Genomic DNA, 85,771 nt, shown 5'->3' with positions numbered 1-85,771 from the left:
GGTGCGAGACGCCGGGCGAGCGGCCCCGGATTACGCTTCGCTCCATCCAGGCTACGGCAGCGCTATCCGCCGAAATCCTTCGGGCTGAACGGCAGATCCAGCACCTTCCATTCCCCGTACAAATTGGCCGGCAGCATCTTGTAGGGCTGGCAGTTCTGCAGCGCGCTCATCGCAGACTTGACGATGGCCACGCCCTTGGCGGACGGCGGCGCCTGGATCAGGATGGGCTCGCGCGCCAGCGTGCCGTCGGTGGCGAACACGGTGCGCAGCTTGACATGGACGTTGTCGGTCGGCGCGACACCGGCCGGCAGCTTGGAGCAGCTACGCAAATGACGGCGAAGCTCCGCGATGACCTCGGACGGAAGCTTTGCAGCGATTGAATCGCTGGCATCCCCGCCGTCGTCCTTGGCGCCTTTCGGCTCGACCGCCAATTCGGGCGGCAGGCCCAGCATGACCCCGTACTTGATGGTGACGTCCGGTTGCGGCGCCTGATACGCCGGCGGCGGCTGCGCGTTGGCTTCACGCTGCTTCGAGGCCTGCGAGGGTTGCGGCTGCTTCTGTTGCGGCTCGGGCGAGGCCTGCTGTGATGGCGAAGGTGCTGCCGCCTGCGGCCTGGCCGCGGGCTTCGATGCCTCCGCCCTGTCGGTGATATCCGGCTTCGGCAGCTTGAGGTCAGGGAGCGGTTCCGGCGGCTTCGGCTCTTCCTTCTTCTCCTCGGCCTTGGTTTCCTCCTGCTTCACCTGCTCCGGCGTGACGATGTCGACCGCGACCGTTTCGGGCGGCTGGCTGTGAAAGGGACGGACCTCGCTGATCACAATGATCAGCGCCACCAGCGTCAGATGGGCGATTGCCGAGGCGGCAATGTCCGTCCGTATGATCTTCCGCAGTTCCATCGACCGATCTTGGGTTGCCACCGTCCTAGCATACCCCGGGTCCCTCTCAATCCCATTTCGGGGCGAAGCCAAAGTCGGTCAGCCGTCCCTTCGGATTGGCGAGCGCGGCGACGCGGCTCATCTCGTCTTCCGACAGCTCGAAGTCGAAGATCTCGATGTTCTCCGACAGGCGCTCGATGCGCGAGGTGCGAGGGATCGCGGCAACGTTCTGCTGCACCAGCCAGCGCAGGCAGACCTGCGCCGGCGTCTTGCGGTGGACGCGACCGATCTCGGCCAGCGTCTGGTCGGACTTGATGCGGCCCTTGGCGATCGGACTGTAGGCGACGAGGGCAAGGCCATGTTGGTCGCAGGCCGCCCTCACCTTCGCCTGATCGAGATAGGGGTGATACTCGACCTGGTTGCAGACCAGCGGCTCCGCCGACAGTGCGACCGCCTGCTCGATCAGCGCCACGGTGAAATTGGAGACGCCGATGTGACGCGTCAGGCCCATCGTCTTCGCATGCGACAGCGCGCCCAGCGTCTCGGCGAGCGGCACTTGGGGATTGGGCCAGTGCAGCAGCAACAGATCGACCGAGGGAAGCCGCAGGCGGGCGAGGCTCTCCTTCACCGAGCGCTCGAGATCATGGGGTGCGAAATGGTTGGTCCAGACCTTGGTGGTTAGGAAGACGTCGTCGCGGCGCACGCCGGAGGCGCGCAAGCCGTCGCCGACCTCGCGCTCATTGTCGTAGACCTGCGCGGTGTCGATATGGCGATAGCCGAGCCGTAGCGCCTGCTCGACCACACGCGCGGCCGGCCTTCCGCTCAGCTCCCAGGTCCCGAGACCGATCGCCGGGATCCTCGCGCCATTGGCCTCGACGAACAGCATGAGGAATCCTCTTCCGTTGCGGCAGCCCCGGAAGTCATTATGGACCCGGTCGATGATGCTGCCAACGGAAGCCGCGGCGGCCAGGCGGGATATTCGATGCAGGCCTAACGGGAGGTTGTACGTCAGGCCTTGGCGAGCGCCTGGAACACCGTGTCCGGGGCATGCGCGATCACCGCAAGCAGTGCGCGTGCCGGGCCGCGGGGGGCTCGCTTGCCCTGCTCCCAGTTGCGGATGGTCTCGACTGGAACGCCGAGCCTGGCGGCGAACTCCATCTGGGTCAGGCAGGCGCGCCGGCGCAGATCGCGCACCGCGAGCGGGCCGGTCTCAGCCGGCGCCGCATTGGCCGTCGGCTGAACCGAAAGCGGCTGGACCGGAAACTCCTGCCCATCCCGCAATTCGACGATCCGTCCGTCCGCCTTCAGCCGCAACCGCATGCCCATTCCCCCAAGCAGAGGCGATGATGCGGCAGGTCGCTTAAAGTGGGATTAAAGATGGTTGTCGTCATTCCGGGCTCGCGCCGAGTGGCGCGCCCCGGAATGACGCCGGAGTGAGACCTACTTCAACCCGAACCAGAGCGTCGCAATCCCGAGGAAGGAGAAGAAGCCGACGACGTCGGTCACGGTGGTCACGAACGTGCCCGACGCCACCGCCGGGTCGGCCCGCACGCGATCCAGCGCCATCGGGATCAGGATGCCGCCGAGCGCGCCGGCCACGAGGTTGCAGACGATGGCGAGCCCGATGACGATTCCGAGGCCCGGGATCTTGAACCAGGCCACCGCGGCGATGCCGGTGATCACGGCGAAGGCGAGGCCGTTGACGAGGCCCACCAGGGCCTCGCGCATCACCACCCGCCAGGCGTTGGAGGAACCGAGCTCGCGCGTCGCCAGCGCCCGCACCGCCACCGTCATGGTCTGGGTCGCGGCATTGCCGCCCTGGCTCGCCACGATCGGCGCGAGCACCGCGAGCGCGACCATCTTCTCCAGCTGGCCCTCGAACAGGCCGAGCACGGAGGACGCCAGGAACGCGGTGGCGAGGTTCACCAGCAGCCAGTTGAAGCGGCCGCGGGCGATGGTGAGGAACGTGTCCGATAGCTCTTCGTCGCTGGTGACACCGCCGAGCGCCTTGAGGTCCTCGTCCGCCTCCTCCTCGATGACGTCGACGACGTCGTCGACGGTGATGACGCCGACGAGGCGGTCCTGGGTGTCGAGCACGGGTGCGGCGACGAGATTGTATTTGCCGAACATGCGCGCCACCTCTTCCTGGTCCTCCAGGACGGAGACGCGGCGGCGATCCTCGTCGGTGAGCTCGGTCAGCGCCACTGGCCGGCGCGTGCGCAGGAGCACGTCGAGCGGCACCGCGCCCTGCCAGTGCTGCTCCTTGTCGACGACGTAGATCTCGTAGAAGCGGTCGGGCAGATCCGGCGTCTCGCGCATGTAGTCGATCGCCTGGCCGACCGTGAAATCCTGGGGCACGGCAATGAACTCGGTCTGCATGCGGCGGCCGGCGGAGTTCTCCGGGTATAGCAGGCTGCGCTCGAGCGCGACGCGCTCCTTGAGCGGCAGCTTCTCCAGGATCTCTTCCTGCTCCTCGGCACCGAGGGTTTCCAAGAGCTCGACCGCATCGTCGGATTCGAGCTCGCGGACGCCCTCGGCGACCGTCTCCGGCGGCAGCTCCTCGAGGATCTCCTCGCGCACGGTCTCGTCGACTTCGTTTAGCGCCGAGAAGTCGAAATCGCGGCCGGTGAGCTCGACCAGGCGGACGCGGTCGTCGGGCTCGAGGGCGCCGATCAGATCGCCGAGATCGGCCTCGTGCAGCTCCGCGACGCAGGCACGCAGCGCCGCGCTGTCGCCGGCCTCGATCGCACGGGCGACCTCCTCGACGAATTCGTGCCTGATATCGCCGTCTTCATTGCGCATCGGCACGTGGTCGAGTACCGAATCCGCAGCGGGTGTGGCAACGTCCAGATGTTCATCCATGGCGCGCCTCGCCGTTTGACAGGTTGGAACCGGTGGTGTGAGCTGAGGCTTCAGGCAATACCCACAAGGCAAAGCCGAGCGCAATGGCAAAGATGCTGCGACTGAGGTGGACCTCGACCATGGCGGGCGCGCTCGCGGCGACCATCGGCGGCACTGCCGCAACCGTCATCGGCGCCGCCGAGACGAAGGCCGCCAAGTGCCCGCGCAAGGACGCGCTCGGCACCTCGCGCGTCCTCAGCGTCGATCCCAAGACCTATCCGCGCGTGGGTCTGAAGAGCTTTCCGCAGACGCTGCCATTGGCCGATCGCGAGGTCGTGCTGACCTTCGACGACGGGCCGAACCCGCCGACGACGTCGAAGGTGCTGGCGGCGCTGGCACAGGAATGCGTGCGCGCGACCTTTTTCCTGATCGGCCAGCACGCCTCCGAACATCCGGACATGGTCAAGCGCATCGCCCGCGAGGGCCACACCGTCGGCCATCACTCCTACTCGCATCCGTTCATGGGGCGTATTCCGTTCGAGAAGGCCATGGCCGACATCGACCGGGGCATTGCCGCAGACGAGATGGCGCTGCACGGGGCCCCGACGACGACACCCTCGACGCCATTCTTCCGCTTTCCCTATTTCGAGTCGACCCAAGCACAGCTCGACCTGCTCCAGTCGCGCGGCATCATTGTGTTCGGGGCCGATTTATGGGCCAGCGACTGGGAGGAGATGACGCCCGAGCAGCAATTGAAGCTCGTCACCGAGCGCCTCGCCGCGAGCGGCAAGGGCATCATCCTCTTCCACGACAACAAGGCGCGCACGGCCGCAATGATGCCGGCGCTTCTACGGTATCTGAGGGAGAACGACTATCGGGTGGTCCACATCGTCCCGGCGGGCACATCACAGAAGAGCGCCGATACGCGCTGATGCCGGAATGTCACGCCCGGGCAAAATGGGGTGATTTGGGGCCAATTAACACTCTGTTCATGCTACCCCGTGAAGATGAGAGCGGCTGCGGCTGAACCGTTTTGAGCCATCTCCGACCTATCTAGGGCGCCAAATTGCATGGGGGCAGACGAGGTTCATGATCGGAAGTAGCGTTGTTTTGCGGACGCGATCGTGGATCGTCCTCTGTCTGGGAATGCTCACCGCCGGTTCGCCGGCCGCGCTCGCGGCGGAGTGTCCCGGCCACCCCGACGCCCTCGGCACCTCCCGCACCCTCGTTGTCGATCCGCGCGAGCATCCGCTGATCGGCACCATGCAGTACCGCGAGACGCTGCCGCTGAAGGACCATGAGGTCGTCCTGACCTTCGACGACGGTCCGATCCCGAAATATTCCAACCAGGTGCTCAAGATCCTCGCCGACGAATGCATCAAGGCGACCTTCTTCATCGTCGGCAACCAGGCCAAGGCCAATCCGGAAGGCGTGCGCAAGCTGGTCGCGGCGGGCCATACCGTCGGCACGCACAGCATGGACCATCCGCTGACCTTCGACCGGATGCCGATCGAGAAGGCCGAGGCGGAGATCAATGGCGGCATCGAATGGACCGCAGCCGCGATGACCGATCCGTCGCAGCTCGCCCCGTTCTTCCGCATTCCCGGGCTGATGCGCGCCGAGGGCATCGAGAACCATCTGATTGCGCGCGGCCTCCAGGTCTGGAGCGCCGACTTCCCGGCCGACGATTGGCGGCACGTGTCGTCCGACCGCGTCTACCAGCTCGCGATCCAGCGGCTGGAGGCCAAGGGCAAGGGCATCCTGCTGCTGCACGACATTCAGGCTCGCACGGTGGCGGCGCTGCCCAAGATCATCCGCGACCTCAAGGCACGCGGCTATCGCATTGTGCATGTGGTGCCCGCCAGTCCCGAGCGGCCGGCGACGCCGACCACGCCGGTCGAATGGCTGATGCATCCGCCATCCGAGACGACGCCGATCGCGCGCTGGCCGCGCGTGCCGCATTTCGTGTTCACGCAGACCAGGACGCTGCCGGCGCCTGCGCTCGCGAACCTCAATGTGCAGGGCGAGCATCAGTCGCTGCTGCCGCGCCGGAGCAAGGGCCAGATCGACCTCGCATCCACCCTGCCCGTCCCGGGTCGCGATCTGTTCGCGATTCCGGAAGGCTCGGTCGAGGTGCTGATGTCGACGACCTCATCGCGGCGCGCCGCGACCCGGCTCGCCATGGCGGCCGAGAGGCCGCATCCGGCCAAGGACAAGGCAGCACAGGGCAGAGGCGCGAAGGGCAAGACGGCCAAGCTGCATGGGCGGCGTACCGCCCAGGCGGCGCCGGCTGCGGCAGATCATGCCGCGCAGCCCGTCGACATCGTACCCAAGAGTACCGCAGCGAAGAGCGCCGCGGCAAATGGCGCGGCCTCCAAGGGCGTGCCGCCCCGTCCGACCCGCGTCGCCAGCCTGAAAAAGCGCGCCTGAGCTGCTATTGCCGCATGATGGCGGCGACGCAGAGCAGCACGATCAGCGCCAGGAAGAACAGGTCCATGTAGGACTTGAGCTCGCCGTCCCGCCGCAGCCGCGCGACGTCGGTGATCACCTGCTTGCGCGCAGTGGTGCTGCCCGAACCGTCGTTGATCGGAGCCTGAAGGCGCTTCGTCTCGGCCTCCAGCTTCTCGATCTTCTGGAAGAAGTAGAACGCCCGCAGCGTCGAGGCCGCGCGCATGGCGGCATAGACCAGCACCAGGATCGCCAGGATCGCGCGGTTCGGATACTTTTCCATGAAGTTCAAGCTGAAATAGACCACCGCCATGAAGGCGAAATTGGTGAGGAAGCGGTAGACGAAACTGAGAAAAACCATGCTGGCTCGAAGCTTGAGGGGGTCGCAACCCTATGGTGTTGCGACGTGCGGGATCGGGACCCAGACCGGAACGGCGAGCCTGGATACGGCCCATCTACGCCAAGTTTGTTTCAACAAAGATACTGCCGCCCCCGCAACTAGCCGCCTTTTAGCCTGACGCGGCCATAAGGCAAGCCGGAGCATGGCCCCCTGGCCTCGCGCGCGCGAACGGCCCGCAACGGCTCAATGGCGATTTGGCCGAAGGCGCGGTAAACTGTGACCGCCACCAGATGTGGGGTTCTTCCGATGTCGAAGAAGGGAATCACGGGCCACGACGACTGGGTTCTGACCGAGGCACTCGCGACCGCCCTGGTCGCGCTGGAGCAGCTCGAACCGAAGCACCAGCCGAATGCGCATATGGAGGACATCCGCAAGCTGCTCGCGAACGGCAAGGAGCCTGCTGCGGTGAGCCTGCATCTCGCGCAGGCCAAATGCCGTCTATTTCCCGAGCTCGACCCGCTGCAGATCTACCGGGAATACGGCATCGGCGAGGAGTATGGCTGAGGCCGCCGGTCGAGCTCAAGGCCCGCCTGCGACCGATCCTGCGATCACCATGACCAGCGCGCCGAGGTCGATCTTGCCGTTGACGGTCAGCTCCTCCGAGCCCTTCGCCTCTCCCGCGCCCTGGACCTTCAGCGATTGCGGCCGGTCGGCAGCCTGACGCTGCAACTCGCTGACGATTGCTTCCTTGAGCTTCTCTTCCAGCATGGGCTCTCTTCCTTCGCGGATCCGCCCAGTCAAGACGGCAGCCCACGCTTCGTTCCCATCACGCAAATCGCGGCGGCAGGCTGTTGTGGATCGTGCAGGCCGCGATGGCCGCGTGGCCGAACGCGACCGAGATCTGGTGCAGGTCGGTGACGACGTCGCCGATGCCGTAGAGCCCGGCGATCGACGTGCGCTGGTGATCGTCGACCTTCAAATGACCGTCCGCAGTGTGGTCGGCGCCCAGCGCCGTCGCGAGCTGGGAGCGAACCTCCGCGCCCATCGCAGGATAGACGATGTCGAATTGCGCGGTACGTCCGTCGGCGAAATCCGCTTCAACGCCGCCGTCCCGCCGCGCCAGGCGCAGCTCGGGCGCGAACACGATTCCGACGCCCGCCTCGGACAGCTCCGACGTTGCGGCCTTCGCGTCGTCCGCGCCGGTCGCAAGCAGCGTCACGTCGCGCGCATAGCCACGCAGGAAGAGCGCCTTTGCGGCGGCACGATCCAGCGGCCCGACGACGCCGATGCGGCGGCCGGTCGCCTCGAAGGCGTCGCAGACCGGGCAATAGCGCAGCAGGCCATCCGCGACGGCGGCGCGCCAATCGTCGAACGGCGGATGGGTATCGACGATCCCGCAGGCGAGAACGACCGTGGCGGCCGCATGCATGCCGCCATTCCAGCTCGCTTCGAAACCGTGTTCGTGACGCTGCAACGCCGTGACCTCGGCTTCCACGCGCGTGACGGCGAGTTCGCCCAGTTGCGCCGACATGCGGGCGATCAGCTCCGCGCCCGAGAGCCCGTGGACGAAGCCCGGGACATTGTGGCTGCGCGGGATCAGCGCGGCGCGGCTGGCGCCGGCATCGACGACGCAGACGCTGCGGCGGAAGCGCCCCAGATAGATCGCAGCCATCAGTCCCGCGGGGCCGCCGCCAATGATCAGGCAATCAAACTGCGCCAGCGTCATTTGGGGTTGGGGTCCGCAAGACCGGCGCCGGGCTCCTCGAGGCGGCCGCTGCGCGCCAGCCGGACCGCGTTGCCGAGCGCACGCGCCGCATTCCGCACCTCCTGCTGGAATTCGCGGTCCTCGTCGAGCTCGCGATGGGATGTGGCGTATGGCTCGCCATAGCCGACATAACCGTCGAGCTCGGCGTAGCGGCCTGCCGAGATCAGCTGCATGTCGGTCAGCCAGTCCGACAAGGCCCGGCGCACGCCCTCGGCGCCGACCGCATCGCCGTGAACGACAAGGCCGAAATGGCGGCCGGCGAGATGGCGCGGATAGGGCCAGCCCTTCATCTCGATGGCCTTCGCCTCCGCGGCGTTCTTGCCGTGGGTCGAGGTCGGATCGGGATTGCCGCCGTCGGCGCAAACCATCCGGTCCATCATCGCCTTGAGCCCGGCGGGCACGTGATACCAGTTCACGGGTGCCACGATCAGAATGCCGTGGGCCGCAACCCAGAGCGGATAGATCTCGTTCATCCAGTCGTGGGTCTGGCCCAGCGAGTAGTTCGGATAGCAGCTGCACGGCCAGTGGCACAGCGGCATGGCGGTGCCGACGCAGGACTTGCAGGGATGAATGGTCTTGCCGAATTCCGAGGCGAGGCGCGACAGATCGAGGATGTCGACAATAAATCCCATCTCGATGAAGACGGGCTCGGCCAGCTTGACCAGTCGCCAGGTCTTGGACATCTCGCCGGGACAGGTGTGCTCGCTGCGGGCCGAGCCGTTGATGATCAGGATGCGCGGCGTCTCGTCGGCATCGTCGTGGCGACGCTGCGCCTCCAGGATTTTTGCGCGCGCATCGAGCCAGTCGACGGCGAGATCGTAGTCCGGGTCGGAAAAGCCTGCGCCGGCCTTCCGCGTCAACGGTGCCTTGCGCGAATGGCTGTAGGCATCCCAGGCCGCCGCAGTGATGGCGTCGAGCTCACGCCCGAGCGGAGCAAAGGCGGGATCGACGAACTGGCGCTTGTAGCGCTGCGCGAACTCTTCGCGCGACAGCTTGACGGGCGGCATCCCCTTGCGAATGTCGGCATCCGTCATGCTGGCTCCTGGCGAGGTCGGTGTCCTCCGACCAACCCAGCGCCGAGCGCGCGGTTCCCAAGCTTTAGTGGCGAGCAAGCTCCTGCGGTGCATCGAACTTGGCGATCCTTTGATCGAGCCGCCACAGCTCGATACGATGCACGAGCACGAGCGCGGCGGCTTCGCGCTTGGCCTGTTCGTCATTGTCGCAGACGAGGTTGATGCATCCGAACACATGTCCGTCCGGATCGATCTGGAACGCGCGGTAGTGCTTGAAGCTTCCCGTCATGACGGTCCTCGTCGCGGCAACACGGGTGTGCTCAGCCAGTCTGTAAGGTTCGAGGTCATTTCGTTCTGCTTGGCGCGCTGCAGCAGCATCTCGCGCTCCCTACCGGGCGGCAGGCTGCTTGCGCGCTCGCGGGCCTTCTCGGCGAAGGCAGCAAGCCGCTCCTGGAGCGACTGAGTCTGTTTCCTGCGATTACGTTTGGCGGTCATGGGACTCACGCATGATGCGGGGGAAATTGGCCCCGGCGGGGGATCAGGCGCCGGGGCCCAAGTTCTCTAGTGTCTCAAGTCACTTGCCGGTCGGGGCGGCCCAGCCCGGCAATGCTGGTAGCTTCCGCCGCAATTCGCGGTTCCAGCATTTCAATAAGTTAACGCTGCGCGATTTTGCGCAAAGCACAACCGCAGCGTCCGATCGATCCGGGCTGCGCCGGAACCGAAATGCTGATTCGTATGTTCAAGAACGACTTGAAGGAGATCATCATGGCAAAAGCAGCATGGAAGCGGCCGGGCTCGCCGATTGGCCGCAAAGGACCACGCAAGGCAAATCCCGCTTACAAGCGCCGCGCACGCGAGCCGTGGACGCCTGCGGATGTGAGCAAGTTGAAGCAGCTTGCGAAAGGCAACACGCCAACCGGCGTGATGAGCATCAAGCTTCAGCGCCCTGTCGCGGCCATTCGCAGCAAGGCGCAGCGCGAAGGAATTTCGCTGCGGCCCGCCAATCGCTCGCCCTACAACCGGCGAACCAAAGCCGCGAAGCGGCGTTGATTCCCCGCACCGCCGGGTGACAACCGGACGCAACGGGGAACGATGGACGTGGCGCTCATTTTTCCGGTTTCTGCCCACGATATCAGCGCATCGGTACGCGCCGACATCTAACCCGTTCCCGGCGCGTGCAGCCCTGCCAGGCTGCAGGCGCTGCGCCCGTCAATTCGGCGGCTGCAGGCCCGGTGAGCGCAGCCATTCGCTCATTTGAGACCCCGTTTCCGCCTGTCGCGCCTTGCGCAACATTTCATCGCGCGCCGCGCCGGGCGGCAGCAATTTGGCCTCTTCGCGCAACCGCTCCGCTTCGGCTGCCAGCCGGGTCTCCAAGGTATCCTCGTGTTTGATCCGACGCCGCATCATCGTCATGGGCGTATCCCTGTAGTCAGCGGAACGCGCCACTGCGTTCATATGGTGATAATGCCAGGCAAAGTCGCGCTGACCTGCATCTAACGTTCTGGAACCGAAACGGTTGCCCGCGCTGCCCAAAAAATCTGCTTGGAGCCTTAAGTGACTGAGGAAACATCATTCCTCGGAGACGCCAACTGCGCCAAACGCGGGTTAATTGTCCTCATTCTCGCGGCAAGCCTTGATTTCCGTACGAAGCATGGCGCTCTCAAACACGGCCAGGCGCATCTCGGCCACGATTCGATCGCGATGCTCCATGAGCAGCCGACGCTCCTCCCGCAGAGCGTGGTTGGCATCGATCGCGCAAGAGGCGCGAAGAAAGAGGGCGTCGCGCATGGTCGCATGGTCCATGGTCGCATGGTAGCCACGTGTCCAAGCCGCGCATTTACCTAGGTTACTCAAAATGAGTAATTGCGCAGATGTGCACACTTTCATTAGGTCGAAAGTTGCGCGACCTCATGGATCGAAGATGGGTGCACGACCGCTCGCTGGGTCGTGCCTCGCCAAGGACTCGGCAAGCTGCTGTTCCATTTCATAGCGGGCCCACCGGAGCTGCCGCCTGACTTCGGCATTGATAGCCCGCAGGCGAATGCTCTCTTCGATGGCTCGATCGGCACGTGCCAGGAGTTGCCGAGTTTCCAGACCAAGATGATCACCATCCATGGCCGCGCTCCTCATCATGCAGGCGGGAGCGCGCGATCTCTCAGCCACCGGCGCCTACGGACAGGCCTTGGCCGGTGATACCGGTAGACTAGCTCAGGTAAGTCGCTGTTCCTAGTGTGCAGACGGCCGACGGCGGCTTTTCATCCGCGCTCTCGACCACCGCGATAGACTTGCAGATAACCCGGCGAGAACAGAGCCACATCTTTGAGCGCGTCGAGATTCTTGATGACCAGGGTACGGTCGCGCAGCACGATCAGTCCTGATGCGCGCAGTTCCTGAAGTGTGCGATTGAGATGGACCACCGAGAGGCCGGTGGCGTCGGCAAGATCCGTCTGCGTCACGGGCATTGCGCAGCTGTTGCCGTCGACCATGCCGACGGGACGCAACCGCTCGAAGATCTCGCAGAACAGATGCGCCACGCGCTCGAGCGCGACGCGACGGCCGAGATTGACGGCCCATTCGCGCTGAACCGCGTTGTTGACGAGCGTCTCGCAAAGGAATGCTTCGGCAAGCGAACGGTCGGCCGCCAGCAGGCTATCGAAGCGCGCGCGCTTGACCTCGGCGTAAACGACCGGGGTCAACGTACCGATGGTGTGATCCATGGTCGAGAGCAGGAATACATGAGCGTCGCAGCTTTCGCCGGGAAAGATGAAGTTAACGATCTGGCGCCGGCCATCCTCGAGCATCTTATAGCGGCAGAGCCAGCCCGACAGCACGATGCGGACACTGTCGACGGTGTCTCCCTCGGAGATCAGGTCCTCGTTTGCTCCAGCGTGCTGCACCCCTTCGAGCATCGCATATTCAAGTGACGCGCGAGCCTCCGACGAAAGCGGCCTCAGCGCATTCAACCGGCGAATGGCCGGGTCCAAAACGCTGCGGTCGGCGATCGACAAGGACATCACTCAGCCACAGGGGGAGTGTGGAAGGAGCCCTTGGTCACTGGGATCATGATCGTGCATTGCAGCCCCCCCGAATGGAAGGTCAGCGTGGTCTGGCCCTTCAGCTCGAACGCCAGTGTACGCTCGAGAAGCTCGGTTCCGAAACCTTTCCGCAGCGGCGGCGGCACCTGCGGCCCCCCACGCTCCCGCCATTCGACCGTCAATTGTGCGGGTTCCGTGCTTTCGTCGATGCGCCAGGACACGTCTATGCGGCCTGACGGCTGACTCAGCGCTCCGTATTTCAGCGCGTTGGTCGCGAGTTCGTGAATGGCTAGAGCGAACGTTTCGGCGGCCTTGGGCTGGAAGCGGACCTTCGGGCCCGAAACGCGCATCTGCTCGCCTTCGCGGGCGTTGTAGGCGAGCAGTTCCTCCACTACCAGGTATTCGAGATCGACACCGCCCTCGGGATCCCGCGTCACCAGTCCCTGGGTCCGGGCGAAGGCGTTGAGCCGTCCGTCCAGATGGGAGGCGTATTCCTCCACGGTGGTGCTCGTCTCCGCCGAACGGCGGGCGATCGAACGCACGACACCAAGCGTATTGCGGACGCGATGCTGCAATTCGGCCAGCAGCAGGCGCTGCCGCTCCTCGGCGCGGGTAATCTCCGTAACATCGATGAACGTGATGACGACGCCTGCGATGAAATTGTCGACGCTGCGGTACGGCAAGACGCGCGCGATATATCTCTTGCGGTCATCCGGCGCGGTCAGCTCGCGCTCGGCGCTGGCCAGGGTGCGCAGCACGCGGCGGACATCGTCGTAGAGCGCCTCGATCGGAACGCGCGCCTTGATGTGAGATATCGGGCGGCCAGCATCGGTTTCCACCAGGTGCAAGACTTGCGTGATAGCCGGGGTGAAAGTCATCACCCGTAAATCGTTGTCGAGAAACACGGTCGCGATCTGCGTGCTTTCGAGGAAATTCTTCAGATCGCTGGTGGCGCGCGTCAATTCCTGGACGCGGTGCGCCAGCTCGCCATTGACCGTCGTCAGCTCTTCGTTGACCGACTGCAACTCTTCGCGTGAAGTCTCGAGCTCCTCGTTGGCGGACTGAAGCTCTTCGTTGAGCGATTGGTATTCCTCGTTGGAGGATTTCAGCTCTTCGTTGGTACTTTCGAGCTCCTCGATGGTCGCCTGGAGGCGCTCACGTGTTGCGCGCAGCTCGCTTTCGAGGCGCTCGACATGCTCGGTGCGAATGAGGGCGTTGGACTTGCCCTGGTCGTCCCTGATCGGTTGGGCCGGTCCGTCCTTGAACAAAACGACGAAGTTCCGGTGACCGCCGGCGTCGTCCTGAATGGGCTCCACCGTGATGCTCACAAGGATGCGGTGCCCGTTCACGCCGAGGTGCACCTGCTCGGCATTGACAGGCTCGTTGGTTTCCGCCGCGCGGCCGAGCGCGGTCCGCAGCTCGAGGCGGAGATCGCGATGCACGAGCTGAAGCAGATCGAGCCTAGCGGCGCCGGCGGTTGGCTCGATGTACCGACCGGTACGTCCCGAAAAGTGCAAGATCTGGAAACTCTCGTCGGTGATGACGTAAGCCGGGGCATATCGGTCCGCGATCCGTTGCGCGCGCCGCTCCAGGCCGACGTCAGGGCTGAGCGAGCGCACCGGCGGCACGTCGACCGTCGCCCTGCTCGCAGCGGTCGTGATCGGAAACTCGGGAGGCAGCCGCGTTCCGGTATCGAGTTTCCTGAAGATGCGCGCACGGCGGTCGATTGGCACGAACAGCTTTGGATGCCGCGTCACATTCTCCGAATTTCCGAGGAACAGATAGCGGTCGGGCAACAGCGCGAAGTGAAACAGCGGAATGACGCGGTTCTGAAGCTCCGCGTTGAGATAGATCAGCAGATTGCGGCACGAAACCAGGTCCAGCCTGGAGAACGGCGCGTCCTTGATGACGTTGTGCTGGGAGAAGATGCACATCTCGCGCAGCTCCTTGACCACGCAATAGGTGTCCCCCTCCCGCACGAACCAGCGCGCCAGGCGCTCGCTCGTCATGTCGGCCTCGATGGAGGTGCGGTAGCGGCCGACGCGTGCGGCGGCGAGCGCCCGACCGTCGATATCTGTGGCGAAGATCTGCACCTGCGGCGTGGAGTCCATCCGTGCCATGTGCTCGCGCAGCAGGATGGCGATCGAATAGGCCTCCTCGCCGGTGGCGCAACCGAGCACCCAGACGCGAACCTGCTGAGCGGCATCCCTGCCCTCGAAGATCTTTGGAATGATCTGGGTCTCCAGAACCTCGAATTCGCGCTTGTCGCGGAAGAACTCGGTGACGCCGATCAGGAGATCATTGAAGAGGTGTTGCGCCTCATCCTTGTCGTTGCGCAGGAAATCCACGTAGGCGGGGATGTCCTCGATCTGGACGACCTGCATGCGCCTTTGCACCCGGCGCAGGAAGGTATTTTGCTTGTAGCCGTGAAAATCGTTGCCGGTCTTGTTACGCAGGATGTCGGCTATCCGCGAGAGCGTGTCGCAGCGGCGGCGAGCACCTCGTCGAACCCCTGCTTTTCCTCCAGACGACGCAGATGGCGAGCATAGACATGGATGTGCTCGGGAATCTCCTCGGCCGGCAACACATAGTCGGCGATCGCCGCCGCCGTGTTGGCATCCTTGAGAGGGGCCGATTTCTCGCTGGCGACCCTTTCAGCGATGGCAAGACCGCCGTGATCTTTCAGCGTCGCAGTACCCAGCGTGCCGTCGCCGCCGGTCCCGCACAAAATCACACCGATGGATTTCTCGGCGTGCTCCTCCGCCAATGATACCAGGAAGCTGTCAATCGTGGCTCGCTCGCCCGGTGCCTGCTCGGCCTTGCGGATCGCGAAACGGCCGCCCTGGATCGTGGTAATCATCGCCGGCGGGCACAGATAGATGTTCCGGCCTTCGATCGGTTGGCCGTGGCCGGGGTCGGACAACCTGCCGCCGTTCGAGCCTTGCACGATCTGACGCAGCTGAGCCTCATCGAACGCCTCGTGGTGCTGAAGCGCCAGCACGATCGCCTGGTCGTCGCTCAAGGTCATCTTGGCAAAGAAACGCTCGATGCTCTCCAGAGCGGCCGGTGAGGCGCCGACGCCGATCACGAGCGGGGACTTGGTCTGGCGCTCTCCTTCCGCCGCTTGCTCGCCGACTTCAGTCATGGACCTGGTAGCTCTCTCTCACTGGCCGGCACCAACGGGCGCCCGATCCTTGCAGATAACAGAAATTAGCTCGATCCCAACAGTTGAAAGACAATAATGCCCATAGAGCTTCCTTCGATCTTTCGCGTGTCTCAGCCCGGGGGAGCCGCGCGGCATCTCGGCCAGCTAGGCGACGAGCGGCTTTGAACGCGGGGACCATCAACCAGCTTCGGGCTGTACTGCAGCCACCTGCCGTTGCAGATACGCGATGCGCTGCGCGATCAGAACGCGGTGGCGCTCCCACTCGGCGAGGTTCTGCTTGAACACGTCGACCAGCCGTTCCGCCTCGCGGGTATCATGACCGCCGGCGCGAAGGTCGCGCACACGATCCTCCTGCTTGCGGATGCGCTGCGAGCCCTCTTCGATGTCCCGGTCGGCCTTGACCAAAAGGTGCTGCTCGACACCGAGCTGTTGGGCTTGTTCGGAGATGGCCATGGCAGTCCCCTCACGTCTCCCGCTTGCGGCTGGGAGCATCGAGCGATTGTAGCACCACCCGCCGGATCATATCGGCATATTCGCGATATTCGGCCGCCCTCGCCTGGTACATCTCGGCGACCGCGGACCGGCCGCTGCGCCGGCCATCGGCAGCCATGCGCTGGACCAGCTCTGCCCGTTCCTCGATGATGCGCAAGGCGACACGCAAGGCCTCGTCGACGCGTCCCTCCTGCTCCTTGGCGAGCGTATCGACCGTGAATCCATGGCCAACCTGGCAACGGAAGCGCATCGGACGCGACTCCTTCACCTCGGACAGAACGCCCCCGCACGCCGGACAGGTCAGCGCGACAGGATCGGCAAATGCGAGCAGCTTGTCGCTGCCAATCCGGTCGCCGGCCGCAATCTCGACCTCCAGCCTGATCTCCGGGGGGATCGGCAGCGGCGCTCCGGCCTGCTCCCGGGCGAGCTCGGACAGGACGTCACCCATACTGGCGCCGGGAACGCAGAGGTCGACGGTGGTCTCCTCCATCGCGCGCCGCGGCATCTCGTCGGAGACGGCATCCGTGGGGTCCTGGACCACCGCCATCCCGCCGCAGCGTTTGATGGCGTTGAGACCCGCCGCGCCGTCGGACAACAGGCCGCTCAGGAGCACGCCAATCACCCGCGGCCCGTAAGCGATGGCTGCGGAACGAAATAGGGCGTCGATGGCCGGCCGCACCAGGTTCTCGCGCGGACCGCGCCCGAGCAACACCCGATCCCTGGACAGCAGCAAATGGTGGTCCGGCGCGGCTAAATAGATCTGCCCCGGCTCGATCTCCATGCCGTTTTCGGCCTGGCGGACCGGAAGCGGGCCGGCGCTCCTGGCGACCGTTGACAGAATGCCGATGCCCTGCGCCGGAATGTGCAGAACGATGAAGACGGCTGCGGGCAAATCCGGCGGCAAGCGGCTCAGGATCTGCTTTAGTGGCTGGGTCGCTCCTGCCGAGCCGCCGATCACGATGATGTCGCGGTTGCTCATGGAACCTGTTTTCGACTTGATCGTTTCGGATCAAGGCGGGGCCCCGTTTTATGTTCCTACGGGGCCGAACCGAAGGCTGAGGCATCATAACGATGTTGCGCACAACATCCGGTCAGCCTGCGCCTTTCACCGGGCGCAGGGTTCTCGTGGTCGAGGACGAGTATTTCCTCGCCGACGACATCAGCGAGGCATTCGAGGCGCTGGGTGCCGAGGTGGCAGGTCCTGCCGGGCACATCGAGGATGCATTCAAGCTCCTGCGTGACGGCAGCACGCTGGATGCGGCGGTCCTGGACGTGAACATTCACAGCGAGAGGATCTTTCCGGTCGCTCGCGAACTGAGGGCGCGCAACGTGCCGTTCGTGTTCACCACGGGTTACGAAAGGGTCACCGTCGGACCGGAATTTCAGGATGTACCGCTTTTTGAAAAACCGATCGATCTTGCCAAGATGGCGCGTCAGCTCGCGGCGCTGCTCGTCGAGCCTGGAAGCTGACGACCGATCGACGACGATCAGAACAGATGCGCGAATGCGAGCCAGGCGGTCACCGCCAGGCAAAGGATGACTGCCGCATAGGGCAGAGCGATCCGCAAGGCTGCCTCCTGCCCCATCAGCTCAGCATCATCCAGATGATCGCGGCCATCATCACCAGGAAACCTGTAATAGCGGTCGCCACAAAGGCTATTTCAACGCGGTCCATCGCCATTACAGCCCCGTCCTGACGGATGCAATCTGGCCTGACGGCGAACTCAGCGCATTAGGCTATGTGAATCAGCCGCCGCGCCTTGTCCAGCGTTTCGTTGGGCGGCTGTTGGTCGCGGGGCTTGCGGCGAACTTCAGCTCACGACCTTGCCGTACCCGGCTCGGCCATCTTGCGATGCTGCTTGGCCAGCATCTCGTTCGGCGTGACATTGGCGACCGTGGTCTGGATCTTGTTCTTCAGCCCGGTGACGATGTCGGCCTCCCCGCGCAGCATGGCGTCGAAGCCGGCCTTGGCGACGTCGTAGGCGCCGTCCTTCTTCTCGGTGCCGACCTTGGTGTCCATCATGTCGGCGCGGCGGAAGAACTCGGTCTCGGTCGCACCCGGCATCAGGCATGTCACCGTGACGCCGCTATCGCGCAGCTCCTCGCGCAGCGCAAACGAAAATGAATCGAGGAACGCCTTGCTGGCGTTGTAGGCGGCCTGGAAACTGCCGGGCATGAAGCCGGCGATCGAGCCGGTGATCAGGATGCGGCCGGCATTGCGGCGGAGCATCTCGTTGCCGACGCGGTGGATCAGGTACAGCGTGCCGGTGATGTTGGTGTCGATGAGGTGTTTCACCCTGGCAAAGTCCTGGTCGAGGAAAGCCTTGCCGAGGCCGATTCCGGCATTGGCCAGCAGCGCTTTGATCGGGCGCTCACCGACCGCAGCGCACAGCTTGTCGACGCCTTCCGTAGTGGAAAGATCGGTCTCGACCGGCTCGACGCTGCCGCCAAGCCGGCGCAGATCGACAGCCACCCGTTCGATCTGCGGCTCGTCCGCCGCGATGACGAGGTTGAACCCGGCCTGCGCGCAGCACCTTGCGAGTTCCAGACCGATACCGGTTGAGGCGCCTGTGACGACGGCGAGTTGATTGGCGGGCATGCGGCAAATCCTTGTGATTGAGCCCTTTGGAATGAGGTGATCACGCTCAATCGCTGCCCTGCTCTCTCGTTCCTATTTGCGCAGTGCGAAGAATTTGCACGCGGCGATAGCAACCATCGTTCGTGCCTGGACTTAGATGGCACGTGGCTCAACCGGGAGGACGACGATGAAGGCGCTGGTCTGGCACGGCAAGGAGGACATCCGGTGCGACACCGTCACCGATCCGGAGATCCAGGATCCGCGTGATGCCATCATCAAGGTGACGAGCTGCGCCATCTGCGGCTCAGACCTGCACCTCTTTCACAATTTCATTCCAGGCATGTTGCCCGGCGACATCATGGGCCACGAGACCATGGGCGAAGTGGTCGAGGTCGGCTCGGGCGTCAACGGCAAACTGAAAAAGGGCGACCGCGTCGTCGTGCCGTTCACGATCATTTGCGGTGAATGCGACCAGTGCAAGCGCGGCAATTTCTCTGTTTGTGAGACCACCAACCGCAAGCGTCATCTGGCCGACAAGGTGTTCGGGCATACGACGGCAGGCCTGTTCGGCTACACCCATCTGACCGGCGGCTATCCCGGCGGCCAGGCCGAATATCTCCGCGTGCCCTTTGCCGACGCCACCCACATCAAGGTGCCCCCGGGCATTCCCGACGAGCAATTGCTTTTCCTCAGCGACATCTTCCCGACCGGCTGGCAGGCCGCCGTGCAATGTGACATCGAGCCGACCGACACTGTCGCGATCTGGGGCTGCGGTCCGGTCGGGCAGATGGCGATCCGCAGCGCCATCCTGCTCGGCGCCAACCAGGTGATCGCGATCGATTGCCTGCCGGAGCGGCTCAGCATGGCCGAGGCCGGCGGCGCCACCACGATCAATTTCGAGACCGAGAGCGTGGTGCAACGGCTTCAGGAGCTGACCGACGGCAAGGGCCCGGAAAAATGCATCGATTGCGTCGGCATGGAATCGCATGTGATGCCGTCGCTGCCCGACACCCTGCTCGACCGTGCCAAGCAGATGGTGATGGCCGAGAGCGACCGGCCCCACGTGCTGCGCGAGATGATCTATGTCTGCCGTCCCGGCGGCATCATCTCGGTGGCAGGCGTCTACAGCGGCCTGTCCGACATGCTCCCGATGGGCGCCTTCATGAACAAGGGCCTGACGATGCGGACCGGCCAGACCCACGTCAACCGCTGGACCGACGACCTTCTCCGCCGCATCGAAGAGGGCGAGATCGATCCGTCCTTCGTCATCACCCACACCGTCCCGCTCACCCAGGGACCGGAGATGTACCAGGTGTTTCGCGACAAACGCGATTCCTGCGTCAAGGTCGTGCTGAAGCCCTGAAGGAGCAAGCCATGTTTCATTTCTCCAACATCGTGCGCACCAAGGGCGACCCCAAGATCGTCGAGGGCGGACCGAGCCTGAAGCGGCCTGCGGACCAGCTCGCGCGCGCGCTCGGCTGGTTCAGCATCGGTCTTGGCGTGGTCGAATTGCTCGCGCCGAGGCGCGTCACGCATACGCTGGGCATGGAAGGCCATGAGACGCTGGTCCGCGCCTTCGGCCTGCGGGAGATCATGGCCGGGATCATGACGCTGTCGGTCGAGAAGAATGCCGGCCTGTGGGCCCGCGTCGGCGGCGACGGCCTCGATGCCGCCGCGCTGCTGTCCGGGCTGACGGCGGACAATCCCAAGAAGGGCAACATCGCGCTGGCATTGCTGATGGTCGGCGGCATCGCCGTGCTCGACTACCGCGCCGCCCAGGACACCAAGCCGCGCCGCCCGCCGCGCGATGCACGGCGCAAGCTCTATCCGAACCGCAGCGGCTTTCCCAAGGGCATCGAGAGCGCCCGAACTGCGGCAAGGCAGATCGCGGCCCATGCCAAGACACATGCCGAGACAAACGAGGTGAAGCAAGGTGATGAGCGTCGAGTCCCGTGACGAAGCTGTGTGGTGGGAATCCGCCGTCATCTACGAGATCGCGCTGATCTCATTTCAGGACTCGAACGGCGACGGCAAGGGCGACCTTGCCGGATTGATGTCACGCATCGACTATTTGAAATGGCTCGGCGTCGACGCGGTGTGGCTGACGCCGATCTACAAAAGCCCCTTCCGCGACCTCGGTTACGACATCTCCGACTATTGTTCGATCGATCCCGCCTTCGGCAGCCTCGAGGAGTTCGATCGCGTGCTCGAAGCGCTGCACGCTGCGGGCATCCGGCTTATCCTCGACCTCGTCCCCAATCACACCGCGAACGATCATGCATGGTTCGTCGAGAGCGCAAGCTCGCGCAACAGCGCGAAAGCCGATTGGTACGTCTGGGCTGATCCGGCCGAGAACGGCGGGCCGCCCAACAACTGGCTGAGCCGGTTCGGCGGCAGCGGCTGGGAATGGTGCGAGGCGCGCCGGCAATATTACTATCATTCCTTTCTGGTGGAGCAGCCCGACCTCAACTGGCGCAACCCGCAAGTGCGCGCCGCGGTCGCCGATTCCATGCGGTTCTGGCTCGACCGCGGGGTCGACGGCTTTCGCGTCGACGCCAGTGCGGTCCTGATCAAGGACCGGCTCTTGCGCGACAATCCGTCGAACCCCAACGCAGAGGGCAAGCCGCCGCCGCAGCGGCACACACCCGTGTTCACCGATGACCGGCCCGAGACGATGGATTGCATCGAGTTCATCCGTGAGGTGATCGACGCCTATCCTGGAAGGATGTTGTGCGGCGAGGTCCAGGGTAAGACCGATCGCATCGGCCACTTCTACGGCAATGACCGGCCGCGCCTGCATCTGCCGCTCAACTTCGCCCTGCTCGATTCCAAATGGGACGCCCTCTCGCTGCAGGCCACGATCGACGCCTATTTCAACGCCATCCCCGACGATGGCTGGCCGGTTTGGGTCATCGGCGGCCATGATAAGCAACGGATCGCGAGCAAGATCGGCGAGGCGCAGATGCGCGTGCTGGCGATGCTGCTGATGACGCTGCGGGGAACGCCGTTCTTCTTCATGGGCGACGAGATCGGCCGCAAGCGTGTGCCGATCCCGCCTGGCCGCGTCCGCGATCCCTTCGAGAAGCTCGTGCCCGGCTACGGCCTGTGCCGCGATCCCGAACGCGCACCGATGCGGTGGGATGACAGCCCCGACGGCGGCTTCACGGCGGGCCACCCATGGCTGCCGCTCGAGCCGCCCGATGGTGCGGCCAATGTCGCCGCACAGCAGCGCGGCGAACGCTCGATCCTCGCTCTGTTTCGTGCGCTGATGACGCTGCGGCGCGAGCATGCCGGCCTGCAACGGGGCGGCTACGAACCGTTGCGGTCGCAGAACGATGTCCTGGCGTACAAGCGGAAGGATGGCCGTAACGAAATCCTGGTCGCGCTCAATCTCGCGGCCGAACCGCGGAAATTCCATTGGCAAGGTCGCGGCCGTCTTTTGATGTCGACGCATTTGGATCGGCCTCCCGAGCCGGTGCCGGATGCGTCCATCCTGCTCCGGGGCAACGAAGGCGTGATCATCGCGCTCGAGCCTCGGTGACGTCAGGAGGAACCATCCGCGTCGCGAAGAGTCTGAACAACGCTTCCGGCGTCTCCCCCCGCCGCCGGAAGCAATTTGCAAGACCGCAGCCCCGGCGCCCACGCCCCTTCAGGCGCCGGGGTAGCGGCGTGAGCCACGGCAGGACATATCGGAGGCAGCTCATGGGCAAGACCAAAGGTCTGCAGCAGCGGATCGCCGGCAAGACCAAGCAGGCCGTCGGCGAGATCATCGGCGACCAGGATCTGCACGATGACGGCAAGGCGCAGGCCGAGCGCGGGCGCGACGAACAGGACAAGCCGAGCGAACTCAATCCGCTGAAGAAGCTCAAGCAGCTGACGTGAACGCGGAGCCGCGACCAGCACTCACGAGTGAGGCGCGGCGCACCACTGGCGAGCGGCGGCGTTCGCGCTGGATTGCCGCGGCCGCACTCGGCCTGATCAGCAGCACTTTTTCGACCATCGTCAGCCAGCTCTTCGCTGCCCGCATCGGCCGCGATGCGGCGGTCGACTGGATGACCGTCGCCGCAATTCCTGCGCGCGACTGGGCGATCAGCTCCGAGCCATCCTGGAGCGCGATCCTGGCCGGGATCGCCTTTCACCAATGGGCCGATTTTTCCTGGGCGTTGGTTTTCTTCGGCGTGCTCGGACGCTGGACGGCCGACTTGCGGCCGATGACGATCCTGCTGCTGGCGCTGCCTTGGGCCGTGTTCTCCTCGGGCATGGAATGGTTCGTGCTGGTGCCGCTGTTTCCATTCTGGCAACCGCTGTTCACGCTGCAACAACCCTACTGGATCGGGCTGCTGGTCCACGGCTCCTCGGCCGTGATGTATCCCCTGTTCGCGCGCCTGCGCTGGCGACGCGGGCTTGCGCCGGCGCGCGACGTGCGCTTCACCAACATGTGGACGACCGGCGCGTTGGCCGTGATTGCGCTACTTGGGGCGGTCGCATTGTTCGGCGGTCATGGCTACGAGCTGCCGTGGATGGGCCGCGACAGGGATCAAGACCAGGCCTACATCCGTCACATGACAACGCATCATGCCCAGGGCATCGAGCTGGCGCGGACGGCTGCCGAGCGCGCGCAGGATCCGCATCTGCGCAAGCTCGCAATGCTGATGGTCGCGAGCCAGACCGGAGAGAACCGGATCTTCGAGAATTGGTGGCTGAGCTGGTTCGACACGGAGATGCCCGATTGCAGCACCGAGGAGCGGGCGGCGATGCCGGGCTTCCTGACGCCGGCCGAGATGCGCCAGGTCAAGACCGCGCCACCGGACCAGTTCGACATGCTGTTCGTCGAGGCGATGAGTCGGCATCACCGCGGTGCGGTCAGGATGGCCGACCAGATGTGGCACAGCCGCGGCGACCCTCGGCTGCGCATCATGGCGCACGCCATCCGCCACGAGCAGCAGGGCGAGATCGCGCTGATGCACGGCACGCGCGGCCTCGCCGCCGTGACCACAGGCGTCCGCAACATGCTCGGCGACAACGTCAATTGAACGTGAGGATCTTGTATCGGCAAGCGGCCTGCTGCCTCGCCGATACTCCAGACGAACCTATCAAACGTTAATGCTTTCCGCCGTCGTTATAGGCCACACTTGGAGCCGATGGGGGCCGTCGGAGATCAAATGCAGGCAGGATTTGCTTTCTCGAGGCTGGCCGACCGCCTGACGAGCCTCGTCGAACTGACCCCGGAACATCTCGATCTGCTGGCGGACATGCCGAGCAGCATCGCGCATTTCGGCGGGCATCAGACCATCCTGCGGCACGGCGATGAGGCAACGCAATGCTGCCTGGTGCTCCAGGGATATCTGTCCTGGCAGAATGACGAAAGCGCAGATGGCCAGATCACCGCGATCTGCGTGCCCGGCGACATCGCCAACCTGCAAAGCCTGTATCGCCCACGCATCGAGGGCAATCTGACCGCGCTCGGCTCCGCAATCGTCGCGCTCGTACCGCACCGCTTCTTTCGCGAGCTCGCGGCGCGTTCTCCGGCGATGTCGCACGCCCTGCTGTTGATGCTGCTTGCCGATCACGCCATTCAGCGCAACTGGACGGTCAATCTCGGCAGCCGGGACGCGTTGACGCGCGTGGCGCATCTGCTCTGCGAGATCACGGTGCGGCTGCAAACCGTCGGGCTTGCCCGGGATTTCAGGTTGTCCTCGCCCTTCACCCAGTCCGACCTCGCCGCAGCCTGCAGCATCTCCCCGGTCCATGCCAACCGCACCATCCAGGAGCTGCGCCGCTGCCATCTGCTGCAATGGCAGGGCAAGACCTTGACCATCGCGGACTGGCCGGGGCTGGTCCGGCTCGCCGGCTTCGACCCAACCTACCTGAGCATGCGGTCCGGCGCGGACGATGCTCGGCCGCCGCATGCGAGACCGGTGGCGGCAGACGTCGCGGTTGCTTGATCCGCCTCGTGGGACGCGAGGACCTTGCGCGGCTCAATGACGTCGGGAGCCTACTCCCGCCAGACCTCGGCCAGCTCTTCTGCTGTCACCAGGTCGACCTGGCCGTGGAAGCGGGTGCGGTACATCGTCATGAGCGCATCGTGGCCGACGTCGGACGAGCTGCACAGCGCGTCCTCGATGATGACGATCCTGAAGCCGAGATCGACGGCGCTCAGGACCGTCGAGAGCACGCAGACGTCCGTCTCCGCGCCCGATATCACGACGGTGCCGACGTTCTTCTCGACCAGCAGACTCGCAAGACCGGGATTGCTGAACGCGGAATAGGCCGGCTTGTCGATCATTGCCGCCGGCGGAACGAAACGTGCCAAGGCCGGCACGAGCTCCAGAGCCGATGACGGCAGATGCCTGCGCGTCGCCTGGCGCCAGCGGCGGAAATAACTCTGCCACTGCCCCGGGCGATCCTCGGGATTCTGCGGGGTGATGAAGCGTGTGAAGATCGTTCTCTCCGCATGGCGCGCAACGACCGAGACGATCGTCGGCAGCACCCGCTCCATCCAGGGCGTCGCCCAAAGGCCATCGGGGGCGAAAATGTTCTGCATGTCGATGCACAAGTGAACGGCGCCGCGGATCTCGGCAACATCGGCCATAGCGTCCCTCATCGTCCTCCACCTTCAAGCGCATTCGGCGACCAGTTGCGAATGCGGCGCGAGGGCTTTGGTTCCGAATCGCGGCGTGCAGCGCGAACCCCGCCCAGAAAAGCTACAAAATGAAGGTGGTGCGCTCGGAGGGCGGTCGCATTTTCTGTGATTTCAATGAGTTATCGAGGACTATCAATGCATAAGGGGCATTTCAAGTCTAAGAATATCTTTCAGGAAGGCCACCCAAGGCGCGTCTTGTCGGGTGGCGTTTTTCGAGAGATCGCGCTGTCCCACGGCACGGTTTGGTCCCACGGCCGGCCACTCAAGGATCCAGGCCGCATATCAACCGACCAGTATACGGAGCAAGCTGTTCAACATCGGCCCTGCGTCCTGCTCGCGAGACAATGCAACATTTCAAATCAGCAGGTCATGATGCGCAGCTACAGGGGCGTGATGGGGACCGTTATTGCCATGGTTGGCCGCGGGATCATCCAGTCCGTTGGGCAGGATTTTGACGAGGATATCGAGGTTGGCCGCCTGACCGGGCTTGGCGCGTGGATCGAGCGGAATGTGGACCTCTCTAGGTTCAATCGTGACGATGGGAGTGAAAGGAGTTGCGTCGCTGTCGAAGCGGAACACCCGCTCTCGATCGGCGCCGCCGGCCTCGAACGCAGCTTTAGCCGGCTGTGCGGCCTCCGATGCGATTCCAGCAGGTTGCGCAGCGTGCTGCGAGTTTCCGTTCCCTGCACTATCGCCTTTTGTGGCGCTCGATTCGGCAATCTCGGCTGCTGCTGATGCCTTTGCGGAGGTCGAGTGTGACGAATGTGAATTGTATCCTGAATTACTGTGCTGCAGGTCAGCCAATTTTGCCGTGGCCACTGCTGCCGACGCGCTTGCGTTCGATGCACGATGATTGCCGCCATCGCCGACACTCATCTCGGACATGACAGTTTCAGCCAACTCGGTGGTTGTCGCCTTTACATGCTCCGGCTCCGCGACGTCTTGCGTACTACCGCGATCCGCGCTACCGGCCGTTGCAACACTTTCGTCAGCCTTCGGGCCGTGAGCAGAGGTCGAGTGCCCCCATTTGTTGCTGTGCTCCAAGCCGCTGGGCTCTGCCATTTTCGTTGGCCCAGGCGCATCGGCCGGAGTCCAGGAATGATGCTCATTGTCATTGCCGAGGCCATTGCCCGGTGTCGCCTTTGCTTCGGCCGTCTCGGTGGCCGCTGCCGCCCCCCGCTCCGACGCGTGCGAGTTGCTGTCGTCCAGACCGCCTGGTTCGGCCGTTTTCGCTAACCCCGACGAATCGTCCGACGCCAGTGAATCATGCGCGTTGGCCTTGCCGGCGCGATGGCCCGGCATGGACTTCGCTTCGGCCTGCTCCGTGGGCGCCTTTGCCGCCCCCCGCTCCGCCGCGTGCGAGTTGCTCTCGTCCAGACCGCCTGGATCGGCCGTTTTCGCTAGCCCCGACGAATCGTCCGACGCCAGTGAATCATGCGCGTTGGCCTTGCCGGCGCGATGGCCCGGCATGGACTTCGCTTCGGCCTGCTCCGTGGGCGCCTTTGCCGCCCCCCGCTCCGCCGCGTGCGAGTTGCTCTCGTCCAGACCGCCTGGTTCGGCCGTTTTCGCTAACCCCGACGAATCGTCCGAAGCCAGTGAATCATGCGCGTTGTCCTTGCCGGCGCGATTGCCCGGTATTGGCTTCACGTCGGCCGTCTCCGTGGCTGCCTTTGTCGACCCTTGCTCCGACGCGTGCGAGTTGCTGTCGTCCAGACCGCCTGGTTCGGCCGTTTTCGCTAACCCCGACGAATTGTCCGAGGCCAGTGAATCATGCGCGCTGTCCTTGCCGGCGCGATTGCCCGGCATGGACTTCGCTTCGGCCTTCTCCGTGGCCGCCTTTGCCGACCCTCGCTCCGACGCGTGCGAGTTGCTGTCGTCCAGACCGCCTGGTTCGGCCGTTTTCGCTAACCCCGACGAATCGTCCGACGCCAGTGGATCATGCGCGTTGTCCTTGCCGGCGCGATTGCTCGGCATGGACTTCGCTTCGGCCTTCTCCGTGGCCGCCTTTGCCGACCCTCGCTCCGACGCGTGCGAGTTGCTGTCGTCCAGACCGCCTTGTTCGGCCGCTTTCGCTGGCCCCGACGAATCGTCCGAAGCCAGTGAATCATGCGCGTTGTCCTTGCCGGCGCGATTGCCCGGTATGGACTTCACGTCGGCCGTATCTCTGGCACCGGCCATTGCAGACATTTGCTCGGGAGCGTGCTGCGCCCCTTCGCGGTCGTCCCTGTGCGCTGTCGCGAGGCTCGATTCACCAAAATCGGCTGCTTCCGGTGCGTTTTTAGAGGTTGAATGCACCGGCTTGCCATGTTCCGCGCTGCCTGTTTCTGCCGTCTTCCCTGACTTTCCCGAAGGGTCCGAAGCCGGGGATTGATGCTCGTTCTCATCACCGACATCACTCCCTGGTATGAAGCCACCGTCCGTCTGCTCCGCACCTGTTTCCTTTGCAGGCCATGGCTCCAGAACATGCTGTGAGTTACTGCCGCCCGCGCTACCGGCCGCTGCGATGCTGGGGCCGGTGCCTGCATCGTTCCGCTGACTCTTCAATGTAAGACTTTCAACTTCCGTTACCGCTGCAGCATGAGCAAGCACGATCGGTGATATGCGAGCCGACCCCTCGGTCCCATCGACGCTCTCTTCCGTTGTGCGGGCCGGCGCGAATTCAGTCCTCAAGCCGGCATCAGCCAGACTGTCCCAAACTCCAGCGCTCCCGAATGTGCTCTCTCTCGTCCCGATACTTGCATGGGCACTGTCGGTACTCAGAATAGCTTCGATTGCAATTGCGGATGTCAGCGCTTCTTCGAGCTGCTCCAAGCTGAGAGCGGCCGCCGCGGCTGTCGGCTGGCCGACGACATCCGATTCTGCGATGGATACAATCCCCTGCAGATGGATTTCCAACAGGTCGCGGTCTCCGATCTCCAGAACACGATCGGTCGCATTCACATAGACGATCGTTTCATTGGTTGTGGAGTTGAAGATCCAAGCGACGGTGTATGGCGGTATGGACTTGCTTGCTGCTGTCATATGAAGCCTGGCAAGGGCTCCGAAAGCCGCAAGATTGATCCTGCTCGGCCCAGACGCGAAGTTGAAGACAGAGTCGGAAGAGGTAGAACTGGAATCGGTCGGGTCGCGATGAACAACGTTGCCGCCCATCAGCTGATCATGGCTATATCCGCTACTGCCGGCATCGTGACTGAAGTGCACGAGGCCGGCAAGTTTTTGGAGAGTCTCCCCTACGATACCATCACTCGAGTGGCCCCGAGTGCCTTCTCCGGCGGCGCTTTCGTTTTCAGCGGCCACAAACGCGGAAGGCAGGCGAGAAGCCTGCGCAAGGAAACCCGGGACTGAATCGTCTACATGATGATCGTCGGCATTGGTGATCGCAGCCAGTTTGGTGGCCGCATTGTATCCGGTAACGTCCACGAAGCTGTCGAGCGGCGCTTTGGCCGGGTCATGCGACAGCAATGCCAAATGGGGATCGCTGAGTGTGTAGATCAACGCACCGGTGAGAGTGGCGAAAGTACCATACCCTCCGTGAATCAACGTCGGATTGGATGTCAGCCGCGAGAATAGATGTTCCGCGGTGGAGTCACCTCCAATCTTCGCGTCGTTCATTCCTCGCAGGGATGGTATGGCCAAACCGGGCGTGCTTGATCCAACAGAACTGTAGTCCTTCCACGATTTCGAGCCTGCGGATTGCTCAGCGGTGCGAGGCGCTTCCATTGCCGATGCCGCGGTCGAGATTTGGCTCGCCCCGACAAGAACGCCTCTCTGAGTGAGCGACGGCTTTTCGTCGGAATCCGCGACGATGGCGTGACGGAGGATAGCTCGCTTCCAGGGCTCATATTCGGCATGCTCCGCGGCGGGGCCGGTGCTGTCGTCATCCGGAAGCATGTCGTTTGCCTCCGACGCCTTGAGTTCGTCCGCAATGGCGACCGCCAGGAGTGCAAGCGAGAACATTCCGAACCCGGACGGGCGTTGTAGCAATGCGAGGGTGGCGAGCACCGTCCTGTTGGTTATTTCAAGCTTCTGAAATATGTTGTGTAGGTGTACTTTAACGGTTCCATCGGAAACGTTTAGCTGGTGCGCGATCTCCTTGTTCGACATTCCTTCTGACACCAGTCGTACAACTTGACGTTCGCGCGGCGTCAATAGCTCCAGTAGGTTCTCGATTTTGCTGCTGTCGGTTTCCTCGGCGGTTGGCGTGAGATCGGACTGCTCCAAAAAGCTACGCTTCGTCATCAGTCGCAGCGATCGCAGCATAGCGTCCGGTGCGAGATCCTTCGCGATTGCATCACACGCGCCAGCAGCGATGGCCGAGGTTAGATCGCGGTCCGTCTCGGAATCGGTAAAGAACACCAGGCGCGTGGGTAGGCCCTCAGCTTCCGCAATGGCGAGAATCTCTGATGCCGTCAGATCTGGCAGCGTGTCAGCAAGAAAAGCAACGTCGGGTGCCAAATTCCGGATCGCTTGGATGCAGCTTGTCCCGTCGCTGCACGAGGCGACAACGTCGAAATCCGGCTGTGCCCCGAGTACCGATTTAAGCCCCTGCAGAACGATCGGCTGTCGGTCTGCGATCACGAGCCGGGTGCGCTTAAATATCCCCTGTTTCGCAGATGTGTCTAACATGGACCCTGCCTCGAGCCGGCCGTCTATGTCCTTCGGCATATAGCCGAGGCCGAGCGAGGGCATTAAAATACAACTAATCGAATAAAGAAAGAGATTTAATTAGTTTAACCATACCTAAAATCGCAAGTTTTCAGGCGGGAAATGCGCGCATTTGCCGAATGTGTTCATTTTGCCGAACGGAGCGACGCCATGCTGTGCTTCGAGTGGGCGTTCGACCGGGTCACAGCCGTCATCCAACAGCGTTAGACAGGCGGCCAGAAGAAACTGTTCGATCCCTGAGACGAAAGTTTCAGAGCGCGCTCGCGATCCGCACCTGGCGCTTCACCACTCGCAGCCGAACAGCTGTTCGGAGAAACGATCGGTGGCTGAGATGCTGTTCAGCCCCGCGCAGGCTGGCATCGGCAAGTTGATCGCGTTAATTGTGCGTCCGCGACAGGTCTGCATCAGCGCAAGTTGAAGTGGAAGTCGGAGGCACAGGCTCGCGGTGCGATCGGCAGGCCAACGCATGCTCGGCCTTCTTCGCAGGAACCATATCTGTGGTTGCAAGTTAACTGCTGTTGAGCTGCACGCAAGAGAGCAGCTCAACAAGCCGGCATGAGTTCTCGCGCCGGGCATCCGTCGGGGGTTGATCCCATGATGGACCACGCGACCAGGGTTGGTAATCGGTTGTTAGCAGCGTTGCCGCCAGCCGATTTTGCTTTGCTTGCGCCTCATCTGCGGAAGATCGTGATCGAGCGCGATACGGTGCTCGTCCGATCAGGCGATCGGATCGAACATCTTCTCTTCCCCCTGAGCGGCGCGATAGCCACTATCATGGAGCTGCCGAACGGGCAGACGGTCGCCACGACGATAGTGGGCCATGAAGGGGCTGTGGGTCTGACATCAGCGCTTGGCGCCTCCCACTCGCCCGTGACGGCCATTGCTCGCATCGCCGGGACCGCGCTGCAGATCTCGCCCGCGCAATTCCTGACAGCGCAGCATTGCAGCCCCGCCGTCGCAGCGATGGTACAGGTCTTCACGAGATCGTTGTTGACGCAACTCCAGCACGTGGCGGCCTGCAACGCATTACATTCCGTCGAAGCCCGCCTGGCGCGCTGGCTGCTTCACATTCACGATCGGGCAAATGGCAGCGATCTCCTCCCGCTGACCCAAGAAACGTTGTCGGAATTGCTGGGCGTCCGCCGCACCACCGTCACACATGTCGTGAGCACAATGCGGACATCGAGAGCGCTAAGATCCAATCGACGTGGCCAGCTTGAAATCGATCGGCCGCGGCTCGAAGCCATGGCATGCGAATGCTACAAGGTCATGAGCCGCAGAATCGATCGGATCGTCTCGCAGAGCACGGTCGGGCTCGTTCATAGGCCTCCAGCGCGGAGCGCCTCCCGCTCGCCTGGCAGCCGAATAGCCGGGACAGGCTCTTAGAACCAGTTCGTTTTCGCGAACCACCCGCATGTACCCTTTGCCATTCGACAAAACCGCGCGAGGCTCGGTCGCTGCAAACGCTCGATTTTGCGTCGAAGCGAGTTCACGATTTTTTGCGGCTTTAGGGCCGGCTGCCCGGCCGAAGCGTACAATGGACGAAAAGTCCCCTCATCCGTTCGCCTTGGGATGCTTCTCACAACAGCCCGACTTCCTGCGAGCGAGCAGCGCGGGGATGAGCTTTGCCTGTGCAAAGCTTGAACGCCCATTCGCGGTTCGAGCTCGGTTAAAGGCACCACCCGCCTTACGCAGCTTGCGCTGAAGATTCTCCTCCCGACCTACCCGCTCTCTGAGTTTCTCAACTTCCGCGAGCTGCGCGACCAGCGCATCGAGACGTTCTCGAAGCAGCACCGCAGGACTCTCAGCTCCAACGCGGGTATTCATGACAGGCCTCCCGATCGAGGTCTTAAGGAAAAGTCGCTATCGATAGGCCCGGAAAGATGTAATTCGACACATCACACTAACATTTGGCACGGTTTGCACCCCAAACGGGCGTTGCGGCCGTGCAACAAGGGATCAGTCGCCCGGACGTTTAAGCATGGCAGGAAGATCAAGCCCTGCCAAACCATGCGGCGGCCCGCAGGCTCACGCATGGGGCTGAGAACACGGCTATCCGCCGGATTCAGTCGCACTCGATATCCTCGTGTTAGCTCCAGGGCAATCGACCTTGCGCTTTTCCTCATCTTCTTCTGCGCAATCGAGCCCACCTTGTGCGTTTGGAATTCCAGAGCCGCCGCCAGTTGCGAAAGGCCCTTTCGCATTGCCTCCGCCACCACCAGACCCGCCGCTACCGCCGGATCCGCCACCGGCTGCCCCTCCTCCGGCGCGAGATGATTTAGCAGAGCCCCCGCCAGGGGCTCCCCCGCCCCCTGTTGACCCGCCGCTGGAGCTCCCCGGTCCCGATACGGACGACCGGTCGTTATCGAAGAACGACGATTGCCTCCCGTCCTTCTGCGTCACTCCATGCAGGCCCCCCGAGCTTGCAATGGCTCTTGAGGTCAGGGAAGTGGATAGAAGCAGAGTCATCACTGGGGGGGTGACGGCCGCAAATCTTCCGCAGGTTTTCAAGAACGCCCGCCGGTCGTCATCTTCGTTGCCGTCCCGGGTCACAATACGCTCTCCTCGGTTTAAAATATTAATTTATGGTATTATACATTAAATGTATTTTCAACCGATAATTTTCTTTATGCGAGTGGCGTTGCTTGACGTGCGCTGTCAATTGATCGTGGCAATTTCCGTGCTCGTTCCTGCACTTCCTGGCCTTTCGGGCGCAGCTTCGGAGTTGCGCTCGCCATTTAATATGATTAATTTGCGTTTTAACGGACGTCGAGCGCAGGGCTCGATTGCAACGGATGATGACGATGCCACTGCAATTCCACCGGTCTGTCCGCGACATGGAGATCTGGAGCGCGACCAGCGAGGGCTTCTCGTTCGTGATCAGCTTCGAAAGCCCGAGAGGCCCCGGCTTTCATGGACGCACCGGCTATTTGGCGAGTTGGCGTCCGCTCCACAGAAACCAAGCCGCAATCAAGATCGGCGGTTCGCCCTTTCAAACGTTAGAAGAGGCCGAAGGGGCCTGCAGCGACATGGCTGGGCATCTGGCGCCACGATAACCCCCCGCGCACGCTCGGGAAGAAGCCAGACGCCCCGGTCATTTCACGCCCGCCGGATCCTGACGCAACAGATCAGGGGAATCCAGCTCACGTGACGGGGCATTCAGCTCGTTTCGCGAAATCGCCAATGCCGCGAGAACCGTGCGATTGCTGATGTCCAGCTTTTGGAAGATATGATGAAGGTGGACCTTGATCGTGCCGTCGGCAAGGTTCAACCGACGTCCAATCTCCTTGTTCGATAGACCCTCCGACACGAGCCGCATGATTTGCCGCTCCCGGTCCGTCAGTTGTGTGAGGGGCTTCTCATCGGGACGGGGCTCGTCATTGGTTTGCCAGGGGCCCGGCGATGCCGCTGCTTGGCCCTGGGCGGCCTTCCGCAGGGTTGAGACCAGCATCTCGGCATCCGAATCCTTGGAGAGGACGATGCAGGCGCCGCTCAAGGCTAGCCTTTGCAACTCACAATCGGCCGCGACACCGGCGAAGAAGACCACCGCGGGAGCTGGGCCTGAAGCGTTCGCAGGAGCGAGGATCTGCTGCCTGCTTACATCGGGCAGTGCAGCATCGACAAGCGCGACGTCCGGCACAAGAAGTCGGATTGCCTCGTTGCAGCTTGCACCATCGCTGCAGGACGCAACGATCGCAAAATCGCGCTGCGCTGCAAGAACGCTCCTGATCCCTTGCAAAACGATCGGATGTCGGTCCGCGATGACAATTCTGGTGCGGTGCATGCTTCCCCTGCCTATCGCTAAAAACCCCCCGTGCAGCCGTTTAATCCAACAATTTCTTCGAAACGCGAGGATGACCAGTCCGCTCGGCCACAACGTCACACTGCCTCAAAACCATGACAGCCCAACATTCGGCGACCGCGCCACCGTAACTTGATGGGCAAGTATGCGCAGCACCGTAAGAATGCGGTCAAGATTCGAGGCCGCAAGCTCGACCAAACCGGCGTTCTTACGACAACGTCTGATAGATTCAATCAGCAAATTCTCCCAAAGAATGTCATCGGCGCGGGGATAGACTGCTGTGTTATGATGGTCAACATTCAATTAACTAGGGTGGCACTGTTATTACCAACGATATATTGGGTCATTCACGATTCAAATCTAACATTCGACGAAATTTCGACGAACGCGAGACCGTTCAACAAGCCGCGCTTCTGAAAGGAGGAAAAGTAATACTATTCACCAAGGCCGAGCTGGGTAAAAACGGCTGCGTCGCGCAGCCAGTGTAGCAGCGATGAAAACCGGTCACCCAAATTGGAGCTGCATCTTCGTAATTCAGCAACTTCAATGAGCGGTCATGGAGGGCATCGTTGGCAATGAGTAGGTGGTCACATGTATTCTTCAGCAGTTTTGCGTCAAACTCATCAGGCTCTCATCGTTCAATTCACTGAATTGCAGAACTTGCGTAACCGCGTGTTGAAGGCCGAGCACCGATTGCTTGCGCCGAAACGACGAGCCCGGGGGCGGGGGAAGCGACCGCTCGTTCGGAGGTACAGCCTCAGCCGGTAACTCCATTACCGCGTTGCACAACTCACGAAGCTGCGCGAGTGGATCGTGCTTGCCGGACCCCGGTTTGACCTGATAATCCCCCTCCTGATTTGGTTCGGAGGTAGTGGGGACGGCTTCCATGGGGAATGAGGACTGGGGATCCATGACCACAGCAGAGCTGTGGCAGCTCTATGATGAGGTCACGGCTGTTCTCAGTCGAAGGATGACCGCGGAAAAAGCCAAGCTTGAAGAGCGGCTTCGCAGGATTGAGGGGAAGGCCGGGGGGCAGAACGAGGGGCGTGCACGTCGCCCCTACCCTCCCGTGCTACCGAAGTATCAGAACCCTAAGAACCCGTCCGAAACCTGGTCCGGCCGTGGTAAGCAGCCTCGATGGCTGAAGGCGCAGCTTCGCGCCGGCAAGAAGCTGAACGATCTCCTGATCGACCGTTCGTCCGCACAACGGCGCCGCCGGGCCGGCTGAACCTCGGGCGGTCAACGCGGCAGCCTTCAGGACTTGGCCGCGGGCGCCACTCTAGCGAGTGCTATCTTCTTTCCCGTTAGGACTGCCGTCGCCACCACGGTTGCCCTTGCCATTGTTGCCCTGCACAAGTTTTCCGCCAGAACTAGCGATGGCGGTTGAGGTCAGAGAGGTCGAAAGCAGCAGCGTCATCACGGGAGGAGTCACGGCGGCAAACTTTCCGCAGCTCCTCAAGAACTCACGACGGTCTTCACTATTGGAGTCGAGTGGATTCATCGGCGCTTTCCCTGCAATGGTCGAGGACAGAAAATAAGCGGATTTGGATGCGCCGCAAGTTAAATATGTTAATCTCGAATTTTAAATTCCCCGCAAACGACACCTCGAGTGCTATTGCATGCCAGCATCCGTCACGACATCGGTGAAGTCCCGCGCAAAGCGAGATCCAGAGGCAGCTTATACCGAACGCATTATATGCACAGGGCGCGTTTGTAACTATTGTAATTTCAACTGCATTAAATGATGCGATATCGCTCTTTAGCCGCCGCTTCGGCACAGAACGGGGCTAGAGCAGTCGCCGCACATGCGCCCAAACGGCCGCTTTCCCAACTGGCGAAAACGAGAGGCGATTCATGATCGGGGCCGAGTCCGGTGCAGCATTCGGCCAATTGCGGTCTCGCCTCGACGCCACCTTCCGACCAGGCTTCTCATTGCCACGTTTGGGCGCCCTGATGAGCCGCGCCCTCACCGAAACTCTCTTAGACCTTTCGGAACTGACGGTTCTCACCGAGGCTGCGACCGGGGCGTATGCCGTGACGGCCGTTCTCGCAGCGATGGCCGGAGCCAGGCACGTCTATGCCTTTACGAAAACTACGCAGCACGGCACCTCAGCTGAAGCCAGGGACCAGACCCTCAAGCTCGCAGATTCCGTCGGCGTGGCCCATCGCATCGAGATCCTGGAGCAGATCACCCTCGATATCATCCATCAGACGGATATCGTAACCAACAGCGGCCATCTTCGGCCTCTTACCGCTTCGCTTATTGATGAGCTACCGAGGGAGGCCGTCATCGCCTTGATGTTCGAGGCCTGGGAATTTCGCTCCGAGGACCTCGACATGGACGCATGCTTGCGGCGCGGAATTCCAATCGTCGGCGTGAACGAACGTCACCCGTCAGTCGATATCTTCTCGTTCCTCGGTCCGCTGTGCGTGAAGCAACTGCACGATAGCGGCTTATCCGCTTACAAGAATCGCATTGCCCTGCTGTGCGACAACGACTTCATTGGCTCGCTTCGCTCCGGTCTCGTGAGCTCCGGAGCGAGCGTGGTCGTCTTCGAGGACGTCGGGACCTTGTATCATGACCAATGGGACGCAATCATCGTTGCGCTGCGACCGGCGGCTGAGCCTCGCATCGGCTCGGCTGAAGCAGCTCACCTCGTTGCGTGCGCGCCCCCTGGCGCCATTGTCGTGCAGTTTTGGGGCGACATGGATCGAACCGCATTGTCAGCAAGCGGGTTGGGTGTTTGGCCAACAACGCCTCCGGAACTGGGGCACATGGGCATTCTGCTGTCCGACCTCGGCCCCGAGCCGGTCGTGAGACTGCAGGCCGGCGGCCTGCGCGCTGCTGAATGGGTTCGGCGTAGCAGAGCTGTGTCGTCTGACGGACTCGCGCAAATCGTTACCCAGCATCGGGATCAATCGCCAATTCGCGCTAGGTCCTCGCCTCGATGAGCTCAACGAGCGTGAGCGTGGCGGAGGCAAGAAACACTATGCGGCGCATGTCGAACGCAACCGCCGGCGCGGGTGACGATACAGGAAGATATTGCTGCGCCCTAAAGCAAGCGATCGCGTCGTCGAAGCGAGCCGCCTCGTAAGCAAGATGATAGAATTTGCTGCCGCGCTTCAAGATGCCCGCCACCGGCGATTGTGCGCCGGTCGGCTCAATGAGCTCCAGGCGCGGACCGCCGCCCGACACAAACTGAATCCGAACCTGCTGGATAGGGTCCTCAAACATGGGGCCTTCAGGACTGTAGCCAACGACCGCGAGTTCGGGCAGCTCCGCCACGATCTTTCGACACGCCATTCCCACGTGATGAAAGTGCAAATCCATGCGCTGCTCCTCCCTTCCCTGGCAGCCTAGGGAGACGGGCGGCGTCGAACGGAATCTGGCTGGTTGCTCCAACAGTTTAACCTTCTCGTGCATCGAGGAGCAGCGCGGACCAGACCTGTTTTAGCCGTGGATAGTCTGCGCGCGACATCCGAAACGTAATCACGTCGTCGCCGTTCCACCAAGCTTTCGGCGCAACCTTTTCAGTTTGGAAGCCGAGGCGAATATGAAAGTTCTTCGCGGCTTTATTCCTGCCTTGAACATTGGCCACGACGGCCGAAAGCCCCAGCTGCTCGAATGCGAATTCAAGTAGAAGGTCGAACATCTCTGCCAGAAAAAGGCGCGCGGCAGGATCAACGATCAACCGCGCAACTTCGCCCTGTCCCGCCGCGAAATCCAGGTTCGCAAGCGCGATGCTGCCAGCCGGCTTCTTCGAGCGCTTGAATTCGGCAATGAAATAGTAATCGTCGACCCTCGCCTGATAGTTCCGGAAAAACTCTTCCTGCTGAGCCAAGGTCAGCTTCTCGCGGGTCAGGAACTTGCCGAGAACGGGATCGTTCCGCCAGGCGATGACTTGCGCGGAGTCCTCCAGCCGAAGTTCTCGGAGAAGCAGGTTGTTTCCTGCGGGAAGCCGCTTCAGATTCTCAGCTTTGGTGGAAGGCGTACTTGGGTTCACCGGCTCCGGCCTGATATGCACCATCATCTATTTATTGTACCTTAATTTGCGCTTTAAATTCATTTAATTGACCCAAGCCATATCATCATTTAATGTAGGGGACAATCACATGATGTCGCTGTCCTGAATGGAGGCTCGCCATTCTAGCTGCAGTACCCGTGCCGGACCGGCCCATCAATGATGCCGAACTCAAGTCCCTGGCGTTGTCAGGCGATGCCACGTTCTGGGGGCATCTTGTCGCCCGCTCGCGGCAAGCGACGAGCTTCTCCGAGCTGTTCTTTCTGTCGACGCTTCGAAAAAAGACGAAGCTTTATGCACCCGGAAGCCTCCAGCCAAGACTCCGCCTCGCCCTGATAGGCGGCTACAACCTTTATCCGTTGCACGAACTGGTTGAACATCTCCTGGCCATTCGTGGAATCGAGTGCGAACGTTTCCTCGGCGAGTACGATAATTTCGTCTCGGAGATTCTAGACGGCTCGAGCTCACTGTACGCCTTCAGGCCGGATCTCGCCTTCATACTGCCGAACGCGAGCCACTGCCGGTTTTCCGGCTCGCTCCTCGATGCCGTCGAACATCAGCGCGAAGCCGCAGTCTGCGCCGCTGAGCACCTCCTCAACCTCGCGCGGACTTTCACCGCGCGCTCCGGCGCGGCGGCGATCCTCGCCAACCTTGCGCTGCCCGGCGACCTCGATCTCGGCTCGTTTCGTTCACGCACGCTTGGCACCGACTGGAGTTTCCGAAAGGCGGTCAATCTCGAGCTCGGGCTTCGGGCCCCAGCTGAGGTGCAGATCTGCGACGTCGAGTTCCTCTCGGCGCGGCGAGGGATCTCAGCCGCGGCGGATGCGCGAGCGTGGTATGAATCGAAGCAGCTCGGCTCACCTGACTTTCTCGTCGACATCGCGCAAGAGCTAAGCCACCTGATCGCCTCCCGGAAGCAGAGTCCCAAGAAGGTCCTGGCGATCGACCTCGATCACACGCTATGGGGCGGCGTGATCGCGGAGGACGGTATCGAGGGAATCGAACTTGGCGACTCGTCCCCCCGTGGTGAAGCGTTCAAGGCTTTCCAGAGATACCTGCTTGGACTTTCCCAACGCGGCGTCCTGCTTGCGGTATGCAGCAAGAACGACCATGCACGCGCAATCGAGGTATTCGAGAAGCATCCTGAGATGGTTGTCCGGCTCGAGCATTTCGCGGCCTTCAAAGCCAATTGGGACCCGAAGTCCGACAACCTGCAGAGAATCGCGCAGGAACTCCGCCTTGGCCTGGACAGCTTCGTGTTTGCCGACGACAACCCGGCGGAAATCGAGATCGTGCGCCAGTTTCAACCGTTGGTGACAGGTGTACTCCTCGGGCCGGACCCCGCCGAATTCATCGTTCGCATCCAGGCCGGACGTCATTTCGAGCCACGGACCGTCACCGAGGAGGATCTCGAACGGACTGCGCAGTACAGGCAAGAACGGCGACGCGCAGAACTCGCAGCGAGCGTCACCGACATGCCTGCCTACCTCGCCTCGCTTGAGATGCGAGGCACGATCAAAGAATTCGATTCGCTCGACGTTCCTCGCATCGCCCAGCTGATCGCGCGCAGCAACCAGTTCAACCTGACGACGACGCGTCGGTCCGAGACTGAGATCAAGGCACTGCTGGGAAGGCCGGACTACCGGTGCTTCACGATGCGGCTCGAGGACAAGTTCGGTGATTCCGGGCTCATCTCCGTAGTCATTGCAAAGGTCGATGGCGGCGTCTTCGTTCTCGATACGTGGCTCATGAGTTGCCGCGTGCTGAAGCGCCAGGTCGAGGACGAGATCATGAATGAGATTTTTCGACTCGCAGAGGTGGCTGGTTGCACGACAGTGCGCGGCATTTATCTTCCGACAACCAAGAACGGTATCGTCGCGGAAGTTTACGAGGAGTTTGGTTTCGCGCGCACGGAAGACTCCGCAACCCGAAAAGAGTTCGAGCTGGAGGTGAGGAAGTATCAGGTGCGTTCGACAAAGATAGATGTTGCCCGGAGAGCTTATGAAGCAGGCTGAAATATTGGCGAAGTTGCAGGAAGTATTCGACGGAATCTTCCTCGAGAAGGTCGCGGCCACCCCCGAGCTCTCGGCGGCGGACGTCGATGAGTGGGACTCGCTCATGCAGATCTCGCTCGTCATCGCCGTCGAGCAGAAGTTTCGCGTCCGATTTCGCGTTGGCGAGGTCGAGGCGGCGCGGAATCTGGGTGAGTTCGCCGACCTGATCGCGAAGCGGATGAAACCATAAGAGTTGGACATAGCGAGTGCGTTCGAAGCTGCGTCCCGCTGAGTGCACGAGATCCGCGCGCCGGCTTCTTCAAAGCTCAAGAGAAATTGACGAACGGCGCTACTCCCAAGGCAAAAACCGCTTTTGATTTAATATTTTTAATGGTATTTAATATTATCAATGTGAATAACATGACAGCCGCGACCGAAACTACAACCCGCACAATTGGCGTTGCTACGTTAGATAGCATTTGATCACGCTGACTAGCTGGGGAGTGCAACTGACGTGCCGGTGAAGTCCAATAACCGCCCCGGTGTGGTAAGCGTCAGCGGGACGCCGACGCAGAACCAGACCTTGACCGCGACCGTGAGCGATGCGGATGGAGTGCCGGGCACCGTCTCCTATCAGTGGCAGCAGAGTGCGAACGGCAACTCGTGGAGCAACATCAGTGGCGCGACCGCGAGCACGCTCGTCCTCGGGCAGGCTCAGGTCGGCAGCTTCATACGGGCCACCGCCAGCTACACGGACCTCTCGGGCAGCACCGAGGCCCCGGTGAGCACCGCGACCGCCACGACAGTGGCCAACGTCAACGACCCCGGCGCTGTCACGATCAACGGCACCGCCGCCCAGAACCAGACCCTGACGGCCAGCGTCACGGACCCCGACGGCGCGCCCGCCAGCATCACCTATCACTGGCAGAGCAGCCCCGACGGCACCACTTGGACGAACCTGGCCGCCACGACCTCGAGCCTCACCCTCGACAGCAGCCTGGTCGGCAAGCGGATCCGCGTGAATGCCACCTACACCGACCTGCTCGGCGCCAGCGAGAATGTGACCAGCGCAGCCACGGCGACGGTTGCCGCTGCGAGTGCCACCACTACGCTGTTCACCACCCAGACGCCTGTCATCACCAATGCCAACGACGGAGTAGGTTATGAGCTGGGGATGCGCTTCACCAGCGACACCTCAGGCTCGATCCAGGCAATCCGGTACTACAGGGCCCCGGGCGAGACGGGCACGCATATCGGCCACATCTGGTCGGCTACCGGCCAGGAGCTGGCGACGGTCACGTTTACCAACGAAGGCGCATCGGGCTGGCAGCAGCAGGCGCTCGCCACGCCCCTGACCATCCAGGCCGGCACGACCTACATCGTCTCCGTCAACATCAACAGCAACTACGTCTCCACCACGCAGGGCTTCGCCTCAGCCATCAGCAATGGTGGCCTGAACGCCCCGGTGGGTGCCGGCGTCTTCGACCTGTCCAAGGGCGCCTTCCCCACCAATGTCTATCAGAATGCAAACTATTTCCGCGACGTCGTGTTCGCTGCGGGCTCGTCACAGCCCAATAACCGCCCCGGTGCGGTAAGCGTCAGCGGGACGCCGACGCAGAACCAGACCTTGACCGCGACCGTGAGCGATGCGGACGGAGTGCCGGGCACCGTCTCCTATCAGTGGCAGCAGAGTGCGAACGGCAGCTCGTGGAGCAACATCAGTGGCGCGACCGCGAGCACGCTAGTCCTCGGGCAGGCCCAGGTCGGCAGCTTCATACGTGTCACCGCCAGCTACACGGACCTCATGGGCAGCACCGAGGCCCCGGTGAGCACCGCGACCGCCACGACGGTGGCCAACGTCAACGACCCCGGCGCTGTCACGATCAACGGCACCGCCACCCAGAACCAGACCCTGACGGCCAGCGTCACGGACCCCGACGGCGCGCCCGCCAGCATCACCTATCACTGGCAGAGCAGCCCCGACGGCACCACTTGGACGAACCTGGCCGCCACGACCTCGAGCCTCACCCTCGACAGCAGCCTGGTCGGCAAGCGGATCCGCGTGAATGCCACCTACACCGACCTGCTCGGCGCCAGCGAGAATGTGACCAGCGCAGCCACGGCGACGGTTGCCGCTGCGAGTGCCACCACTACGCTGTTCACCACCCAGACGCCTGTCATCACCAATGCCAACGACGGAGTAGGTTATGAGCTGGGGATGCGCTTCACCAGCGACACCTCAGGCTCGATCCAGGCAATCCGGTACTACAGGGCCCCGGGCGAGACGGGCACGCATATCGGCCACATCTGGTCGGCCACCGGCCAGGAGCTGGCGACGGTCACGTTTACCAACGAAGGCGCATCGGGCTGGCAGCAGCAGGCGCTCGCCACGCCGCTGACCATCCAGGCCGGCACGACCTACATCGTCTCCGTCAACATCAACAGTTCCTACGTCTCCACCACGCAGGGCTTCGCCTCACCCATCAGCAATGGTGGCCTGAACGCCCCGGTCGGTGCCGGCGTCTTCGACCTGTCCAAGGGCGCCTTCCCCACCAACGTCTATCAGAATGCAAACTATTTCCGCGACGTCGTGTTCGCCGCGGGCAACGTCATCTCGCTACTTAGCAGTTCCACTGTCTATGTCAGTGAGACGGGAGGGATGGCTACTATCACCGTCGTACGCTCCGGCGACCTCCAATCTCAAGCGACCGTGGAGTACACGACGAACGAAATCGGCACCGGTGGCACAGCTACGGCGGGCCAGGACTTCATCCAGCCCTCGTTTAATGGCCGGTCGAACACCGGTCAGGTCGTCTTCAACCCCGGGGAGAGCACCAAGAGCTTCACTATCCCAATTGTGAACGATCAGCTCACCGAGAGTAACGAGACGTTCGCGGTCGGGCTTCAGAATCCCGGTTCCGGCTCCCTCGGGACCCCGCGCACCGTGCTCGTGACCATCATCGACGACGACTCGCCCGTCGCGATCTCAATGGCGGACGCGGCGATCAGCGTTACCGAGAATACACAGACGGCAACGATTACGCTGTTGCGCAGCGGCAGCACCAGTCAAACAGCTACTGTCGGCTTCACGACAAGCAACGGCAGCGCCCTCGCGGGTTCCGACTACACCGCCTCGTCAGGCACGGTGACTTTCGCTGCTGGCCAGGTGACCCAGACGATCATGGTCCCGATCATCAACGATGCGACACCTGAGAATGACGAGACCTTCACGGTCACCTTGAGCAACCCGACCGGCGCCACACTCGGTGCCGAGACGACGACGACCGTGAAGATCCTGGATAATGACAACCCCGATCTCGGCAATCTGGCGGGTGAGACGTACGTGACGGGACTGGGCCAGGGGTATGCCGGCGGGCCAACGGCGATCGATTGGACTCCAGACGGCCGCTACATGCTGGTTGCCCAGAAGGACGGCGTGGTGCGGGTGGTGGATAACGGAGAACTTCGATCAACTCCGCTGATCGACATTTCGAGCGAGGTAAATGGCGTCAATGATCGCGGACTGCTGGGTATCGCGGTGAACCCGAATTTCGCAACGAACCACTATGTCTACCTGCTCTATACCTACGATCCACCCGAGACGGCGGGCCAGCCCGGCCTTGCCGGCCCCGATCAGGCCGGCAACCGACCTGCTCGCCTGGTGAGGGTCACCGTTGACCCAACCACAATGATTGCCGATCCGGCGAGCGAGGTAGTGCTGGTCGGAAAGAACAGCATCTGGGCCTATACGAGCCGTCCCGACGTAAACAGCACAGGCGATCCGAGCATCGCCCCTTCCGGTATCGTCAACGGCACCACGATCACAGCTCCGGCGAGCCACATCGAGAGTGGATCGCAGGACAACGATCCGGACCGGACCGGCATCCAGAACCAAAACATTCGTGACTATCTGGCGACTGATAGCGATTCGCACGGCGTAGGCGCTGTTCATTTCGGCCCGGACGGCTATCTCTACCTCACCGTCGGCGATGGCGTGTCGTACAACTTCGTCGACCCCCGGGGAGTGCGCGTCCAAGACATCCACAATCTATCGGGCAAGTTGTTGCGGATCGATCCCGTTACAGGTGAGGGAGTGCCCGGCAATCCGTTCTATCAGGCAAGCGATCCAAACAGCAATGCGTCGAAGGTGTTCTACTACGGTGTTCGCAACGCGTACCGCTTCAGCTTCGATCCAGTTACCAATCTTCCCGTGCTCGGAGATGTGGGCTGGAACAGCTGGGAAGAGCTGAATACGGGGCCAGCCGGCTCGAACTTCGGATGGCCCTATCTCGAAGGCCCCGACAGGACCGGCAGCTACCAAAATCTCGCGCAGGCGATCACCTTCTATAACAATGGCAATCGGAACAATACGTCAGACCCGCCCGCCGTATTTCCGATCCTGTCTCTAAGCCACGGGGCTCCCGACAATGCCCACGTGATTACCGCGGGAGATTTCTACAATCAGAACACCATTTTTTTCGACGATGTCCAAAACGGAACGATCTTCGCTGCGACCTTGAACGCAAGCCGGCAGGTCACCAGCGTCCAGTTGGTGGACAACGTACAAGGCATCGTCGACATGCAGAAGGGTCCCGATGGCTGGATGTACGGGGCCAATTTGATTGATGGCACTATCCGACGTTGGGTCGACCCCTCAGCGGTTACGGCGCTGGGGCTCGCAGCGTCGTCCTAGCAGACGCCGGTCACGGCTTTCGTTCATCGATGACGATCTGCTGGGGCGGCTAGTCGGCGCCGCCCTCAACGACGACTTCGGCCGGTAAGGCGAGTTTTTGCACGATCGCCCGTCAGCGAACTGCCCTGTCGTTTTGACCAATGATCGAGGTTTCGGCGATGGACCTCAGACGGGCGAGCCGGCATCGCGCCACCAATTCCGGACCAATGGTTAAATCGGCTCCACGGTACTCGCGCCCAAGATTGAGATCTTGCGAAACTCCGCTCAAGGTGCCCGCCACATAGCGTTGAACCACTCGTACATACGCTTCGGCACCGACCATCACGGCTCGGCCAAAAATCGTATGCAAGTCGTCCCCTGGTTCGTATCTCGAATGCACTGTCTCAAAGATCGGCCCGCTGTCGACACCGGACGTGCATTCATGAATGGTCGCACCGAGCATGTCCAACTCGTCGTTGACTACAGGCCAAAAGCTGCACGCGGTTCCGCGATACTGGGGGCTAATACCTGTATGCAGGTTGACACACATATCGCTTGCAGAGTCGAGGACCGCATTCTTCACGACCGACGTGCCGTAAATAAGAATCGCATCGGGGCGCCTCTGCCGCAGGACTTCCAAGCTTTCGGCGCCGTTTATGTCTTCGACATAGTCGATTCGATCAGATGCATAGAATGCTTGAGCCTTTTGCCCCAACAGACTTTCAAGTGACCGAGTTCGGGCCTCATCGTCTCGAATCAACTTGAGAAACACAGCACGGGTTGCTTTTCCTAAGAAGTGCACTAACCCTTTCCGTACGGCGCGCCGCAGTCTTGTCCTCCGTGTCGACCGGTCCACAATGATGCGGTCAATGGAGAGTCCAGCGCAAAGCATGTTTGCGACATAGCGATGTTCTGGGCCATCCCGCGTCAGAATCACTATTCTCTTTTGTTCGGGCTGCGCAGCTACCATAGCCAATCTCTCGCACACCGCAGTACAGGCATAATCCGGAGCTTGAAGGGAATCTCTTCTGGCGCGGCGTTCCCCAGGCTAATCCGATAGAAAATGTCAGCCGCCGGTTTAAAGCGGTTGCTTTTCGCATGCACCAGAAAGATCGCCTTGTGATTACGCCGTGCGGCGCGCAGCGCACCTTCGGTCGCGTCCAATGCATTCCCATAAGGAATACTTAGGCATTGAACCGTTTGTCCGGATAATTTCTCCAGAAGCTCTCGGCTTTGCACGATCTCGGTCTCCAACTCGCTCGATGAAAGCGAACGGAAGAACGTGTGGCTCATCGAGTGGTTTCCTACTTCAATCCCTAAGCTCGCAAACCGCTTGATGTCGGTGATATCAAGAAAGAGCTTCGATGTACGCCGGAGCTCCAATTCGTTGGTGCCCATTGCGGTACACAGCTGCTGCTTCGCCTCCGCAATTTGCGCCTGAGTCCATTTTGAAATCACGTTGGCGATGAGCCTAGAGACTGATGTTGTTCCGGTTTCGTTGATGTTCAGGAGAGCTATCAGTTGCTGTTTACCGAGCACCACCGCTGCCAACGAAAGGATGTTATCCACTGGCAATCTGCTTCCGAGCAACGTTGTCGGATTGACGAAGAACAGCGAAGGTGCGTTTGCCGCTTTCAAGACAGTACTTGCGGTATCGAGGACCGAGCGATATGCGTCATCGAAGGTGATCAGCAAAGGTTTACGCGGCAGAGCGCCGCTTACAAGGTCCGATCCGCTCACCACGTCAAAATGACGCACGAAATACTTGACGTGCTTCTCAAAAACCTCTGGCCTTGTAACAACTCCAAGCTTGCTGGTTAACGGGTCTTCATAGTCCGCGATATGATGATAGACCACAATGGTAACGTCGCGCCGCATCGGTGGCTATCCCTGGCGCGAGCGGGATAACGCGTCCCCTGACGGACGTTCCACAGCAGCTATCTCCTCTGACAGGTTGTTGCGCGGATTGCCGCGCGCGCTCCTCACGCCGACATTGCTCCAGCCATTCACCCAGCGTTGACGATGCTGCCAGACATAGCGCCAGTTTCGCGCCTTTTCACGCAAATCACTTCTGCCGGAGACTAGGCCGGCCGTTCCGTACGCAAGCAAGCGCAGGAGGGGAAGCATCATGTACAGTGACTTGCCTGCGAGAATCGTCGCAGCGGAATTGTGACGCCGCAGCAGCGTGATCCGGCCGGCAAGGACCTTGATGCGTTGCTCTGCTTGATCGGGCTCGGAAGACTGGCCGTAGTGAATGATGGTAGCTGCAGGCGTGATGGTCGGGGATGCACCAAGCTTGCGCGCCCGGCGGCACAAGTCCGCTTCTTCACCGTACATGAAAAACTCGGGGTCAAAGCCGTCAAGTTGCTTCCAAAGTTCGCGGTCTATGAGAAGAAAGCAGCCCGTGACAATGTCGACTGCACGAATGCTGTCACGCTTCCAACCACCGTATCCTTCGGGATTGAAAACCGCGCTGCTGCGCTTCAAGCTGGTCAGACCAGTAGTAAAACAGAAGATGCTCCATAAGGTGGCATCTCCCCAACAGGAGCCAGGATTCAAACGGCCGTCAGACAGCACGGTGCGCCCGCCCCAGATCCCAAAGCGCGGATTCGCATCGGCGAACTCATGCAGATGATCGATTGCGTGATCCAAGATCAGGGTGTCCGGGTTGAGCAGCAGAAACCGGCGCCCCCGCGCCCTCATCGCGGCGATGTTGTTGGCGCCGGCAAACCCAAGATTTTCTTGCGACGCGATGAGCTCGAGCTGAGGGAAGTTCGCGCGAATGGCTTCCGGAGATCCGTCTGTTGAAGCGTTGTCGAAAACGATGACTTCGTAGAGTACCGTCGTTGTTTGTGCCAAGATCGATCGAATACATTCGAGCGTCATGGTGCGCGTGTTGTAGCTCACGATGATGATCGAAATGTCGGGCTCAGCGGCTCGATAAATGGCATCCGGCATGGGATTCAGTCTCGTGCGATACGTCAGGACCCACTCCCGCTCAATGTTCGACCGAACCCATCTTCGACAACCAACTTGCTCGAGCGCGACTTGTCAGCTCGTCCTTCCGAAGGTCGCCAACGCCGCGCGCGACCCCGGATCGCGTACCATTTTACCACGCGCCTCCACTCCAAATCCCAGCTCAAATGGAAACGACAGCTCTCCGTCTTCTGTAAGGCATAACCTACCGGAGCTCACGAATTAAACATTTATATTATTAAATTGGTTTAATTTGCAAGCTGATATTTCATAACGAGCGACCTTAATCCGAGGATGCAAGCCGCGAGCGTCCAAAAGCGCGGGGGCCTGGCAGGAAAATGGATCAGCGGATCCGAGGCTGAGGAAGCAAACTGCCCGGGACGAGCCGGCCATTGACGATGGTTGCACTCCTGACGTTCTCCCATTTGGTGATCGTCATCATTCCGCCGCCCGCATTGTTGATCAGAAATGCGCCGTATAGGAACGGGCCAACGAAATACACATCCTTCAGGGAGACGGCGACGTTCATGCCATCGGGATGCATTCGCAACCCATACGGTCCACCCCAGAACAAGACGTTCTCAAAGCTAACTGAGCCCCCTAGTCCATCAGCATAGAAGAATCCGGCCGTTGCATTGGTGTTGTTATAGGTCTTGAATGTTGTATTGCGAACCGTGATGGTGTTGGTTTTGCCAGGATCATAACACTGAAGCCCGTCTGCGTGATCGCCCGGCAGACCTTTGGTCTCGATGTAAACGCCATCAATCTTGATGCCGCCAGCACCGTCGGTGCCAATACACCGGAATCCCTCGTTGGATCGAATCCGCGAATTTTTCAGAGTGCAATCGCCGCAAACGACCGAGCTTCCATCGTTGTTGTGATCCCAGGAACGATGCTCGACGACTTCACCGTTGCTGAAGAACTTCCCGTAACGGGTGTATGGCTCGGAGGCATTTCCAGCAAAGCGGGCGTCATCAAATGAGAGTGGAGGAGTCGACGCCGGAGCAGGAAAAGGCGAAGGCGAGGAGGCAGGACCTGGCGCTTGGCTGGTGGAAAGTGATTGATCCGCCAGTGCGGAACCGGCGTAACACAAGCCGGCGATTATCTGCGCCCAGCCAAAGCCTCGCCAACGCGTTACTTTCTTCACGGATTTCCCCTTCAAACGATTGCGACCATGCGGATTGCGCGTGCCAGAGACCGCAGGCGATCTTAACCAGAGACATTTCATTGAATGGCTGTCGGGCTCACGCTCCCTTCCCGTCGGTTCTCGCCCAAAGAATGTGCCGTGGCATTTGCACCCGAACCCAGCGATAGCGAACTTGCGACCATGGTTTGATTTCGGGTGAGAGATTGTCGAGGACGAAATCGCCATTTCGCGTGCGCACGAGAAGCACGAGGTGGTGCTCTCCAGAACTGACGACGACTTCGCTCAATAGCAGGACTCGCGCAGGCCAGCCGCGCCGAAGCAATTCGTGGCGCTTGCTCACCGCGTAGTCATTGCAATCGCCATGCTTGGGGTTGATGACCCATTCCTCGCCGGCAAGGCCGAGCTCGTTGCGCGCCGGCACGATGGCGAGATTGACCGCGCGATTGACCTCCTGCAGAGCCGCCCAGCGGTCCTCGGTCAGCCGGATCGGCCCGCCGCGGAACGAGCGCGGCGGAGGACATTCCGCCTCGTAGCGCAGGCAGAACACGGTGTACGCAAGGGGCGGCAGCGTCGGGTTTCCCAGTTCGATGTGCTGCACTGCCCGCGGCGTCGCCGGCAAAGACAGGCGCCCAGCTCCTGCCCATTGAACTCCTCCGAGCATGATAGCGACCGCCACGACGGAGCCGAAGGTTCGATACATCTGCCGATCCCCTCGCAAACGCAAGACTGAGGCTCGGATCCGCTGGCAGGGCTGACATTGTCAGCCCCGCGGCAACCACATTTCTTCTTTAATTTATTTAATTTAATTGTCAATTCAATATAATGGCCGAGCCAAAATAATCCGTTTTGCGCATTATCAATACGGCCACACCAGATCCCCCGCAGACGCATGCCGTTGCGGGCGCATCGCCGGCCGCTATGAGTTGCTCGGCTGCGCTCAGAATTAAGGCGACAATTTAACGATTCCGACGAATTAATCGTTGATTCAATGCGCCCCTCGGCAGATCGTATTCCGAACGACCCTCCCCCCTCACGATCGAGATTGCGCGCGCATGCCGGAAGAACTGCTCGTCATTCTGGGGGCTGAAGCCATCCTGCTTGTCTTCGTCACAGCGATGACTCTGCACAGCAAACGAATGGATGTGCTGAGCGGGCTGCATCGCCGGGCGGTTAGCAGGTCCGCCGGCCGACACAGCAAGCCTGCGCCATACTCGGTCCGTGCGCGCGCAGGGGCTTTGCTGCCGCCGCTGACGACGTGGGTCGGTACTGCCAGGCTCACCCCAGCCAATCTCTCGCGGCTGCTCAGACACGCCCAATCAAGCCTGACGAAGGTGCGAAAACTGTCCACCCTCGTGGCTCGTTCCTGGCGGCCAGAGGCCCCTCAAGCCACGCCGTCCACCTCCAGGCGCATTGCAGGGGCTCGTCGTCAGCTCGGTGCTCGTTGATGCGGCCAACGCATCACCTTTTTTGATCGCGACCTCGGTGGTCGCTGATCTGCAGCCCCGAGTGCGCGTGCACTCGGGGCTGTGTCATTTCACCCAGCAAGGGCTCAGCGCTCTTTGAATGCGCGCTGCGCCTGATCGTGTAGCGGCTTGAGCAGGTAGGACAGCGCGGTCCGCCCTGCCGTCTTGATGAAGACCTCGACGGGCATGCCGGGCAGCAACTTGGCCGAGCCGAGCTTCGCCAGCTCTTCCGTCTTCAGCAAGACGCGGCCTGTGTAGTAACTCGTGCCGGCACGCTGATCCTGCGTGATGTCTGCCGAGACCATGCTGACCTCGCCGTCGATTTCGGGCGTGGTCTTCTGGTTGAATGCTGCGAAGCGCATTGTCGCGGTCTGCCCCACGTAGACCTGGTCGATATCCTTCGGTGCGATCTTGACTTCGACCGCGAGCGAGTCCGCGTCAGGGACAATCAGCATGATTTGCTCGCCCGGAGAGATCACCCCCCCGACCGTATGGACGCTGAGCTCGTGGACCCGACCGGATTGTGGCGCCCGGATATCGACCCGATTCAACTGATCCACCGCCGCAGTCTTGCGCTCGCCCAGCTCGGAGAGTTTCGAACGGGTTTCGATCAAGTCCTTGCCGACCTCGGTTCGGAGGTCCTGGTCGACCTGAATGATCTGGAGTCCGATTTCGGAGATCTTGCCCTTCGACTGAGCGATCATTCCTGCGAGCTGGCTGCGCTCGCCCTCGATGCGGGCGGAGTCGCGCTCGAGGGAATTGAGCCGGGTGATCGGCACCAGGTTCTTCTGCCAGAGGCTGCGCACGCCCTCCAGCTCCTGTCGGATGAATTCCACTTCCTTCTGCTTGGCCTCCGTCTGCCCCATATAGCCCTTGATTTCGTTCTCCAACTGCGCACTCTTCTCCTGCAACTGCGCTTTTTGGCCGCTCCTCGCCTGACGACGCAGATCGAACAGCTTCCGCTCCGCGGCGATTGCACGGCTCGCCTCGGAGTTGCTTTCTTTGGCCCGGTCGAGCAGTACCTTTGGAAACACGACCTGCTCGGCACTATCGCGCTCGGCCTCGAGACGGGCCTGCCGCGCCAGCAGTTCGTCAATGCTATTCGTGACGATCGTTGCATTCGCGAGCGTCTGCGTCTCGTCGAGGCGGATCAGGATGTCGCCTGCATTCACCCGATCGCCCTGGCGCACGCGCAACTCTCCGACGATTCCACCCGTGGCGTGCTGGACCTTCTTGACGCTCGAATCCACCACGACCACGCCCTGCGCGATCACCGCGCCCGACAACTGGGAAGTCGTCGCCCAGCCGCCGACCCCAAAAGTCACCAAAGCGAACATGATCATTCCGACGATCATGTAACGTTGGATGGACTGCAACGCCGGCGCTACCTGATCGTTCATCGGCCGCCTCCTTGAGCTTCTGCGACGACCTTCAGCGGCACCGGAGTCCGCAGCACTCTCTTGAGTACCTCCTCTCGCTTGCCGAAGGACTGAACTCTGCCTTCGCCGAGGCACAATACATGGTCCACACCTTCCAGCGCCTTCGGCCGATGAGCGACAACGGCCACAATCCCTCCGCGGCGTCGCACGTTCAGGATCGCCTCTGTCAGAGCCTCCTCGCCCTCCGCATCGAGATTGGAAGAGGGTTCGTCAAGCACGACCAGGAAGGGTTTGCCGTAAAAAGCGCGCGCAAGCGCGATACGCTGCCGCTGCCCCGCCGACAGCGCCAGCCCTCCCTCGCCGATCTTCGTGCTGTACCCGTCCGGCAGTGAGAGGACGAGGTCATGCGCGCCCGCGGCGCGGGCGGCTTCCAGAACAGCGGCGGCGGTTGCGTTCGGGTCGAAGCGTGCAATGTTCATCGCAATGCTGCCGTCGAACAATTCTACGTCTTGGGGCAGATAACCGATGTGCTTGCCGAGGTCGTCCGAAGACCAGTGATCGAGGGCGGCGTTGTCGAGCCGGATCCTGCCTCGAATGCACGGCCACACGCCAACCAACGCACGCGCCAGCGTCGACTTGCCGGATCCGCTCGGACCGATGATTCCGACCGCCTGCCCACTCCGCAGCTGGAATGACACGTCGCTGAGAGTGGGTCTTTCGGAGTTCGGAGCACCGATATAGAGGTTCTCGGCGCTAAGGGTTTCAACAGGCGCAGGCAATGCCAACCGCTCCTCCTCCTGAGGGAGAAGTTTCAGCAAGTAATCGAGCCGTTGTCCCGATTGGCGCGCCGCGACGAACCCCTTCCAGTTCGCAATTGCCATTTCGACAGGCGCAAGGGCCCTCGCGGTGAGGATCGATCCGGCAATGATGATGCCGGCCGTCGATTCCTGGTTGATGACGAGGACGGCGCCAACGGCAAGAACCAGCGATTGCAAGATCGCGCGGAAAATCTTCGAGGCACCACCGAGTCCGTTTGCGACATCGCTGGCCCGTTCATGGGCTGCGAGGTACTTTGCGTTGGCATCCTGCCAACGCAAAGCCGCTTGTTGCCGCATACCCATGGCCTGCAGAACTTCGGCATTGCGCCGTCCCTCAAGCGCGAGGGCCGTTCGCGAAATGGCAAGACGCGAGCTCGCCTTTGCCGGACCTCGGGTACGCGTTTCCGTGAGCATCGTAATGCCGACCAGCACCAACGCACCAGCCAGCGCAGTGATGCCAATCCAGAAGTGAAAGAGGAAGCAGACGCCGAGATAGATCGGCATCCAGGGCAGATCGAAGAGCGCCGTCGGCCCTCCGCTCGACAGGAAGCTGCGGACCTGATCGAGGTCCCGCACCGGCTGCAGGCCGTCGCCATCCGCTCGGGTCTTCAAAGGCAGGCGAACAAGAGCGTCGAAGATGCGAACCCCGAGACTTTCATCGAAATACCGTCCCACCCGGGCGCTGATCCTGCTCCTGACGAGGTCGAGACCGCCCTGAAACAGGTAAAGCACCGTCGCCAGAGCCAACAGGGCGACAAGAGTCGGTATGCTGCGTCCGGGCAGCACCCGATCATAAACTTGCAGCATGAAGAACGAGCCGGTGAGCATGAGTAGGTTGCTCATGCCGCTGAAGGCCGCTAGCGCCCAGAAAATCCGGCGGCAAGACCGCAGGAACGCCGACAATTCTGACTGCGACTCGTCATAGTGATCCACTGGCCGGGGTCGACCAGGGAATATCCGTGGCCGCAGCACTTCGATCAGGCCCTTTGCCCGGCCGATCAGTTGCGACGTCCGCCGTTGAGCGTTTTCCGCCCACTGCCGTCCGGCTGACCAGAGTCCTGATATGTGAAGAAATGGAATTCGATAGAGATTTGCGGGCGGGGGGAATACCCCCCGCCGTCCAAAGTCAATCATGGCTTCTGCCCCTGAAACGCGCCTTTGTTGGAAGATCCCTCAAGAGATCCCCCAAGGCAGTTGTTGAAGATTGCTCTCTGTGGATGCCGTCCCCTACGCGAAGTGGAAGTCGTTGCTGGTCAACGAGCCGAGCTTGGCGTTCTTCAGCGTGAGCGTATCGCTCCCCGTCGCGATCACGACATCGGTGCCGGACTGGGTCGCGTGGGAAAGAACGCTGGCAAAACTGTCGAACACACTCTTGCTGAACTCGATCGTGTCGTGAGCAGGTCCGCGGGCAACGAAGCCCTTGATGACGTCGTTGCCGAAGTTCGCGCCAAACACGAAAGTATCGGCCTGGCTGCTGCCAACGAAGGTGTCATCGCCGGAAGTGCTGGTCAGGGTCGTGTTGCCCGGCGAAGCGATGAACGTACTGCCCGCAATAGCCGCGTTGCTACCGGTTGCAGTGGACGACGTAGCTACGCTGGACGTACCGATCTGCCCGTCACTGTTCAGGTCCTGATGGAAGCTGGTCTCCAGCGTCTTGAGGCCAGAGTCCGTACCCGACACCGAGCCACCGTCTGTGGAGCCGGTCAGGGAGCTGACATGAGACACGTAGTTGCCGTTATTGTCGGTGTTCCACGCCGTGTACTGACCGGTGCTCGTCTCCTTCCAGGCAACTTGATAGCCCGTCGCCGTCTTCTCCGCGCCAATGGGAGTCCAGGTGCCATCGGACCCGCCCACGAAATCCACGCCGTTATCCTTTAGCGTCGGGCCAGTGCCGGTGCTGCCGTTGAGGTAGTATTTGCCGCCACTCTCAACGAGACTTGTCACACCAGCCGATTCGACGACCTTGCCAGTCGTCGGGGTTGGCGACGTCGGGGTGGTCGCAGTGGAAGTACCTACCTGCCCGTCACCGTTCAGATCCTGATGGAAGCTCGTCTCGAGCGACTTAAGGCCAGAGTCCGTACCCGACACCGAGCCACCGTCTGGGGAGCCGGTCAGGGAGCTGACATGGGACACGTAGTTGCCGTTATTGTCGGTGTTCCACGCCGTGTACTGACCCGTGCTCGTCTCCTTCCAGGCAACCACATAGCCCGTCGCCGTCTTCTCCGCACCGATGGGAGTCCAGGTGCCATCCGACCCTTTCACAAACTGCACACCGTTATCTTTCAGCGTGGGGCCCGATCCGGTGCTGCCATTGAGGTAATATTTGCCGCCGCTCTCAACGAGAGTTGTCGCGCCAACTGACTCGACTACCGTGCCGGCAGTCGGCGACGTCGGTGACGTCGGCGAGGTCGGTGTGGCTGGCGCCGAGCTGCCGGTGATGCTGGCGGTGAACGCAGTGGACGCCGGGCCGGCATTGCCTGCTGCATCCGTTGCCGTCGCGGTAAGGCTGTGCGAACCGGCCGCAAGGGCGCTGGTTGTATAGCTCCATCCGCCGGTGCTGTTGGCAGTCGCGGTCCCGATCTGGGTCGTGCCGTCGAACACCTTCACGACGCTGCTCGCTTCGGCACTGCCCGACATCACCACCTGATTGGCGGTGTTCACGGTATGGCTGGCAATGGTCGGCGCAGTCGGAGCCTTGGTATCGACAGTGATTGCCAACGCAGACGACGCCGCGCTGGTCTGACCCGACGAGCTGGTCGCCGTTGCGGTCAGCGTATGTTTGGCGTCGGTCAGGACCTTGGTGATGTAGTCCCAACTGCCGCTCGAGTCCGTAGTCGTCGAACCAATTTGGGTCGTACCGTCGTAGATCTTGACCGTGCTGCCGGCAGCCGCGGTGCCCTTGAGCTCGATGGTATTGTCGTTGGTAATCTTGTCGCCAGCGGTGCCGCTGTCGGTCGAGAACGACGCGATAGTCGGAGCATCCGGCGCGGTCGGCGTGCTGGGTGCGGTCGGTCCTTCTACCGGAAGGGGAGGCGGGATAAGATCGCCGGGGATGAGTTGACCGTCCACGATCGTGGCGTAACGAACATTCTCCCATTGCGTGATGTGTATGTTCGCATTGACCTCCTCCAACCAGAGCGCGCCATACGCAAATGGCCCCACAAAATACACGTCCTTGAGGGCGAGGTAGTCATCGTGACCGGCTCCTGCGTCCGCGGCAATGCGCAGACCAAATGGGCCACCGTCGAACACCACGTTATTGAAAGTGAACGTTCCGCTATAACCATCTGCGATGAACAGCCCAGCAGTGGCATTCTGGTCGTGCGATACAATCGTCGAGTTTGTAATGGTCAGATTCCCGGTGGCGCCGGGAGCATAGGCCTGAATTCCGTCGGCGTGATCGCCCGACAGTCCCGTTGTCTCGATGTACGAATTGTTGATGGTGACATCACCGCTGCCCCCAATGCGCACGCCTTCCCTTGAAGAAATACGGACGTCGTCGATGGTGAACGAGCCGCTCCCTCCGACGGCGACAGTGTCGCTCTGGTCGGAAATGCTCACACCCGAAATCGTCTCTCCATCTTGAAGCCAGACCGTCCCCGAATTGGTCTGGTCGCTAAACATCGGATCATTCCATGTCAGAGGAATGGATGCCATCTAGTTTTCTCCTGTTAATTTCAATCTAGTTTGCCCCTGGTACGCGCCCAATTGTTTCCCCAAGCGACGCGACCCCAAGTGCGACTCTGCTGGCGCAGCGCCGTTGGAGTGCGTCTTCCCGGCGGGTGGAGGCTTTTTTGCGACGACACGACGGCTCACCCAAGGTAATTTCCTGAGCTACCCTAGACACATTCGCATCGCGCGAATTAAATGCCGGAAATTTCTTCAGTCCGATCAACCACTCGTGCACCGCATTGAACGAGTGCCACACGGAGCGATCGAAGATATACAAAAGTATGCCGGAATCGATGTTACGCCTTCGCCACTCGACAACAGCTTACTAGGAGCGTCGTCGACGGCGCCACAGCAGAAAACCAATTAAATAGTTCGATCCACAAGATTATCTGCCGCTAAATACGACATAACTTTTGTCTCGGACAATCAAGAGAGCGACCGTTCAGCAAGGGCATTTGAGCACACATCGCGCTGCGAACAATCCGAACCGTATGGCACGATTCAGGTAATGGCCCATCCAGCGCCATCCGCAAAGCGCCAAGCAAAGCGAATGCCGTTGCGGACACACCACTCAGATCGAGAGTTACGAGCGCGCGCCGATTATCCTGATCGTTGATGTCCCCGAGCCCAGCACACAACCACCTGCTGCCCCGGCAAAGTCGCAACGCGCGGACGTTCGATCAGGTCCCGCCGGCGACTACCGTCGCGTCCGACTGATGCAAAGTCAGGCCACTGTCGCCGGTCTGCACCGATCAGAAGCTCAGATCTCGGAAGCTCGCGTCAAGGAACTCGGCAACGTGCTTTCTCGCCAATAATGCGTTCAAGCCCGCGATCTGCTTCTCATCGATAGCTCGACTGCTGACAGATTTCACGTTTGCCACAACATTCGACGGATTGGACGAGAAAAAGATGACGATCCCGTTTTGATTTGCATTCAGCGCATGAGCCAGCAGTAGATGAGCCAGTTCTGTCGAATCGCGTGGATCTACCTGCGTCAGCGAACGCCATTCAGCTGCAATCCGCTCATCGGACAACAATCTATCGAGCAGTACTTTAAATCGGCTGGTAAGGGACGAATGCGTAATCACGAGGCGGTTGGTTGCCGGAACTTTCCTAACGTTCATATTCCAGATGGCACTTGGAATCTGCACAACGTCGAACAGGGCTGCATTCCTTTGGAGGATGGACATCGTCTCCTCCATGCCTGTCGCTATGCCAACGGCGCGAACCTTCCCTTCACGCTTAAGATCATCGAGAAAACGGATCAGGTCCGTTTCCTCTATGTCGGCAGCGCTGCACTCGTGTAGGAGTAGAATATCGAGATAATCTGTACGCAATTCCTTGAGACTGGTCTCGACACTTTTTCGGAACTCCACGAGACCAAAGGCTCCGAAACGCGGCAGATAGTTGGACGGCACAGGCAGGTAATTCTTTGAACTTGGTGCGACATTGTGCAGAAGCCGAATGCTGCGACCCATTGCGCGGACATGAAGTGCGCGACTTTGTGGGACAATGCCCGCCTTGCTTGCCAGAACCAGGCGCTGCCGCTTTCGCGCCGCCAACTCTCCCAGAATGCTCTCTGCGCGACCGGCACCGTACATTCGCGCAGTATCAAAATATGTGACCCCACAATCCATGGCTGCTTCGAGCAACTTAAGAGCCTCACGGCGGGTTCGTCGCTTGCTCAACAGTGCGCCGGATCCAAAACCTAGGGGAAGCATGTTTCGCGGAAGGATTTCTCGAAACGGCGCGGCAGCAGCAACCGTCATGACGCGCCTCCGGCTAGGCCGAATGCAGCTTCTCGCTTTGGTTGGGCGACGGTGCCCACCGCGTGATGGCATGCGCGCGCGGTTAGAGCGAGAATGGTCAACGTGGGATTTTGCGTGCCCTGGGACGGGAAACAGGCGCCATCCGTAACGTACAATCCCTGTGCGTCCCAGCACTGGTTGTTTGGATCGAGCACGGAGGTCGCGGGGTCGACACCCATCCGGGCGGTCCCGCATTCATGAATCGCGGAGCCAGGCGGGGCCGGCCGTTCATTGACGCGGCTCAACGTCACGCCAGCTGTTGCGGCGATCTCGCGTATGGCAGCTGCCTGATCGCGGGCACGCGCCAAGTCTGCTTCGCTATAGCGGCAGTCGATATGCAATACGGGGATTCCCCATATATCCCGTCGCGTAGGATGTAGCGTTACTCGGTTTTCGGCACGAGGAAGCATTTCACCGAAGCTAACCGCGGTAAAATGGGAGCGCCCGTGCCCTCCTGGAAATTGATACAACTGCACGCCAAAACCTCGCCCGCCGAGGGGCGCGGGCCTGTCGCGCGCATCGAAGCGTGGAAGGTAAATCGCGCATCCATCTTCGAGCACTGGACTGGGCTTCAGCGATGCCCCCCCACCCCACCCAGTTACGACAATATGGTCCATCAAGTAGCGCCCCAGCGCGTCAGATCCTGCACCTAGCCCCTGGTCCCCTTTGGATGAACGTGAAAGCAAGAGTATTCGGGTCGACTCTAACGAGGACGCGCACAGAAAGACCAACGGAGCGGAAGCCCGTACGTCGGCTCCACTTTGCTGATCGAACCAGACTACGCCGCGTACGCGACCTGATCGATCAACATCGATTTGCCGTACGACTGCGCCCTCACGGCATCGAAGGCGCCCTGTAAGAGCAGCAGTTTCCAAGGCATCCAGCGGTGCCGCAAAGCGCGTGAGCATCGGCCGCGAGCGAGGCCACCGTGCGCGAATCGCTGCCATCAGCGCGAACTGATTCAGTGAAGGGGCAAGTTCTCGCGAGAGGTGACTGTCAGGCTGCCATGGTACGCCATCCATGGCACCGGCAAGCGCTAGCCGTCGCTCGACCATCGAATACCAGGGGTCCAACTCACCCGGCTCTAGCGGCCAAGGCTCGCTCAATCCATCGCACGGCGTAAGGTCGGAGGAGTTCAGCCGATAGTATTGCCGGCCGTGCCCTGGAAGGCCCACGCGTCCGCCGAGCGTTCGCGCGCGTATCCAGACAAAAGGTTGGTTCCGTGGCGTCACGTAAGGCAGGTCATGATCGTCTACAAACGAGTCCGGTGCTCGGCCCCAGATGCTGCAGCGAGATTGGACGGGCTGGCGCAACATGCCGAGGCCTCTCAAGGCCATCTTGCCAAAGGGAACGACCGCAGGAGGGAGCAAGCGAAGTGTCGCAGGGTCCGCGAGCCTACGGCTCACGCTGGCTATGGCTCGGCGCATCCCGGTCGTTCGCGGCGAATTCTGCCACCCGGCCTCGAGCACGAGCACGCGCAGGCCAGCCTCGGCGAGTAAGAGCGCCGCCAATCCTCCGGCGGCTCCCCCGCCGATCACGATCGCATCCTGCGCTCCGGCGCGCTGCAACTCCTCAATCGTCGTGGTACCTAATACACCTGAAAGCGCCGGCCCGATCTGCATAACAACTCCCTTCAGGCGAAAATTGGTCGAGGGCTAGCATGCCAAACGGATAGCGATGGGCCACCAGCTGTAAGCAGCGATTTAAGACAAATGCATCGACGAACCCGGTAACCGAGTGCCCCGGGTCTAAGCCTTAGGCGCAACCGCCCCGGCAATGCACGCAATGAAAGGGAAATTATCGCTTGGGCAAGTTCTGCAAAACCACTACTCATGGCTTTGATTTTCTGTGACAAATTGAAAAATACAAATAATGATAGGCGCAGTTAAATACGTCCGTCAACTGTTAATAGGCATTTAATTTCTGCACTGCACAACCCAACCCATTTCTCGGAATATCTGGGGTGTGTAGCTCCTGCCAAAAAGGCACACGGGAAGACCCAATGTGGCAGCGTCCAGCCATTACCTAATGATGCTCGCGCGTTGACAGCGGGGGCGAGTTACCGGGGACGTGCCGTGATTCTGCGGGGCGTGGTACTTTCGATCCGATCACCGAAGGATAGGAGCCAAGACGTTTGCGGTAATCGTTCCTTGGCGGCCCACGGACAAAGGTTCGAGATGCGCCAGCGAATTGGCTGGGCGAAAGCTCACCTCACAGGTACCATGAAATCCGCAGTTCTCGCCTGCCGTACACTCTTGATCTGTCGATAACTTCACCTGTATTAAACTATCTGACGTCGAATACGCGTTGGCAGGTTGGGAATGCTCGCAGCACTTCACTACCACGCATGGCGCCGGGTGCGCGCCGCGTACTATGCCTTCGGATTGGCCCGGCTGCCTTTTGGCGACGCGCTGGGGCGCGCCGTTAGCGAGTGGGAGACTGCGCAGGGGTTCGGTGACAGCCCAAAAGCAAAATCCACTTGGGACGCCGAGTACAGCGATGGTCTCTGGACCTACATGCAGCGCGAAGTAGCTCGCTACTGGACACTCATTGGTTTCATGGACGCTTTTAGACGTGGCGGCGAGTACCTGGAAATCGGCTGCGGAGACGGCATGCTATTCGAGCGCTTCAAGCAGCTTGGATATGAACGCTATGTCGGAGTGGACATCTCTGACGTGGCAATCGAGAAGCTCCGTCTGTACAACGACGATCGCACTGACTTTTCTCAGGCTGACGGCGACGTGTACGAGCCCGACGGCCGTTTCGATGTCATCGTCTTCAACGAGTCTCTCTTCTATTTGCGCGACCCCGTTCGGTCGCTCGAGCGCTACGCACAATCACTCAAACCGGGGGGCTGCATCATCGTCTCGAACTACACCGCATCGCGGCGATCATTGGCAGTGTTGCGGGAGGCAAAGCGCGCATTCGAGGTGATCGACGAGGCCAAGACGACTCAACGAGCGATGTCCTGGCTTTGCACAGCACTGAAACCGCCCAAATACTAAAGCGCTAGTGATACCGCAAGCGCATCAGTTGGCGATAGAGCCCGAGCCTTGTGCTGATTTTCCAGGAAACGCCGCGCATCGCATCCGGATCGCGCAAGTGGCGGCGCATGTACTCCGCATCCATGTTGTTCGTCAGACAAAGGCGGGAGTACAGAAAAGATTCGAAGCCGCGATGATATCCAAGCTGGATTGTAAAGAGGTGTGTGTAGCCAGCCCTCAACGCCGCCTCCCAGACCCGTCGGGAAAACCGTCCATATGGGAAAGCGAAGAGAGCTACCTGTCGGCCGAGGCGATCCTCGAGCATCGACTTGGACACACCGAGCTCGCGCTCGAGCTCTGCGTCCGAGACAGTCGTCAAATCGACGTGGGCCATGCCATGTGAGCCGATTGCAACACCCCCCTTTGCAAGCTCTTCGATCATCTCCCAACTCATACGTCCCGGCGAGCCTACAAAATCTACCGGGATAAAGGACATGAAACCCGGAATACGACCGGCCGTCATGTAACGGGCGTAGACATGCGTATAGTCCGAAAGAAATCCATCGTCGAAAGTCAACAGGACCGTGCCGGTGCCGTAGGATGTCGGATCGGAGCAGTGCTCCAGAAAACTCCGAGGCGAGACCAGCGCTTCCCCGCAAAGTGCGAGATGCGCTTCGAACGTTTCATGAGTCAGGCACCACGCGTTCGACGGCGAGGCTTCCACCAGCTCATGATAGTTCAAGACGATCATAGAGTTTCTATCAGATCTGAAACCCGCCGGGCCCAAGCCTGCCAGTTCAATCGGGCCTCGAAGGCGTCGCGGCTTGATTGTCTCAGGCGTGCCAGCCGATCCTGGTTAGCAAAGGTCTCGAAGATGACCGCCGCATAGTCCGCCCTCGTCGCTTTCGGTGGCAACAACAAGCCCGTCTCCCCGTTGCGGATAGCACAGGGGACGCCGCCAGTGGCCGGCGCAATGCTCGGTACTCCATGGGCTGCGGCTTCACAGAACACGATTCCATAGCAATCCGCCCGGGTTGGCAGCAGAAATAGATCCGCGTCCCGATACAGTTGATCCAATCGGTCGCGCTGTTCGCGATCACGCTTGTCGAGATAAGGGATGATCGTCAGGCCATCCTGAGCGACTGGCTTCGGCGGAGTACATCCGCAGATCACGAGCTCCGCTTCCATGCCCCTCTTCCTCAGTTCAGCGAGGACGCCGACCGCGATGTCAGCGCCCTTCTCCTCCCAGTTGGCGCCAATGAAGAGGAGACGGCAGGGACCCGGCTTGCGGCAACCTAGCACGGAGGCACGATCCGGCGCTTCTTCGAGGTTGGCGCCCCAAGGAATGACATGCACCCGGCTACGGTCGGCACCGTAGTCCCTGATGGCAGATTCGGCTGCCCATTCCGACGGGTAGAGGATCAGATTCGCACGCGCGATCGTGTCCCGCTCCACGCGTTCAGCGACGTCCCGAGCACCTCGCGACAAGTTTCGATAGTTGGGATGGTAGTTCTCAATGAGCCGAAAGGTCGCGTCGGACGCATAGACGAGCGGAACGCCGTTAGGCACACTCCATGCAAAGGTAGACCCGGCCGGCGCGAAGACGATATCGGGCGACACCGCTCGGATTTTACGCGCTGAGTCCGCGGCATATTGTGCAACGACCGCCCCCGCATGCAAAGGGGAACGACCGCGCCCGCGAAAGGCACGGCAAAGCCTGGAATACGCCTTGTAGAGAGGCAGTATCGGTGCGCTCAAGGGACCGATATGGACCACCTCGTGACCCTCACCTGCGAGCGATCTCGACATGTGAAACGGGGTACCGGACCAGAACCTGACCAGGCGCCCATCCCCGATCGTGGCGAATGCAATCCGCCGTGCCGCCGGCCTGTCGGAAATGTGTTTCTGAGTCATTCTATTCCCGCACACACGGCCATCGACCACTTCGCCGGAAAGATCTCTCATGGAGCGAGCGAGCGATCGCTGGATAGAAGTAGCTTTTTCAAACCCGCAGTAAGCGACAGAGGTATAAGAGCCACGCCGGCTCTCATAACGAGAGGTACGTGCCCCGTTTCGGCAAATCCTCGAGCGTAGGTTGAGATCGATTTCATTCGTCTTCCCGAGTGCAGATAGATCCATCCCAGATCCTTGCAATGCCGAGCGATTGCACGATTTGCCGCCTCGAGTGCTTCGCGATCTCGCCGAAGCCCCTTCTTCTCGCTCACTGCCAGCTGCAGCAAGGACAACTTATCCTCCTCCTGGAGTCTCGATAGGGTTGAATCCTCGAGCACCCGCATAACTGCAAGCTTGCGATCGACGTATCCAAATCCGTAATGCTTCGAGATTCTCAGGTACAGTTCCCAGTCCTCGCCCGAACACCATGATTCATCATAACCTCTAAACTCATCCAGAACAGTACGCCGGATCAATACCGCAGTCGGTTTGATAGGCACTTCTTCCAACAAACACAGATACATCTCACGGCTGCTGAAGAGAACAACATCGAAATCAGAGCGCGCGCGCGATGCGAGCAGTTTCGGAAATGCACGCATGCTTGAAACAATTGACGAGACGGATTTGCCGCGATCGACCTCAACGTCACAGAACACCGCGCCAACCTGACGATGACGCAGCAAAACATCGACGAGACTGCTGAGCATCTCCGGCTTCCACAGGTCATCCGAATCCAGATGAGCAATGATATCGCCGTTGGCGGCCTTTATGCCCGTGTTGCCTGCCGCACTGACCCCGCGATTGCGATCGTGCCGAATGTAACGCACTTTATCGCTTCGAAACTGTTCCACCGCCGCGGCCGTGCCGTCTGTAGATCCATCATCAACGACGATTATTTCAAAATTCCCATACGTCTGATTCAAGGCACTCTCGATCGCTTCGCCGATGATGTACGCACGATTGAAAGTTCGTATGATAATGGAAACTTTCATGCTTTAGTCCTGCGCAGCGAGAAATCCTGATCGGCATCCCTGCCAGCGTAATGACCTCGCGGTCCACCGTCCTCAAATGCCTCCGCTAATGGGGTCGCACCTCGTTTGCGCCGCTGGTGCGGCTCTATCGCGCAATATCGCGGTCTCCGCGAGGTTCGCTCGCATTCCGGTAAACACGGCGATGAGGATCCAACAGATGCCCCAAAAGTGCACAATGAACCCTAGAAAAGCGATCGTCGTTATTACAATTCCGAGCGCCACTGATAGCCGTCGCTCTTCGGAAGTAAGACTAGGCGATTTGTCGATCGAGCCGAGCCAGCATGCGCTGGCAATTGTCAGAAGGATCAACGCGCTCCCCGGAATTCCATACGACATTGCGGTGGCAAGCCAAAAGGCATCCACGCTCGAACTCACGAGCGCGCCATGCGACTGCCAATTCCAGTCGCCGTTCAAACCAATTCCGAAGATCGGCGAACCGAGGACCACAGGCCCTCCCGTGTCCCAAATTGCTTGACGGGCCCAGGCCGCCTCCGGGCTTACTCCGCTGAGTCGCACAAGGGTTGCGACCGGGCTGCCCGAGAAAGTGAAAACAACAAGGAGTAGAGCGGTTACACACAACCCGACTAACTTCCATCGGGCAGTGAAGCGAGGGCTTGCAGCATAGAAACTCGCCAGCGCAAACCCGATCAGATAAGCCAGCAATGGACTGCGCGCCTGCGAAAACCACACACCGATGAGGGCGATGCCCGCCACACCCCAGCCGAGTGCCTGGTGCCTGAACGTAGTGAAGGCCACGACCCCAAACCAAACGCAAACAGCACCGAACAATATGGAATGCTCGAGCGGCCCCATGGCGCGAGCGACACCATCCCGGTAGAACGTGTCAGCCCTGATTGCCAATGGTCCATCGTAACTGAGCTTCGTATAGCCAGTAATACCTTTGATGAACTCATAGGTGAACAGCTTATCACTCAGCGGGTCGAGAAGCGCTATGCCGACGATCAGAATCATCAGCTTGCAGGAGAACCGTGCTATTCGAACGGAACTATCGACCGGACCGAGGAGAAACCGGAACGTCAAGTATGCGCCCACAAACGCAAGCGCCTCGATTCCGGCTCCTTTAAAACCTGCCGGACCATCAGTGACTGTGGCAGCCAACATCATCCAAACGCCCGCAAGCGGGGCCAAGATATCCGATGGGACGCAGACGACGGTTCGCGTGCCTAGACGCTGTCCAAGCTGCTGTAGCGCGGCGATGAAGGAGCAGAAAATTAGAACTCGAGCAACCGAGAGGCGAAAATCGCCGACGAAGAAAGACAACCCTTCGGGCAAAAAAATAGCGACCAACAATAACTTCAGATACAGTTCGGTCCCCCAACGCGACGCCCCCGCCGCGCGAACAACTGGACTCCGCTGCCGACCGTACAGATACGTAAGCTGAGAACCCGGCTCCAATTCTAAGCTTTTGCGAGTCAACGCGAGTACCTCAAATATCTGAGACGTTTCTGCAAACAGCCAACGCGCTCGAAGCCGAGGCGCCGCACAAAGGGACGGTTCCTCGCTACGAGGCGCTTCATTTCGTCGTCTCCAGGGGAGTCGCCAGGAAGTCACGACGCAGGCGGCTCGCTACGCTGGGTGAAATCAAGGCGTAAACCAGCGCCTTATAGTAGTGCGGATCCGCTGGGTGCAAACACGCGCATTGCCAACCCGTCTTTAATGCAGACAACCGACGGTTCGACTTACGCCAATCCAGCACGCTCTTGATGAAATGGGCGGCGATGTTGTTGTCTAGTAAACTGTTGTTAGACCGTCTGTAGCCGCACATCGCATCCGCGCAGCCCTGCTCAAACCGCAAACCGCGCCGCTCGCATGCTCGCTTGAAGACATCGACCTCAAACTGCTTCCGCCAGGTTGGCGCCCGCCGGCTGAGGGAATTGGGAAGAATGCGGTAGGCATAGAGGCACTCCCCCAATACGACCATCGGATGCACCTCCCCGATTCTCCATATGTAATCGCAGGTCTCGGCAACCATTAACGACGGCTCGAACCGGATATCGCCAACCAACGACATTCGAAACATTCCCGTGGGATCGAGAGCCGGCATTTGAAAGGCTCTGATCTCGGACTGGCAGTCGCTCTCGCTTTTCGGCGAAAACACGGGTGCCATGAATCTCTCGTTGATGATGAGCTCGTTACCACAAAATACGGCAGCCAAATGCGGGCTGTTGAGCAGCGCACGAACCTGCTTTTCTATTCTTGTTGGATAGCTGATGTCGTCCGCGTCTTGAATTGCGTAAAACTCGCCACGGATCTGATCGAGCGCTCGATTGACAGCAACAGGCTTGCCTGAGTTCGCTTGATGGATCACGCGAACGCGCTCATCTACCAGCAAATCCTGAACTGAGCTGAAGCAGCCGTCCGAACTACCATCGTCGACGATGAGAATATCGAGATTCCTGTATGTCTGATTAATTATGCTCAATAGCGACGGTCGAAGATACTTGCCGGCGTTGTACACGCACATCACGACCGTAACCAAGGGGCCTTCGGCCATTCCTCCAGCCTTGGGCGGATGTGCCTTGGACATCACGAAATGCTCCTGGTCAGTCGAGCCTGACACGCCAGCGCCATCTGCAAGACCTCCCGGTTCGCTGGCCCAGACTTTTGCAATGCTTCAGCGCACAAGCCAAGAATGCCTTTCTCGGGTTCCGCCGGTGACGCAGTCCGCAAGCACATCAAACTTCGCCTACTCACCGCTTTGTCTGCGCTCAAGAATAAACCTCGGCGTCACCTCGGGAGGCATGGCATACCGCCTGTCAGACCCGGAGCCCCTCGGAAGGCCCCCTCGCCGCCCAACATAATTAAATCGATTTTAAATTTCAATCGCCTTCTGATTAAATGCAGCAAAAGCGTCTTTGGTTATATTATAACAGGGGGCTTCGACTGAAGTACCGGCCCCGCACCCCCGATCACGCTCCACATTCACGGGGTGCGGCCGGCGAAGCCCACGCCGGCGCAGCCTGATCCCCCGGCAATGCGGACTTCGGTTGACTACAGAGAGAGTTCCTGGGATTAAAACATGCGGCCGTCAACGATTTAATTTGGACAACATTCAATTTGTTTATTATATTCACGACAAATACAAGAAGCTTCGACCCCGGGCACCAACGGAGTTCCACTTGATTGCCCGCGGGCCGCGACCCGGCGAGAACGACAGGCGGGGCATGCGAAGTGACAGCCCGATCAAAAAGTTGGACAGAGGGATCCGGCCGAAGGCATAGCAAGTTCGTCAGTCTCGCATCATAGTTAGGACACTGCACCTCTACGGCCGCACCGATCGCTGTGCCGGAATTCGATCCGCCGTTGTGGCTAGGTACTCGATATGATTTGTAAAACTTGCTTGTCTGACGGCAAACATCGCCGCCACGTGTTCATTGAAATGATGTTTGGCACAAGAGAGCGGTTTGAATACCAGGAATGTAGTGATTGTGGGACGATCCAGCGCCTATCGGATGTAGCCGATGAGAGCTGCCTTTACCCCGATGGGTATTACTCATTTTCCAAACCTTCGCGAAATTCGCGTATTACCGCCGTCAGGGACGCGCACGCGCTTGGCACCAAAAGCATATTGGGAGCCCTGGCGTCCTTTGTGAGGTACGACCCCATCGTAGCGGTCATCGGATCCTTTGGAATTGATCCCAGTTCTCGGGTGCTGGACGTAGGCTGCGGGTCCGGGAAACTTCTCTACAGAATGTCTGCGGCAGGGTTCAAGAACCTTACAGGGGTCGATCCCTACATCGTCGAACCGACAGCAGGTGCCGTGACGATTCAAAAATCGGATCTTCAGAGTATGTCCGGCGAATTTGACTTCATCATGTTCAATCATTCACTAGAACACGTGCCTGAGCCGGACCACAGTCTTAGCAATGCAAGAAGGCTACTTGCGCCCGGCGGTCGCATTCTGGTTCGCATTCCAACCTCATCCTCGCATGCGTGGAGAGCGTACGGCCCGAACTGGGTGCAACTGGATGCGCCACGCCACGTTGTAATACCCTCTCGCAAGGGAATGAATGCATTGGCGGAGCGCTGCGGTTTGCGCGTAAGGCAATCAATTGACGATTCGACTGCATTTCAGTTCTGGGGGAGCGAAATGTACAGGAGCTCCAAGCCGCTCGCGTCATCCAGACCAAATGACGTGTTCAGCCGGCGGGAAATGAGAGGGTTTGCCAAGAGAGCGGCAAAGCTGAATATTGAACAACAGGGCGACCAGGTCGCTTTCCTGCTGAACGCTGCCTAGGGCTGGATCACCGTAAGTCCGAGCCGAGGCTCAGGCCTGAAGTGCAAGGGCATGAGAGTGATTGCCTGAGGGATCGGCCAGCCTGCGACATGCGGACTGTAGGGGCGCTTGGACCGATGAGAACTCGTAGCTAATTGAAAGCTTCATCGGAAGGTTGCCCTGGGGCGGCGTGAGACCTCGGCGAGGACTCTTTTGCCTTCCTTGCATCGACATATGCAACCACTTTGCTCATTGAAGCAGAAAGAGCGCTGTTCGAATATTCTTCTCGAACCATGCTTTCGGCGTTTGCCACAAGCGCGTCATAGACCGTTTCGTTGCTTAAGGTTCTATACGCCTCGCAAAAGCTACGATCATCACTGAACTCCAAAAAATGGACGCCAGACACCACATCCAGCCCTTCTACACCTTTCCTTGTAGACATAATGGGCCTCTCCAAGAGTGCCGCCTCCAGAACCTTTAACCGCGTCCCACTACCCTCAAGCAACGGCACAATAACCGCTCTACATTTCTTGTAATACTCGATCACATCAGGGACATCGGGATGCAACTCGACTCCCTTTGAGCGAGCGCAAGCTTCGATCACCTCTGGCAATGGCTCACGTCCAACAACCAAAAGAACGGCATCGGGGTACATATTCCTATAGAGCGGATACACGTTCTCCAAAAACCAAAGCAAGCCGCTGACATTAGGCTGATAGTGAAGCGCACCAATGAACAACAGAATGTGTCGCCTGGCGAACCCGCTCCCCATGGGAAGTTTTCCTGAACTTCGCATCCCCAACGTGTTTGGCACAACGAAGATACTTTCAGAGGCCCTTTCACCCCACAGATCTGATTTATCCTTCTCGGAACATACCAAGCAGGCGCCAAAGCCGGTCACACAACGCGTTTGATAGTAGGTCAGAAGCAGCTTGTTTATGGCGCGGAACAGTTTCCTTAGGGCATTATTCGTCGGAGTAAACAGCGTATCATAGAGTGAAAGAGTCAGGACGTCATCAATATCAACTATGACCTTCATTTTCGCCGTCTGTGACAATCCAAAAAAGCCGGCGGTATTCCGGAGGTATCGCACCAGCACAAAATCGTAGCCGCCAAACTCTATTAGCGCGACCAACTTCTCCATCGAGGCTTTGCTATACTCTCTAACGGGATACGGAAAGCCACGAACCGAAATTCCGAACCGTCCCCGCAAGGTTCTAGGGTACTCCAGCTTCTGTAAACAATACTTCCCAGAGAATACGTCATCCTTTTCGAGATGTTCCCCCGCTCCTGCCATCTGTCGCAGACTGGAGGGCAAATCCGAGAGATACGCAATATCGACGGGCCCAAGGCCGGCAAAGTAACGTGCGAGATTCATGGTTCTGATGTCAGCGCCAAACTTCTCAGGCAGAGGAAACCTGTCGCTGATCACTAGGGTCTTCTTCATCGAACTTACAGCAAAAGAGTCGGTTAAACTCGGAAACTGATCCTTCAATCAGCCTCGCACCAAATGCTCTCGAGCGGTTCGCAGCAACTCGCGAACCTGCCGGCCTGGACCACCGAATGAAAGAACAATCAATTTCAAGAACACCGGCAGCATGAAAGGCTTCAGCTTCAATCCCTTCAAATAATATGATCTCGCTGATACAGAATCGCCCTCTGAATAATAGATCTCAGCCAACGCCACCATGATGCGTGAACGGATCCACGCCTTCTCCTGCTCGGTATAAGGGCTGCGATCGAGTGTCGCTTCCACCTGCTGAAGATCTATAGTGGACCAGGATGTCTGCCCCATCCACGAATAGGGTTTTGAGGCACAATGTTTGGCATAGAAGTTGGCGAGCGCACCCAAGCAAGCCTTATATACTGTCAGGGCGCCTTTCTCCTTGGCAGCCTGCGATATCATCGTGATGACGGCCAACTCGGAGTGCCAGCAGATATCGATCTTCTCTTGAGTGATGGCGTTTGTCATACTGAGTTCATGTTCACGGTAACACACCATCGGCTCTGCAAAGTATGCGACGTGATAGTTCAAGGAGAACAATAGCCACATGTACCAATCGCCGCCCCATATGAAATCGACCGGAATTCCGGCCCATACCACGTCGACCGGATAGAGGCTCAGTTTCTCGTAACAGTCACGTCGAACAAGCACCGACGCAGCCAGAATCGCATTTCCTTTTACTTTCAATGAGTGCTTGATGATCTCCTCTCCCCTGACGATCGTATCGACGTCTCCATAGGTCGAGTAATCTATCACTGCACCTTCTTTTCCACGTCTCAGGCTAACCCCGGGGCAGAAGGCAAGGCCGACCTCCGGATGATTTTCCAGGGTTTCGACGTATCTTTGCAGTATGTACGGTCGGCGCAAGCGATCATCGGCCGATATAAGCCAAACGTACTTCCCTCGACTTAAAAGTATTCCCTTGTTGTAATTCCGGAGCGCTCCCAGATTCTGCTCGTTCCTGACATAGGTAACTCGGCTATCTGTGAATGTTCTGGCAACTTCTTCCGTGTTGTCCGGAGAGCAATCATCCATGATGAGGATTTCGAAATCCTCAAAGGTCTGCGAGAGGATGCTGTCGACACATTCTGGCAGGAAAGCAGCCAGTCGGTAGCAAGGGACGACAAAGCTAACAAGCGGCTTTTGCATTTGGAATAACTCGCCTATTGTGGATCCGCACTTTGAAGAGCCTAAGCCGTAACTTGCTCGATGACGCGCCATGAAGAGCGCACAGGGCGTCTTGGGCCTTGAGGAACGCGGCCTATTACAATGCAGAGGCTTGGAGCTCCCTTCGCAACGCGCAGGCGACCCGCTCCTGATCTTCCTCGTTCATCTGCGCGTAAATTGGCAACAGAATCGAATTGTCCTGCGCGAACTCGGAGTGCCGCAGATCATGGCGGTGCTTGTCCTTGGCGTAGGGCGCTTCCCGGTGCGAGCACATAATGCCGCGTCGAGTCGCGATGCCCTGATCGAGCAGGCTTTGCATGATCTTGAGCTGGTCGACGCGGTCCGGCAGCCCAACGCAATAGCTCTGCCAGTTGGACCGCGCCCATTCGGGCTCGATCGGCAGTCTCAGGCCTCTGAAATTGCCGAGCATTTCTCGATAGCGGGCCGCGATCGCGCGGCGTCGAGATACCAGTGCAGGCAGCCGCTCGAGCTGCTCGCGTCCGACCGCGGCCTGTATATCGGTCATGCGGTAGTTGTAGCCGACTACCAGATAGTCCTCGAAGATCACCTGCTGTGAGCCGTGCCGCACGATGTCCGGAACGCTCATGCCATGCTGGCGCAACAGCCTGAACTTATGGTCGAGCTTCGGATCGGAGGTGGTGAGCATCCCACCCTCGCCGGTCGTGATGACCTTGCGGGGATGAAAGGAGAAGCATGCGATCCGCCCATGCGGCTTGCCGACGCGCTCCCAGCCGCCATCCACTCGGATCTGGCTGCCAGCGGCGCAGGCCGCATCCTCGATCAAGATGATGCCCTGGCGATCGGCCAGCGTGGCGAGGGCTGTCAGATCGCAGGGCATACCCATCTGGTGGACGGCGATCACCGCGCGTGTGCGCCGAGTGATCGCTTCGGCAACCCGCTTAGGGTCGATATTGTATGTACCGGGATCGATGTCGACAAAGACCGGAGTCGCGCCGCAATACCGGATGCAATTGGCCGTGGCGATAAACGAGTGGCTGGCCGTGATGACCTCGTCGCCAGGCCCAATCTCCAGGGCGACGAGCGCCAAATGCAGGGCGGTTGTGCAGTTGGAAACGGCGCAGGCATAAGGCGCACTAACCAGGGCCGCAAAATCGCGCTCGAAGGCTGCCACCTGTGGGCCCTGCGAGACCCAGCCGGAGAGTACAGCTGCGCGAGCTGCGTCGGCCTCCTCCTCAGCAACGAACGGTAATGCGATTGGAATCATGGGATTATCGCCCTCCTGCTGGCGAGCCGCCCAGACCAACCCCCGCCCCCGGACCTGGCGCTACATCGATCTCAGAACTGGCCCGACGATCTTGAGCTTTCAAACCTGACAAGGGCATCAAGGACTATTCCTATCCTGGAGCGCGATGCGGTGTGGCGATTTATTTGTCATAGATTATTATATTAAGTCAATTAACCCAAAGATAATAAATCAATCTAATGTAGATGTCCGCCACTGTCGGGGGCAGCTTCAGGCGCCAACCTGCCTTCCTTGCAGCCGACGCGCACGCACTACGGTCGCCTAGCCGAACGTCACGCGACACCACCGCGTCAGCGCAGATGGTCGCCCGGGGGCAGCCGCGATCCAGTCCCCCTCGAGGAGGCATGACTATCATCCACTTTCAAGCTTGAGGTAATCATGCAAGCAATGCCGTCACGAGAAATCACGGTGCGCGAAGACATGGAGCTGCTGGTCCAGCTGCGACGGCATTCCGACCGCCAGGAAACTCATAGCACCGCGCCTGTGTAATGAGGTCCCTCAGGTCGCGCCAGATGGGGCCACTGCGTCAGCCAGAGGTCGGCGCAATGACCAATACGGTCGCCCGACATCGAAAGCTGCTCGATGTTGGCGATGCTGTCGAGCCAGATAGTGCGCGCACCCAGCATTTGTCCAAACCGTAGTGCCAAATATCCCGGAGCGGCACCCGTCGAAACGACAATGTCCGGCCTTTCATTCCAAACGATCCAGGCCATTCTGCGCGCCGCCTTCAACAGCGCGAGTTTGGTCAACCGGTTAGCATCATTGACAAGGTAGAATTTGTGGTCGGGCACCTGCGCTTGATAGGAGTCGTGGACGGTAACGAACGTGACTTCGCAATGCTCGAAGGCGGGTTTGATTCGCAACAGCTGCACCCAATGGCCCCCACCCGAAGAGACCGCCAGCAGTTTCGGCCGAGTGCCGGGTGACCGCGGCGTGTTGTTCTTGAGCAACGGCTTGCGGTGAAAGACCGGGCTGAGAAGCATGGGCTGGCCTCCCTCGAACGCTGCAGGCTCGCAAGCTCCCATGAACGGATCGGGTCCTCGACGCCTGCATTTAATATTTAAATTTAAATTAACAGGCCGCCATTTATAATCAAGTGATTTATATGCCCGCAACGTCCGATTCCCTGCAATGCGGCCACTCAACTACAATCCTATTTGATTGAATCTGGTAGCATCGCGCGGGAAGTTTCGTCGCGCTGCCAAGGATGAGCTCCACGTCGGGAGCCCAGGGTAGCCTTACAGCGAGCAGCAATGTTGACCCCACAATAAATCAAGAGTCCGGCCCATAAGCGAGGTTCCTTGAACAGCGCAATGAGGGCCCGGCCATTCGCCGGTCCTTTGTTGACGCGCAATTCAGGAAAGCGCCGGGCGAGCTCGAATGTTCCCCTGTAGGCACGAGTTCTGACGGCGATAAGCTGCAGCAGAGTGCGTGGGGCGAATACCGTGGACCTAACGCGGGGCAGTGTCTCCCGCTCTTCTGGTCTGAACTGAAGTCGAACAAAGGTGTCATCAGCGGTGATGTCTGGAAATTGGCCGAACCGCTTGCGTCCCGCCTCAGATAAGGCATAGACGCCAGAACCGCCGATACCTTCCCGCGAAGATGGCAGCCGTGACCGGATTCCGAAGTATTTACGGACGAGCCAGGAACACCCTGCCAGATTGATGTCGGCTGTAGGCGCAACCGCCAGAACGTCACCTTCATCGAGGCGTCTTGCCAAAGCCAGAATGGCATCAACGGTAATCAGAATATCGGCATCAACATAAATCCGCGGAAAAGCGTCCGCGATTTGATCGCCAAGGTTCAGAGCGTGGGTCTTCCTTGCGATGTTCGATTCCACAACATTGACGGCTGGGCCGAAACGCCGGGCGACGTTCGCAGTGTCGTCTGAGCACCCGTTGCAGACGACGACCACACGGATCTGGTCCGAAGCTGGGTTGCCAACCCATTGCCTCAACGTCCGTGCGATCACAGAACTCTCATTGTGGGCTGGGACGACGATCGAAATCATGAATGGTCCGGTCGAGATCGATCAAATTTGCGTACCTCTCTGAGGCTGCCACAGGTTCGATCAGCCTCATGGGGTGGTTCAGCCTCACAGGCGATGGCTTTGCGGGGGCGCGGCACAGGCATCGACCGAGCCGACAACAGGGGCGAACCCGTGCTCACCCCCGTCTGCGGACTCTACCTAACCTAGCCGGATGGCAGGGCCGCGCGTTCCGCCTCGCCCTCGAACGCTCCGACGCCCAAGCAGAGAGAACGGCCGGGCGCGCCGCTGCGATCGGAATCACGATGCCGCCGCCTGCCGCTGATGATCCGAAGCGAGCTCGCGCTCGGATCGCCACCATTTCACGAGATCTGCGAGCCCCTGCTCCAGCGATACCGTGGTGCGGAAGCCCAGCAAACGCTCTGCCTTACCCGTCGAGGCCAGCCGTCGCGGTACCGGATTGACCGAGCGCTCCGGCGCGAATTCGGGCGTGAGGCCGCGGTGCCCCATCACCGAGGCAAGCACCTTGGCCAGCTCGGTCAGGCTTGTTTCAGTGCCGCTCCCGACGTTAAAGACCTCATCGGTAATCTTTGCCCTGGCGGCAAGGATGTTGGCACGCGCGACGTCACGGACGTGGACGAAATCCATGGTCTGACGGCCGTCGCCAAAGATAACCGGAGGCAATCCGGCTTCCAGCCGCTCCATCCAGCGGATCAAGACCTCGGTGTACCGTCCGTGGATGTCCATCCGGCTGCCATAGACGTTGAAATACCGGAATGCCACATAGTCGAGGCCGCATGCATCGTTGAAAGCCCGCAGTAGCCCTTCGTTAAACGCCTTGGCGGCCCCATAGAGGGTTCGGTTATTGTAGGCATTCTGCCGCTCTGTCGTCGGAAACTCCTCGGCCATTCCATATACCGATGCCGAAGAGGCCGCGATGATCTTCTCAATATCGTGCTTGATGCACAGCTCCAGCAGGTCGTAGGTGGCATCCACCATGACCTCCTTGGCCAGGCGCGGTTCGGCCGCACAATGAGTGATGCGGAGCGCGGCCTGATGAAAGACGATGTCGGCAGCCTTGACTAACGCTTCCATCAGCTTGCGATCGCGAATGTCGCCGTGAACCAGCCTTACGGGCCCACGCCCGAGCGCCCGCCGGAGATTTTCCGGGCGGCCTCTGATCATGTTGTCGAGGGCAACAATCTCGATGCAGCCCTCGTCGCAGAGCAAATCAACGATGTGGGAGCCGATAAATCCCGCCCCGCCGGTGACCAGAACGCGTTTACCCTTGATATCGATCAAAACGCTCTCCTGTTGTGGGACCATGTGAAGCTTTGTGGATGCTCCGACCGGGTGCTGATGGCCGCGCTAGGCTGCAGCGCCCCACTCCTCAATATTCCGACAACCTCGGCCGTCCGTTCCGGCGGCAGCTCGGGATAGATGGGAAGAGAGAGGAAGTCGTTCGCGAGCATCTCAGTGACGGGGAGATCACCGGCCCGATAGCCGAGTTCTGCATATGCCCTCTGCAGATGCACCGGGACGGGATAGTGAATCCCGGCGCCAATCCCGGCATCACGCAATCGCTTCAGCGCGTCGTCGCGGCGCTCCGATCTGACCGCATAGACGTGATACACGTGGCGGGCGTACTGGGGCGGCTGGGGACGCGCGAATGGAAGACCAGAAAGCAGTGCATTGTATCGCTCAGCCAGCGACCGACGTGCATCCGTCCAATGCTCAATATAGTCCAGCTTGACATTCAGTACCGCACTCTGGATTTCGTCCATGCGATAGTTGTATCCGGCGATGACGTGGTCGTACTTCGCCTCCTGCCCCCAATCCCGCAACAGGGATACGCGGCGTGCGAATTCAGGCCGGTCGGTGACGACCGCCCCACCCTCGCCAAACGCTCCGAGGTTCTTGCCCGGATAAAAGCTGAAACATCCCAGATCGCCGATCGAGCCTGCGCGACGTCCGCGATATTCCGCGCCGTGCGCCTGCGCGGCGTCCTCAATGACCACCAGCCCGTGACGACGCGCTATGGCCATTATCGGATCCATGTCGGCCATCAGCCCGTGGAGGTGAACTGGCAGAATCGCCTTGGTTCGCGGCGTGATCGCAGCTTCGATCAAGCTGGGATCCATCGTCCATGTTACCGGGTCAACGTCGACAAATACCGGCCTGGCGCCGCTGTAGAGAATAGCTGCGGTTGTTGCGACGAACGTCATGGAGACCGTGATGACTTCGTCACCGGATCCGACGCCGGCCGCCAGCAGAGCAAGGTGAAGCGCCGAGGTGCCACTGTTCACCGCGCGACAAGCGGTGGTCCTGCAATAGTCTGCAAAACGTTCCTCGAAGGCTGTGACCTCGGGTCCGAGCACAAAGTGCCCGCTACTGACGACCCTCGCCACTGCGGCGTCGATTTCCGGCTTGATCTGGCTGTACTGCGCTTTCAGGTCCAGGAAGGGTATCAAGATTCAAAGCCTTGATTTGACCGAGATTATATTGGCCATTTAAATCCACCTATTAAATTTAATCAAGCGTTAATTCAAGCGGAATATATATTACCGGTGATAGTCTTTCTGAAGCGACTCTGCTGAGCTACGACCGCTTGGCACCCCGTCTTCAGCAGCGGACAGAATCCGAGCGGGCACGCCGGCCACGACTGCGCCGGGGGGAATGTCCTTTGTCACGACCGCTCCCGCACCTACGGAGGCCCCCTCTCCGATCGTCACGCCGCATAGAATGGTCGCGTTCGAGCCGATGGAGGCTCTCCTGCCGACGTGAGTGCGCTGAAGTGTCCAGTCCGAAGCCAGCTGAGGACGACCATTTGCGGTTGTCGCCTTCGGATATTTGTCGTTCGTGAACATCACGCCGTGACCCACGAAAACTTCGTCTTCGATCGTGACGCCCTCGCAGACGAAGGTATGCGACGAAATCTTACAACGCGCACCTATCTTTGCCCCCGCCTGAATCTCGACGAAGGTTCCAATTTTGCTCTCGTCGCCAACGGTGCAACCATACAGGTTGACCAACTCGGGATGAAATATCCTGACGTCACGGCCGAGCTTTACATCCTTCGTTATGGGCATGGTTGTTCTCCAGATTATGCCGGACGTGATCGACGCAGCCTCGGCGCACTCCGGAGGAGCCCGTCTACAAGGTGGCGAAGCTGATGCAGCAGCGGATGGTCGGTCATTATCAATCCGCACCACCAGCCGAGGCCGGCAATGGGGAACGAGAGTATCAGGCCGGTCAGGGAAGTTAGCATGCCCACTTCGATCAACGCGGCGCAAGCCAGTACACCGGGGGCCATAGTGAACGTCACCAGGCCGCTCTTCAGAGAGGCGCGGAAAAACTCCCCTGAACTGAAGGCCAGATGACGTTTGACGAAATATATCACCACGGCTGCCTGGAACGGCAGTGTTGCGAGGGCCGCGCTTGCGACAGCCTCTACGCCGAAAAACGACGCGCACAGAACCACCAGAAGCGAAGGTGGTAGCGAGATGAGCGAAGACACCAAGGCGTCGCGCACGCTTCCGACCGCGAGGAACACGGGATAGGTAAGGCAAGCCGCGAATAGCGCGAGATTTGCAATGCAGAGAATGCGGACCAAAGGAACTATTTCCAGCCACGTCTGCCCGAGCCAAATCAGAACGATCGGCCGAGCCATGAGCGCGACAAAAATCAAGAACGGCCACTGCACAGCCGAAAGGAGTTCAACGGCCTCGAGATAGACGGCCTTCAGATCCGCCCCTGCCCTGCGTTGTGCGACAATCGCCGGCATGATGACAGGACTTAGAGCCTGCGCGACGAGCCGGTCGAACATTTGTGTCAGATTGGTAGCCCGGGTGTACAGACCGACAGATCCAAAATCCAGGATCTTGGCGAGCAGCAGCTGCGGCGCCAGATTGTAGATGAGATTGATGACGCTGACCGCGCTGGAGTAAAGACCGAAGTTGACTACCTCGCGATGCCCGAGCAGCGATGGACGCAACGCGCCCCAGTCACGATGATTGGTTAGCAGCATCACGGTGAATACAATGCTCCCCGCCAATCCGCCCCAGATCGGCGCCATGTAGCTGAATCCCGCCATCGCAAGCACGATCGATGTGAGCGCAGTCGCCGCCCCGGTTGCCAGGTTGCACACGGCCAGCGTGCCGAATTTCATGTCGCGGCGGAGCAGAGCAGATATGGTTCCGTGAAACGGGACTAGAACGAAATTCAGCGCTGACACCTGTATGCCCTTTCTGAGACTGTCCTGGGCGAAGAGCTCCGAGAGCGGGCTCGCAAGCACGAACAGCAGAAGCGCAATTGCTACCGATATTCCGAGCGTGATGGTGAACGCGGAGCGAACGTCCGCCGTGGATAATTCACGCTTCTGAATCAGGTAGTTTCCGCCCCCGAACTCAAAAAAGGATGCGCCAATCACCGTCGTGATGGCAGTGACGACTGCGTAGACCCCGAATTCTGCCGGCGAAAGCAGACGAGCGAGGATAGCGGTGGCAACGAAGACCAGGATAAGGCTGCCATAGCGATCGGCCGCTGAAAACAGGATGGAACGTTCTACCGAATTCATCGCGAGACCGTCGCGCTGTTCGCGGATAGCGTGTCGCCTGCCAATGCTTCAGACCGTCGCCGTCGCACGATCCGGACTCCTGTACTCCTGCCGCTTCAGTAGGACTGGCTTGCCGTGTTCGGCGATCGACCGAGATGCAGCCTCCAGGACCTCGATCACCCGCAGTCCGGACATGCCGCTCGAGATCGATGGCGTCCCATTGCGCACACAAGCGACGAAATGCTCGACCTCGACCTGCAGCGCTTCCTTAGGGGCGACGTGGGGGGCCCACATATCGCCAGCCCGATAACCGATCCGGAATTGATGGGCGTGGTCGGAGGGGCCGTCCACGGTGATACCCTTGTCATACACCTTGATCTTTTCCGTCGGTTCAAGGTCGTCATAGACGATCATCTTCTTGCTGCCTCCAATGAACGTCTGGCGGACCTTGATTGGCGAGAGCCAGTTGACGCTGATATGGGCAACGCATGCGCTATCGAAGAACAATGTGATATGGGCCATGTTTTCCGGCGAGCCGGCCACATGGCACGATCCCGTCGCCGAAACTGCAACAGGCTTCTCATCCAAGATATGGTGGATAATCGAAATGTCGTGCACCGCTAAGTCCCAGATCACATTGACGTCGCTCTGGAACAGGCCAAGGCTGGCCCGCGTGCTGTCGTAGTAATAGACTTCACCGAGCTCTTTCTTAAGCAAGAGCTCGCGGATTTTCCGCACGGCTGGCGTATAGACGAAAGTGTGATCCACGCTCAATATCAGACCGCGCCGAGCCGCCTCATCGATCAGGCGTCGGGCCAAATCTGAATTCTGTGCCAGCGGCTTTTCAACCAGAACGTGCTTTCCTGCCTTGAGCGCGGATAGCGCCAATTCATAATGTGTATGAACCGGCGTAGCGATGGCCACGGCATCGATGGCCGGGTTCTTGAACAGTTCGTCGTAACAGGACGTCGTTATCGCTCCCGGATAGAGACGCTTGCTGGTCGCGAGCTTCTCCGGATCAAGGTCGCTTATGCCGATTAGACGTACCGAAGGATGAGCAGCGAAATTGCGGACCAGGTTCGGTCCCCAATAGCCGTATCCGATAACCCCAATTCCAACTGTATCGCTCGACATAATTGCACCAGTGATCAAAACTCGCGTGAGGTTTTCAACTTGCTTGGTTAGTTCGATAGTCCTGGCGATGGCCACACCGGTGGCCTACGCGGCCAAATGAACGCGGACAGACGCTCAGTGTGTCTAGGACATTCCAGCTCACGGTTGCCATGGCGACGCCGAGCATGGCTGTGCGCTTTTTCTGGCAATCTTCGTTGCTGGCTTAGGCGGAGGTCTCCGTCATCGTTACGGCACGACTGGAGAGGAGAAGAAGCTCGGCCGTATTGTAACTTCATATCCACCGCCTAAGCTGAAGCGCTGTTAGGTCCGGAACGAACATGTCCCGTTTCGATGAAAGTCCGAATTGCCATGATCAGCTGCGGCGATGCTTCACCACCGAGGCGTTCGCATCGATTGACGATGTCCAATTGATCCAATTTCTCCGTTAATTCCCGTTCTTCGAAAGCGACTTCGATACGGCCTTGCGCAGCGAACTGTTTTGCCGTTGCGATCTGATGATCGTTTCGGTGTTCACCCAGGCACGCACGACGTGGCATGACAATGATTCGTTTTCCGAGCTCGAGGGCGGTGATAATGGAGCCCATGCCTGCATGAGCGATCACCACGCTTGCCGCCTCGACGCAACTTTTGAATCGACTTGGGTCAATGAATCGTTCGGTACGGATGTGCCTGAATGGATAGTTTGATGGCCCGATCTGAGCGAAAACATCGCTTCCTGCGTGTGCACCGGCCCATTCGTCGACCGTTCGGATCAGACGGTCGAATTGCACTTGCGTACCGACTGTTACGAAGATCATAACGCGGATCCTTCATAGATGCGTTTGACATGCGAACGAGGAGACGTACCTCCACCACACGCGCCTTGGCTCCTGACAAATGCGGTCCCGCCATTCGCGGTCGAACTACATACGAGGCGACGCCCTCTGCGCCTGCGAAGATGTCGTACGCCGGCCAGCCCACAACCGCGCTCGCGAGATCGACCGTGCCGGCCATACCTTGAGTATCGAAGGACCATCGCACCATCCACGCACGCACCGCAGCCTCGCAGAAAACTGTTTCATTCAATTGAATTTCAGTTTAATTATTATTTTATAATACCGCGCGAGAGGCTATTTTCAAGAAGATAAATAATAATAATTTTAAATCTAGCCTGGACAGCGTGCGGCGCTCTTGCCGCAGCCGCCGCGACTCGCTCCGTCGGTTCGATGCAAGTTCCGACCACGCGCTCCCGACGCGCGCGCAGCATTCTTCGACAATTGCCTGTAACGCCACCCCGAAGGCATGCTTCGACTCCTGAAGTGGAGTCCAGCTGAGGGACGTTGGACGAAGTATTGCTAAGGCCGGTGCTCTCAGGCGGCGGGTAGACAGACAAGCAACACATTGAGCGTTTGGAGATCACGCTTCTGTGCGAGGGATTTTATTGGGCGAGGAACATCCATCCAGACGATGGACGTGCGACCGGCGGCCGGCATCTACGCTGAATTGCCTAGTATTCCCGGATGCTTTCATCCAATCCGCGCAGCAATGGGTAGAGGAAGTAAGAGATCACGGTGCGCTTGCCGACTTTCAGTTCGGCCGTCACCGCCATACCCGGAATCAGTTGAATGCGTTCAGCCGGCAGCCGAAGGTGCGTGTCCGATAAATCGACCAGTACGCGGTAATAGGGAGCTGGCGCGCGGCGCGCACCTTCGGCCTTCGTATCCGGCGAGAACGTATCCTGACTGATGACGCGGACTTCTCCCGTTGCGGTTCCATACTTCTGGAACGGAAACGCTTCGAACTTGATCCGAACCGACTGTCCGAGCGCCACCTGACCGATATCCCGCCCCTCGACGTTGACCTCCGCCTGAAGCGGCACGTCGCGCGGAACCAGCACAAACAGCGTTTCGGCTTCGCGAACAACCGAGCCGACTGTCCGGTTCGCGATATCCAGCACCACGGCATCTGCCGGCGCCTGCAGTACGATCAACTGTCGACGGAGCTCGGCCTTCTTCAACTCCTCTGCTGCGCTATTGCGCTTCGGCAACGTCTCCACCAGTTCCTGATAAGTGGTGCGACGCAACTCCTCGGCGAATACTTTTCGGTCGGCGCGGGCCTTCTCCAGCCGATGGGTACTATCGGCGATACTGCCGCGAACACGCGCCAGATTGCTTTCGACCTCGAGTCGTGCATCGCGAGACAGTAGGAAGTTCAGCCTCGAACCGACCTCCTTATCCATCAGCGTGGTTCGCATCGCTTCAATCGAACGCATCGTGTCGAGCCGCTGAAGGAGAACCGCCTCTTCATTCTGTGCTGTCTTGAGATTGGCTTGCGCGGAAGCGATCTGTGCGTCGTAGTTCTGGATCTGCGCCTCGTAGGCGACTCTCCTCTGCAGGAACAACTTGCCTTGCAGGATCTGATCCGCATTCGTCAGCTCTTTGGCGGTATACTCGATTCCATTCAATTCAGCGCTCAGACGATCGATCGACGCATCGAATCCAGCCACTCTGCCGCGCAGTTGGTCGAAATCCGCCTGCGAGAACGTCGGATCGAGGGTCGCCAGAACGTCGCCGCGGTTGACGCGATCACCGGCCTTGACGTGGATCTCGCGTATGACCGACGTTTCCAACGGCTGCACGACCAGGTTGGGACGCGTCGTGGTGAGTTTTCCCTGCGCCGTGACGATCATCTCCACCTGCGAAACGGAAGCCCAGATGACCGCGAAAGCAATCAGTGCAAGTACGCTGTAGAGGGTGAAACGCGCGAGCCGCGGTGGCGCTTGCTGCTCGAGTTCGGTCGCATCGGACTGGAATTCGGCGATGACTGGCGCTCGCCTCGGTCCTGGCCTGAATAGCTTGCGGCGGCGCTCGACAGATCTGGCCGGAACAAGTCCGTTCGGCTTCACATCCGCGCGTGATGGCCCTGTCTCCCTCATGCAATCTGCTTCATCTGTTGATTCCACAAATGCCTGTAGATGGTGCATTTCGATAGCAGGTGGTCGTGGCGATCCAAATCGACGATTCGGCCGCGGTCCATCACCAGGATCTGGCTTGCTTCGGTCAGCATCGACAACCGATGCGAAACGACGATAACGGTACGTCCTGCCGCCAAACGGCGGAGATTGCGCCTGATGATCATTTCGCTTTCGGCATCGAGGGCACTCGTCGCTTCATCGAAAATCAAGATCCTTGGATTGACGATCAGAGCTCTCGCAATCGCGAGCCGCTGCTTCTGCCCGCCGGACAGGTTCGAGGCATCCTCCTCAAGCATGGTGTCGAAGCCACGCGGCAACCGTTCGATGAACTCATCGGCGCCTGCGAGCTGCGCTGCAGCGACAACCTCGGCAAAGGTGGCATCACGCTTCACGCAGGCGATATTGTCGCGAATCGTCCCGCGAAACAGGAAATTGTCTTGCAAGACGATCCCAAGGTTTCGGCGCAGATGCGCGAGGTCGAGCTCCCTCGAGTCATATCCGTCGATGCGCAGCAGCCCCTGCTGCACCGGATACATGCCCGAAATCAGCCTGGTGAGAGTCGTCTTGCCTGAGCCGCTCCGTCCCACGATTCCGAAGATCGATCCCGGCTCGACGGTGAAGGAGACATCATCAAGCGCCGGCGATCCCTCGGATCCGTAGCGAAAAGAGACACTTTCGAACTCGATTTTGCCGGCAAGGTCGGGGCGCAGCCCATCTTTCCGACCGTCGCGCTCAGGCCTCTGATTCATCACCTCGCCGAGCATTTTCACGGCAAGAGCCACTTCCTGGTATTCGTGCACCATGGTCACGAGCTGGACCAGCGGTCCGGAGACCCTGCCGGCCAGCATATTGAAGGCGACCAACGCGCCGATTGTCATTTCGCCGGCGAAGACATCGAGTGCCCCGACGGAGATGATTCCGAGCGTCATCATCTTCTCGAGAAATCCGGTAAGCGCCTGGGCGCCTGCGGAGATCTTCTCGACACCAAATCGCATGGTCACGGACTGCGCGCAGCGGCTATCCCAAACCCTGCTCTGCGCTGGCTCCATTCCCAGCGATTTCACGGTGCGCATGCCGTGAACTGTTTCGACGAGGAGAGCCTGCCGCGCACCTTCCGCTTGATATAGATCGTACAGTCGTCGTCGAAATGGACCCATAAGCAGGCCGACGACGGCGCCGCTCGCGGCGGTGAAGGCCAGGACCATCAAAGTCAATTTGACGCTATAAAGCGCAAGGACCGGCAGGAAGACGAATAGCGAAAGCGCATCGAGGGTCGTCAGAAACAAGCGCCCGGTCAGAAACTCACGGATCCTCGCCGCCTGCTGCATGTGCTTGACCAGGACCCCGGCGGCCATGTGCTCGAAAAACGTAACCGGCAGCCCGAGGAGATGACCGAACGTCTTCGTAGCGACGCGAATGTCGACCCTGTTGGTCGCATATAGCAACAAGTAGCGCCGCAGAAAGCCGAATATCGCGTCAAAGACGAGCGCTACGGCCGCTCCTGCCGCGAGTACGTACAGAGTGGTGAAGCTTTCGTGAACCAAAACCTTGTCGATGACGAGCTGGAAAAATATCGGGATGACGAGGCCCAACGCATAGAGCAGGATGGCGGCAATGGCGACATCCCTGAGCAGCCGCCATTGAAGAAGCAGTTCCGGCACAAACCACCGGAGGCCGAAACTCGCTCGACCATCCTGTGTCAACTGCTCGCGCTTGATCAGGATCGTGTCACCGGCCCACTGCGCACAGAATCGATCGCGCTGGACAACCAAGACCTCGTGCTTGCGATCGGCGAGCGGGTCGAAGATGCTGACGACCTCGGTGCCATCAGTTCGCCGTCCCGCGCCAAGGACAGCGATCCAGTTGCCATTGGCGAGCCTCGCCAGCGCCGGATAGGCCTCTCCAAGATGAATCAGCGCGCCCCAATCCAGCTTCGTGCTCTTCGCGCGCAGGCCTGCATCCTTCGCCATGCGCAGCAGGAGATTCAACGAGAGCGGGTCGGCTACCGCATACGCATGCTTCAAGCGTTCGACCGGCAGATCTATGCCATGGTGACTGGAAACCTTGGACAGGCATTCCAATGCCGTCTGGGTCGACAATCCGGGCGCGGGCGCGTCCGCAACCCGGTCCTTCGCGCCGCCAGCGGCATCGATGTCAGCGGAAATTCGAAGAGACATTCAGAGACCGTGTGTTGGGCGCCAGCGCATCACGTACTCCCGACGCACCGTTGTGCGATTGAGCCGGCTGGTTCCGCCGGACCACGCCCGCATCAACCAGGCCCTGAAGCGCCTTCTGCATCACGTCGACCGAGTTGGCGAAAGATTCGACCGAAAAGATCAGCCGCTGAGAAAATACGCGCTTCGGGGCGTTGTTGGCGTCACGCTCCGTCGGTGAAAGACTGACCAGATCGACGCGGACGATGGTTCCGCTGACGGTAATTTCTTCGATACCATCGGTATAAAGTTCGGCGTGCATCTTACGTCTCCTATGCTGCTAGCTGAGGTCTGAATAGAACGTCTACGGCGTAACTCGTCGCGTTGAAACTGCTCGTCGGGAACAAACTGTCGGTCCCATACGCGTAAACGCCGTTGCCGCCGCTCGACGACGACGACGGAGCCGTTAGCGGTCCACTCGTGAGGGAGCTGGCGAAGAGGTTTGGATCCGCAGAATAGCCTCCCGCACTGTGGTAAGACGCAATATACGTGGTCCCCGCCGCGATCGTCACCGGAGTGCTGAAGTTGACCTGCTGCCAGCCACTCGCCGTTTCGTTGGTGAACGTGGCCGTCGCCAGAAGCGAGCCGGTACTGCTCCACAGATCGGCAACGTGCGTACCCGTGTTGGACGGTCCCTTGTAGAAACGTAGCCCGATGATATCACCTGGGGCGGAGGCCTGGAATTTCATACCAACCTCGATCGCCTGGCCATCGTTGGCCGATACAACACTCGGCGTGGGATTGGAGCTGAACAGGCTAACGACGTTGGACGATGGGGCATGCACCGTCACGTTGACGGAGGCGCTTGCAGTGCCGCCCCGGCCGTCTGAGATGGAGTAGTCGAAAGAAGTCGGCCCGGTAAAGCCGCTCGCTGACGTAAACGTTACCGAATTGTTCTGGGCGTTGAAGCTGGCGGTCCCATTGGCGGCACCGCTCACGCCAGTGATCGTCAGAGCGTCTGCGTTCGGATCGGTATCGTTGGCAAGCAGTGCCGCCCCGTCGATAGTAAAAGGGACGCCTTGAGTGGCGTGGAAGCCGCTGTCAGTCGTAGCCACCGGCTGCTGGTTGCTGCCGCTGGTTCCGTTGAAGACGACGTCGACCCAGTAATTGCTGGCGTTGTACGTGCTGGTCGGGAACAGATTGCCGGCGCCGTAGGT

Annotated in this window: 74 protein-coding genes and 2 pseudogenes; 20 read left to right on the top strand and 56 right to left on the bottom strand. The window is 60.2% G+C overall.

Features of this window, described 5'->3' with window-relative positions; all coding sequences use genetic code 11:
- Positions 1-62 precede the first annotated feature (62 nt).
- The 4 genes from ACM43_RS15125 to mgtE all read right to left on the bottom strand — a co-directional run bounded on the left by ACM43_RS15125 (position 63) and on the right by mgtE (position 3,734).
- A complete protein-coding gene (locus ACM43_RS15125; RefSeq protein WP_271540101.1) occupies positions 63-893 on the bottom strand; it encodes a hypothetical protein in 831 nt (276 codons plus the stop codon).
- A gap of 46 nt (positions 894-939) precedes the next feature.
- A complete protein-coding gene (locus ACM43_RS15120; RefSeq protein ID WP_271540099.1) occupies positions 940-1,758 on the bottom strand; it encodes an aldo/keto reductase in 819 nt (272 codons plus the stop codon).
- 122 nt (positions 1,759-1,880) lie between these two features.
- The gene (locus tag ACM43_RS15115) at positions 1,881-2,198 is read right to left on the bottom strand and encodes a helix-turn-helix domain-containing protein (protein WP_271540097.1); all 318 of its coding nucleotides are present in this window, start codon (positions 2,196-2,198) and stop codon (positions 1,881-1,883) included.
- 114 nt (positions 2,199-2,312) lie between these two features.
- The gene (gene mgtE / locus ACM43_RS15110; RefSeq protein WP_128265350.1) at positions 2,313-3,734 is read right to left on the bottom strand and encodes a magnesium transporter; all 1,422 of its coding nucleotides are present in this window, start codon (positions 3,732-3,734) and stop codon (positions 2,313-2,315) included.
- Positions 3,735-3,817: 83 nt separating this feature from the next.
- Between mgtE and ACM43_RS15105 the strand changes: the two genes are divergently transcribed.
- Both ACM43_RS15105 and ACM43_RS15100 read left to right on the top strand, forming a co-directional pair.
- The gene (locus tag ACM43_RS15105) at positions 3,818-4,645 is read left to right on the top strand and encodes a polysaccharide deacetylase family protein (protein ID WP_271540094.1); all 828 of its coding nucleotides are present in this window, start codon (positions 3,818-3,820) and stop codon (positions 4,643-4,645) included.
- Between the two features lie 157 nt (positions 4,646-4,802).
- Complete coding sequence (locus ACM43_RS15100) at positions 4,803-6,143, top strand: polysaccharide deacetylase family protein (RefSeq protein WP_109143439.1); 1,341 nt, start codon at positions 4,803-4,805, stop codon at positions 6,141-6,143.
- A 4-nt stretch (positions 6,144-6,147) separates the two neighbouring features.
- Here the strand turns inward: ACM43_RS15100 and ACM43_RS15095 are convergent, their stop codons facing one another.
- Entirely contained in the window at positions 6,148-6,522 is a 375-nt protein-coding gene (locus ACM43_RS15095; RefSeq protein WP_036013747.1) for a hypothetical protein, read from the bottom strand.
- A gap of 285 nt (positions 6,523-6,807) precedes the next feature.
- Here ACM43_RS15095 and ACM43_RS15090 point away from each other — a divergent pair, with 285 nt between their 5' ends.
- Complete coding sequence (locus ACM43_RS15090) at positions 6,808-7,065, top strand: hypothetical protein (protein ID WP_036013744.1); 258 nt, start codon at positions 6,808-6,810, stop codon at positions 7,063-7,065.
- 15 nt (positions 7,066-7,080) lie between these two features.
- On the opposite strand, the gene ACM43_RS15085 is transcribed toward ACM43_RS15090, so the two are convergent.
- The 5 genes from ACM43_RS15085 to ACM43_RS15065 all read right to left on the bottom strand — a co-directional run bounded on the left by ACM43_RS15085 (position 7,081) and on the right by ACM43_RS15065 (position 9,774).
- Positions 7,081-7,269, bottom strand: coding sequence for a hypothetical protein (locus ACM43_RS15085; RefSeq protein WP_271540089.1), 189 nt, complete (start codon positions 7,267-7,269; stop codon positions 7,081-7,083).
- Between the two features lie 58 nt (positions 7,270-7,327).
- Entirely contained in the window at positions 7,328-8,227 is a 900-nt protein-coding gene (locus ACM43_RS15080) for an NAD(P)/FAD-dependent oxidoreductase (RefSeq protein WP_271540087.1), read from the bottom strand.
- Entirely contained in the window at positions 8,224-9,300 is a 1,077-nt protein-coding gene (locus ACM43_RS15075) for a flavodoxin family protein (protein ID WP_271540085.1), read from the bottom strand. The genes ACM43_RS15080 and ACM43_RS15075 overlap by 4 nt, the downstream gene beginning before the upstream one ends.
- Positions 9,301-9,364: 64 nt before the next feature.
- Complete coding sequence (locus ACM43_RS15070; protein WP_271540083.1) at positions 9,365-9,568, bottom strand: hypothetical protein; 204 nt, start codon at positions 9,566-9,568, stop codon at positions 9,365-9,367.
- A complete protein-coding gene (locus ACM43_RS15065) occupies positions 9,565-9,774 on the bottom strand; it encodes a hypothetical protein (RefSeq protein ID WP_271540081.1) in 210 nt (69 codons plus the stop codon). Before ACM43_RS15065 ends, ACM43_RS15070 begins: the two co-directional genes overlap by 4 nt.
- Positions 9,775-10,044: 270 nt before the next feature.
- On the opposite strand from ACM43_RS15065, the gene ACM43_RS15060 reads away from it, so the two are divergent.
- Complete coding sequence (locus ACM43_RS15060; protein ID WP_271540078.1) at positions 10,045-10,329, top strand: hypothetical protein; 285 nt, start codon at positions 10,045-10,047, stop codon at positions 10,327-10,329.
- A 159-nt stretch (positions 10,330-10,488) separates the two neighbouring features.
- Here the strand turns inward: ACM43_RS15060 and ACM43_RS15055 are convergent, their stop codons facing one another.
- The 7 genes and pseudogenes from ACM43_RS15055 to ACM43_RS15025 form a co-directional block, all read right to left on the bottom strand.
- Positions 10,489-10,686, bottom strand: coding sequence for a hypothetical protein (locus tag ACM43_RS15055; protein WP_271540103.1), 198 nt, complete (start codon positions 10,684-10,686; stop codon positions 10,489-10,491).
- A 198-nt stretch (positions 10,687-10,884) separates the two neighbouring features.
- Entirely contained in the window at positions 10,885-11,067 is a 183-nt protein-coding gene (locus tag ACM43_RS15050) for a hypothetical protein (protein ID WP_271540076.1), read from the bottom strand.
- A 120-nt stretch (positions 11,068-11,187) separates the two neighbouring features.
- Positions 11,188-11,394, bottom strand: coding sequence for a hypothetical protein (locus tag ACM43_RS15045; protein ID WP_271540075.1), 207 nt, complete (start codon positions 11,392-11,394; stop codon positions 11,188-11,190).
- A gap of 140 nt (positions 11,395-11,534) precedes the next feature.
- Positions 11,535-12,293 carry a Crp/Fnr family transcriptional regulator gene (locus tag ACM43_RS15040; RefSeq protein WP_271540072.1) on the bottom strand — a complete coding sequence of 253 codons (759 nt, stop codon included), beginning with the start codon at positions 12,291-12,293 and terminating at the stop codon, positions 11,535-11,537.
- A pseudogene (locus tag ACM43_RS15035) lies at positions 12,293-15,459 on the bottom strand (CheR family methyltransferase). Before ACM43_RS15035 ends, ACM43_RS15040 begins: the two are co-directional and overlap by 1 nt.
- Before the next feature lie 198 nt (positions 15,460-15,657).
- Complete coding sequence (locus tag ACM43_RS15030; protein WP_271540070.1) at positions 15,658-15,933, bottom strand: hypothetical protein; 276 nt, start codon at positions 15,931-15,933, stop codon at positions 15,658-15,660.
- A gap of 10 nt (positions 15,934-15,943) precedes the next feature.
- Positions 15,944-16,951, bottom strand: a complete 1,008-nt coding sequence (locus tag ACM43_RS15025) for a chemotaxis protein CheB (RefSeq protein ID WP_271540067.1) — start codon at positions 16,949-16,951, stop codon at positions 15,944-15,946.
- A gap of 92 nt (positions 16,952-17,043) precedes the next feature.
- On the opposite strand from ACM43_RS15025, the gene ACM43_RS15020 reads away from it, so the two are divergent.
- Positions 17,044-17,442, top strand: coding sequence for a response regulator (locus tag ACM43_RS15020; RefSeq protein ID WP_271540065.1), 399 nt, complete (start codon positions 17,044-17,046; stop codon positions 17,440-17,442).
- 346 nt (positions 17,443-17,788) lie between these two features.
- Here ACM43_RS15020 and ACM43_RS15015 read toward each other — a convergent pair whose 3' ends face one another.
- Positions 17,789-18,571: an SDR family NAD(P)-dependent oxidoreductase gene (locus ACM43_RS15015; protein WP_271540064.1), complete on the bottom strand. Its 783-nt coding sequence runs from the start codon at positions 18,569-18,571 to the stop codon at positions 17,789-17,791.
- A gap of 166 nt (positions 18,572-18,737) precedes the next feature.
- Between ACM43_RS15015 and ACM43_RS15010 the strand changes: the two genes are divergently transcribed.
- From ACM43_RS15010 to ACM43_RS14985, 6 genes are all read left to right on the top strand, one after another.
- Positions 18,738-19,913 carry a zinc-dependent alcohol dehydrogenase gene (locus ACM43_RS15010; RefSeq protein WP_271540062.1) on the top strand — a complete coding sequence of 392 codons (1,176 nt, stop codon included), beginning with the start codon at positions 18,738-18,740 and terminating at the stop codon, positions 19,911-19,913.
- 11 nt (positions 19,914-19,924) lie between these two features.
- A complete protein-coding gene (locus tag ACM43_RS15005; protein WP_271540060.1) occupies positions 19,925-20,506 on the top strand; it encodes a hypothetical protein in 582 nt (193 codons plus the stop codon).
- Entirely contained in the window at positions 20,487-22,091 is a 1,605-nt protein-coding gene (locus ACM43_RS15000; protein WP_271540058.1) for an alpha-amylase family glycosyl hydrolase, read from the top strand. Before ACM43_RS15005 ends, ACM43_RS15000 begins: the two co-directional genes overlap by 20 nt.
- A gap of 161 nt (positions 22,092-22,252) precedes the next feature.
- On the top strand, positions 22,253-22,432 hold the full coding sequence (locus ACM43_RS14995; RefSeq protein ID WP_027575113.1) for a hypothetical protein: 180 nt from the start codon (positions 22,253-22,255) through the stop codon (positions 22,430-22,432).
- Positions 22,429-23,583, top strand: a complete 1,155-nt coding sequence (locus ACM43_RS14990; RefSeq protein WP_271540055.1) for a DUF305 domain-containing protein — start codon at positions 22,429-22,431, stop codon at positions 23,581-23,583. Before ACM43_RS14995 ends, ACM43_RS14990 begins: the two co-directional genes overlap by 4 nt.
- 129 nt (positions 23,584-23,712) lie before the next feature.
- Complete coding sequence (locus ACM43_RS14985; protein ID WP_271540053.1) at positions 23,713-24,495, top strand: Crp/Fnr family transcriptional regulator; 783 nt, start codon at positions 23,713-23,715, stop codon at positions 24,493-24,495.
- Between the two features lie 50 nt (positions 24,496-24,545).
- On the opposite strand, the gene ACM43_RS14980 is transcribed toward ACM43_RS14985, so the two are convergent.
- Together ACM43_RS14980 and ACM43_RS14975 are read right to left on the bottom strand one after the other, a co-directional pair.
- The gene (locus tag ACM43_RS14980; protein ID WP_157286682.1) at positions 24,546-25,154 is read right to left on the bottom strand and encodes a cysteine hydrolase family protein; all 609 of its coding nucleotides are present in this window, start codon (positions 25,152-25,154) and stop codon (positions 24,546-24,548) included.
- 393 nt (positions 25,155-25,547) lie between these two features.
- Positions 25,548-29,819, bottom strand: coding sequence for a response regulator transcription factor (locus ACM43_RS14975; RefSeq protein ID WP_271540852.1), 4,272 nt, complete (start codon positions 29,817-29,819; stop codon positions 25,548-25,550).
- Positions 29,820-30,452: 633 nt separating this feature from the next.
- Here ACM43_RS14975 and ACM43_RS14970 point away from each other — a divergent pair.
- Complete coding sequence (locus ACM43_RS14970; RefSeq protein ID WP_271540850.1) at positions 30,453-31,244, top strand: Crp/Fnr family transcriptional regulator; 792 nt, start codon at positions 30,453-30,455, stop codon at positions 31,242-31,244.
- A 168-nt stretch (positions 31,245-31,412) separates the two neighbouring features.
- Here the strand turns inward: ACM43_RS14970 and ACM43_RS14965 are convergent, their stop codons facing one another.
- Together ACM43_RS14965 and ACM43_RS14960 are read right to left on the bottom strand one after the other, a co-directional pair.
- Positions 31,413-31,685: a hypothetical protein gene (locus ACM43_RS14965; RefSeq protein WP_157286685.1), complete on the bottom strand. Its 273-nt coding sequence runs from the start codon at positions 31,683-31,685 to the stop codon at positions 31,413-31,415.
- Positions 31,686-32,066: 381 nt separating this feature from the next.
- Positions 32,067-32,327 (bottom strand): annotated as a pseudogene (locus tag ACM43_RS14960) (hypothetical protein); the annotation flags it as partial.
- Between the two features lie 335 nt (positions 32,328-32,662).
- Between ACM43_RS14960 and ACM43_RS14955 the strand changes: the two are divergent.
- Positions 32,663-32,914, top strand: coding sequence for a hypothetical protein (locus tag ACM43_RS14955; RefSeq protein ID WP_271540847.1), 252 nt, complete (start codon positions 32,663-32,665; stop codon positions 32,912-32,914).
- Positions 32,915-32,952: 38 nt separating this feature from the next.
- Here ACM43_RS14955 and ACM43_RS14950 read toward each other — a convergent pair whose 3' ends face one another.
- A complete protein-coding gene (locus ACM43_RS14950; protein ID WP_271540845.1) occupies positions 32,953-33,642 on the bottom strand; it encodes a response regulator transcription factor in 690 nt (229 codons plus the stop codon).
- A gap of 928 nt (positions 33,643-34,570) precedes the next feature.
- On the opposite strand from ACM43_RS14950, the gene ACM43_RS14945 reads away from it, so the two are divergent.
- Positions 34,571-34,888 (top strand): H-NS histone family protein, encoded by a 318-nt coding sequence (locus ACM43_RS14945; RefSeq protein ID WP_404540547.1) that lies wholly within the window; start codon positions 34,571-34,573, stop codon positions 34,886-34,888.
- A gap of 51 nt (positions 34,889-34,939) precedes the next feature.
- On the opposite strand, the gene ACM43_RS14940 is transcribed toward ACM43_RS14945, so the two are convergent.
- Entirely contained in the window at positions 34,940-35,161 is a 222-nt protein-coding gene (locus ACM43_RS14940) for a hypothetical protein (RefSeq protein ID WP_271540841.1), read from the bottom strand.
- A gap of 353 nt (positions 35,162-35,514) precedes the next feature.
- On the opposite strand from ACM43_RS14940, the gene ACM43_RS14935 reads away from it, so the two are divergent.
- Positions 35,515-36,612, top strand: a complete 1,098-nt coding sequence (locus ACM43_RS14935) for a hypothetical protein (RefSeq protein ID WP_271540839.1) — start codon at positions 35,515-35,517, stop codon at positions 36,610-36,612.
- On the opposite strand, the gene ACM43_RS14930 is transcribed toward ACM43_RS14935, so the two are convergent.
- Positions 36,593-36,991, bottom strand: a complete 399-nt coding sequence (locus ACM43_RS14930) for a VOC family protein (protein WP_271540838.1) — start codon at positions 36,989-36,991, stop codon at positions 36,593-36,595. The genes ACM43_RS14935 and ACM43_RS14930 overlap by 20 nt on opposite strands.
- A gap of 76 nt (positions 36,992-37,067) precedes the next feature.
- Positions 37,068-37,691: a GNAT family N-acetyltransferase gene (locus ACM43_RS14925; protein ID WP_271540837.1), complete on the bottom strand. Its 624-nt coding sequence runs from the start codon at positions 37,689-37,691 to the stop codon at positions 37,068-37,070.
- 131 nt (positions 37,692-37,822) lie between these two features.
- On the opposite strand from ACM43_RS14925, the gene ACM43_RS14920 reads away from it, so the two are divergent.
- The 3 genes from ACM43_RS14920 (at position 37,823) to ACM43_RS14910 (ending at position 44,369) form a co-directional block, all read left to right on the top strand.
- A complete protein-coding gene (locus ACM43_RS14920) occupies positions 37,823-39,697 on the top strand; it encodes an HAD-IIIC family phosphatase (protein ID WP_271540835.1) in 1,875 nt (624 codons plus the stop codon).
- Complete coding sequence (locus tag ACM43_RS14915) at positions 39,684-39,926, top strand: acyl carrier protein (protein ID WP_271540833.1); 243 nt, start codon at positions 39,684-39,686, stop codon at positions 39,924-39,926. The genes ACM43_RS14920 and ACM43_RS14915 overlap by 14 nt, the downstream gene beginning before the upstream one ends.
- Positions 39,927-40,190: 264 nt before the next feature.
- Complete coding sequence (locus ACM43_RS14910; RefSeq protein ID WP_271540831.1) at positions 40,191-44,369, top strand: DUF4082 domain-containing protein; 4,179 nt, start codon at positions 40,191-40,193, stop codon at positions 44,367-44,369.
- 112 nt (positions 44,370-44,481) lie between these two features.
- Here ACM43_RS14910 and ACM43_RS14905 read toward each other — a convergent pair whose 3' ends face one another.
- From ACM43_RS14905 to ACM43_RS38940, 10 genes are all read right to left on the bottom strand, one after another.
- Complete coding sequence (locus tag ACM43_RS14905) at positions 44,482-45,318, bottom strand: formyl transferase (protein WP_271540830.1); 837 nt, start codon at positions 45,316-45,318, stop codon at positions 44,482-44,484.
- Positions 45,312-46,226 carry a polysaccharide deacetylase family protein gene (locus ACM43_RS14900; protein ID WP_157287847.1) on the bottom strand — a complete coding sequence of 305 codons (915 nt, stop codon included), beginning with the start codon at positions 46,224-46,226 and terminating at the stop codon, positions 45,312-45,314. Before ACM43_RS14900 ends, ACM43_RS14905 begins: the two co-directional genes overlap by 7 nt.
- Before the next feature lie 6 nt (positions 46,227-46,232).
- Positions 46,233-47,306 (bottom strand): glycosyltransferase family 2 protein, encoded by a 1,074-nt coding sequence (locus ACM43_RS14895; RefSeq protein ID WP_157287845.1) that lies wholly within the window; start codon positions 47,304-47,306, stop codon positions 46,233-46,235.
- Between the two features lie 361 nt (positions 47,307-47,667).
- Entirely contained in the window at positions 47,668-48,471 is an 804-nt protein-coding gene (locus tag ACM43_RS14890; protein ID WP_271540827.1) for a hypothetical protein, read from the bottom strand.
- A 97-nt stretch (positions 48,472-48,568) separates the two neighbouring features.
- Positions 48,569-49,090: a transglutaminase-like cysteine peptidase gene (locus ACM43_RS14885; protein WP_333919223.1), complete on the bottom strand. Its 522-nt coding sequence runs from the start codon at positions 49,088-49,090 to the stop codon at positions 48,569-48,571.
- A gap of 930 nt (positions 49,091-50,020) precedes the next feature.
- The gene (locus ACM43_RS14880) at positions 50,021-51,334 is read right to left on the bottom strand and encodes an HlyD family type I secretion periplasmic adaptor subunit (RefSeq protein ID WP_271540823.1); all 1,314 of its coding nucleotides are present in this window, start codon (positions 51,332-51,334) and stop codon (positions 50,021-50,023) included.
- A complete protein-coding gene (locus ACM43_RS14875; protein ID WP_271540821.1) occupies positions 51,331-53,265 on the bottom strand; it encodes a type I secretion system permease/ATPase in 1,935 nt (644 codons plus the stop codon). The genes ACM43_RS14880 and ACM43_RS14875 overlap by 4 nt, the downstream gene beginning before the upstream one ends.
- Before the next feature lie 93 nt (positions 53,266-53,358).
- On the bottom strand, positions 53,359-55,788 hold the full coding sequence (locus ACM43_RS14870) for an Ig-like domain-containing protein (protein WP_271540819.1): 2,430 nt from the start codon (positions 55,786-55,788) through the stop codon (positions 53,359-53,361).
- A gap of 767 nt (positions 55,789-56,555) precedes the next feature.
- A complete protein-coding gene (locus ACM43_RS14865; protein ID WP_271540817.1) occupies positions 56,556-57,572 on the bottom strand; it encodes an aldo/keto reductase in 1,017 nt (338 codons plus the stop codon).
- Positions 57,569-59,233, bottom strand: a complete 1,665-nt coding sequence (locus ACM43_RS38940; protein WP_442869309.1) for an FAD-dependent oxidoreductase — start codon at positions 59,231-59,233, stop codon at positions 57,569-57,571. Before ACM43_RS38940 ends, ACM43_RS14865 begins: the two co-directional genes overlap by 4 nt.
- Positions 59,234-59,932: 699 nt before the next feature.
- Between ACM43_RS38940 and ACM43_RS14860 the strand changes: the two genes are divergently transcribed.
- Positions 59,933-60,616, top strand: a complete 684-nt coding sequence (locus ACM43_RS14860; RefSeq protein WP_057029397.1) for a class I SAM-dependent methyltransferase — start codon at positions 59,933-59,935, stop codon at positions 60,614-60,616.
- A 4-nt stretch (positions 60,617-60,620) separates the two neighbouring features.
- Here ACM43_RS14860 and ACM43_RS14855 read toward each other — a convergent pair whose 3' ends face one another.
- The 5 genes from ACM43_RS14855 to ACM43_RS14835 all read right to left on the bottom strand — a co-directional run bounded on the left by ACM43_RS14855 (position 60,621) and on the right by ACM43_RS14835 (position 66,127).
- A complete protein-coding gene (locus ACM43_RS14855; RefSeq protein WP_271540815.1) occupies positions 60,621-61,346 on the bottom strand; it encodes a polysaccharide deacetylase family protein in 726 nt (241 codons plus the stop codon).
- Positions 61,343-62,509: a glycosyltransferase family 4 protein gene (locus tag ACM43_RS14850; RefSeq protein WP_271540813.1), complete on the bottom strand. Its 1,167-nt coding sequence runs from the start codon at positions 62,507-62,509 to the stop codon at positions 61,343-61,345. The genes ACM43_RS14855 and ACM43_RS14850 overlap by 4 nt, the downstream gene beginning before the upstream one ends.
- 47 nt (positions 62,510-62,556) lie before the next feature.
- Positions 62,557-63,540, bottom strand: a complete 984-nt coding sequence (locus tag ACM43_RS14845; RefSeq protein ID WP_271540811.1) for a glycosyltransferase family 2 protein — start codon at positions 63,538-63,540, stop codon at positions 62,557-62,559.
- 72 nt (positions 63,541-63,612) lie between these two features.
- Complete coding sequence (locus tag ACM43_RS14840) at positions 63,613-64,887, bottom strand: O-antigen ligase family protein (protein ID WP_271540809.1); 1,275 nt, start codon at positions 64,885-64,887, stop codon at positions 63,613-63,615.
- Between the two features lie 226 nt (positions 64,888-65,113).
- Positions 65,114-66,127 carry a glycosyltransferase family 2 protein gene (locus ACM43_RS14835; protein ID WP_271540807.1) on the bottom strand — a complete coding sequence of 338 codons (1,014 nt, stop codon included), beginning with the start codon at positions 66,125-66,127 and terminating at the stop codon, positions 65,114-65,116.
- Positions 66,128-66,940: 813 nt separating this feature from the next.
- Between ACM43_RS14835 and ACM43_RS14830 the strand changes: the two genes are divergently transcribed.
- Positions 66,941-67,837: a class I SAM-dependent methyltransferase gene (locus tag ACM43_RS14830; RefSeq protein ID WP_271540805.1), complete on the top strand. Its 897-nt coding sequence runs from the start codon at positions 66,941-66,943 to the stop codon at positions 67,835-67,837.
- A gap of 130 nt (positions 67,838-67,967) precedes the next feature.
- Here the strand turns inward: ACM43_RS14830 and ACM43_RS14825 are convergent, their stop codons facing one another.
- The 15 genes from ACM43_RS14825 to ACM43_RS14755 form a co-directional block, all read right to left on the bottom strand.
- On the bottom strand, positions 67,968-69,311 hold the full coding sequence (locus ACM43_RS14825; protein WP_271540803.1) for a glycosyltransferase: 1,344 nt from the start codon (positions 69,309-69,311) through the stop codon (positions 67,968-67,970).
- Positions 69,312-70,469, bottom strand: coding sequence for a glycosyltransferase family 2 protein (locus ACM43_RS14820; protein ID WP_109143417.1), 1,158 nt, complete (start codon positions 70,467-70,469; stop codon positions 69,312-69,314).
- Between the two features lie 115 nt (positions 70,470-70,584).
- Complete coding sequence (locus ACM43_RS14815) at positions 70,585-71,733, bottom strand: DegT/DnrJ/EryC1/StrS family aminotransferase (protein WP_271540800.1); 1,149 nt, start codon at positions 71,731-71,733, stop codon at positions 70,585-70,587.
- A gap of 506 nt (positions 71,734-72,239) precedes the next feature.
- Positions 72,240-72,755 carry a UDP-N-acetylglucosamine--LPS N-acetylglucosamine transferase gene (locus ACM43_RS14810; protein WP_271540798.1) on the bottom strand — a complete coding sequence of 172 codons (516 nt, stop codon included), beginning with the start codon at positions 72,753-72,755 and terminating at the stop codon, positions 72,240-72,242.
- A gap of 170 nt (positions 72,756-72,925) precedes the next feature.
- The gene (locus ACM43_RS14805) at positions 72,926-73,783 is read right to left on the bottom strand and encodes a glycosyltransferase (RefSeq protein WP_271540797.1); all 858 of its coding nucleotides are present in this window, start codon (positions 73,781-73,783) and stop codon (positions 72,926-72,928) included.
- A 276-nt stretch (positions 73,784-74,059) separates the two neighbouring features.
- Complete coding sequence (locus ACM43_RS14800) at positions 74,060-75,052, bottom strand: NAD-dependent epimerase/dehydratase family protein (RefSeq protein WP_271540856.1); 993 nt, start codon at positions 75,050-75,052, stop codon at positions 74,060-74,062.
- A gap of 5 nt (positions 75,053-75,057) precedes the next feature.
- On the bottom strand, positions 75,058-76,230 hold the full coding sequence (locus ACM43_RS14795) for a DegT/DnrJ/EryC1/StrS family aminotransferase (RefSeq protein WP_271540796.1): 1,173 nt from the start codon (positions 76,228-76,230) through the stop codon (positions 75,058-75,060).
- A 90-nt stretch (positions 76,231-76,320) separates the two neighbouring features.
- Entirely contained in the window at positions 76,321-76,848 is a 528-nt protein-coding gene (locus tag ACM43_RS14790; protein WP_271540795.1) for an acyltransferase, read from the bottom strand.
- A gap of 14 nt (positions 76,849-76,862) precedes the next feature.
- Positions 76,863-78,335, bottom strand: a complete 1,473-nt coding sequence (locus ACM43_RS14785) for a lipopolysaccharide biosynthesis protein (protein ID WP_271540794.1) — start codon at positions 78,333-78,335, stop codon at positions 76,863-76,865.
- A 48-nt stretch (positions 78,336-78,383) separates the two neighbouring features.
- Entirely contained in the window at positions 78,384-79,448 is a 1,065-nt protein-coding gene (locus ACM43_RS14780) for a Gfo/Idh/MocA family protein (RefSeq protein ID WP_271540854.1), read from the bottom strand.
- Between the two features lie 284 nt (positions 79,449-79,732).
- Entirely contained in the window at positions 79,733-80,245 is a 513-nt protein-coding gene (locus ACM43_RS14775; protein ID WP_271540793.1) for a glycosyltransferase, read from the bottom strand.
- 689 nt (positions 80,246-80,934) lie between these two features.
- Positions 80,935-82,362: an HlyD family type I secretion periplasmic adaptor subunit gene (locus tag ACM43_RS14770; protein ID WP_271540792.1), complete on the bottom strand. Its 1,428-nt coding sequence runs from the start codon at positions 82,360-82,362 to the stop codon at positions 80,935-80,937.
- Entirely contained in the window at positions 82,359-84,578 is a 2,220-nt protein-coding gene (locus tag ACM43_RS14765; RefSeq protein WP_271540791.1) for a peptidase domain-containing ABC transporter, read from the bottom strand. The genes ACM43_RS14770 and ACM43_RS14765 overlap by 4 nt, the downstream gene beginning before the upstream one ends.
- A complete protein-coding gene (locus ACM43_RS14760; RefSeq protein WP_128265406.1) occupies positions 84,556-84,876 on the bottom strand; it encodes a hypothetical protein in 321 nt (106 codons plus the stop codon). Before ACM43_RS14760 ends, ACM43_RS14765 begins: the two co-directional genes overlap by 23 nt.
- A gap of 10 nt (positions 84,877-84,886) precedes the next feature.
- Positions 84,887-85,771, bottom strand: an 885-nt coding sequence (locus ACM43_RS14755; protein ID WP_271540790.1) for a DUF4082 domain-containing protein, incomplete at its 5' end; no start/stop codon positions are given.

It is taken from the genome of Bradyrhizobium sp. CCBAU 45321, from assembly GCF_028128975.1.
GTDB lineage: Bacteria > Pseudomonadota > Alphaproteobacteria > Rhizobiales > Xanthobacteraceae > Bradyrhizobium > Bradyrhizobium yuanmingense.
Note: the sequence above shows the minus strand (reverse complement) of the source record. Positions and strands in the feature narration are given on the sequence as shown.

Bases quoted from the DNA above. Each gene is read 5' to 3' on its own strand.
- ACM43_RS15125 (WP_271540101.1), bottom strand. From the start codon at position 893: ATGGAACTGCGGAAGATCATACGGACGGACATTGCCGCCTCGGCAATC.
- ACM43_RS15120 (WP_271540099.1), bottom strand. From the start codon at position 1,758: ATGCTGTTCGTCGAGGCCAATGGCGCGAGGATCCCGGCGATCGGTCTC.
- ACM43_RS15115 (WP_271540097.1), bottom strand. From the start codon at position 2,198: ATGGGCATGCGGTTGCGGCTGAAGGCGGACGGACGGATCGTCGAATTG.
- mgtE (WP_128265350.1), bottom strand. From the start codon at position 3,734: ATGGATGAACATCTGGACGTTGCCACACCCGCTGCGGATTCGGTACTC.
- ACM43_RS15105 (WP_271540094.1), top strand. From the start codon at position 3,818: ATGGCAAAGATGCTGCGACTGAGGTGGACCTCGACCATGGCGGGCGCG.
- ACM43_RS15100 (WP_109143439.1), top strand. From the start codon at position 4,803: ATGATCGGAAGTAGCGTTGTTTTGCGGACGCGATCGTGGATCGTCCTC.
- ACM43_RS15095 (WP_036013747.1), bottom strand. From the start codon at position 6,522: ATGGTTTTTCTCAGTTTCGTCTACCGCTTCCTCACCAATTTCGCCTTC.
- ACM43_RS15090 (WP_036013744.1), top strand. From the start codon at position 6,808: ATGTCGAAGAAGGGAATCACGGGCCACGACGACTGGGTTCTGACCGAG.
- ACM43_RS15085 (WP_271540089.1), bottom strand. From the start codon at position 7,269: ATGCTGGAAGAGAAGCTCAAGGAAGCAATCGTCAGCGAGTTGCAGCGT.
- ACM43_RS15080 (WP_271540087.1), bottom strand. From the start codon at position 8,227: ATGACGCTGGCGCAGTTTGATTGCCTGATCATTGGCGGCGGCCCCGCG.
- ACM43_RS15075 (WP_271540085.1), bottom strand. From the start codon at position 9,300: ATGACGGATGCCGACATTCGCAAGGGGATGCCGCCCGTCAAGCTGTCG.
- ACM43_RS15070 (WP_271540083.1), bottom strand. From the start codon at position 9,568: ATGACGGGAAGCTTCAAGCACTACCGCGCGTTCCAGATCGATCCGGAC.
- ACM43_RS15065 (WP_271540081.1), bottom strand. From the start codon at position 9,774: ATGACCGCCAAACGTAATCGCAGGAAACAGACTCAGTCGCTCCAGGAG.
- ACM43_RS15060 (WP_271540078.1), top strand. From the start codon at position 10,045: ATGGCAAAAGCAGCATGGAAGCGGCCGGGCTCGCCGATTGGCCGCAAA.
- ACM43_RS15055 (WP_271540103.1), bottom strand. From the start codon at position 10,686: ATGATGCGGCGTCGGATCAAACACGAGGATACCTTGGAGACCCGGCTG.
- ACM43_RS15050 (WP_271540076.1), bottom strand. From the start codon at position 11,067: ATGCGCGACGCCCTCTTTCTTCGCGCCTCTTGCGCGATCGATGCCAAC.
- ACM43_RS15045 (WP_271540075.1), bottom strand. From the start codon at position 11,394: ATGGATGGTGATCATCTTGGTCTGGAAACTCGGCAACTCCTGGCACGT.
- ACM43_RS15040 (WP_271540072.1), bottom strand. From the start codon at position 12,293: ATGTCCTTGTCGATCGCCGACCGCAGCGTTTTGGACCCGGCCATTCGC.
- ACM43_RS15030 (WP_271540070.1), bottom strand. From the start codon at position 15,933: ATGGCCATCTCCGAACAAGCCCAACAGCTCGGTGTCGAGCAGCACCTT.
- ACM43_RS15025 (WP_271540067.1), bottom strand. From the start codon at position 16,951: ATGAGCAACCGCGACATCATCGTGATCGGCGGCTCGGCAGGAGCGACC.
- ACM43_RS15020 (WP_271540065.1), top strand. From the start codon at position 17,044: ATGTTGCGCACAACATCCGGTCAGCCTGCGCCTTTCACCGGGCGCAGG.
- ACM43_RS15015 (WP_271540064.1), bottom strand. From the start codon at position 18,571: ATGCCCGCCAATCAACTCGCCGTCGTCACAGGCGCCTCAACCGGTATC.
- ACM43_RS15010 (WP_271540062.1), top strand. From the start codon at position 18,738: ATGAAGGCGCTGGTCTGGCACGGCAAGGAGGACATCCGGTGCGACACC.
- ACM43_RS15005 (WP_271540060.1), top strand. From the start codon at position 19,925: ATGTTTCATTTCTCCAACATCGTGCGCACCAAGGGCGACCCCAAGATC.
- ACM43_RS15000 (WP_271540058.1), top strand. From the start codon at position 20,487: ATGAGCGTCGAGTCCCGTGACGAAGCTGTGTGGTGGGAATCCGCCGTC.
- ACM43_RS14995 (WP_027575113.1), top strand. From the start codon at position 22,253: ATGGGCAAGACCAAAGGTCTGCAGCAGCGGATCGCCGGCAAGACCAAG.
- ACM43_RS14985 (WP_271540053.1), top strand. From the start codon at position 23,713: ATGCAGGCAGGATTTGCTTTCTCGAGGCTGGCCGACCGCCTGACGAGC.
- ACM43_RS14980 (WP_157286682.1), bottom strand. From the start codon at position 25,154: ATGAGGGACGCTATGGCCGATGTTGCCGAGATCCGCGGCGCCGTTCAC.
- ACM43_RS14975 (WP_271540852.1), bottom strand. From the start codon at position 29,819: ATGTTAGACACATCTGCGAAACAGGGGATATTTAAGCGCACCCGGCTC.
- ACM43_RS14970 (WP_271540850.1), top strand. From the start codon at position 30,453: ATGATGGACCACGCGACCAGGGTTGGTAATCGGTTGTTAGCAGCGTTG.
- ACM43_RS14965 (WP_157286685.1), bottom strand. From the start codon at position 31,685: ATGAATACCCGCGTTGGAGCTGAGAGTCCTGCGGTGCTGCTTCGAGAA.
- ACM43_RS14955 (WP_271540847.1), top strand. From the start codon at position 32,663: ATGCCACTGCAATTCCACCGGTCTGTCCGCGACATGGAGATCTGGAGC.
- ACM43_RS14950 (WP_271540845.1), bottom strand. From the start codon at position 33,642: ATGCACCGCACCAGAATTGTCATCGCGGACCGACATCCGATCGTTTTG.
- ACM43_RS14945 (WP_404540547.1), top strand. From the start codon at position 34,571: ATGACCACAGCAGAGCTGTGGCAGCTCTATGATGAGGTCACGGCTGTT.
- ACM43_RS14940 (WP_271540841.1), bottom strand. From the start codon at position 35,161: ATGAATCCACTCGACTCCAATAGTGAAGACCGTCGTGAGTTCTTGAGG.
- ACM43_RS14935 (WP_271540839.1), top strand. From the start codon at position 35,515: ATGATCGGGGCCGAGTCCGGTGCAGCATTCGGCCAATTGCGGTCTCGC.
- ACM43_RS14930 (WP_271540838.1), bottom strand. From the start codon at position 36,991: ATGGATTTGCACTTTCATCACGTGGGAATGGCGTGTCGAAAGATCGTG.
- ACM43_RS14925 (WP_271540837.1), bottom strand. From the start codon at position 37,691: ATGATGGTGCATATCAGGCCGGAGCCGGTGAACCCAAGTACGCCTTCC.
- ACM43_RS14915 (WP_271540833.1), top strand. From the start codon at position 39,684: ATGAAGCAGGCTGAAATATTGGCGAAGTTGCAGGAAGTATTCGACGGA.
- ACM43_RS14905 (WP_271540830.1), bottom strand. From the start codon at position 45,318: ATGGTAGCTGCGCAGCCCGAACAAAAGAGAATAGTGATTCTGACGCGG.
- ACM43_RS14900 (WP_157287847.1), bottom strand. From the start codon at position 46,226: ATGCGGCGCGACGTTACCATTGTGGTCTATCATCATATCGCGGACTAT.
- ACM43_RS14895 (WP_157287845.1), bottom strand. From the start codon at position 47,306: ATGCCGGATGCCATTTATCGAGCCGCTGAGCCCGACATTTCGATCATC.
- ACM43_RS14880 (WP_271540823.1), bottom strand. From the start codon at position 51,334: ATGAACGATCAGGTAGCGCCGGCGTTGCAGTCCATCCAACGTTACATG.
- ACM43_RS14875 (WP_271540821.1), bottom strand. From the start codon at position 53,265: ATGATTGACTTTGGACGGCGGGGGGTATTCCCCCCGCCCGCAAATCTC.
- ACM43_RS14870 (WP_271540819.1), bottom strand. From the start codon at position 55,788: ATGGCATCCATTCCTCTGACATGGAATGATCCGATGTTTAGCGACCAG.
- ACM43_RS14865 (WP_271540817.1), bottom strand. From the start codon at position 57,572: ATGACGGTTGCTGCTGCCGCGCCGTTTCGAGAAATCCTTCCGCGAAAC.
- ACM43_RS38940 (WP_442869309.1), bottom strand. From the start codon at position 59,233: ATGCAGATCGGGCCGGCGCTTTCAGGTGTATTAGGTACCACGACGATT.
- ACM43_RS14860 (WP_057029397.1), top strand. From the start codon at position 59,933: ATGCTCGCAGCACTTCACTACCACGCATGGCGCCGGGTGCGCGCCGCG.
- ACM43_RS14855 (WP_271540815.1), bottom strand. From the start codon at position 61,346: ATGATCGTCTTGAACTATCATGAGCTGGTGGAAGCCTCGCCGTCGAAC.
- ACM43_RS14850 (WP_271540813.1), bottom strand. From the start codon at position 62,509: ATGACTCAGAAACACATTTCCGACAGGCCGGCGGCACGGCGGATTGCA.
- ACM43_RS14845 (WP_271540811.1), bottom strand. From the start codon at position 63,540: ATGAAAGTTTCCATTATCATACGAACTTTCAATCGTGCGTACATCATC.
- ACM43_RS14835 (WP_271540807.1), bottom strand. From the start codon at position 66,127: ATGTCCAAGGCACATCCGCCCAAGGCTGGAGGAATGGCCGAAGGCCCC.
- ACM43_RS14820 (WP_109143417.1), bottom strand. From the start codon at position 70,469: ATGCAAAAGCCGCTTGTTAGCTTTGTCGTCCCTTGCTACCGACTGGCT.
- ACM43_RS14815 (WP_271540800.1), bottom strand. From the start codon at position 71,733: ATGATTCCAATCGCATTACCGTTCGTTGCTGAGGAGGAGGCCGACGCA.
- ACM43_RS14810 (WP_271540798.1), bottom strand. From the start codon at position 72,755: ATGCTTCTCAGCCCGGTCTTTCACCGCAAGCCGTTGCTCAAGAACAAC.
- ACM43_RS14805 (WP_271540797.1), bottom strand. From the start codon at position 73,783: ATGATTTCGATCGTCGTCCCAGCCCACAATGAGAGTTCTGTGATCGCA.
- ACM43_RS14790 (WP_271540795.1), bottom strand. From the start codon at position 76,848: ATGCCCATAACGAAGGATGTAAAGCTCGGCCGTGACGTCAGGATATTT.
- ACM43_RS14785 (WP_271540794.1), bottom strand. From the start codon at position 78,335: ATGAATTCGGTAGAACGTTCCATCCTGTTTTCAGCGGCCGATCGCTAT.
- ACM43_RS14780 (WP_271540854.1), bottom strand. From the start codon at position 79,448: ATGTCGAGCGATACAGTTGGAATTGGGGTTATCGGATACGGCTATTGG.
- ACM43_RS14775 (WP_271540793.1), bottom strand. From the start codon at position 80,245: ATGATCTTCGTAACAGTCGGTACGCAAGTGCAATTCGACCGTCTGATC.
- ACM43_RS14770 (WP_271540792.1), bottom strand. From the start codon at position 82,362: ATGAGGGAGACAGGGCCATCACGCGCGGATGTGAAGCCGAACGGACTT.
- ACM43_RS14765 (WP_271540791.1), bottom strand. From the start codon at position 84,578: ATGTCTCTTCGAATTTCCGCTGACATCGATGCCGCTGGCGGCGCGAAG.
- ACM43_RS14760 (WP_128265406.1), bottom strand. From the start codon at position 84,876: ATGCACGCCGAACTTTATACCGATGGTATCGAAGAAATTACCGTCAGC.